At 51.6% G+C, this 113,486-nt stretch carries 117 protein-coding genes and 11 tRNA genes (1 of these 128 running past the window's edge); 99 read left to right on the forward strand and 29 right to left on the reverse strand.

Annotation, left to right across the window (positions count from 1 at the left end; genetic code table 11):
• The first annotated feature begins 328 nt into the window (after nt 1-328).
• Nucleotides 329-2,668, forward strand: a complete 2,340-nt coding sequence (locus tag EPO04_03500; protein ID TAK89138.1) for a phosphoketolase family protein — start codon at nt 329-331, stop codon at nt 2,666-2,668.
• A complete protein-coding gene (locus tag EPO04_03505; protein ID TAK89139.1) occupies nt 2,641-3,828 on the forward strand; it encodes an acetate kinase in 1,188 nt (395 codons plus the stop codon). Before EPO04_03500 ends, EPO04_03505 begins: the two co-directional genes overlap by 28 nt.
• 82 nt (nt 3,829-3,910) lie before the next feature.
• Here EPO04_03505 and EPO04_03510 read toward each other — a convergent pair whose 3' ends face one another.
• A complete protein-coding gene (locus EPO04_03510; protein ID TAK89140.1) occupies nt 3,911-4,573 on the reverse strand; it encodes a hypothetical protein in 663 nt (220 codons plus the stop codon).
• 149 nt (nt 4,574-4,722) lie between these two features.
• Between EPO04_03510 and EPO04_03515 the strand changes: the two genes are divergently transcribed.
• The 4 genes from EPO04_03515 (at nt 4,723) to EPO04_03530 (ending at nt 7,291) form a co-directional block, all read left to right on the forward strand.
• Nucleotides 4,723-5,316: a hypothetical protein gene (locus tag EPO04_03515; protein ID TAK89141.1), complete on the forward strand. Its 594-nt coding sequence runs from the start codon at nt 4,723-4,725 to the stop codon at nt 5,314-5,316.
• A 93-nt stretch (nt 5,317-5,409) separates the two neighbouring features.
• Nucleotides 5,410-5,679, forward strand: a complete 270-nt coding sequence (locus EPO04_03520; GenBank protein ID TAK89142.1) for a hypothetical protein — start codon at nt 5,410-5,412, stop codon at nt 5,677-5,679.
• 53 nt (nt 5,680-5,732) lie between these two features.
• Entirely contained in the window at nt 5,733-6,458 is a 726-nt protein-coding gene (locus EPO04_03525) for a flavodoxin family protein (protein TAK89143.1), read from the forward strand.
• Between the two features lie 191 nt (nt 6,459-6,649).
• Entirely contained in the window at nt 6,650-7,291 is a 642-nt protein-coding gene (locus EPO04_03530) for a hypothetical protein (protein TAK89144.1), read from the forward strand.
• A 117-nt stretch (nt 7,292-7,408) separates the two neighbouring features.
• On the opposite strand, the gene EPO04_03535 is transcribed toward EPO04_03530, so the two are convergent.
• Nucleotides 7,409-8,299 (reverse strand): hypothetical protein, encoded by an 891-nt coding sequence (locus EPO04_03535; protein TAK89145.1) that lies wholly within the window; start codon nt 8,297-8,299, stop codon nt 7,409-7,411.
• Between the two features lie 175 nt (nt 8,300-8,474).
• Here EPO04_03535 and EPO04_03540 point away from each other — a divergent pair, with 175 nt between their 5' ends.
• Both EPO04_03540 and EPO04_03545 read left to right on the forward strand, forming a co-directional pair.
• Nucleotides 8,475-8,900, forward strand: a complete 426-nt coding sequence (locus EPO04_03540; GenBank protein ID TAK89146.1) for a hypothetical protein — start codon at nt 8,475-8,477, stop codon at nt 8,898-8,900.
• A gap of 68 nt (nt 8,901-8,968) precedes the next feature.
• A complete protein-coding gene (locus EPO04_03545) occupies nt 8,969-10,096 on the forward strand; it encodes a DUF998 domain-containing protein (GenBank protein TAK89147.1) in 1,128 nt (375 codons plus the stop codon).
• Here EPO04_03545 and EPO04_03550 read toward each other — a convergent pair.
• Nucleotides 10,086-10,373, reverse strand: a complete 288-nt coding sequence (locus EPO04_03550; GenBank protein TAK89148.1) for a hypothetical protein — start codon at nt 10,371-10,373, stop codon at nt 10,086-10,088. The genes EPO04_03545 and EPO04_03550 overlap by 11 nt on opposite strands.
• Before the next feature lie 77 nt (nt 10,374-10,450).
• Between EPO04_03550 and tatA the strand changes: the two genes are divergently transcribed.
• From tatA to EPO04_03580, 6 genes are all read left to right on the forward strand, one after another.
• Nucleotides 10,451-10,660 (forward strand): twin-arginine translocase TatA/TatE family subunit, encoded by a 210-nt coding sequence (tatA, locus tag EPO04_03555; GenBank protein TAK89294.1) that lies wholly within the window; start codon nt 10,451-10,453, stop codon nt 10,658-10,660.
• A 6-nt stretch (nt 10,661-10,666) separates the two neighbouring features.
• The gene (locus EPO04_03560; protein ID TAK89149.1) at nt 10,667-11,632 is read left to right on the forward strand and encodes a preprotein translocase subunit TatC; all 966 of its coding nucleotides are present in this window, start codon (nt 10,667-10,669) and stop codon (nt 11,630-11,632) included.
• Nucleotides 11,633-11,663: 31 nt separating this feature from the next.
• The gene (locus EPO04_03565) at nt 11,664-11,882 is read left to right on the forward strand and encodes a hypothetical protein (GenBank protein TAK89150.1); all 219 of its coding nucleotides are present in this window, start codon (nt 11,664-11,666) and stop codon (nt 11,880-11,882) included.
• Between the two features lie 429 nt (nt 11,883-12,311).
• Nucleotides 12,312-13,010 carry a response regulator transcription factor gene (locus tag EPO04_03570; GenBank protein ID TAK89151.1) on the forward strand — a complete coding sequence of 233 codons (699 nt, stop codon included), beginning with the start codon at nt 12,312-12,314 and terminating at the stop codon, nt 13,008-13,010.
• Between the two features lie 117 nt (nt 13,011-13,127).
• Nucleotides 13,128-14,561 carry a hypothetical protein gene (locus tag EPO04_03575; GenBank protein ID TAK89152.1) on the forward strand — a complete coding sequence of 478 codons (1,434 nt, stop codon included), beginning with the start codon at nt 13,128-13,130 and terminating at the stop codon, nt 14,559-14,561.
• Complete coding sequence (locus EPO04_03580) at nt 14,548-16,533, forward strand: hypothetical protein (protein TAK89153.1); 1,986 nt, start codon at nt 14,548-14,550, stop codon at nt 16,531-16,533. Before EPO04_03575 ends, EPO04_03580 begins: the two co-directional genes overlap by 14 nt.
• Here EPO04_03580 and EPO04_03585 read toward each other — a convergent pair.
• Both EPO04_03585 and EPO04_03590 read right to left on the reverse strand, forming a co-directional pair.
• Nucleotides 16,496-17,143: a hypothetical protein gene (locus EPO04_03585; GenBank protein ID TAK89154.1), complete on the reverse strand. Its 648-nt coding sequence runs from the start codon at nt 17,141-17,143 to the stop codon at nt 16,496-16,498. The two genes, EPO04_03580 and EPO04_03585, sit on opposite strands and share 38 nt — an antisense overlap.
• Entirely contained in the window at nt 17,133-17,555 is a 423-nt protein-coding gene (locus EPO04_03590; protein TAK89155.1) for a disulfide bond formation protein B, read from the reverse strand. The genes EPO04_03585 and EPO04_03590 overlap by 11 nt, the downstream gene beginning before the upstream one ends.
• A 167-nt stretch (nt 17,556-17,722) precedes the next feature.
• Here EPO04_03590 and EPO04_03595 point away from each other — a divergent pair, with 167 nt between their 5' ends.
• The 11 genes from EPO04_03595 to EPO04_03645 all read left to right on the forward strand — a co-directional run bounded on the left by EPO04_03595 (nt 17,723) and on the right by EPO04_03645 (nt 31,363).
• Nucleotides 17,723-18,499, forward strand: coding sequence for a hypothetical protein (locus EPO04_03595; GenBank protein TAK89156.1), 777 nt, complete (start codon nt 17,723-17,725; stop codon nt 18,497-18,499).
• Between the two features lie 10 nt (nt 18,500-18,509).
• A complete protein-coding gene (locus tag EPO04_03600) occupies nt 18,510-19,124 on the forward strand; it encodes a hypothetical protein (protein TAK89157.1) in 615 nt (204 codons plus the stop codon).
• Nucleotides 19,121-19,594 carry a hypothetical protein gene (locus EPO04_03605; GenBank protein ID TAK89158.1) on the forward strand — a complete coding sequence of 158 codons (474 nt, stop codon included), beginning with the start codon at nt 19,121-19,123 and terminating at the stop codon, nt 19,592-19,594. The genes EPO04_03600 and EPO04_03605 overlap by 4 nt, the downstream gene beginning before the upstream one ends.
• On the forward strand, nt 19,587-21,008 hold the full coding sequence (locus EPO04_03610) for a sodium-transporting two-sector ATPase (GenBank protein TAK89159.1): 1,422 nt from the start codon (nt 19,587-19,589) through the stop codon (nt 21,006-21,008). The genes EPO04_03605 and EPO04_03610 overlap by 8 nt, the downstream gene beginning before the upstream one ends.
• The gene (locus EPO04_03615) at nt 21,005-21,859 is read left to right on the forward strand and encodes a hypothetical protein (GenBank protein ID TAK89160.1); all 855 of its coding nucleotides are present in this window, start codon (nt 21,005-21,007) and stop codon (nt 21,857-21,859) included. The genes EPO04_03610 and EPO04_03615 overlap by 4 nt, the downstream gene beginning before the upstream one ends.
• Nucleotides 21,852-23,201, forward strand: a complete 1,350-nt coding sequence (locus tag EPO04_03620; GenBank protein ID TAK89161.1) for a F0F1 ATP synthase subunit beta — start codon at nt 21,852-21,854, stop codon at nt 23,199-23,201. The genes EPO04_03615 and EPO04_03620 overlap by 8 nt, the downstream gene beginning before the upstream one ends.
• The gene (locus EPO04_03625) at nt 23,201-23,455 is read left to right on the forward strand and encodes a hypothetical protein (GenBank protein ID TAK89162.1); all 255 of its coding nucleotides are present in this window, start codon (nt 23,201-23,203) and stop codon (nt 23,453-23,455) included. Before EPO04_03620 ends, EPO04_03625 begins: the two co-directional genes overlap by 1 nt.
• A gap of 97 nt (nt 23,456-23,552) precedes the next feature.
• Nucleotides 23,553-27,011 (forward strand): hypothetical protein, encoded by a 3,459-nt coding sequence (locus EPO04_03630; GenBank protein ID TAK89163.1) that lies wholly within the window; start codon nt 23,553-23,555, stop codon nt 27,009-27,011.
• A gap of 65 nt (nt 27,012-27,076) precedes the next feature.
• Nucleotides 27,077-27,535, forward strand: a complete 459-nt coding sequence (locus EPO04_03635; protein TAK89164.1) for a MarR family transcriptional regulator — start codon at nt 27,077-27,079, stop codon at nt 27,533-27,535.
• 12 nt (nt 27,536-27,547) lie between these two features.
• Entirely contained in the window at nt 27,548-30,739 is a 3,192-nt protein-coding gene (locus EPO04_03640; GenBank protein TAK89165.1) for an efflux RND transporter permease subunit, read from the forward strand.
• A gap of 42 nt (nt 30,740-30,781) precedes the next feature.
• Nucleotides 30,782-31,363 carry a hypothetical protein gene (locus tag EPO04_03645; GenBank protein TAK89166.1) on the forward strand — a complete coding sequence of 194 codons (582 nt, stop codon included), beginning with the start codon at nt 30,782-30,784 and terminating at the stop codon, nt 31,361-31,363.
• Between the two features lie 8 nt (nt 31,364-31,371).
• On the opposite strand, the gene EPO04_03650 is transcribed toward EPO04_03645, so the two are convergent.
• Nucleotides 31,372-31,872, reverse strand: a complete 501-nt coding sequence (locus EPO04_03650; protein TAK89167.1) for a hypothetical protein — start codon at nt 31,870-31,872, stop codon at nt 31,372-31,374.
• Nucleotides 31,873-32,059: 187 nt separating this feature from the next.
• Between EPO04_03650 and EPO04_03655 the strand changes: the two genes are divergently transcribed.
• The 3 genes from EPO04_03655 to EPO04_03665 all read left to right on the forward strand — a co-directional run bounded on the left by EPO04_03655 (nt 32,060) and on the right by EPO04_03665 (nt 35,674).
• A complete protein-coding gene (locus tag EPO04_03655) occupies nt 32,060-32,257 on the forward strand; it encodes a hypothetical protein (GenBank protein TAK89168.1) in 198 nt (65 codons plus the stop codon).
• A 158-nt stretch (nt 32,258-32,415) separates the two neighbouring features.
• Nucleotides 32,416-33,453, forward strand: a complete 1,038-nt coding sequence (locus EPO04_03660) for a hypothetical protein (protein ID TAK89169.1) — start codon at nt 32,416-32,418, stop codon at nt 33,451-33,453.
• A gap of 100 nt (nt 33,454-33,553) precedes the next feature.
• The gene (locus EPO04_03665; GenBank protein TAK89170.1) at nt 33,554-35,674 is read left to right on the forward strand and encodes a hypothetical protein; all 2,121 of its coding nucleotides are present in this window, start codon (nt 33,554-33,556) and stop codon (nt 35,672-35,674) included.
• 233 nt (nt 35,675-35,907) lie between these two features.
• Here EPO04_03665 and EPO04_03670 read toward each other — a convergent pair whose 3' ends face one another.
• Together EPO04_03670 and EPO04_03675 are read right to left on the reverse strand one after the other, a co-directional pair.
• Nucleotides 35,908-36,171, reverse strand: a complete 264-nt coding sequence (locus EPO04_03670; GenBank protein ID TAK89171.1) for a hypothetical protein — start codon at nt 36,169-36,171, stop codon at nt 35,908-35,910.
• Nucleotides 36,172-36,283: 112 nt separating this feature from the next.
• Nucleotides 36,284-36,359, reverse strand: a tRNA-Met gene (locus EPO04_03675).
• Nucleotides 36,360-36,450: 91 nt separating this feature from the next.
• Here EPO04_03675 and EPO04_03680 point away from each other — a divergent pair.
• The 8 genes from EPO04_03680 (at nt 36,451) to EPO04_03715 (ending at nt 44,448) form a co-directional block, all read left to right on the forward strand.
• Nucleotides 36,451-36,834: a hypothetical protein gene (locus EPO04_03680; GenBank protein TAK89172.1), complete on the forward strand. Its 384-nt coding sequence runs from the start codon at nt 36,451-36,453 to the stop codon at nt 36,832-36,834.
• Between the two features lie 36 nt (nt 36,835-36,870).
• Nucleotides 36,871-36,947 (forward strand) — tRNA-Met (locus EPO04_03685).
• Between the two features lie 69 nt (nt 36,948-37,016).
• Nucleotides 37,017-37,091, forward strand: a tRNA-Met gene (locus EPO04_03690).
• Nucleotides 37,092-37,116: 25 nt separating this feature from the next.
• Nucleotides 37,117-38,040: a tRNA lysidine(34) synthetase TilS gene (gene tilS / locus EPO04_03695; GenBank protein TAK89173.1), complete on the forward strand. Its 924-nt coding sequence runs from the start codon at nt 37,117-37,119 to the stop codon at nt 38,038-38,040.
• A 65-nt stretch (nt 38,041-38,105) separates the two neighbouring features.
• Nucleotides 38,106-40,037: an ATP-dependent metallopeptidase FtsH/Yme1/Tma family protein gene (locus EPO04_03700; GenBank protein TAK89174.1), complete on the forward strand. Its 1,932-nt coding sequence runs from the start codon at nt 38,106-38,108 to the stop codon at nt 40,035-40,037.
• A 43-nt stretch (nt 40,038-40,080) separates the two neighbouring features.
• Nucleotides 40,081-41,655 (forward strand): murein biosynthesis integral membrane protein MurJ, encoded by a 1,575-nt coding sequence (gene murJ / locus EPO04_03705; GenBank protein TAK89175.1) that lies wholly within the window; start codon nt 40,081-40,083, stop codon nt 41,653-41,655.
• 112 nt (nt 41,656-41,767) lie between these two features.
• Complete coding sequence (locus tag EPO04_03710; GenBank protein ID TAK89176.1) at nt 41,768-42,571, forward strand: hypothetical protein; 804 nt, start codon at nt 41,768-41,770, stop codon at nt 42,569-42,571.
• A gap of 92 nt (nt 42,572-42,663) precedes the next feature.
• On the forward strand, nt 42,664-44,448 hold the full coding sequence (locus EPO04_03715; protein ID TAK89177.1) for an elongation factor 4: 1,785 nt from the start codon (nt 42,664-42,666) through the stop codon (nt 44,446-44,448).
• A 4-nt stretch (nt 44,449-44,452) separates the two neighbouring features.
• On the opposite strand, the gene EPO04_03720 is transcribed toward EPO04_03715, so the two are convergent.
• Complete coding sequence (locus EPO04_03720; protein ID TAK89178.1) at nt 44,453-44,953, reverse strand: hypothetical protein; 501 nt, start codon at nt 44,951-44,953, stop codon at nt 44,453-44,455.
• Nucleotides 44,946-45,404 carry a thioredoxin-dependent thiol peroxidase gene (locus EPO04_03725; protein ID TAK89179.1) on the reverse strand — a complete coding sequence of 153 codons (459 nt, stop codon included), beginning with the start codon at nt 45,402-45,404 and terminating at the stop codon, nt 44,946-44,948. The genes EPO04_03720 and EPO04_03725 overlap by 8 nt, the downstream gene beginning before the upstream one ends.
• 359 nt (nt 45,405-45,763) lie before the next feature.
• On the opposite strand from EPO04_03725, the gene EPO04_03730 reads away from it, so the two are divergent.
• From EPO04_03730 to EPO04_03765, 8 genes are all read left to right on the forward strand, one after another.
• Nucleotides 45,764-46,459 carry an HTH domain-containing protein gene (locus EPO04_03730; protein TAK89180.1) on the forward strand — a complete coding sequence of 232 codons (696 nt, stop codon included), beginning with the start codon at nt 45,764-45,766 and terminating at the stop codon, nt 46,457-46,459.
• Complete coding sequence (gene grpE, locus EPO04_03735; protein TAK89181.1) at nt 46,456-46,944, forward strand: nucleotide exchange factor GrpE; 489 nt, start codon at nt 46,456-46,458, stop codon at nt 46,942-46,944. Before EPO04_03730 ends, grpE begins: the two co-directional genes overlap by 4 nt.
• A gap of 16 nt (nt 46,945-46,960) precedes the next feature.
• On the forward strand, nt 46,961-47,353 hold the full coding sequence (locus EPO04_03740; GenBank protein TAK89182.1) for a hypothetical protein: 393 nt from the start codon (nt 46,961-46,963) through the stop codon (nt 47,351-47,353).
• Nucleotides 47,353-49,260, forward strand: a complete 1,908-nt coding sequence (dnaK, locus tag EPO04_03745) for a molecular chaperone DnaK (GenBank protein ID TAK89183.1) — start codon at nt 47,353-47,355, stop codon at nt 49,258-49,260. The genes EPO04_03740 and dnaK overlap by 1 nt, the downstream gene beginning before the upstream one ends.
• A 26-nt stretch (nt 49,261-49,286) precedes the next feature.
• On the forward strand, nt 49,287-50,390 hold the full coding sequence (dnaJ, locus tag EPO04_03750) for a molecular chaperone DnaJ (protein TAK89184.1): 1,104 nt from the start codon (nt 49,287-49,289) through the stop codon (nt 50,388-50,390).
• Nucleotides 50,391-50,426: 36 nt separating this feature from the next.
• Nucleotides 50,427-50,936 (forward strand): hypothetical protein, encoded by a 510-nt coding sequence (locus EPO04_03755; protein TAK89185.1) that lies wholly within the window; start codon nt 50,427-50,429, stop codon nt 50,934-50,936.
• 45 nt (nt 50,937-50,981) lie between these two features.
• Nucleotides 50,982-51,461, forward strand: a complete 480-nt coding sequence (locus EPO04_03760; GenBank protein ID TAK89186.1) for a hypothetical protein — start codon at nt 50,982-50,984, stop codon at nt 51,459-51,461.
• A 67-nt stretch (nt 51,462-51,528) separates the two neighbouring features.
• Nucleotides 51,529-51,605: transfer RNA gene (locus EPO04_03765), tRNA-Lys, on the forward strand.
• 82 nt (nt 51,606-51,687) lie between these two features.
• Here the strand turns inward: EPO04_03765 and EPO04_03770 are convergent.
• Nucleotides 51,688-52,071 carry a hypothetical protein gene (locus EPO04_03770; GenBank protein TAK89187.1) on the reverse strand — a complete coding sequence of 128 codons (384 nt, stop codon included), beginning with the start codon at nt 52,069-52,071 and terminating at the stop codon, nt 51,688-51,690.
• A 156-nt stretch (nt 52,072-52,227) separates the two neighbouring features.
• Here EPO04_03770 and EPO04_03775 point away from each other — a divergent pair, with 156 nt between their 5' ends.
• The 12 genes from EPO04_03775 (at nt 52,228) to ruvB (ending at nt 61,549) form a co-directional block, all read left to right on the forward strand.
• On the forward strand, nt 52,228-52,548 hold the full coding sequence (locus EPO04_03775; GenBank protein TAK89188.1) for a cupin domain-containing protein: 321 nt from the start codon (nt 52,228-52,230) through the stop codon (nt 52,546-52,548).
• A 46-nt stretch (nt 52,549-52,594) separates the two neighbouring features.
• Complete coding sequence (locus EPO04_03780) at nt 52,595-52,918, forward strand: hypothetical protein (GenBank protein ID TAK89189.1); 324 nt, start codon at nt 52,595-52,597, stop codon at nt 52,916-52,918.
• 111 nt (nt 52,919-53,029) lie between these two features.
• Nucleotides 53,030-53,296, forward strand: coding sequence for a hypothetical protein (locus EPO04_03785; GenBank protein ID TAK89190.1), 267 nt, complete (start codon nt 53,030-53,032; stop codon nt 53,294-53,296).
• Between the two features lie 6 nt (nt 53,297-53,302).
• Entirely contained in the window at nt 53,303-53,899 is a 597-nt protein-coding gene (locus EPO04_03790) for an SGNH/GDSL hydrolase family protein (protein TAK89191.1), read from the forward strand.
• On the forward strand, nt 53,900-54,151 hold the full coding sequence (locus EPO04_03795) for a hypothetical protein (protein ID TAK89192.1): 252 nt from the start codon (nt 53,900-53,902) through the stop codon (nt 54,149-54,151).
• 67 nt (nt 54,152-54,218) lie between these two features.
• Nucleotides 54,219-55,655, forward strand: a complete 1,437-nt coding sequence (locus EPO04_03800) for a ComEC family competence protein (protein ID TAK89193.1) — start codon at nt 54,219-54,221, stop codon at nt 55,653-55,655.
• A gap of 90 nt (nt 55,656-55,745) precedes the next feature.
• The gene (locus EPO04_03805) at nt 55,746-56,489 is read left to right on the forward strand and encodes a YebC/PmpR family DNA-binding transcriptional regulator (GenBank protein ID TAK89194.1); all 744 of its coding nucleotides are present in this window, start codon (nt 55,746-55,748) and stop codon (nt 56,487-56,489) included.
• On the forward strand, nt 56,486-56,968 hold the full coding sequence (gene ruvC / locus EPO04_03810) for a crossover junction endodeoxyribonuclease RuvC (protein ID TAK89195.1): 483 nt from the start codon (nt 56,486-56,488) through the stop codon (nt 56,966-56,968). The genes EPO04_03805 and ruvC overlap by 4 nt, the downstream gene beginning before the upstream one ends.
• Nucleotides 56,965-57,540, forward strand: coding sequence for a Holliday junction branch migration protein RuvA (gene ruvA / locus EPO04_03815; GenBank protein TAK89196.1), 576 nt, complete (start codon nt 56,965-56,967; stop codon nt 57,538-57,540). Before ruvC ends, ruvA begins: the two co-directional genes overlap by 4 nt.
• Nucleotides 57,541-57,911: 371 nt before the next feature.
• A complete protein-coding gene (locus tag EPO04_03820) occupies nt 57,912-58,961 on the forward strand; it encodes an FAD:protein FMN transferase (GenBank protein TAK89197.1) in 1,050 nt (349 codons plus the stop codon).
• 4 nt (nt 58,962-58,965) lie between these two features.
• Nucleotides 58,966-60,477 (forward strand): FAD-dependent oxidoreductase, encoded by a 1,512-nt coding sequence (locus EPO04_03825; protein TAK89198.1) that lies wholly within the window; start codon nt 58,966-58,968, stop codon nt 60,475-60,477.
• Nucleotides 60,478-60,520: 43 nt separating this feature from the next.
• Nucleotides 60,521-61,549 (forward strand): Holliday junction branch migration DNA helicase RuvB, encoded by a 1,029-nt coding sequence (ruvB, locus tag EPO04_03830; GenBank protein TAK89199.1) that lies wholly within the window; start codon nt 60,521-60,523, stop codon nt 61,547-61,549.
• Nucleotides 61,550-61,698: 149 nt separating this feature from the next.
• Here ruvB and EPO04_03835 read toward each other — a convergent pair whose 3' ends face one another.
• The 10 genes from EPO04_03835 to EPO04_03880 all read right to left on the reverse strand — a co-directional run bounded on the left by EPO04_03835 (nt 61,699) and on the right by EPO04_03880 (nt 71,254).
• Entirely contained in the window at nt 61,699-62,004 is a 306-nt protein-coding gene (locus EPO04_03835; protein ID TAK89200.1) for a hypothetical protein, read from the reverse strand.
• Entirely contained in the window at nt 62,001-62,546 is a 546-nt protein-coding gene (locus EPO04_03840) for a hypothetical protein (protein TAK89201.1), read from the reverse strand. Before EPO04_03840 ends, EPO04_03835 begins: the two co-directional genes overlap by 4 nt.
• Nucleotides 62,546-63,091, reverse strand: coding sequence for a hypothetical protein (locus EPO04_03845; GenBank protein TAK89202.1), 546 nt, complete (start codon nt 63,089-63,091; stop codon nt 62,546-62,548). Before EPO04_03845 ends, EPO04_03840 begins: the two co-directional genes overlap by 1 nt.
• A complete protein-coding gene (gene pilM / locus EPO04_03850) occupies nt 63,088-64,152 on the reverse strand; it encodes a type IV pilus assembly protein PilM (protein TAK89203.1) in 1,065 nt (354 codons plus the stop codon). The genes EPO04_03845 and pilM overlap by 4 nt, the downstream gene beginning before the upstream one ends.
• Before the next feature lie 49 nt (nt 64,153-64,201).
• Entirely contained in the window at nt 64,202-65,548 is a 1,347-nt protein-coding gene (locus EPO04_03855; GenBank protein ID TAK89204.1) for a hypothetical protein, read from the reverse strand.
• Complete coding sequence (locus tag EPO04_03860) at nt 65,545-66,132, reverse strand: prepilin-type N-terminal cleavage/methylation domain-containing protein (GenBank protein ID TAK89205.1); 588 nt, start codon at nt 66,130-66,132, stop codon at nt 65,545-65,547. The genes EPO04_03855 and EPO04_03860 overlap by 4 nt, the downstream gene beginning before the upstream one ends.
• The gene (locus tag EPO04_03865; protein TAK89206.1) at nt 66,116-67,486 is read right to left on the reverse strand and encodes a prepilin-type N-terminal cleavage/methylation domain-containing protein; all 1,371 of its coding nucleotides are present in this window, start codon (nt 67,484-67,486) and stop codon (nt 66,116-66,118) included. Before EPO04_03865 ends, EPO04_03860 begins: the two co-directional genes overlap by 17 nt.
• An 83-nt stretch (nt 67,487-67,569) precedes the next feature.
• Complete coding sequence (locus EPO04_03870; protein ID TAK89207.1) at nt 67,570-67,995, reverse strand: prepilin-type N-terminal cleavage/methylation domain-containing protein; 426 nt, start codon at nt 67,993-67,995, stop codon at nt 67,570-67,572.
• Nucleotides 67,996-68,104: 109 nt separating this feature from the next.
• Complete coding sequence (locus tag EPO04_03875) at nt 68,105-69,316, reverse strand: type II secretion system F family protein (protein TAK89208.1); 1,212 nt, start codon at nt 69,314-69,316, stop codon at nt 68,105-68,107.
• Nucleotides 69,317-69,319: 3 nt separating this feature from the next.
• On the reverse strand, nt 69,320-71,254 hold the full coding sequence (locus EPO04_03880) for a type II/IV secretion system protein (protein TAK89209.1): 1,935 nt from the start codon (nt 71,252-71,254) through the stop codon (nt 69,320-69,322).
• A gap of 153 nt (nt 71,255-71,407) precedes the next feature.
• On the opposite strand from EPO04_03880, the gene EPO04_03885 reads away from it, so the two are divergent.
• The 18 genes from EPO04_03885 (at nt 71,408) to EPO04_03970 (ending at nt 90,616) form a co-directional block, all read left to right on the forward strand.
• Nucleotides 71,408-72,763: a lamin tail domain-containing protein gene (locus tag EPO04_03885; protein TAK89210.1), complete on the forward strand. Its 1,356-nt coding sequence runs from the start codon at nt 71,408-71,410 to the stop codon at nt 72,761-72,763.
• Nucleotides 72,678-73,178, forward strand: a complete 501-nt coding sequence (tsaE, locus tag EPO04_03890; GenBank protein ID TAK89211.1) for a tRNA (adenosine(37)-N6)-threonylcarbamoyltransferase complex ATPase subunit type 1 TsaE — start codon at nt 72,678-72,680, stop codon at nt 73,176-73,178. The genes EPO04_03885 and tsaE overlap by 86 nt, the downstream gene beginning before the upstream one ends.
• A complete protein-coding gene (gene tsaB / locus EPO04_03895) occupies nt 73,162-73,554 on the forward strand; it encodes a tRNA (adenosine(37)-N6)-threonylcarbamoyltransferase complex dimerization subunit type 1 TsaB (protein ID TAK89212.1) in 393 nt (130 codons plus the stop codon). Before tsaE ends, tsaB begins: the two co-directional genes overlap by 17 nt.
• A 163-nt stretch (nt 73,555-73,717) precedes the next feature.
• A complete protein-coding gene (rny, locus tag EPO04_03900) occupies nt 73,718-75,235 on the forward strand; it encodes a ribonuclease Y (protein ID TAK89213.1) in 1,518 nt (505 codons plus the stop codon).
• A 33-nt stretch (nt 75,236-75,268) separates the two neighbouring features.
• The gene (locus EPO04_03905) at nt 75,269-76,063 is read left to right on the forward strand and encodes a YmdB family metallophosphoesterase (protein TAK89214.1); all 795 of its coding nucleotides are present in this window, start codon (nt 75,269-75,271) and stop codon (nt 76,061-76,063) included.
• A 360-nt stretch (nt 76,064-76,423) separates the two neighbouring features.
• Nucleotides 76,424-76,714, forward strand: a complete 291-nt coding sequence (locus EPO04_03910) for an HU family DNA-binding protein (protein ID TAK89215.1) — start codon at nt 76,424-76,426, stop codon at nt 76,712-76,714.
• Nucleotides 76,715-76,766: 52 nt separating this feature from the next.
• Nucleotides 76,767-76,843, forward strand: a tRNA-Pro gene (locus EPO04_03915).
• 6 nt (nt 76,844-76,849) lie between these two features.
• Nucleotides 76,850-76,924, forward strand: a tRNA-Gly gene (locus EPO04_03920).
• Between the two features lie 197 nt (nt 76,925-77,121).
• The gene (locus tag EPO04_03925) at nt 77,122-80,571 is read left to right on the forward strand and encodes a hypothetical protein (GenBank protein ID TAK89216.1); all 3,450 of its coding nucleotides are present in this window, start codon (nt 77,122-77,124) and stop codon (nt 80,569-80,571) included.
• Nucleotides 80,572-85,194, forward strand: a complete 4,623-nt coding sequence (locus EPO04_03930) for a hypothetical protein (GenBank protein TAK89217.1) — start codon at nt 80,572-80,574, stop codon at nt 85,192-85,194.
• A gap of 54 nt (nt 85,195-85,248) precedes the next feature.
• Nucleotides 85,249-85,325 (forward strand) — tRNA-Arg (locus EPO04_03935).
• Between the two features lie 86 nt (nt 85,326-85,411).
• A tRNA-His gene (locus EPO04_03940) sits at nt 85,412-85,488 on the forward strand.
• 374 nt (nt 85,489-85,862) lie between these two features.
• Nucleotides 85,863-87,215, forward strand: a complete 1,353-nt coding sequence (locus EPO04_03945) for an ABC transporter permease (protein ID TAK89218.1) — start codon at nt 85,863-85,865, stop codon at nt 87,213-87,215.
• Entirely contained in the window at nt 87,215-87,880 is a 666-nt protein-coding gene (locus tag EPO04_03950) for an ABC transporter ATP-binding protein (GenBank protein TAK89219.1), read from the forward strand. Before EPO04_03945 ends, EPO04_03950 begins: the two co-directional genes overlap by 1 nt.
• Nucleotides 87,881-88,046: 166 nt before the next feature.
• On the forward strand, nt 88,047-88,688 hold the full coding sequence (locus tag EPO04_03955; GenBank protein TAK89220.1) for a hypothetical protein: 642 nt from the start codon (nt 88,047-88,049) through the stop codon (nt 88,686-88,688).
• A gap of 78 nt (nt 88,689-88,766) precedes the next feature.
• Entirely contained in the window at nt 88,767-89,117 is a 351-nt protein-coding gene (locus EPO04_03960; protein TAK89221.1) for a hypothetical protein, read from the forward strand.
• Between the two features lie 64 nt (nt 89,118-89,181).
• Complete coding sequence (locus EPO04_03965; protein ID TAK89222.1) at nt 89,182-89,757, forward strand: hypothetical protein; 576 nt, start codon at nt 89,182-89,184, stop codon at nt 89,755-89,757.
• 22 nt (nt 89,758-89,779) lie between these two features.
• Complete coding sequence (locus EPO04_03970) at nt 89,780-90,616, forward strand: hypothetical protein (protein TAK89223.1); 837 nt, start codon at nt 89,780-89,782, stop codon at nt 90,614-90,616.
• Here the strand turns inward: EPO04_03970 and EPO04_03975 are convergent.
• Nucleotides 90,613-90,894, reverse strand: a complete 282-nt coding sequence (locus EPO04_03975) for a hypothetical protein (protein ID TAK89224.1) — start codon at nt 90,892-90,894, stop codon at nt 90,613-90,615. The two genes, EPO04_03970 and EPO04_03975, sit on opposite strands and share 4 nt — an antisense overlap.
• A 69-nt stretch (nt 90,895-90,963) precedes the next feature.
• On the opposite strand from EPO04_03975, the gene EPO04_03980 reads away from it, so the two are divergent.
• The 6 genes from EPO04_03980 to EPO04_04005 all read left to right on the forward strand — a co-directional run bounded on the left by EPO04_03980 (nt 90,964) and on the right by EPO04_04005 (nt 96,915).
• Nucleotides 90,964-91,641, forward strand: coding sequence for a response regulator transcription factor (locus EPO04_03980; GenBank protein TAK89225.1), 678 nt, complete (start codon nt 90,964-90,966; stop codon nt 91,639-91,641).
• A 3-nt stretch (nt 91,642-91,644) separates the two neighbouring features.
• A complete protein-coding gene (locus EPO04_03985; protein TAK89226.1) occupies nt 91,645-92,673 on the forward strand; it encodes a HAMP domain-containing histidine kinase in 1,029 nt (342 codons plus the stop codon).
• Between the two features lie 58 nt (nt 92,674-92,731).
• The gene (locus EPO04_03990) at nt 92,732-93,262 is read left to right on the forward strand and encodes a hypothetical protein (GenBank protein ID TAK89227.1); all 531 of its coding nucleotides are present in this window, start codon (nt 92,732-92,734) and stop codon (nt 93,260-93,262) included.
• Between the two features lie 158 nt (nt 93,263-93,420).
• Nucleotides 93,421-94,599 carry a hypothetical protein gene (locus EPO04_03995; protein TAK89228.1) on the forward strand — a complete coding sequence of 393 codons (1,179 nt, stop codon included), beginning with the start codon at nt 93,421-93,423 and terminating at the stop codon, nt 94,597-94,599.
• A gap of 25 nt (nt 94,600-94,624) precedes the next feature.
• Nucleotides 94,625-95,215, forward strand: a complete 591-nt coding sequence (locus tag EPO04_04000; GenBank protein ID TAK89229.1) for a hypothetical protein — start codon at nt 94,625-94,627, stop codon at nt 95,213-95,215.
• An 8-nt stretch (nt 95,216-95,223) separates the two neighbouring features.
• The gene (locus EPO04_04005; protein ID TAK89230.1) at nt 95,224-96,915 is read left to right on the forward strand and encodes a DUF3459 domain-containing protein; all 1,692 of its coding nucleotides are present in this window, start codon (nt 95,224-95,226) and stop codon (nt 96,913-96,915) included.
• Here EPO04_04005 and murA read toward each other — a convergent pair.
• Entirely contained in the window at nt 96,887-98,188 is a 1,302-nt protein-coding gene (gene murA, locus EPO04_04010) for a UDP-N-acetylglucosamine 1-carboxyvinyltransferase (protein TAK89231.1), read from the reverse strand. The two genes, EPO04_04005 and murA, sit on opposite strands and share 29 nt — an antisense overlap.
• An 85-nt stretch (nt 98,189-98,273) precedes the next feature.
• Here murA and EPO04_04015 point away from each other — a divergent pair, with 85 nt between their 5' ends.
• The 9 genes from EPO04_04015 to EPO04_04055 all read left to right on the forward strand — a co-directional run bounded on the left by EPO04_04015 (nt 98,274) and on the right by EPO04_04055 (nt 101,965).
• Complete coding sequence (locus EPO04_04015; GenBank protein TAK89232.1) at nt 98,274-99,080, forward strand: hypothetical protein; 807 nt, start codon at nt 98,274-98,276, stop codon at nt 99,078-99,080.
• A gap of 35 nt (nt 99,081-99,115) precedes the next feature.
• A tRNA-Arg gene (locus tag EPO04_04020) sits at nt 99,116-99,192 on the forward strand.
• A 109-nt stretch (nt 99,193-99,301) separates the two neighbouring features.
• Nucleotides 99,302-99,688: an ArsR family transcriptional regulator gene (locus tag EPO04_04025; protein TAK89233.1), complete on the forward strand. Its 387-nt coding sequence runs from the start codon at nt 99,302-99,304 to the stop codon at nt 99,686-99,688.
• 245 nt (nt 99,689-99,933) lie between these two features.
• Nucleotides 99,934-100,188, forward strand: a complete 255-nt coding sequence (locus tag EPO04_04030; GenBank protein ID TAK89234.1) for a hypothetical protein — start codon at nt 99,934-99,936, stop codon at nt 100,186-100,188.
• Between the two features lie 93 nt (nt 100,189-100,281).
• Nucleotides 100,282-100,773 (forward strand): hypothetical protein, encoded by a 492-nt coding sequence (locus EPO04_04035; protein ID TAK89235.1) that lies wholly within the window; start codon nt 100,282-100,284, stop codon nt 100,771-100,773.
• A gap of 103 nt (nt 100,774-100,876) precedes the next feature.
• Nucleotides 100,877-100,952: transfer RNA gene (locus tag EPO04_04040), tRNA-Arg, on the forward strand.
• Nucleotides 100,953-100,959: 7 nt separating this feature from the next.
• Nucleotides 100,960-101,036, forward strand: a tRNA-Lys gene (locus EPO04_04045).
• Between the two features lie 97 nt (nt 101,037-101,133).
• Nucleotides 101,134-101,577: a hypothetical protein gene (locus tag EPO04_04050; GenBank protein ID TAK89236.1), complete on the forward strand. Its 444-nt coding sequence runs from the start codon at nt 101,134-101,136 to the stop codon at nt 101,575-101,577.
• 106 nt (nt 101,578-101,683) lie between these two features.
• Nucleotides 101,684-101,965, forward strand: a complete 282-nt coding sequence (locus tag EPO04_04055) for a DUF4287 domain-containing protein (GenBank protein TAK89237.1) — start codon at nt 101,684-101,686, stop codon at nt 101,963-101,965.
• Nucleotides 101,966-101,987: 22 nt separating this feature from the next.
• On the opposite strand, the gene EPO04_04060 is transcribed toward EPO04_04055, so the two are convergent.
• Nucleotides 101,988-103,331 (reverse strand): hypothetical protein, encoded by a 1,344-nt coding sequence (locus EPO04_04060; GenBank protein ID TAK89238.1) that lies wholly within the window; start codon nt 103,329-103,331, stop codon nt 101,988-101,990.
• 55 nt (nt 103,332-103,386) lie between these two features.
• Here EPO04_04060 and EPO04_04065 point away from each other — a divergent pair, with 55 nt between their 5' ends.
• On the forward strand, nt 103,387-103,875 hold the full coding sequence (locus EPO04_04065; GenBank protein ID TAK89239.1) for a YqeG family HAD IIIA-type phosphatase: 489 nt from the start codon (nt 103,387-103,389) through the stop codon (nt 103,873-103,875).
• 60 nt (nt 103,876-103,935) lie between these two features.
• Here EPO04_04065 and EPO04_04070 read toward each other — a convergent pair whose 3' ends face one another.
• On the reverse strand, nt 103,936-104,361 hold the full coding sequence (locus EPO04_04070; protein ID TAK89240.1) for a hypothetical protein: 426 nt from the start codon (nt 104,359-104,361) through the stop codon (nt 103,936-103,938).
• Between the two features lie 257 nt (nt 104,362-104,618).
• Here EPO04_04070 and EPO04_04075 point away from each other — a divergent pair, with 257 nt between their 5' ends.
• Nucleotides 104,619-104,969 carry a DUF1801 domain-containing protein gene (locus EPO04_04075; GenBank protein TAK89241.1) on the forward strand — a complete coding sequence of 117 codons (351 nt, stop codon included), beginning with the start codon at nt 104,619-104,621 and terminating at the stop codon, nt 104,967-104,969.
• A gap of 2 nt (nt 104,970-104,971) precedes the next feature.
• Nucleotides 104,972-105,970, forward strand: coding sequence for a hypothetical protein (locus tag EPO04_04080; protein TAK89242.1), 999 nt, complete (start codon nt 104,972-104,974; stop codon nt 105,968-105,970).
• Here EPO04_04080 and EPO04_04085 read toward each other — a convergent pair whose 3' ends face one another.
• Nucleotides 105,971-106,165: a hypothetical protein gene (locus tag EPO04_04085; GenBank protein ID TAK89243.1), complete on the reverse strand. Its 195-nt coding sequence runs from the start codon at nt 106,163-106,165 to the stop codon at nt 105,971-105,973. It abuts the gene before it with no gap.
• 89 nt (nt 106,166-106,254) lie between these two features.
• Between EPO04_04085 and EPO04_04090 the strand changes: the two genes are divergently transcribed.
• The 4 genes from EPO04_04090 (at nt 106,255) to EPO04_04105 (ending at nt 109,517) form a co-directional block, all read left to right on the forward strand.
• On the forward strand, nt 106,255-106,866 hold the full coding sequence (locus EPO04_04090) for a hypothetical protein (GenBank protein TAK89244.1): 612 nt from the start codon (nt 106,255-106,257) through the stop codon (nt 106,864-106,866).
• Between the two features lie 3 nt (nt 106,867-106,869).
• Nucleotides 106,870-107,256: a hypothetical protein gene (locus EPO04_04095; GenBank protein ID TAK89245.1), complete on the forward strand. Its 387-nt coding sequence runs from the start codon at nt 106,870-106,872 to the stop codon at nt 107,254-107,256.
• A 362-nt stretch (nt 107,257-107,618) separates the two neighbouring features.
• On the forward strand, nt 107,619-108,941 hold the full coding sequence (locus tag EPO04_04100) for a M20/M25/M40 family metallo-hydrolase (GenBank protein ID TAK89246.1): 1,323 nt from the start codon (nt 107,619-107,621) through the stop codon (nt 108,939-108,941).
• Nucleotides 108,942-108,959: 18 nt separating this feature from the next.
• A complete protein-coding gene (locus tag EPO04_04105) occupies nt 108,960-109,517 on the forward strand; it encodes a hypothetical protein (protein ID TAK89247.1) in 558 nt (185 codons plus the stop codon).
• A 4-nt stretch (nt 109,518-109,521) separates the two neighbouring features.
• Here EPO04_04105 and EPO04_04110 read toward each other — a convergent pair whose 3' ends face one another.
• The 3 genes from EPO04_04110 to EPO04_04120 are packed head-to-tail and all read right to left on the reverse strand — an operon-like array spanning nt 109,522 to nt 111,298.
• Entirely contained in the window at nt 109,522-109,797 is a 276-nt protein-coding gene (locus EPO04_04110) for a hypothetical protein (protein TAK89248.1), read from the reverse strand.
• Nucleotides 109,787-110,611 (reverse strand): ZIP family metal transporter, encoded by an 825-nt coding sequence (locus EPO04_04115; GenBank protein ID TAK89249.1) that lies wholly within the window; start codon nt 110,609-110,611, stop codon nt 109,787-109,789. The genes EPO04_04110 and EPO04_04115 overlap by 11 nt, the downstream gene beginning before the upstream one ends.
• A gap of 24 nt (nt 110,612-110,635) precedes the next feature.
• Nucleotides 110,636-111,298, reverse strand: a complete 663-nt coding sequence (locus tag EPO04_04120; GenBank protein ID TAK89250.1) for a 1-acyl-sn-glycerol-3-phosphate acyltransferase — start codon at nt 111,296-111,298, stop codon at nt 110,636-110,638.
• A gap of 48 nt (nt 111,299-111,346) precedes the next feature.
• Here EPO04_04120 and EPO04_04125 point away from each other — a divergent pair, with 48 nt between their 5' ends.
• The 3 genes in view from EPO04_04125 to EPO04_04135 are tightly spaced (at most 27 nt apart) and all read left to right on the forward strand, a layout consistent with a single transcriptional unit that may run on beyond the window.
• Nucleotides 111,347-112,090: a hypothetical protein gene (locus tag EPO04_04125; protein TAK89251.1), complete on the forward strand. Its 744-nt coding sequence runs from the start codon at nt 111,347-111,349 to the stop codon at nt 112,088-112,090.
• Nucleotides 112,083-113,054, forward strand: a complete 972-nt coding sequence (locus EPO04_04130; protein ID TAK89252.1) for a methyltransferase domain-containing protein — start codon at nt 112,083-112,085, stop codon at nt 113,052-113,054. The genes EPO04_04125 and EPO04_04130 overlap by 8 nt, the downstream gene beginning before the upstream one ends.
• Before the next feature lie 27 nt (nt 113,055-113,081).
• A protein-coding gene (locus EPO04_04135; GenBank protein TAK89253.1) for a hypothetical protein crosses the window boundary here: on the forward strand, nt 113,082-113,486 show its beginning. It continues 1,728 nt past the right edge of the window; the window shows 405 of its 2,133 coding nt (coding positions 1-405); its start codon is at nt 113,082-113,084; its stop codon lies off the right edge, out of view.

A 113,486-nucleotide genomic window follows, 5' to 3' on the forward strand; every position in this document is an offset into this window, starting at 1 on the left:
TTCCAACTAGAGTATTAGGCGGATTGCGAGCTTGCAGACACCATTCCCGTTTTACCAAGGAGTTTCCACGTAATAGGCGTAGAGGCCTGTGCGCCTATTACGTGGAAGTTCGAACGACCACGACTTAGACTCGCAACTCAACCACGGCAGCGGCCAGGCGGCTGTGGTTGGGATTGAGTCTGTGGTGACTCCAGTTTTGGCCTCCCCCCGGCCAAGGTCGCGTCCGAGTTCGCGACCACCCGAGTTTCAGGTTCTTTTACCTGAGGCTCGGGCCTCAGCGGCATTATCAATTTGGTACCAAAGTTCGGTTCACGTACAATACATATATATGTCATCGGTGAGCACTCAGTTAGACCAGTACTTACGAGCGGCCAACTACTTAACGGCCGCCCAGATTTTTTTGCAAGATAATTTCTTGCTGGAGCGGGAGTTAACGGCTGATGATGTTAAGCCGCGGTTGTTGGGTCACTGGGGCTCGTGCCCCGGAGTCAGCTTTGCTTATGCGCACTTGAGCTTACTGGCTAAAAAGCGCCAACAAGAAATGATGTTTGTGCTAGGTCCTGGCCACGCTTTTCCGTCGCTACAGGCCAACCTGTTCTTAGAGGGCACCTTAGAAAAATTTTACCCGGAGGCCAAGTCTAGCCTGGAGGGCATTGGCTACATTTGTAAAAACTTTAGCTGGCCATACGGGTTCCCGAGTCATAGCAACCCCGGTACTCCCGGTGTAATTTTGGAGGGTGGAGAGCTGGGCTACTCGCTGTCGACCGCTTATGGCGCGGCGCTGGATAACCCAGACTTAATGGTGGCCTGCATGATCGGTGATGGCGAAGCCGAGACCGGTCCAATCGCCGGCGCTTGGCACTTAAATAAACTATTCAACCCGAAGACCGGAGGCATGGTACTGCCGATTTTACACCTTAATGGGTATAAAATTTCAGCACCGACCATCTTTGGTCGCATGAGCGACGATGAGCTAACGGCGCTGTTTACCGGTTATGGCTACGAGCCGCGAATTGTTAACGCTAGCGATGGGCACGAGGTTATGCAGGAGGCGCTGGAGTGGGCGCATGATCGATTTAAGAGTTTGAAGTCGGGCAAGTCGGTGCCACCTCATTCCCCGATGATCGTGTTGCGCAGCCTTAAGGGGTGGACCGGCGTTAAGGAGCTAAATGGGCGCAAGGTGGAGGGTAATCACCTGGCTCACCAAGTAGTACTGACTGAGGCCAAGACCGACCCGGAACAGCTGCAGTTATTACGCGACTGGCTCAGCTCATACAAAATTAATGAATTATTCGACACCAAAAAGGGCTTTGCCAGTTTGGCGGAGGCCATCATGCCCAAGCCGGAGGATCGGCTAGGCTTGAATCGTCATGCCATGGGCGGCAAAGGCGTGTATGAACCACTTAAGCTGCCGGCGGCAGAGCAGTTTGCCGAAGAGCCGGCTAGCCCGGGAGAGGTTGGCAGTAGTAGCATGCGCCGCGCCGGTCTATTTTTGAGCGAGGTGTTTAAGTTAAACGCCGATCGGCGCAACTTTAGAATGATGTCGCCGGACGAGACTTACTCTAACAAGCTGGACGAGGTATTTAAGAGTACCGCCCGGTCTTGGCAGTGGCCAATCAAAGAATGGGATCGTGATTTAGATCCGGATGGCCGGGTAATGGAGATGTTGAGTGAGCACAACTTGCAGGGGTTGGCGCAGGGCTACATTTTAACCGGGCGCCATGCCTTGTTTGCTTCGTATGAGGCGTTTGTGCCGATTGTTACCAGCATGATGGATCAGTACGCCAAGTTCTTAAACCAGTCGCGCCAGGTACCGTGGAGGGGGACAATTGGTTCGCTTAATTATATTTTAACCTCTTCTGGGTGGCGCCAGGAGCACAATGGCTTTTCTCACCAGAACCCGGGCTTTATTGATGACGTGTTGCGCCGGCAGGGCGATTTTGCCGACGTCTACTTTCCGCCCGACGGCAACAGCACTTTGGCAGTACTCGAGCATATGCTTGGCTCGACCCGTCAGATCAACGTGCTGGTGGCCGGTAAAACCCAGGAGCCGCGCTGGCTGACTTTAGCCGAAGCTCGGCGCAACCTTAAGCAAGGCGCCAGCATCTGGGATTTTGCGAGTGACGATAATCCAGACGTGGTGCTAACCGCGGCCGGTGATTACACCACCAAAGAGGCTCTGGCGGCTATCGACCTAGTTAAGCGCGACTGGCCAAAGGTTAAGTTGCGTTTTGTGAACATAATGTCGCTAACCAGTTGCGGGCTGGGCGCGGTTGGCACTTGTTTAACCCAGGCGTCCTTCCTTAGCTTGTTCACGCCTGACAAGCCAATCATCTGCAACTTTCATGGTTACCCAGAAACACTCAAGGCCATATTCTTTGATTATTTGAGCGGCACCCCTCAGCGCCTCAGCCTGCACGGCTATATTGAAAGCGGCTCAACCACAACCCCATTTGATATGCACGTACGCAATCGGACCAGTCGCTACCATCTAGCTATCGAGGTGATGGAGCGGTTGGCGGCCAGCGAGGTGGTTCCGTATGAGGAGGCCCAGCACACAATTGCGGCCTACCAGCAGCGAATTGAAGCAAACACGGCCTACATTAAGCAGCACGGCGTTGATTTACCGGAAATCGAGGGATGGCAATGGCAACCTACACGCTCGTAGCCAACCCGGGTGGCGCCAGCCGCAAGTATGGGCTGTACGACGGCTTAACCTGCGTTTTGTCGGTGCATTTTGAGCAAGTGGGCGAGGCAATTGTGTTTCGCTACACTCAAAATGGAGTGACCGAGCGAGTTCATACTCACCTAAAAACGCTGCGGGAGTGCGGCCAGCAACTGCTCGAGTTGCTTAAAAACCTACAGTTAGTTAAAAGCGACGCCGATATTGAACGCATTGCGGTGCGAGTGGTGGCGCCTTCAACCTTTTTTCAGCATGATCGCGAGATGACCGCCGCTACAGTTCAAAAATTAAGTGAGCTTGAGGCCAAGGCGCCACTCCATATCCACACCAGCCTGCATGAGATCATTACACTGCGTAAACATTTTCCGGATACCACTATTGTCGGCATATCGGACAGTGCTTTTCATGCCGCTCGACCGGAGATTGCTCGCCGTTATGCTATTGCACCCAAGGATGCCGACCGCCTCGATATCCAGCGGTTTGGCTACCATGGCCTGTCGGTTGAATCGGCCATAACGGTGCTTAAAGATCACAACCATCAGCCGCATCGCCTGTTGGTTTGTCACCTCGGCAGCGGCGATAGCGTGACCGCGGTTCGCGATGGTAAGAGCGTTGATACCACCATGGGCTATTCGCCACTCGAAGGTTTGATGATGGCGACGCGTTCGGGCAGTATCGACCCCACTGCCGTATCGGCGTTGCGCCACGGGTTAGGACTGAGTGATTCGCAGCTTCAGACCTACCTCAATAAGTCCGCCGGCTTACAAGGTGTTAGTGGTTCTTCCTCCGATCTGCGACAGCTACTCCATTTAGAAAGCTTGGGTGACGATCGGGCCAGCCTGGCCATCAACTTATACATTTATCGCATTCAGCAGGCTATTGGTCAGATGGCGGCCGCGATGGGCGGTGTTGACACGCTAGTCTTCACCGGCACCGTGGGCGAGCGTAACCCGCAAATCCGTCGGCGCATCCTTTCGAAGCTGCTGTTTTTAGGTTTAGCGGCTGATCCCAAGCTCAACCACAAGGTTACCGATCCAACTGAACTGGTCGACATTAGTCCCAGCTTTCATCCCGCGGCGGTGTTTGTGATCCCGGCCAACGAAGCCGCGGTTATGGTCCGCCACGCCCGCAACCTAAAAGGTTGAGCCAGCCAGCCTAATCGGCTGTAGGCTCTACGGATATAAATACGGTTTCGGGAGGGGTTTTGGCCCCTCCCGTTGGTTGCCTTTAGTTGGGCTGGTTGTGCTTGATTGAGGTAATCAGCGCAGGCACCCACGCCATATCTGGATCATCGGCGAGGCTGTGCTTGACCTTAGCCACACCATGAATGACCGCCGTGTGGCTGTAGTCGCCGAGCATTCTGCCAAGCTGCGGGTAAGATAGCTCGGACACCTCACGCATGACGTACCAAAAAATCCAGCGAGCCTTAACTATTTGAGGCATTCGGGTTTTGGTGCGAAGATTTTCTGGATCAATCCCCATATTCTGAGAGACCATGTCTATCACGTGAAAAACCAGCTCTCCATGTTGGCCCAGGGCTGGTCTAACCGTGATAGCGGCTACATAGTCAGGGGACGAATTGACCTTGAGCCGTGCAATACGACGATAGGCCGCCGCTAGCTCCTCCTTTATGACTGACACCTGAATACGCAGAAGATCTCGATCAGCTTCTACGGAAGCGATCTTTTGCTTGGCGCCATGAAGAGCAGTGGTTGCGCGGGCGGCTTTGAGGGTGGCCTCAGCGGTTCTTCGCTCGGAGGCACCCAGTTCTTTAAGAAGTTGGTTGTCTTCTTTTGCACTGGTTAGCTGATCAAGAGCTTCAGCCATTTTGGCCATCTCGCCCTCAAGCTGCTTCAGTCGTTCGCTATCGGACAGAGTGTTATTGGCCATCTGAACTCACTTTCAAAGATCGGAGGACTAGAGTTATATTGATGCCGAAATCCGGTTTTTACAAGCATAGGCGGTATTTTTAATAAAAGGAAGAATGGTAGTATAGGCACTGAAGATCAGCACTAAATATTTATGCAGGAGATTGGTTGATGTCGGGGGAGCGGTTCGGAAGTCCGGGTGGTGAAATAAGGAAGTTTGAAGAAATAACCGAGAAGGATAAGCGTGACTTTAAGGCGCTGATACTAGAGCTAGCGAGCAGCCCCAGTTTGCTCAAAAGCGCAACGATAGAGGTAGTAGAAGGCAATTTGTATGAAGAGATTTCTTACCAAATGAGAGACGGAAGAGTAATAATACTAGATGTTGATAAATCGAGCGAGTTGCATCCAGATCCGCCAAGCTATTTTTCGGTAGGAATCAAGGAATCGGAGGGCATGAAATTGAATGAAGACGGAGAGCGTTATTCAATTACTAAATACTATGATATTCACGATAGCGTTGACACGATTCAGACTAGTATAGAGAGTAGTACCGACGAAGACTTTCACAATAACATGAGGCAAGAGGAGGGGGACAGTACCGCGGTAATAAACCGCAAAGAGCAGCAGGAGGCTGATGTTGAAGATGGAAGGGTGCTTGAAGAAGAAATGGGTTTTTCTGATGCAAATGCAGAAGAGATACGCGAGGTAATTCAAACCCTAAGAGCACTTAAGGAAGAGGTTATGGCTCCGCCGCCTTCTGCCTGAGTAGGTATTTGTTATGCTACACTAACGGTGAAGTGAGCGGCCAAGTAGGCGGCTCGTTTTGTTCTTGTCCTTGTTTCAACCCGGGAGAATACTATGCCGAATCCACCGGAGGCTTCTGACTTGGCGGTTGCTTTGGTGACTGCCGTTATCGCCCAGGACTCAGATGTTCAAGATGCCATGCTTGCACGCGCAACGGAAGAGCAGACAATTGGTGCCTGTCTGCTCTTGGCGTCGCTGGTTGCTATAACGGTTAGACAGACAGCCGAAGTTGAGGGCATCTCTCCCGAGGAGGTCTGGCAGTTGATTGCTCCAGCACTCAAGGCAATCGCGTCTCAAGGCGATGATGAAGTGGCCCCCGAGTAATATCGGGGGCTGTAGTTTTTCGGGTATACTAAACAAGTAACGGGAGCTTTCTCATGACAGAAACTAAAGTTTATCTCGATTTTTCCGGATTAAAGGCATTATTCATTAACTGCACCTTAAAAAAATCTCCGGAGGTAAGTAATACCGAGGGGCTTCTGAGTGTCAGTCGTGAAATTATGGAGAAGCACGGAGTTAAGACCGAGCTGATTCGAGCCATAGACCATGATATTGCGCAAGGAGTGTACCCAGACATGACCGAGCACGGCTGGGATAGCGATGAGTGGCCGGAGCTTTATAAAAAGGTTCAGGCAGCGGACATTCTGGTGCTGACCGGGCCAATCTGGCTAGGAGATAATAGTTCAGAGATGAAAAAGGTGATTGAGCGACTGTATGCCTGTTCGTCCGAGCTAAATGATCGGGGACAGTATGCCTATTACGGCAAGGTTGGCGGATGTGTGATTACCGGCAATGAGGACGGAATTAAGCACTGCGCCATGAATGTTTTGTATAGCCTGCAGCATTTAGGCTACGTGATTCCGCCGCAGGCCGATGCCGGTTGGATTGGCGAGGTTGGGCCTGGTCCTTCGTATCTAGATAAAGGCTCGGGCGGTCCGGACAATGACTTTACCAACCGCAACACCACCTTTATGACCTGGAACTTGATGCATTTGGCGCGAATGCTTAAACAGGCTGGCGGCATGCCACCCTATGGCAACCAGCGGGCAGCTTGGGACGATGGCCAGCGCTTTGACTTTGAAAATCCAGAGTATCGCCGGTAATTCATTATTCACATTTTGCTTAAGGTATGAGAGCATCATGCTCTTGTCGGCGGACGTGATAGAATTATCCCAGGTGAGCTACGGCTCACATTTTTGTTCGCACAAGCGAAAGTGAGATTGACATGCTGAATGAGCGAAAGCCGCTAACACCCATGCAGATACTGGTATTGAGCTATATAGCTCAGGCAGATATGGCGGCATCAAAGGCATCCACTTATAGTCTAACTTTTGAGTGGGCGTTATTCACCTCTGCCCCTTCTGCCCTAGGGGATGGAATAATTACTGCAATCGTTGCTGACGGGGTTTTTAATAGCCCTCGGGGCGTGCTGTTTCCCAAGTGGGGTAAGGGTGAGGTTGAGCAGTATTTGACCATTAAGCAGGCAGGGGAGCTAGCCCAGCATTTCAGGACTAAGGCCTCAGAGCTAGATCTAATTACCGAAAAATCGTGGAAGTGGTGGGATGTCTCCTTTTGGAGGGACGACTCACAGGAGTGGAGTATGGGTCGAAAAGAAGGTGAGGAAATTGCTATCGCCCTTGAAGCCGCCATCGACTTTGTCGTTTATGGGCCTCAGGAATGGCCGATTCCTAAGCCAACTCCAACTGCCATCGAAGATATACACAAGCCGGTTACCGGCGAGTGTTTCGATGATGAGACCAACGACTTCGTACCGGTAGAGCTGTGCGAGCATTGTTTTGCTCAGCCCGATTTACCCGATGGTCCGGCCCATGATGAGTTAGGGACATTCGAGGGTTACTACCATCGTCGCTGGCCATGCCCAACGATTCGGGCGCTGTGTGGAAAAATGTCTGCAGGAGGCGATAATGACGTTTGAAGAAAAGGCCGACTTGATTCTGAAGGCGGTCGCAGAGGAGTTCAACGTGTCAAAGTTCACGGACCTCACTTTCGGGTGGGGTCCGCTTTGTTTTTACTTCTCTATGTTACTTATAACTTAACTTCGTTTTACCTTGTAAACATCCTGGTAGTACCAGCTGGCTCCGGCGGCAACTAGCAGAATTAGGGCGATAGCGAGCAGGATACTAGATTGGTTGTTAAAGGTTGTAATGAAGGCGTTGTAGACGTTTTCGACCACGGTACGAACATTGGTGTCGGAGACCTGCGCCAGGATAGGTGGCTTAAACAACGGTCCAATCATGAGGGCGGTGATCCAGAATATACCCACAAAACCGGCTTGAACCGCCAGGACTACGTGCAGCGCCTTTAGATTTTGGCGTTGACGGTAAATTGGGTAGACCAATAGGCCAAGTGCGGCCAGTAGCGAGATGGGCCCTAGCCATAGCAACACCGTACCCATTACGTAAATGTTGGGCAGCTTGGTGGCGTCAACCAAGGTAATGGTGTCGGGGAGGTCTTCTGGGTTAAAGCGGTCTTCATCAACCGTTTTACCGGTGGTTTGTTCAGCTAAGTCGAGCACCTTGGTGATTGTGTCCTTGATTGGAACCAGGTTGATTTCGATCGACTGGGGATCTTTTGAGGTGATGATGGTGTGTAATCGGCTGATGCTACGTTCCACCACTGTTTCGGCGACGTTTGAATCAAGTAGTCCTGCGACTAGCTTGGTGGCCGGTTCTTGAATTGCGCGCTGTGCTACGGGTCGGTTTTGGAGGGCCTTGTCGACCACCGCAGTGGCGAGGGCGGTCCGGCTGGAGTCGCTAAGTAGCGCCTCGGTTGTAACATTGGTGAAGTTGGTGGTGTTAAAGATGTAGTTGTTAAACCAGAGCGCCGAGTTGGCAATAAGTAATAGTAGGCTGGCGCCAAAAGCGGTCCCAATTAAAACTCGCATCCGTACGGTTAGGCTTGAGTTTGTCTGTGTGTTCGCCATAGTTACAACCCTTTATACAGCCATAATACACCTATGTTGTAAGTAATCAACAACAGATCTTACAAAGTGGCAGTTGTAATTGTGGCAATTGCCAAAGCTAGATGATGGCTGCGGGAGTAAGCTAAAAGTGTAAGTTAACATAGCAGCAGATCGGGGATGCCGCGGAGGAGGAGTTATGGCAACAACAACAACCAAAACAACCGGCTGGGTTGGCTGGGTAGCATTTGGGGCGGCGATGATGATGCTATCGGGGGTGTACCAACTAGTCGTTGGCTTTGCCGCCATTTTTAACAGTGACTGGCTAGTATTTGCTAACCAGGGGGTTTACTTGCTGGATTTGACCTCGTGGGGCTGGGTACATGCCTTGCTGGGTGTCCTGCTGATTGGCTCGGGCATCTCGCTGTTTAGCGGCAGCGCGCTAGGGCGAGCCGTTGGCACCGTGGTGGTGTCTTTGGCAATTTTGGCAAACCTGCTCTTCTTGTTTGCTCTACCGGTCTGGTCGGTAATGGCCTTGATCGTTGATTCTTTGGTACTTTACGCAATCTTGGCTCATGGCGACGAAATGAAGCCGTTGGCTGAAACTAGCGATCACAACTATTAAGCGGGTAATGGTTGACGCGGTTAAAACAATGGGTCTAGTATGACCTCAGGATTAGACCAAAGGTAAAAATGTCTCAGCTACAGACCGGCATTTCGGCGGCGGCGGCCGACCGCATAGCACTTAGGTGGTATGCGGTTCCGGCCGTTGTTGTTGGCTTGGTGGCTCTGGCATGGTTCGTAGCCAGTGGCGCCCCAACCATTGGAATCACCGGTGAGCTGTCTATAGCCAGGATAGCAATTTATGGTACTTTGGTGGCTGGTATTTTGGTGTTTGGTTACGCCTATCGTTACGGTCAGATTAACCGAGGTGCATGGCAAAAACTGAACGGTCCTACCCGGGCTCTAGATATTACAACCCTGACCATATCCCATGCCGTGGTTGTGGTGGCGCTGGTGGCCTTACTATGTTTTGTGCTTACCAATGCTTTTAAGGGCTTGATGTTTGACCCATATACAGCCGCCTTATTGGTGTCGGCGATGGTCGGTATGGCTAGCTACGCGTTAATTATTTTGGCGCTGAATATTAATATTGGCCAGATTGTGGCGATGCTGGCAGTGGTATTAATTGGAGGAGTGTTGTTGGCGATGGTAACAAACCAGCAGGCCAATTGGTGGCAGATCAACTTTAGCTACCTGGGGTCGGCCGACTCAGCCAACAGCTTAGCTTTCAACCTAACCTTGGTATTTTCTGGCTTGATGATGGTGGCACTATCGCGGTTTGTTTTTGACCAGCCAAAACAGCTTTACGGTAAATCAGCCCAGCACATCAAAATCCTGGAGGGACTGTTTATAGCTACAGCCTTGGCTTTAGCAGGAGTTGGCCTGTTTCCTTACACGCCAGATACTATTTTGGTATATCTACATAACTGGTCGGCGACCTTGCTAGTAGTATTTATCTTGGCAATGATAGTCGGCTTACGCTGGTATGTTCCATCCATTTCGCGCGAGTTTACCTATACCTCATACATGATCGCTCTAGTGTTAACGATAATGGTTTGGTTATTCCAGGGTATTGGGTATTTGAGTTTAACCGCCTTCGAACTAAGCGCCTTTGGCGTAAGTTTTGTCTGGCTGGTGCTGCTAATGCGCAACTTGCAGTTATTGCCGAAGCCAGATCCTGCGAGGCAGGAGCAGGTGGTGCCGGCTAAGGTCCAGGCTAAAAGCCCCGCTCGACGACCCTCGGTTGTCAGTATTTAAGTAGCTGGTCGGTGTCGCTGGGTGCGGCGGCTTGATCTGTAGATCGCTTGCGCCGTTTGGCAAAAAAGCGCCAGGCAAAAATACCGACCGCTACCGCTAGCAAGATTGCTCCGCCCCAAAACAGTAGGCCGGGACCGGTGTTTGGTAGAGGCAGATTAAAGCCACCGGTGCTATCGGTGCTGCCGTAGCGCAGACCCCCATAAGTACCTTCGCCGTAAGCTTGGGCTCGAAGTACCAAGTGAGATAAAAACTGCATAAGCTGACTAAATACTTCCACCAAATTACCCTTTTACAATGCTTATGCTCATGATATCATAAACTTAACGTGTGATTTAAGTGGGGAAGGAAAAAGTAGTGTTTTTTGGCAAGTTTGAAGAATTGTTAATCATCCTCCTGATCGTTTTGATCTTGTTCGGAGGCAAGAAGATTCCTGAATTGGCTCGCAGCATCGGTACTTCGGTACGTGAAGTCCGCAAGGGTGTTCGCGGCGAAGATGACGATAGTCAGGTTAAGACCGCTCAGACTACTCGCAGCAGCAAGACCGCAGCCGCTAAGAAGAGCTAGATATCGGTGGCGACAACCACTGCTATCCATCATGGCCACCAGCCGTTTCTCGACCATATGTACGAGCTTCGGTCCAGAGTGCTTTGGTCGGTGGCAGTGGTTTTTGCTGGGGCGGCGATTGGATATTTATTCCGCAACCAGCTGATTAGCGCCTTGGCCCAGCCACTCAATATGCCGCTTTATTACACCTCGCCCAGCGGTGGTTTTTTGTTTGTCATGCAGGTGTGCATGCTGGCTGGTGGACTGATTGCTCTGCCGGTATTTTTGTATAACGGCATCCGTTTTTTTGAGCCGGCCTTTGCAAAAAGCCGGCTGAGTCGTCAAAAAATTGGGGTCATTATTGCGGCCTCGGCGGTACTGGCAACCGCCGGAGTGCTATTTGCTTACGTCGTGGTGCTACCAGCTTCGATTCACTTTTTTAGCATGTTTAATGTTGGGCCAGTAAACGCTTGGATTTCGGCAAAAGAGTATTTAACCTTTGCCACCAGCTACCTCATGTTGATGGCCTTTTTGTTTCAGCTCCCGCTGATTTTACTGGTGGCTAACTCGATTCGGCGCTTTCCGCCCGGATCAATTGGTAAGTGGCGCAAATGGGTGGTGATTGGCAGTTTTGTGGTAGCGGTCCCGCTAACTTACGACATTATGAGCCAAGTTTTAATGGCGGTGCCAATTATTTTGCTTTATGAAATTTCCGGCTTAATGGTTTGGTCGTTTAATCGGCGACATCATCAAAGGCAGGCGATGATGAGCCATGGAATAACCGGTCTAGAAGATGTTCAATGGGTGGAGCCAGACCTGCTGGCCGCTTACTTGCAGAGTCAGTCTAATCAGCAAGAGCCGGCTCCGGTCGTGGCGGCTGCGACCGATCCAGCTCCTATTAACGATCAACCGTTTATGGAAGCACCCCATGTCGAGCCGACTACTCCAACTAAAACCACTCTTGACCAGTCCGGCCCGCTTCAGTTAGGATAAGCACAAGCATTAAAACAGACATAGGAGTTATATGGCTAAGTTACTTGACGATGTTTTATCGCAAGAGATGGATCGCAAAGAGTTTTTGGTGCGCGTCGGTGCCGGTGCCATGGCACTTGTTGGCATCTCGGGAATGATCAAGGGTCTTACCGGTACAATGGGCGGCGGCCAGGTTAACGGTTACGGATCGGGTTCCTACGGTGGGGTTGAGCCAAGCCAGCATCAAGCTGGTTCCACCAAACCTTTCTAGAAGGTTCAAACTTTAAAAAGCCGGCAGTTAGCCGGTTTTTTTGTGCTTACAAAACCCTTGCGCTTATAAAAATAAACGCTTATGCTATATATAGAGTTATAAATAATACAAAAGCTCTATATATGGTGTAAAAACACAAGCAAGGGGGATACATGGTTGAGGGGGAAAACCAAAAGATACAAAATACAAACAAACAATCACGTGCCATTGGGAGGGCGCACGCGCCACCACAAATAAGCTAATATCGAACGCTAGTCAGATGTCAGAGCTAAAAGCCTCCAAACCTGGAGGCTTTTCATTTATTTTTAGGTCAGTACCTTAATTTAATAATTATTTAATATTTGATTGTTATTATCCAAATACGATCAATTGCTCTTTGGGCGAAAGATCCGCATAATATCAAATAATTGCGAGGGAAAGGCAAAAACCGTGCGCATATTGGTAATTGAAGACGATTCAGCGATGGTAGCGGCGATCCGGCGCAGTCTACAGTCGAACTACATTATCGATGTAGCGACAAATGGACACGATGGACTGCACTTGGCTGACATCAACCAGTATGACTTGGTAATGCTAGATCTTAGCTTGCCCGACTGCTCCGGCTTAACGGTTTGCAGTAAGTTGAGGGCAAATGGTTACACCACACCGATTTTGGTGGTAACCGCTCGTGCTGAGGTCCAGGACAAGGTTTCGCTGCTAGATGTAGGGGCTGATGACTACCTGACCAAGCCCTTTAGCTTAGACGAACTTAAGGCGCGTATTCGAGCGTTGCTCCGCCGCGAGGGCGGCACCAGCTACAACAGTCAAATTGTGGTGGGTGATCTGGTGGTTGATACCGCGAGTCGTAGCGTTTCGATGCGCGGCCAATCGGTTCCGTTGCGTCGCAAAGAGTTTGATTTGCTAGAATATCTGGCTCGCAGTGCCGGCAAGACTCTGACCCGCCAAATGATCCTAGATCATGTTTGGGAGATGAATGACAACATTTGGACCAATGCAATTGATGTGCATATTAAATACTTGCGCGACAAAATCGACCGTCGGTTTGGTGTGCGGATGATACAGACGGTCCATGGAATTGGCTACAAGTTGGAATTACCGCAACCAGCAATCGGTGGCAAAAGGAGGTGATGAGTATGAGTGAGATCATTGAAGCGGTTTTAACCGATACCAGCGTTCGCGACCAAGAAAAGTTAGCGAAGGTGGTAGCCCAACAGGCCGGGGAGTTCATTCCATGGGGGTCATAGGATGATCTATCGGGGAGCGGAGCGGGGTCGCGCTGTAATAGCGGGGCCTCGCAAGCTCATAAAAATAACAAATTTAGAAAATTTTGGTCGTAAAATTTTGCGCCTAAAGTCATCTGATCCTGAGCGCCGCCGCAAAGAATTTGTTTTATCGGTGATGTTGGTTGGTTTGATCTGTACGGCTTTGATATCGCTCATTATTACCCTGATCAACTCTCTGGTACTTGCAAATTATCAGGGAGCTCATCCCTTGGTATTAATGATCTGCCTAACACTTTTCATGTTTCTTTATTGGCTTAGATATTGGTACCTGGAAGCAGCAATTTACTTATTTGTTTTAATTCTGGCAATATGCGGGATAGTACCCTTAATGTTATGGGGCGTGGCGCTGCCTCAAGGTTTATTGATCTGCGCCCTAGCGATCACCGTTTCTGGTATTTTGCTTGATGCTCGCTGGGCAATTACCTTAATGGTTATAACTACCGTAGTAATGGCATTGCTAGCTAGCCTTCAGGAGCAAGGAATTATTGCCGCTAGAACAGAGTGGCAGCACATTAATCCAGATACAACTGACGCGATTGTGTTTGCTGTCACGTTTGCGGCTATTGCGATGGTTTCCTGGTTATCTCATCGGCAGACTATGCACTCACTGCATAGCGCCAGGGTAAGTGAGCGCGCCCTGCAGATTGAGCGTAATTCGCTCGAGCTAAAGGTAAAGCGGCGAACCCGGCAGTTAGAGTTGAGTCAGCTAGAGCAGATGCTGCAGCTACAGCGATTCGCAGAGTTTGGGCGGGTCAGTTCGGGTCTGGTGCATGACATAATGAATCCTTTAGCGGCGGCTTCATTGAACTTGGATTTGGCAGGAGAGTCAGACGAGGTTAAGCAGGCCCGTAAGAGTCTCAGTTATATCGAGCGTTATGTAGATACGGTTAGCAGACAGTTGCGAGCCAGTAGTTCGCGCCGCCTGTTTGTGGTGGAGGAGGAGATAGGTTCGGTGATGCAGATACTGGAGTATCGTCGTCGTCAAAAGATGGTTGAAGTTGAGATAGATGTCTCTCCTACCGCTAAGTTGTATGGTGATCCTGTGGCGTTTAGTCAGATTATTGCCAACTTGGTCGTAAACGCAATTGATGCATATGACGAAGCGGCCGCTGAAGTGCCGGCTAAGGTGGTGTTGCGAGCGGTTGAAAATGATCGGAGTTGCATAATAACGGTCCAGGATTGGGGAGTGGGAATTAAGCCGTCCTCTATGAAGCGGATTTTTGATCCGTTTTATACCACTAAAGATAATGGACGTGGCTCAGGTATTGGCTTGGCTTTGGCTAAAACGGCGGCCGAAAAAGATTTTGGCGGCAGCCTAGAAGTGATCAGTCGGCCCAAGCTCGGCACCCGTTTTACCGCTACTCTGCCGGTGAAAAGGGCGGGTGAAAATGATTGATGGCGGTTTGGATCAGAGCTATCGGCGGGCAATAAAGTTTGTTGCCAGTCAGCAAAATAAAAGTGGCAGTTTTGATTGTTTTAGTAGTTCAAGCGTAGATGATTTTACTGGCGCTGATAGGCATCAGGCAATTTTGCCAATGGCGGTGATATTGAGGGCGCTTAATGGGATGGAGCTTCCGGATGCGATTAGGGTTAGGCGAAGTCTAGCTGGTTTTTTGGCGGGGCAGGTTGGGGAGCATGGCAGCTTTAATTACTGGGTGAGAGGTAGTGATAGAGCTAGTCAGCAGCCGTATCCAGATGACCTGGATGACACTAGCTATGGCTGGTTGGCCCTGACACTCGAGGATCCCAATACGCTTAGCGCTCAGGTGCTAGCCAAGTTGGCTCAGCTGCTGATGGCCGTTGAGGTTGAGCCCGGTGGACCATATCGAACCTGGCTGGTTGGCAGGGCGGCGGATGCCGAATGGCGGGATGTAGACGTGGCTGTAAATGCCAATATTTGGTCTTTAATGAGGCGTTTGGGAGTAAACTTGCCGGGCCTTGAAGGATGGCTAACCGTGGCGGTAAAAGAGGGTGAATTAAGGTCGCGGTATTATCCGGGCGAGGCAGTGATTCTATACTTTTTGGCGGAATGGAGCCGCGGCGAACTTAGGAGTTTGTTGCAGGATCGATGGAGGGCGGAGCTGGCGCGTAAAGATCATAGCTTGTTAGAGCTAGCTTTGTTGACGGTGGCAGGGGTCTGGCTGGGAGTCGGTCGTTCGACGATTCAGCCGCTCGTGGAAGAGCTGATAAATAGTCAGGTCATGGACGGTTCGTGGCCGGCTGCAGGATTATGCTATGACCCCGCTAAGGCTGGGCGGTGTTACTACGCGGGGTCGGCGTCGATGACAACCGCGTTAGCGGCCCAGGCGTTGTGTTTGGTGCAGGCAATGGACGGTTCGGTCGTGCCCAAGCCGGTTGCGATAGTAAAGTCTGCAAAAGCCGCACCAATGTGGCCGGCGGTCAGGCGTCATATTCAAAGGTTGCCGCAGTCCGCCCAAATTTTGGCCGAACCAATTCTCAATAAAGTACACAAACTGGATGCCAGCCACGGGGTAACGGCGTTGGTGCCGCACATCATGTTACAGATTAAGCCCAAAAATAAAAAACTACCCAAAGGCCATCGGACGGCTCGCAATCACTTAATTTTAGGGTCACTTTATGGTTGGTTGGCCTACACCGCTTCGGATGACGTTCGGGATGGTGAGGCCGATTACCGGTTGCAGCCACTAATCCAGCTGTGGACTGGTCAAATGCGCAGCCATTTTTGGCAGGCCAGTGGCAATAGTGAGTACCAGCGATGGACTGACCGACAGCTGCAAATTATGGATATGGCGCACCATTGGGAGCAGCAAAACACCCGGTTTGAGGGTTCGAGAGTTCGGGTCGATGAGCTGCCGGAATACGGCAGTAGTCGCCGGTTGGCCGAAGGATCAAGTGGTCACTTAATTGCGCCGGTTGGGGCGCTAGTGGCTTTGGGGTATGAGTATAATGGCTCGGTTAACCGAAAGTTAAAACTAGCCTTGCGTCATTTAATTGCCGCCCGTCAGCTACATGATGATGCTCATGATTGGTCGCAGGACTTGGCGGAAGGCCAAATTAATTTTGTGGCGGCTCAAGTACTTCGAGCAGAGTTTAAAAGTCAACGCGGCAAAACCCTCAACCTGGCCGATCCGCAAACTATGGCTGGTTTAAGACACCGTTTTTGGAGTAATACGGTTGATGACATTTTACCCCTGATTCAGCGGCATCTGTACGTCGCAGAGCGACAGCTGGCCGACGAGCCATTATTGGGTGGTCTAGAGGATCTAAGTAGGATGATTCAGCAGCTCAAGCAAACCACTCGAGACACCTTAGTCCAGCGAAACCAAGCCCGCCGCTTTTTAAGTGAGCTTACTTTTGACCGAGTTGCTGATCGATCAGCTGTTTGAGGTTTTGGTAGGTAAAGCTATCGGATTGTTGACCGTTAATGTAGAAGGTCGGGGTACCTTGTACGCCCAGGGCCTCACCATCGGATTTATCGGCTTCGATGAAGGCGGTATGGGTGTTGTCGCCAATCTCCTTTTTAAAGCGTTCAATATCGGCCACACCTACTTCGTTGGCGTACTTAATAAAGCTTTCACTTGGGTTTGATAGCTCACTCCACTCTTGCTGGTTGGCATACAGTTTACTGTTCATCTCCCAGTACTTGTTTTGGGCTCCAGCAGCCTCGGCAGCCTTAGCGGCAGCGATTGCGTTTTGGTGCATTGGGAGTGGGAAGTTGCGGAAAACAAAGGTGATCTTGTCGCCATACTCCTGTTTGATTCGCTCAACCACCGGCTGGGCCTGTCCGCAAGACGGACACTGGAAGTCACCAAACTCAACCACGGTTACCGAACCACTACCTTGCTTATGACTGTTGTCCCGAATCAACTTGCTGCTATCGGCTTTTTCGGTGCTGGCTGGCTTATCGCTGCCGCTGCCGGTTAAAACAAACAGTCCAACCATGGCGCCAACAACTAGCACTAAGATGGCGGTTAAAATTTTAGCTTCACGACTCATCTGAACTCCTCCATTCCACGATCATGCAACCAATAATAACAGTAAAAGCTACTAACGACATAAATGGGATGGTGATGAACCCAAGTAGGTGCACCTGGACGGTGGTGCAGGATACACCTTGGACACAGGGGGCGAGTGTATCGGGGATGATCTTCCACTGTAACAGGGTGTGGTACAGGGAGATGATCCAGCCGATTAGTGACAGCGGGAGAACGTACTGCCAAAGTTGGCGCTCGCGGCGAACGATTCCAACCGCCAAAATAATCGCTAACGGGTACATCATGCTGCGCTGGTACCAACACAGCACGCAGGGCGGTAGTTTAGCGATCTCGCTGAGGGCGAGGCTCCCCAGGGTGGCAACCAGGGCCTGGGTAAAAGCGATGTAACGACTGTAGATAACCGACTTAGGCATATTGACCATGATAACCCGCCGCATACGAGCTGTAAATTGGGGCTGCTAGATATAAGCGTAACTGCTATAATATATGAGATAATTGAGAGCACTGTACCGAGGTGGGATTACGGCACCATTACAAGTTGTTGACTGGAACCGCTCCAAGGCAAACGCTAGGAGTGGTGGTGGCTGTGGTAGTAACCCTAGCGCTGGCGGCTCCGGCAGTGGTAGCAGCAGCGATCAGCCAGAGCTACCGTGGCGATCAGCAGATTGCAATTGGGGCCTTGGTCGCGTCCAAGGGTGATAGTAGTGATCAGGTTGAGTTGGCCGATAGCTCAAATGCCGATAAGCTGGTTGGCGCGGTGGTTGGTGGCAGTGACACGGCGCTAAATCTGTCTAACCCGGGTGATCAAGTGCAGGTGGCGAGTAATGGCCTAACCAAGGTAATTGTGACCGATCTGCAGGGCGACATTACCAGCGGCACGCAAATTGCCCCATCTTCGATTAAGGGCGTGGGCGCCAAGGCGACCTCCGCCACCAAGGTGATTGGAGTGGCCCAGAAGGCGGCCGAATACGGCGGCCAAACCGCTACGGTATCGGATAGTAGTGGCAAGAGTAAACAGGTAAAAATTGGCACGGCAGAGGTTTTGCTGCAAATTGCCTATTACAGTCCACCGCAGTCGAACACTCAGGTGCCACAGTTTTTGCAGCAGGTAGCCAACTCGGTGGCTGGCCGCGAGGTAACCACCTGGAGAGTGATTACAAGCTTTATCATTTTGATGGCAGCCATTATTGTAATTACGGTACTGCTGTTTTCGTCGGTGCACAGCACGCTAACGGCGATTGGTCGTAATCCGATGGCGCAGGTTAAAATTTATCGCGGGTTACTAAGGGTGGTGCTGGCGGCTGTGGCAATTTTTGCGGTGGCGGTTGGAGCGGCCTTTATAGTATTAAGGTTGTAATGAGGTGAGTATGACAGAAATTCTTTATGCCGTTATTGGTCTTCAAATCCTATTAACCGGGCTGGTTGTAGTTGTGTTGTGGCGGGCCCGCCGGCCGGTCAAGCCTGCCGCTAAGCCAGCCGTTTCGGCCGCCAGCGAAGCCGAGCTGCGTCAGCAGATCGAGGCGCAGCAGCAAGCCATGCTCAAGCGACTACAGGAGGAAACCCAGAGCTCATTTGAGCAATCGGTGAGCGAATCATCAAAACTGTTTCGATCGGACCTGGCCGAAACATCTAAAAAGCTCAACACCTTGATTGTGCGCTTAACGACCGAGGTGGTTGAACGGGAGCTAGATGAGTACCGTCAGAGCTTGGTGGCTGCTCGCCAACAAGCCTTAACCAGTTTGCAGCAAATGCAGCAGTCGGTCGAAGAAAAGCAGCGTGCGCTGGAGGCCGACGTTAACAGTGAGCTAGCTAAACGGCAGCAGTATCTGTTGGAACGCCTGGATCAGCGCCTGGGACAGGCGGTAACCTCTTACCTAGTCGAGGCGCTGGGCCAAGGGGCCGACTTGGGGGCTCAGCGTGAGTACTTGTTGGCTCAGCTCGAGGCGCATAAGGATGAGTTGAAAAAAGAGGTCAAGCAGTGATAAAGGCGCTTCCTAATCAAGTTTATTCGCCCGACCATCTGCATTTTTGCATTGAGGAGCTGACGCTGTACGCGGCAGCGGTGGGTAAGGCGCTGCGAAGTAAAAAACCAATTCCCGAAGCACCAACCTCGGCCGAAAGCCAGGCTTTGCTCGAGCTGCTACCGGCCACCAGCAAGCTATCAATCCAGGAACAGCTTCAGCAGCTGGTGAGTGAGCTGGAGTCGTTGGCCGCTCAGCTACCGGTCGTTCATATTACGCTGGTATCGCCGGCACCCTACAGCTTAAAGCAAGAGCTGGTTGGGTGGATACGCACCAATCTTAACTCGCTAGCATTGGTAGCCTTCCATGCTAATCCCGATGTGGCGGGTGGTTTGATAGTGAGAGCCGGCAACGCCACGATCGATGAGTCGTTTCGAAGTAGGCTGCAGCGCAATCCGGCTAGTCTAACGGAGATTTTAGCCAATGTATGACAATAAGGCGTTTCAGCGCTTAATGGATGATGGTCGGACCAACGGCGAGGTAATTAGCCTTAAAGGCTTGGATTTGATGATTAAGGGCCTCGAAGGTGCTAGCGTAAACTCGTTAATACTGTTTGAATGTGGCGAGCGTGGTTTGGTGCGGGCAATTCATGATCATTGCGTTGAGGTGCTGGCTTTTTCGGTCAAAAACATACGCATCGGTACGGTTGGCGTATTAGAGCAAGAAACCTACCAGGCTGGCGTAGGCGACGCTTTGGTTGGTCGAGTGATGAATGTGGCGGGCGAGGCGCTTGACGGCAAAGGCGCGATCACGCCGACCGGTTACGCCGAGGTTTTTGCCACCGCTCCGGGTGTAGCCGAGCGCCAACTAGTCGATAAGCAGCTGGTTAGTGGTGTGGCGATTGTGGACAGTTTGTTCCCCTTGGTGCTTGGCCAGCGCATGGCGATACTGGGTGATAGCAAGACCGGCAAAAGCACCTTTTTACGCCAACTAACCACCAGTCAAGCCCAGGAAGGCAGGGTGGTTATATACGTTTTAATTGCCAAGCGACAGATTGAGATTGACGCCTTAATCCAGCACCTTAATACCACGGGAGCAATTAAGCGCAGTATTGTAATTGTCGCGAGCGCCTTTGAGTCGCTCAGCCTCGCCTATTTAGCTCCTTATGTTGGCTGTACGGTTGGCGAGTATTTTTGGAGACAGGGCAAGGATGTGGTGGTGGTTTATGATGACTTGAGCAGTCACGCCAAGATTTATCGTGAGCTATCTTTGCTGGCGGAGGTAAGCCCCGGCCGTGACTCATACCCTGGTGACATGTTTTATGCGCACTCCTCACTACTGGAGCGAGCCGGCAAGCTAGCCAAAGGCGGCGGAACCTTGACGGCGCTGCCGGTGGTGCTCACCCCAAATGACGACATCACCTCTTATCTTTCTACCAGCTTAATGTCGATTACCGACGGTCAGATCATTTTTGATCAAGATAATTTTAGGCGCGGAGTCAGGCCGGCGGTTAATGTTGGACTGTCGGTCTCGCGCGTCGGTGGGCGAGTTCAGAGCCCAGAATGGAAAACCTTAACGGTTAATCTGTTCCGCAAACTTGCCGACTACCGGCAGGCGGCTGAGTTTGCTCAGTTCGGGTCGGAGCTGGCGGCTCAAACTCAGGCCGATCTAGCTTTGGGTCGATCGGTATACGAAATTTACCGCCAAACCCCGCAAGAGCTTCACAGTGTAACGGCTCAGTATTTAATGTTGGCGACGGTTTTAGCTGGAGGGGGTAAGGTAACGATTAACATCCCGCTGCTTAAAAAGCTGGCCACCGAGCGCGCCGCCGGTAAGCCGGCCGAGGATTGGAGCCAAGAGGTGCAGCAGCTGTTGGCACAGGTTAAGGTTGGGGTGTCGGTATGAAGCGCGCGTTAGTGATTCAGGATGAGCTAAAGAAGGTCGACACGATTCAGGACATGGCTTCGGTGTTTGAGGCGGTGGCGAGTATCCACATTGCTCAAATTAAAGACCAGGTAGTCGCTTCGACCAAGTTCTTTCATGAGCTGTGGAATTTATACAGCCAGCTAAGAGTCGACGAAAAAGAGCTAGGTCGCGAACGCAAGGACTTGATTAAAGACCGAGAAGCGGTGATCGCGGCGACCTCGGATGGCTCGCTGATTGGTGACATTGATGAGCGGATTATGACGGCGATGTTAAATCATCCCAACCTGGATAAAGCCGATATCTACGTGATTGGAGCGCATGGTGTTACTTTGCTGTCGCGGCGTGGTATTCGGCCCAAACAGGCCTTCCGGTTGCCAGAAAAAGACCAAAACATTCAGGTGGGTCCAATTGCCGAGGTTCTAAGTAAGTATCAGCGGGCGACCATGTACTATCAAACCTACGTTTCATTGCTACATCAAGACATTGCCCGGATTGAGCTGTTTAGTGCTGTGGCGGCGCTGGGCCAAAAAGCCGCCGCCGGAGATGTTATTTCGAGCCGCGATTACATCTTTGAGCCGTCTCTGCCCGAAGTTATAAACTATATGGAGTCGGTGATGCTCGAAATCGCTCTTGGTCAGATCATGCTTGAATCTAAGTTGGCTCAATACGCCAGTCGCTTTAACGCCATGCACGCGGCCAAGTCTCGAGCTAACGACATGCAGTCGGACTTAAAGCTCAATCTGCATCGGGCGTTACGGTCACAGGGGGATGAGCGAACTCGCGAGATAATGAGTAGTATAAAAGTTACCAATGGAGTGAGCCGTGGCTAAAGTAGCAACCAAGACAACCAAAGACAGTGTAGCCGGAAAGCGCTACGGCATGGTGACGGCGGTTAACAGTTTAACGGCGGTGCTGACTTGGGTGGGCGAGCCGCCGGCAATTCGCGAGCTGCTAACCATAAAAAAGGGCGAAAAAACCGCCACACTCGAAGTTCGGTCATTTGAGCAAAACGCCCAAGTAACCGCCATTATTCTAGAAGGCGTACCTCAGGTTGTGCGCGGATCAAAGGCGGAGGCCACCGCTCAAACCATTACGGTGCCGGTGGGGCCATCGACCTTGGGGCGAATGTTTAACGCCCTGGGTCAGCCAATCGACGGTGGCGCCGATTTAAAAGAGGCTCCGCGCAAGTCAATTTATGAGGTTAAGCCAGCGGTTCAGCTAGCTAAAGCCGAAACTCCGCAGGTGCTTGAAACCGGCATAAAGGTAATTGATTTCTTTACCCCGTTTGTTAAGGGCCGCAAAATCGGCATTGTGGGTGGCGCCGGTGTTGGTAAAACGGTGCTAATGATGGAGCTGATTCACAACGTGGCGCGTGATGGCAAAAGTTTGTCGCTGTTTGCCGGTATCGGCGAGCGGATTCGCGAAGGTCATGAGCTGTATGAAACCTTGCGGGCGCGTAAGCTGCTGGGTTCGGCGGTGATGTTCTTTGGTCAGATGAACGAGACGGCGGCATTGCGCTCAACCGTGGGCATGACGGCAGCGGCTTTAGCGGAGCACTTTCGTGATGAAGAAAAGCGTGACTCGCTGTTCTTTATTGACAACATCTACCGCCATATTCAGGCAGGAAACGAGCTGTCGACCAGTATGGGGCAGATTCCTTCGGAGGGCGGATACCAGGCGACCCTGTTTTCGGACCTAAAACAGCTGGAAGATCGCCTTTATTCAAACCAACAGGGTTCGGTTACATCGGTGCAGACCATTTACATACCGGCCGATGATATTAGCGATCCGGCGGTACAGGAGATTCAGCAGCAGCTTGATTCGGTAATCGTGCTGTCTCGGTCGGTGGCAGAAAGCGGCATTAGACCGGCGGTAGATTTAATCCGCACCAGCTCCTCTTTGCTGACGCCAGAAATAGTTGGCGACCGTCACTATATGCTGGTAACCAGCGTTCAAGCGATCATGCAAAAGTATGATTCGCTTAAGAATATCATCACTATTATTGGCGAAAATGAGCTAAGTCCAGAGGATCGTCAGCAGTACCAAAAGGCTAAAAAACTGATTCAGTTCTTCCACCAAGACTTCTTTGTATCGGAGGAGCTAACCGGTAAGCCGGGGCAGTTTGTGAGCTTGGCCGACACCCTGTCGCAGCTTGAGGAGATCTTAATTTAATGGCTGAGCAGCCGCGTTTTAAGGTTAAGGTTTTTTCGCCCTACCAAACCTTTTACAAGGGTACCGCGTTGTCGCTTTCGGCCCAAAACGCTACCGGCCCGTTTGATGTGCTGTTTAACCACGGCAACTTCTTTACCCTAATATCTCCGGGGATTGTAAGGGTGGATACCGGTTATGATACGGTCGAAATTGAGGTGACACGTGGCATTATGCGAGTGGCCGACAACAACGTAACGCTGTTCGCTAACGTATAGCCGGAGCAAGCTTCTACAGGTTGTTCTCGGTAAGCATAACAGCTATAATGTAAGCATCCACCATTGGTGGAAGTTGTTACATTTTGGAGATAATCGGTTGGACGATAATCGTTTGCAACAATCTGGATTGCAGGCTTCATCTCCGACACCAAACACCCCGCCTGGCGCGGGTCCTTTGGCGTACCAAAATGCGCCAGCAGCGCCGGCCGTTCCTGCTGCTGCACCAACATCAGCCCCTCGCCCCGCAGCCAAGACCAAGTTTGATCAGTACACCACCCCAAGCGTTAAAACCATTCCCGAATCAAAGCGCGCCGAACTAGAAAAGCTCAGTCGCCCCCGCCTTAATCGAATTAGATTAATCTTAACTATTCTGGTCATTATACTGGTGCTGGCAATGGTCATACCGGTGACCTATATGGTGATTGATGCTATTCGGGCCGGACAGTCTAAGCAGTCGTCCCAAGATAAAAAGGGTGGGGAGTATGTGGTGACATCGATACCGCTAAGTGATTTGGTTAAAGCCGGGGATATTAGCATAAGCGATAGCCGACAGGTAAATATTAACGGTCAGCTGCGCGTTAATAACTCCTTAATCATTGCCCCGAGCCAAGAGCCGGTTAACCCGGTTCAGGGACAACTCTATCTTAACCAGCAGACCAACCAGCTGTACTACTACAACGGTACCCAGTTTGTAGATGTGGTGACCGGCGCCCAAATTGCTCAGTTAAATGCCGCAATTACGGCCAATAGCGCCCAAACCATTACCGTCGGAGCCGGTTTGCAACGAGTAGGGAATGAGCTGATTAACACCGGCGTACTGGCTTTGCCACAAGCTTTGGACGTGGTCAGCTCCCCGACCTTTGGTGGCTTAAACCTCAGCTCGGCACTGGCGGTTGGTAACGGGGGAACCGGATCGGCCACTGCGGCGGGCGCACGGGTTAATCTGGGGGCGGCAGCGAGTGGCGCCAACACCGACATCACCAGCTTAGGAGCCCTAACTGCCGTCAGCCCTACGGCGGGTGTAACCTATAATTTCAACTCAGATCCGGCCGGCACCTACCAGTTCTGTACCACCGCTGGCAACTGCTCGGTCGTTAACGGTATAACCGGTACCGGCACCGCTGGTAGGCTGGCCAAGTTCTCCGGCTCTCAGGTTGTGGCCGACTCACTGCTCAGCGAAACCGGCACTACCGCGACTGTAAACGGTGATCTGGCTGTAACCGGTAACATTTCTGGTAACGGCGCCAACATAACCAGCCTGAGCGCTAGCAATATCAGCACTGGAACGCTTAGCGATAGCCGACTCAGCAGTAATGTGGCGCTACTCAATCGCAACAATCAGACCTTTACCGGCACCAACCATGTTTTACGCAATAGCAGCAACACCGGTAACGCTTTTCAGGTTCAAGATGCTAGCGGCAGCAACGTCTTTAATGTAGATACAATTACGCATGACATCACCACCGATTATGGCAACCTTTACATCAATGCTCTTGGTACCGTTAGCCCAACACTGTCCTCAAGTGGCAGTGGGGGAACGCTGACGGCTGCAACCTATTACTATCGGGTTTCGGCGTATAGCGCTGGCAGTCAGCTATCGGGCGCAATCGATACCACGCCCTCTTCGGCAACGACTACGGGGTCAACCAGCAGAAACATGATCAGCTGGTCGGCAGTTAGTGGAGCCGCCGGCTACTATATTTATCGCTCAACCGATGGAGGTGCGACTTATCGTCGAATTGACGTTGGCAATGTGACCTCGGCAATCGATAACGGCACAACCTACACCTGGACCGGAGCGGATTACAGTGGTGACAAGTGGTTCAACTATACCGGCAACATCTACCTTGAGCATGGCGCAGGGGTTAACTTTAATTCTGGTAATGCCCAAATCGCTGAGGATTTGAGGGGAGAGCTAGAGATTGCCAACTATAATACAGGTGGCCTTTCGGGCGGGGTAGCGGTGTATTCAGATTATTTTGGCGTATACGACACAACCGATTATCACACCAATCTGTATATGGATCGTGATGGTAAAACTACATTTTCAAATCGAGTAGATTCGACGGCTGGGTTCTTGGTTCAGGATGCGGCGGGTGGCAACCTGCTGGTGGTAGATACATTAAATCAGCAGTTGGCGGTGGGCCCGTCAGCAGTGCCAGGCAATAGTGTGCTGACGGTGGGTGGCGATACCACGAGTTCTGCTGGCGGCATCACTTTGGGCACCGATACCAACCTTTACCGGAGTGCAGCCAATACTGTTAAAACGGATGGCAATTTACAGGCTACTGGATCGGCGGCTTTTGGAAGCACCGCAACAATATTAAATACTGGCGCGCAGCGGGCGACTGTAAATATCGATGAAAGTTATGCCGACACAACCGGCGTGTCGACTGTTAATGGGCTCAATTCCACTGTAACGGTAAATTCACCCTCCGCAAATAACACCGGCTTTCTTGGTCTTGATAGTGTGGTGTTGCTGGACGGAGATAGCAATTATACTGGCTCGGCTATCGGGTCGTATAGCTATGTTCAGAAAACTGGGGCAGGCACGGCAAGCTGGCTTAACGGAGCCGAGCACGATGTTTATAACTACAGCACCGGGACCGTAGCCAATGGGGTGGGTGTGTTTGGATACCTCAACCAGGCTAGTGATGCAGGCACCATTACTAACGGCAACGGTGTGTGGGGGCAGTCTGAGATAAGTGGGGCCGGTTCAATTCAGAACGCCAGTGGTTTAATTGGGGCGGTTTATAACTATGGAACCGGCACCATTACGAGTGGCTACGGGTTACTGGTTAAGCCTGCCACTAATAGTGGTGGCGGCTCATTTGCCAATAATTATGGTGTTTACATTAATGACCAGTCAGCCGTTGGATCGACGAGTAGCTACAACTTGTACTCGGCTGGGGCTAACGCTAAAAACTACCTTGCTGGTAAGTTACAGGTTGGCAGTAGCAATACAGCCTCTCGCGTTAACATTGGCACCGATACCGATACCACCTCGGCAGGAGGGATTACCTTTGGCACCGATACCAACCTGTATCGCGGGGCAGCCAATCAATTAAAGACCGACGATACGGTACAGATTAAGACGGCCTCCGACTCAACCACCGCCTTCCAGGTTCAAAATGCTAGTGGCACCGCGCTGCTAACTGCCGATACTAGCGGAATGACCATAACGGTACAAGCCCTGACGGTAACCGCTAACTTAACGGTTAATGGGCATTTAATTACTGGCGGGAGCACGCCATCGGCGGCGGTTAATGCCAATGCTGGTGTTGGGGCAAGCTGTACGGTAAGCGGCACCGATACCGCCGGTACGATTACGGTTACGACTGGGTCGAGCGGGGTGGTGGCCGGTACGCAGTGCGCTATTACTTTTGCCACCAACTTCGGCTCGGCTCCACGAGTGGTGCTAGGGGCTTCGAGCGCCGGCGCTGGTCCACTTGATCCTTATGTCGCGAGTAGCGCAACCAACACGTTTAGTATTGGAGTGGGTACCGCTGGCGCCACCGGCACGGCCTATAAGTTTGATTATGTGGCGGCCCAGTAAGAACAAGCAGCCACTCAGACTCAAAATAGTTGACATGTTAATTATATCTCCATAGATTAGAGGGTATGAACGGAAATAATCAGCAAGTAAATAAGTCGATGAGCTTTAAGCTACATCAGGTGGTTAAGCTGCTTCACCATCAGGCTGATGTTATTTTGCAGCAGGAGCTGGGCATTAGCTTTAGCCAGTATCTGGTGCTTAAGGTGACTACGCAGATGGAGGGTCCGTCACAGCGTGATGTCGCTGCTTGTCTCGACATTACTCCGGCGGCCATCAGTCGGCACATTGATGGTTTGTGTGAGCGCGGGCTGATGCACAAAGAGGCACAGCCAGATAATCGAAGGCAGCACAGCTTGCGGTTAACCAGGGTTGGCGTCAGCAAGGCCGAAAGTGCCCAGCGATTACTGAGCGAGCGATTCGACAACTTGATGGCTACCCAGCTAAATGAGACGGAGATAGCCCAGCTAGAGGTTTCTTTAGATAAGCTGATTGTTGCCCTGCAAAATGATAAATTTCTACACTAACGAGGAGAAAACATGAGTACCGAAAAACAGCCGCAATATAACTGGGTCGCCCGCTTGACCGGGTTCTTTTTAAGGAACACCCAGATTGCTATTGTGCTGTTTTTGGTAATTGTGGTGAGCGGGCTGGTTTCGCTATTAAGCTTGCAGCGAGAAGGATTTCCGCAGGTGCCGGTTAAGGTAGCGGTAATTCAGACCGTATATAAAGGGGCTGCCCCCGCCGAGATTGAGCGAAGTGTCACCAACCCAATCGAGACCGCGCTCAAGGGCAACAACAACATCAAGGAGCTTAGCTCACAGTCGCGTGATAGTGCCTCGGTAATTACGGCCACAATTGAGCCAAGTGCCGATTTGGACTCGGCGATACAAGAGATTAACGGTAAGGTAGCGGCGGTTCAACTACCGAACGATGCCGAAAAGCCAAGCGTGTTTCAGCCCGCTACCGGTGGAGCCGCTTTCACCTATGGGCTAACCGGCGGATCAACTCTCGACCTACTTAAGCAGGGCCGCATCTTTGAGCAAGAGATGAGCCAGGTAAAGGGGGTGAAAGAGGTTAAGGCCGATGTTAACGCTGAGGCTGAGGTTGAGGTAACATTCGATACCGTCAAGCTGGTGGCTAACGGTGTTGATATTAGTAAGATAAGCGACACAGTGGCGGCGTCTAATGTTAACATTCCGGCCGGACAGGTCACCGCCGGTTCGGTCAACTCAACCGTTATTATGGCTGGACGGCTGGAGTCGCTGGAGCAACTACAGGAGGTTCGCTTGCCAACTGCTGGTGGTGGGGTGGTCCGCTTGGGCGACGTGGCAACGGTGAGTCAGCGGGTGAATAAGGACGATCAGTTGACTCGCTTTGGTTACCAAAAAGAGGGTAAGCCGGTTGGCGTTGAAGGTTTGACCTACAGCATTCAGCTGCGTGACGACGCCGATATCTTACAGGTTGATGGAGAGCTGCAAAAGGCGGTCGAACGGCTAAAGCAAGACAAGATCATTGCCGAGAACGTAGAGGTGGTACGGCTGTATGATCAGGCTGAATCAACGCGTCAGCAGATTCACGAGATCGTGGCCGGTGCCTTTGGTGAGCATTGGGAGAATATTGGCTGGTTTGGGCTGGCCGGATTCTTGTTTGGTGGTATTTGGCTGCTAGCCATTGCCATGGCGGTGTTTGTAAACGTTCGAGCGGCTTTGGTGGCCGCCATATCGGTGCCATTAAGCTTTTTTGTGACGGTGACAACGCTGTATGTCGGCGGGGTGACGCTTAATACCCTAACGCTGTTTTCGATGATTCTGGTGCTTGGTTTGGTGGTTGATCCGGTGATTGTGGTGCTCGAGGCGCTACAGCGCTATAAAGACCGTGGTTATCAAGGAATTGAGGCGGCCATGCGAGCGGTCGATAGTGTGGGTCTGGGCGTACTGATGGCGGTATTAATTTCAACAATCGTGTTCATTCCATTTGGTATTGTATCGGGTGTGTTTGGCGAGATTATCCGCTTTATTCCGATCACGGTGATCCCGGCCTTAGTGGCATCCTTCTTTGTACCAATTCTGTTTTTAACCGCGATTGGCAATCGAGTACTTAAATCGCATCACAAAGACGGTGAGGATACCAGCGAAGAAGCTTCGCTGTGGCGAGTTAGTTTGTGGTTCCAGCGGACCAACCGCTCAATCTTAAAGCGTTGGCCGCTACAAGTGGCGATCATCGCCGTGGCGGCGGTTCTACCAATCGCAATTGCCGGGTTCCTGTTTGGCACCGGCCGGATTGAAAGCGTTCAGTTTTCGAAGCCGGATGATACCGAAGCCTTAACCGTGACGGTCAGCTACCCTGCCGCCCGTAGCACGGCGTCGGTTGAGCAGCTGGCTCAAAAAACCGAGCAAGCATTGAGCGATCATGGAGAGATTCGGAGTTACCTGTACCAGCAGCAATCGCCGGGGAGCTTTACAATCCTGGCCAACCTAACTCCTCCTAGCGAGCGTGAGCGTAAGTCCACCGAGATTGTTGATGATATTCGCGGCGAGCTACCCAGTGAGCCGGGACAGGTTTACGCTAGCGCCGAAACGCTGGGAAGCGGCACGCCGGTACCGGAGTTTCCGGTACAGCTTCAGGTTTACGATAACGACCAAAAGAAGTTAAAAGACTTTTCGGTTGCTGCCGGCGAGTACTTGCGCGGGGTTGAGGGGGTTAAGCGAGTTTCGGATGGCTACACCGATGGCGATCCAGCTCAAATCACGGTTACTCCTAATATTGCTTCTTTGGCGGCGGTTGGTTTGACGCCCGCCAGCTTTGGCGGACAGATTGCCGGTGTGATTGGTGAGCAGGATCTGACCAAACTCCAGCTTGATAGCGGCGAGGTAGCGGTTATGGGCCATTACAGTAACGGAGCCAAGCCGGCCACCGAAAGCGATATTGCCGCCTTGACCGTTAGTACGCCAAGTGGTCCGGTTGCGGTTGGCAGTGTGGCTACGGTTACGTCTGCACCAGGTATTGGCTCAATCAACCATTTTAACGGCAATCGTTTTGCTACGGTTAAGGCCCAGCTGAATGAAGGTGTTGATCAGTTTGCAGTACAGGAAAAGCTAAACACTTGGGCAAAAGATAATCGCGAACGCTTTGGCCTGCTCGAGGATGCATTTGAGTCAAAGGGCGAAGGTGACGAAATTGTTAAGTCGTTCCAAGAGCTGTTTGTGGCGTTGGGCGCGGCTATCTTGCTTACCTACGTGGTGCTGGCACTGTTCTTCCGCTCCTTCTTGCAGCCACTAATTATCACCTTTGCGGTGCCGCTCAGCTTTATTGGGGTGTTCCCGGCGCTATATTGGTTTGGCGGCGGTCAGTTTGGCTTTTTGGAGATCTTGGGCATGATCACCCTGGTCGGAATCGTGGAGAATGTTGGTATCTTTGTGATCGACTATGCCAACCGTCGGGTTAAGGAGGGGATGGATCATCGTGATGCAATCGCACTTGCCACCGCGGTCAGGTTCCGGCCAATCTTCCTGACCAAGGTGTGTGCGTTGGGTTCGTTGTTGCCCCTGGCGATCATTAGCCCATTTTGGCGCGGCTTGGCGGCGGTGATTGTGGCCGGTATCTTAACCTCCGGCATTACATCGCTGTTTACCACACCAATTTTGTACCATTGGGTTGAAAGCTTTACCGCTTGGCGCCACCGTTTTGGTTCACGCATATCGGCTCGTTGGCGCCGTCGTAACGCCTAGGCTTACTTTACAAAGACTTAGCCTGGCTTTAGGCTAATATCAATGAAGGCACGTTACTTTTTTATAGCATCGGCAGTAGCCCTGGTGGTGGCGGTAAATTTTTTAATCCAGTATCAGCGTTCGATTAATGCTACCGCTCGTCAGGTTAAGGCCGATGATGTGGCCGCTGCGCCAACCGATACGTCAATGCTGGCGCTACAGAAGCGCGTGGAGTCGCATATGGGCACCTCGGTGGCGATTGTGCTGGAGGGCAGCTACCAGCGGGCGGTTGATGCTGCTCAGGCGGCAGCTAGCCCCCAGGCTAACGCCAGTGTGTATGCTCAGGCCCAGGCAGCCTGTGCTAAAAGCGGGGATTCGATAAAGCAGTCGAAGTGTGTCACCAATTACGTCAACAGTCATTCGGCGCCGGCGGCCAACCCTCAGCCAATGGTGATGCCGGATAAAGCGGCTTATACCAAGAGCTTTCATGGATCGAGCTGGACGATGGACGGAACCGGGATCGCGTTGCTAGTGGCAATGTTGTGTGCCGGTTGGGGACTGTTCTTGCTTGCTCAACCTAAGCGCCATACTCATCCTCAGCGGTATGAGCACCAGGTTTACCGGGGCCCTAACCCAAGGTTGTAAGAGCGCTATTACTTGGTGTAGTCGCGGATTGCCTTGGTGACCTTACCGTCTTCTTTGAGGTTTTCCCAGAACAGTACTTGATCACGAGAGATGTACATGGCATCTTCGGGGCCGTGCAGCTCATTACCAAGCTTGGCTAGTGATACCTGAGGCTGCTTGCTTTGGTCGTTTTTGGCGGCATCGGGTTGGACCGACTGCTGTACCTGCAAGTAGTAAATATCGCTCAGGCGGAGGTAGTTGTTGTTGACTTGCTTGAGTTTACCGAAGTAAACCTGTCCGTTAGCCAAGAAAACGGCTTGGTACTGCTTGCTGTTAACCTGAACGTTGTTGCTCAGGCTCCCGGCCAGGCGGACGCCCAAATAGGTAATCAGGCTGATCGCGGCCACAATTAAAACAACGATTAAGGTGTTTTCGAGAAAGCTGCGGCGAACTCGGCCGCCGTTTGAGCTGCGGACATGAGTCGTTGCTTTGGTATTATCTAGATTATTACTGTTTCGACGTAGTTCCATACCACTCCACTCTTTAGCATTAGCACTATATCAAAGTATAGTAAAACAACCGATTTGATGCAAATTAGCCCTTAACGCTTAAGGTTAATTTTTCTCGGAGAAAACCGGCTTTTTCAGGTGAGTTTTTATTGACAAAGGAGCAACCATTAGCTTAATCTGAAAACCAGGTTAATTAAGTGAGGAAAACATGGCTTACAACCATACGAATTCAAAGGGTCAGACCTATTATCTACACCAGCGCGACGTAACCCTAAAGGGTGGCCGCCAGCAACGTATTTACTTCTTTGCCCGCGAGGTCAAGGATGGAGCGATTGACGCATTGCCAGAAGGTTACGTGGTAGTTGAAAACCCACGCACCGGTCTGCCGATCCTCAAGAAGGGCTAAACCTTTTAGTCCAACTACCAAGACCGCCCAAACGGGCGGTTTTTGGTTTGGGCTAGCTATTATTTGAACGTTACTCAAAAAGCACTAGACAACCGTGGGCAACCGGAGCATAATCGCAACCGGTTTAATAACTGTACCTACCATGCCTAGGAGGGAAGATGCGCCAGCTGTTTGTAGCTGTGGTTTTGTTGTGCGCGTTGGCCTTCCCGGCAAGCGTACAGGCAGCTCCATACTTCGATTTCGGCGTCCATGATGATGGCGCCGTTGTGTTTAATCGCGACCATCAGCGCCAGCCGGTGCTGAGGCGGGCGCGTGACATCGGCGCCACCTGGCTCCGCACCATCATCTACCGTGATCGCGTTCAAGGCGGTAACTTTCGGGTTTACCGGCGTTCGATTCGGGATGTCTACCGCCATCATTTTCACGTTCAAGCGGTAATTGAATGTAGCGGTCAGGCCTGGACACCGGATAGCTTTGCGGCCTACGTCAAACGGGTGGTGCGGCAGCTCCAACCATTAGTGCGACGCTGGAGTATCTGTAACGAGCCCAATCAACCTGGCTGGCTAACCGCTATACCGGGCTACGATCTACCGACCACCTACCGCTGGCTGTACCTTGCCGGCTACAGCGCGGTCAAACAGGTTCAGCCTCAGGCGGCGGTGCTGTTTGGCGAGCTTAGTTCCAACTACTACCCGCTAGAGTTTATGCGGAAGGTGTTTTGCGATCAGGGCGATTTGGATGGTAATTGCACTCAGCTTAAGACCAGCTGTGTGGCTTACCATCCTTACCAGCAGGAAAGCCCGCTATCACCCAGTAATGTGCCGTTTACGGTTGGCATTGGCTCGCTTAACTTACTGGTTGATGATCTCGATCAGCTCCATGCAAAAAACCTGTTAACCACCGCCAATGGCGTTGATCGTCCGCCACTGTGCCTAACCGAGTTCGGCTACCAGAGTCGGGCTCGCGGTATACTGAGGGTCCGTAACGTACCGGACGAGGTGCGCAAGCAGCGTTGGCGTGAGGCTTTTAACTTGGTTTGCAAGTCGCCGATCATCAAGCAGATCTTTCTGTATCAGATGCAGTCAGAAGCAAGGGGCCGGTGGGATACCAGCATCATGAGCCGGAGCGGTCAGCCGGATAAGACCTACTTTGGCATTCGCAGCTGGCGTTATGCTCACCCTGAGTGCATGCGTTAGCTTACGGCCACCCCATCTGGGGTGGCCGTTTAGATTAGGGGTCTTTACAATTAAAAAATAGTTGTTACGCTTAGGCCATAGCTACTTAAACCGATGCGGGATGGCATCAGACATGAAGCACTCAGCAAAGCTGATCGCAAAAAAGAGGCTAAATCGAAAACGGATCTTAATATTTACCGCTCTAGTCGCGTTGGCTGGAGTCGTGGCGATTATCACTTCCTTTGCCGCAGTTATTACCACTATTCAAGCCGAAAACATCAACTTTAGCCGTAAGGCCATTGGCTACGATCCCGCTAAAAAGGCCATTGCCTCGCTTTACTGGAACGCAAGTGGTTCTACTCAGGTAACCTTACCGACCAATACCACCAACCTGACCATTGTGGCTAAGGGCACTAGGTGTAACGGTTCCCCAATTATGACCGTTCAAATCGATGGCGAGCAGGTTGCTAGCATGCCGGTATCGGTTAACGCTTGGCGCAACTACTCGATCCCGCTCAACCTTCAACCGGGCACCTATATTGTGTCGGTTAGCTTTAATAATGATTATGTCAGAGGGGGTACCTCTCCCTGTGATCGCAACCTGTTCCTTGATACGCTTAACTTTACCGGTAACGATCCGACCCCCAAGGTAACCACACCGCTCCAGGGGGAGAGTCTGACGTATGCACCCGGCAAGGCCAGTATTGGCACCGGCCCGACGAGAGAAGAAAAAGCTTTATCAATGTGGTCAAATGGTATGGCTCAGGGGCAGCTTAATCTAGCCGGCTCATCTAACCGTCTAACCGCCTACATTAGAGGTGACCAGTGCGATGGTGCGCCATTTATGACGCTTTACGTTGACGGCAAGCAAGTCGTGGCTAAGCACGTCAGGTTTAATAACTGGGGACAGATATCGGCACCGGTTGCGGTTGGCTCCGGCCAGCACACCGTAGCGGTTGGTTTCACCAATGATTATGGCCGCCTTAACAGCACAGGGTCATTTATTTGTGACCGCAATCTACATGTCGATAAGTTGGTGTTTGAAGGCCCGATGCCGGTGCAGCCACCGGTGCAGGTACTGCCGACGGCGCCAACTGGACTCAAGGTTCTAAAATATGAGAATGGTAGCGTTACGCTACAGGCAACGGTTGATGCTAACACCGCTACAGCTGGCGTGGGATACACGGTCAACGGTCAGGCCGGGCCACCGGTTGCCGATGCGGTGCGAATGGGTAGTGTAGTAACGATGACCATACCCAACATTCCACCTGGCGCAGCCATGGTTATGAAGATGGCCGGTAAGAACGGTACCGGGACCGGACCGCAAAGTGCTCCGCTCAACTTTACCGCCCCAGTGGCCGCACCAAACTCGCCCCCAACCGCCTTTACCGGCAGCGTGATCGGCATGCATGGTGGTGCTCGTGACATTGATTACCGGGCAACCCGAAGTCTTAAGCCAAAGCTGGTTCGCGTAGGTGGCTTGTCGGCGACGATGACTCGATCTCAAATCCAGGCAATTGCGAGCGAGTACGCCAAGACTAGCACTCGTATTATTGCCCTGGTTGACTTTAATGAGGCGGCACCGAGTGAGGCCGAAAGCCGCAACATTGGAACCTGGGCTACCATACCGGGACTCGAGGCAATTGAGTTTGGCAACGAACCCTGGCTGCAAAATGAAAGTTGGGATTACGCTCAGTACGCCCGCAGCTATAAAGCGGCTTACGATGCGGTTAAAGCGGCCAATCCAAGTATGGTGCTGATTGCCCAGGGTGATTCAGCCAACCGTGGTCACCGTCCGGGCCTGCGGGTGATGCAAGAGATTAAAAACCTCGGTATTAAACCTAAGGCAATTCAAATCCACCCATATGGCCCCGACTACCTCAACCGACTGGGTGATGCGCGACGTGACCTAAAGGACGTTGGCTGGTCCACCGGAGTTGATATTTGGGTGACCGAGGTTGGAGTTTCGACCGATAACGGCCGCACCGTTTACCAGGGTGGTACGCCTAACAACTATGGCTGGAATGCAGCCATGACCTATGCTGAGGCCGGTAAAACGATTGACCAGGTTACTTCTGACCTGCTGGCACAGGGCGTAACGCGCATCATTGTTTACATGGGCACCGACTATCGTGCTCCAGGCACCTCGAACGAGCGTGAGTACTACTTTGGCTTAACCAAGACTGACGGTGGCGATAAGGGCGATTTAAGTACTGTGATGCGCCGGCTGTTTAACCGCTAATAAAAGCAAAACGCCCCACCGACCCAAGGCCGGTAAGGGCGCTTGCGCGGTAGGGCGCGGTGAGCGGGGCTAGTAGCCGGGCTCGAACTCGAAACCTTCGAGGTTTTGGGCTGCCTCGCTGACGCGGGCATCATCCTGATCGCGACAGGCCTTGGAGCAGGGCTGGCCGTCGCCGCTCGAGCGCAGGCAGGTCGGGCAGATCTCCTGGTCGACTGTGAACTCGTCTTCGTCCATCATCGCCTCCTAAAGCTGTCGGCTGTGAAAAAGAACCTGATGAGCTTGCCTTCCGTCACCCAGAACCCTCGGCGCCCGAAGCTTCGAAGAACGAAGTGGAGCGGAACCCAGATCGGCGCCAGTATGATGGCAAGGGCTAGGGCGAGGATGAACATGAAGGTGCCAACGCACAGCATGACCGCTGCGATCACGGCAGCAAGCATTCTCCGGAAGGGGCTTGTAACCTCAGTCCCCTTGCGCTCGACGCTCAACTTGGTTTTCATATTACTCCCAGGTACTCTTCGGTTGAAGAAATGTCGCTAGTCGTCATATGGACAACCCACCTTCAAGTGAAGGAATTTAGCTTTATAATAACATAAGTTCTCTTAAAATCAATGGTGGGCCCGGCTGGACTTGAACCAGCGACCAATCGGTTATGAGCCGACTGCTCTAACCACTGAGCTACGGGCCCGTGATAATACTCCATGATTGTACCAGGTTGCTAACCGCTTGCAATCACCCGCTACCTGTTAATGCGTCGTCATTTGTATTACGCTTAAGGTATGCAACGCGTTCGAGACCAGCTTCGTAAACTACACGTAGGCACCATTATTGGCGTGATAGTGGCGCTGTATATTGGTGTATATCTGGTTCAAACTATTCAAAAGAATTATGAGCTGCAAAAGCAAATTGATGGCTTACAGCAGGATGTGGCCGGCCTCGAGGTTGAGCAGGATCAGTTAAAGTATAAGATTCAGTACTACCAAACCGAGGCTTTTAAAGAAAAAGAGGCGAGGGAGAAGCTGGGCCTGCAGCAGCCCGGGGAGAGCGTACTGATTCTGCCAAAAGACAATGCTCCAGCCGAAGATGAACAGCAGCAAAAGCCGGCAGCAACCCAAAAATCAAACCTACAACAATGGATTGATTTCCTGATGGGCCGTTCTTGACTGTAGGGGTAAAAGTTGGTAATATGCTGGGTACGTCGCGGGGTGGAGCAGTCTGGTAGCTCGTCGGGCTCATAACCCGAAGGTCGTAGGTTCGAATCCTACCCCCGCTACCAAGAAATTATGGACGGACTCGATCAGCGATTGCTGGTCGTTTTGTTTGTCGGTACAATTGTTTGGTACATGGCTGCGTAGCTCAGTGGTAGAGCAGAGGACTCATAAGCCTTTGGTCGGTGGTTCGAATCCACCCGTAGCCACCAGGAATTATTTTGTTATAGTGTCAGCATGAGTTTAACCGAGAAAATTATCTGGCCAGAGCCGGGGCATTACCTTGTGGCGGTGTCCGGAGGCGTTGATTCAATCAGTCTTTTGTATGCTCTAGCAAAGAAAGGCGACTATAAACTCGATGTGGCATTTATTGATCACGGTTGGCGCGAGGTTGAGGGGGAACGCGAGCTGGTTCATGAACTGGCGGGTGCGCTCGGAGTGGAGGTTCATGAGCGGAGCTTAGACCTCAAAGGCGATGGAGAAGAGGAGGCCAGAGTAGCTCGCTATGGTGCGCTCAAGGAGATTCGAACCCAGGTTGGCGCCCGAGCGTCTGTTACGGCGCACCATCTAGACGATCGGATCGAGACGGTGCTAATGCAGGTAATGCGAGGATCTGGTCGGCAGGGGCTTAGCGTACTACGTTCGACCGATGAAATTATCCGCCCGTTATTGGGTGTTAAAAAGCCAGAGATCGTAGAGTATGCTCAGAAACACGATTTAAAGTGGGTTGAGGATCCAACAAATAAAGATCTTAAGTATCGCCGGAACTATGTTCGGCATGAGCTGATTCCGCAGTTGCAGCAGGAGGATCCGGATTTTGAAGATTGGATCATGAGCTTGATCCAGGAGGCGGAAGGCTTGAATCATGAGGTCGATCTTGGTTTGGCCAAGTTGATTCATGAGCTGACGCTGTCTTCTGGTGATGGGGCTCATGAACTCAGCCGTGAAGCCTTGCGCCGTTTGCCGGTCGAGGTGTTGCAGGAAGTTTTGGTTTCGGTGTTACGCAAACTCGATCCTTTGGTGCAGCTTGATCGGCGTACGGTTGAGTCGTTAACGATTGACATCAAAACCGGGCACATTTATCGACCGCGACAGCTGACAAAGCAGTTGTTTGTGGATGCTCAGCGTGATAAAGTAACAGTTGCATTTAAGGCTCACTAAAGCTGTAAACGGTTATGGTAAGAGCGGCTGGTGATCTAGGTGCGCAACTGCAGAAAAGAGGATGAATGAAACCACGATCACGAAGCTTTATTATACTCATAGCCATTGTTACTCTACTGTCAATCGTGGCGGTAATGTCGGCACCACAGCAAAAGGCTGAACAGGTAAGTCTTTCTAAGATTATTGACGAGGCTCAAAACGGCAAGATCGACAAGATAGTGGTGGACGGCGACAAGCTGACCGCTACCGTTAAAAATGATGCTAACGCGCCTAAGCAGGTGGCCAACAAAGAGTCGGGGGCAACTTTGGCTGATTATGGCATCGATTATCGCAAGGTGACGGTTGAAACCAAGAGCGATAGCAGCACCACGCAGTACATTGTGGCCGGTATTTTTAGCATTTTGCCATTCTTGCTGATTGGAGCATTTTTGTTCTTTATGATGCGTCAGGCACAGGGTTCAAGCAACCAGGCGCTTAGCTTTGGCAAGAGTCGAGCCCGCCTGTTTGGTGGCGATAAAAAGAAGGTGTTATTTAAGGATGTGGCTGGCGCCGAAGAGGCCAAGCAAGAGCTGACCGAGGTGGTAGAGTTCTTAAAGTATCCAACCAAGTTTGAGGCGCTCGGGGCCAAGATTCCAAAGGGCGTACTGTTGTTTGGCCCTCCTGGAACCGGTAAGACCTTGCTGGCTCGAGCGGTAGCCGGAGAGGCTGGCGTACCATTCTTTAGTATTTCGGGTTCGGATTTTGTGGAGATGTTTGTCGGTGTTGGTGCATCGCGAGTGCGCGATCTTTTTGCCAAGGCCAAAAAGAATGCCCCGTGCATCATCTTTATTGATGAGATTGATGCGGTGGGCCGCCAGCGTGGAACCGGTATGGGTGGTGGTCACGACGAGCGCGAGCAGACGCTCAACCAGATTTTGGTAGAGATGGACGGTTTTGAGCAGGGCGCTAACGTAATCGTGATTGCTGCCACCAACCGACCGGATGTACTGGATCCGGCCTTGCTCCGCCCGGGCCGTTTTGATCGCCGTGTAACCCTGGAATCGCCAGATGTTCATAACCGCAAGGCAATCCTTGAGGTGCATTCTGGCAACAAGCCGTTTGAGAGCAAGGTTGATTTGGGTAAGATCGCTAAAAAGACCCCCGGGTTTAGCGGTGCCGACCTGGCTAACTTGGTGAACGAGGCGGCAATTCTAGCGGCTCGCAACAATCGCAAAAAGATTTCGCAGCGCGATTTGGATATTTCGGTCGAAAAGGTGCTACTTGGGCCTGAGCGCAAGAGCCACATCATGAACGCTCGCGAAAAAGAGATTACCGCTTATCATGAGGCCGGTCACGCCATCGTTGGTCACTACATGACTCACGCTCACCCGGTTCATAAAATCACGGTGGTACCGCGCGGTTCGGCTGGAGGATTTACTTGGAGCTTGCCGGTAGAGGATCGCCATCTTTCGAGCGTGCAGGACTTTAAGGACGACTTAGCCATGATGCTGGGTGGTCGCTTAGCTGAGCAGCTGGTGTACGGCGAGATCACCACTGGTGCTCAAAATGACCTACAGAACGCTAACAATCTGGCTCGCCGGATGGTGATGGACTTTGGTATGAGCGATAAGCTGCCTAACCAGGTGTTTGGCAGCCAGCGCGACGCCATCTTTTTGGGCCGTGAGCTAGGCGAGGGCAAGAACTACTCTAACGATATTGCCAAGGTGATTGATGATGAGGTGGCGGTACTGATTAGCGAGGCGGCTCAGCGGGCCGAGGATACAATCAAGAAATACCGCAAACAGTTAAACGCGGTGGCTGAGTTCTTGGTTAAAGAAGAGACCATGGAGGAGGACGACTTCTTGAAGGTTGTTGGCGGTCCCAACAAAAAGAAGAAGTATACCACCCCAATTGATATTGGTGGCGACACCGGCACCACCCCTCCACCGGCCGCAACTGCCGATAGTGGTGACACCAAAACACCAGAAAAGGCTCCCGACACCGCACCAGCCACCTAGGCCGGTGCTGTTTCGGTTATAGCATAAGCGGTATAATACAAACGTGAGACGTTTCCTGTCATTTCTTAATCGCGGCTCATCGGTGTCGGGCGCGGCCGTAATCATATCTGGCTCCTACCTTTTGAGCCGGCTACTAGGTTTATTGCGCGATCGCTTACTGGTCTCGCATTTTGGTATTGGGCCAGAAACCGATGCCTACACCGCGGCCTTTCGCCTGCCTGAACTGCTGTTCACTCTGTTGGTTTCCGGGGCGTTTGCGGTAGCCTTTATCCCGGTATTTACCGAGTTCTATCAAAACAACAAAGCCAAAGCCTGGGAGCTAGCTTCGACCCTGCTCAACCTGCTAACGGCGGTGACTTTGGTGGTGGCGGTAATCACCTTTGTTTTTGCCGACCCGATTACCAGCCTGATTGCGCCGGGGTTTGATCCGGCTCGCCATGCGCTAACGGTTGATCTGACGCGCATCATGTTGATCACACCGTTCTTGTTTGCGATCTCAAGTTTATGGGGCAGCATTGCTCAGTCGTTCCATCGCTTTACCATTTTTGCGCTAGCCAGCGTGTTTTATAACCTGGGTATTATTTTTGGTATTGTCTTTTTGTCGCCGGAAAACTCAATCTACGGAGTGGCCTACGGCGTGGTTATTGGTGCGGCTCTACAAGCCGCTTTACAGGTACTGGGGCTATGGGGCTTGGGCTATCGTCACAAGCTGTCGTTTAAGTTTTGGAGCCGCGACGTACGTAAGGTGGTTGTATTGATGATACCGCGATCAATCGACCAGGGCATTGATCAGCTCAGCTACATGATTGAAACAATTATTGGTTCACGTCTGGCTACCGGTAGTCTGACCTCGCTGTATTATGCCAACAACCTTAAAAACGTCCCGTTAGTGCTGATTGGTAATTCAATTGCGACGGCGGCATTCCCAACGATGGCGGCGCGGGCGGCTAAGGGGGCGATTCAGCGATTGATCCGTGAGTTCGCGCTATACACGAGGTTAATCTTATTTTTGGTGATTCCGGCCGCCATCATCACCGTACTAATGCGCGGCTACATTGTGCGCTTGCTGTACGGTTTTGGCGACGTGGTAACCGCCAACACCCTGGGCTGGTTTGCCGGTGTGATTGTGTTTCAGGCCCTGTTCTTCTTGGTGGTACGAATGTTTTATGCCATGCAAGACACCAAAACGCCGCTGTATGCTAGTCTGGTGGCCCTCAACTTTACAGTGTTATTAAGCTTTTTGCTATCCGAAATGTACGGAGTGGTTGGTCTGGCTATGGCGCAGTCAATCGTGGCCGCTGGTGAGACGCTGGTGTTAATTTACTTGCTCCGGCGTCGTTTAGGTCATCTCGGCCTTAGTACTATTTGGTCGGGGCTGTCGCGGATGCTGATTGCCGGGGCGATCATGTCGGGGGTGGTTTACATTATGGTGGCTCGAGTGTTCCCGCTGTACAAAGCCGATGTTGGCTTTGCGGTGGTTGGGCCTAAGTTTTTGATTATTTTAGCGGTTGGTAGCCTGGCCTACCTCATCCCTTGCTATTTACTTGATTTGAATGAAGCACACAAGTTTGCCTCCAAGCTCAAAGAGCAGTTGTTGCGCCCGCTGAACTTGACCTAAATAACAGGAGTTTGCATAATACAAGCCACCGTTTAATACAGGTCAGCTTGCTGCGTTGATCTACGCGTAGACACCAAGTCAGCCTGGCGGTGCACCAAGAAAGGTCAGTCGCATGTCGACAAGCCTGTATGATATCACCATTGGTCAGCAGACCGAGCTTACCCGCATTTTAGCGGGTGCCGGGCTCGATGCTGACATGGTTAAGCGGATTATCCGCAACCCTGATCTCGCTAAGAAGATGATCGGCGAGATCCGACAGACGATTCCGACAAACACCGACCTTTTCGCTTCGGCCGAGGACATCCTCACTAGGTTTCGCGAGCGGGCAGAGTTGCGGGGGTGGCCAATCACCGCCAAGCCAGGCGGACACCTAGCGCGCAACATGCCGAGGTTCCCGACCGACAGCCTCGCCGCGCTCTGTCTCAAGATCTGGCTCGGTTCGGCCGAGAAGACCGCCGAGGAGCTGTGGGCGTGGGTCGTCGATTCGCACCCCAACTCGTGGCAGTATGGGGGTCTGAAGTTTGACCCCGAGTACTTCGAGCTCCTCGATCCCTCCCGCTACGGCGACGAGCCCAGTGTGGAGTGGGAGGTCATCGACCTCGGCGCTTACTGGGAGCCGGAGAGTGGCCGGACGGTCCTTGAGGTCCGTGAGCAGGCCGCTGCAAGGAGCGACGTTCTGGCCGATTTTGAAGTCCTGACGGTCGCGGCCCTACACCCGAACTATATCCAGGCCCAAGACGGGGAGAGCGTCCCTTACCTGGATGTGGCAGGTGTCAAAACCACGCTTCCCGGGGGTGAGCCCTGCGCACCGTACATCAGCTGGAACCAGTATCGCCGCGGGGTTGGGTTGCTCATGTCCACGGTGGACTACCGCAACGATGAGTGGGCCGCTCCAGTCATCCTGCAGGGGTCGTAACTCACATAACTTTTCGCGGCGGGGGCGAATTTGGGATAGATGTCCTGAGTTCGCCCCCCATTTTCGTTCTTATGAGGTATAATGCAACAGATATGAACCAGTCCACCATTCGAAATTTTTGTATTATTGCGCATATTGATCACGGCAAGTCGACGCTGGCTGACCGCATGCTCGAGCTCACCGGTACCGTAACCAAGCGTGACATGCAGGCGCAGCTGCTCGACACTATGGAGTTGGAGCGGGAGAAGGGTATTACGATTAAGCTGCAGCCGGTACAGATGAGCTGGAAGGAGCATCAGCTCAACCTGATCGATACGCCAGGGCACGTTGACTTTAGTTATGAGGTATCACGGAGTTTGGCGGCCTGCGAGGGTGCGATTTTAGTGGTGGATGCTTCGCAGGGAATCCAGGCGCAAACGCTTGCTAATGTGTACTTAGCGATTGAGGCTGGGCTAGAGATTATACCAGTATTAAATAAGATTGATCTGCCGGCGGCCGACCCGGAGCGGGTATCGGGCGAGGTGGCCAAACTGCTGGGTTGCAAGCCGGAGGACGTTTTGCGGGTGTCGGCCAAAGAGGGTCACGGTGTACCCGAGCTGCTGGACGAGGTGGTAGCCAAGGTCCCCGCGCCTAAAGGCGACCCAGACGCGCCATTGCGCGGTTTGGTGTTTGATTCGATCTACGACGAGTATCGTGGAGTGTTGCTGTATTTGCGCATCGTTGATGGCAAACTGGGCAAGGGTGATGTGGTTCAGCTAATGGCGAGCAAGCAAACCGGTAACATTATTGAAAGCGGGGTGTTTAAGCCCAAGCAGGTAGCCGCCCCGCACTTAGCTACCGGTCAAATTGGTTACGTGGTGACCAACCTCAAGTCGATTGAGGAGGCGCGGGTGGGTGACACTGTAACGCTCGCCAAGGAGTCCGCCAGCGAACCATTGCCAGGCTACCGGGCGGTGCAGCCGTTTGTGTTCGCCGGCTTCTTTACTAGCAGTGCCGAGCAGTATCCCGACCTCAAAGACGCCCTCGATAAGCTCAAGATGAATGATGCGGCGTTGGTGTTTGAGCCCGAAAGTTCTCAGGTTCTAGGCTTTGGCTATCGCGTTGGATTCCTGGGATTGCTCCATATGGAAATCATTAAAGAGCGCCTTGAGCGTGAGTATGGCCTGGACATGGTTGTTACCAGTCCTTCAACCGACTACGTCGTGAGGACCACCGATGGCCAGAAGTTCAGCGTGCGTTCGGCCAGTGAACTACCCGAAACCAGCCGGATCGAAAGCATCAGCGAGCCCTGGATTAAGGGCGAGGTGGTGGTGCCAGGCGATTACGTTGGCGCGGTGATCCAGCTCATCAACAAGATCCGCGGTCTGCAGAATAATATGAGCTATCTGGACGACTCGTTGGCGCTCATTACCTTTGAGGCGCCGCTGGCCAACGTTCTAACCAATTTTTACGATTCGCTTAAGTCGATCACCAGTGGCTACGGTTCCTTTAACTATGAGCTGGGTGACTATAAGGAAGAAAAGCTGGTTCGCCTTGATATTCTGGTCGGTGGCGAGGTGGTTGATAGCCTCAGCTCAATTGTCCACCAGGATGAGGCCTACGCTCGTGGTAAGTCGGTGGTCGAAAAGCTTAAAGATGTTATTCCGCGCCAGCTGTTTGAGGTGAGTTTGCAGGCGGCCATTGGCGGCAAGATCATTGCTCGCGAAAATGTTCGTTCAATGGGCAAGAATGTGACGGCTAAGCTGTACGGCGGCGACGTTACCCGTAAGCGCAAACTGATTGAAAAGCAAAAAGCTGGCAAAAAACGGATGAAGAAGATCGGTAAAGTCGATATTCCACCCGAAGCCTTTATGGTATTGGTTAAGCAGGATAGCTAGGCTATCACACCTGTAGCACAACGCCAACGAGCAGTCCGAGCATGGTGGCAAGACCACCCATAATTAACACTTCAAGAGCGCTACGGTTGGGTGGGCGGTGGACGATTTTACCCTTAATGTAGCCAACAATATAGAGGGCAATTAGAGCGGAGCTAACTCCGACTACGAGAGAGGTTGGGTAGGATAAAACGGCCATTGGCAGAACCGGAATTACGCCGGCAGCGGCGTAGGCCAGGAACATAACCAGTCCGGTCCCGGCCGGGCTGGTTCGGTCTCCGTCCATTTCGTCAACCGCCTTTTGGCTGAGGTACTGGCCGACTCCCATACTAAGCGCCTCAACTGAAACGCCAACCAACCCTGCTAGTAAAACGACTTGTGGATCTTGACTACCGGCGGCAATACCGGCAACTAGACCGGTGGTTGAAACCAAGCTGTCTTCAATGCCGAAGAAAGCGCTACGAAGGTAGTCGCTGGCACCTTGATTATGGCGGGCAATTTTAAACATGTTGTATCTCCTGTATGTCTTTCAATATTTTTATGGCTTGGTCTTGGGGTTTTACGTCATGGTATTCTTTTACGATAATACCCTCTGGGTCAACTATGTAAGTATTTCGGTGAATACCTAAGAATTCCCGCCCCATAAATTTTTTTGGGCCCCAAGCTCCAAAAGCTTGAATCACCTTTTTGTCCGGATCACTCAGAAGAGTAAATTTTAGGTTGTGGTTTTCGGCAAATTTTTTGTGCTTGGCAACCGTATCCGCCGAAATGCCCAGAACAGTGACATTGTGGCGTTCAAGCTCTTCTCGCCCATCACGAAAACTACACGCTTGCTTTGTGCATCCAGGGGTGTCGTCCTTGGGGTAAAAATAAACAACCACCCATTTGCCGCGGTAGTCGTGAAGACTATGATCTGCACCGTTTTGGTCTGGAAGGGTAAAGTCGGGAGCCGGTCTCATGTAGTAATTATACCTTAGAATGGTGGAGCAGTGGGGATTTGAACCCCAGGTAGGTAAGGTCTGAATTTACCACCAGACCAACTCTGCCCCGCTTGCGGCTGCGCCACCGTTTAAAACGATATCGAACTTACATTAAATAAATCTTAAGGATTGGACCTTATTGAGGGTTTTAGTTATAGTGGGGTCTAGGTAAGGTCTGAATCACTACCAGCCAAATAGCGCTCCGGCGCTATTTCTGCTTTTATACTAACCAGCCATAATTCAATTAGCACTCTTGACATGAGACTGCTAAATTACCTACTATATAAGGTATCAGCACTGTATTAAACTGAGTGCTAAATTAATGGTAAAAGGTGGTTATGACTCCACGACAACAGTATGTGCTCAGCGCCATTATTGAGGCCTACGCTAAAACGGCCGAACCGATCAGTTCGATGCAGCTGACCGATACCATTGAGGTGTCGTCGGCTACCATTCGCGCCGAGATGGCTGAGCTGGAGCGTCTGGGTTATATTCACCAGCCACACACCTCGGCTGGGCGCGTGCCAACCGACAAGGGCTACCGTTTGTACGTCAACAATATTGAGCAGCTGCAGGCCGATAGTCGAACCAGCCAGGCCATTGCTAAACGGGTGGCTAGCGCCGGTGAGGCCGAGCGAGCGGTCAAGACAGCGGTCAACTCTCTGGTTGAGCTGACGCACAACATGGGCTGGGCCAAGTTGAGTGACGGACTTTACTTGCGGGGCATGGCCAGCTTGTTTGCTCAACCCGAGTTAGCCCAGAGCGGTCAGGCCTTTGAGGTTGCCCGATTAGTGGACAGCTTGGATGAGTGGATGAGCGAGGTGCGACATGATGACAATCGCGTAACCGTGTTTATTGGCCACGAAAACCCAATTGGCAAGAACAGCGGTTGTAGTTTGATCATCGCTCGCTTTGCTTCGCCCTACAGCGATGAAAGTTACTTGGGGATGATTGGTCCGACTCGACAAAATTATCCTCGCGTAATTGGCTTGATGGATTACACCAGTAGAATGCTCGAGGAGGTGCTAGCATGAGCAAGAAAGAAACCGCTAAAAAGCCGACCAAGCAGGATGCTCGAATTGCTGAGCTCGAGGCGCAAATCGCCGAGCTAACCAGCGATGCGCAGCGAGTGCAGGCTGAGTTTCTCAACTATAAGCGGCGAGAGACGGAGGCCAAGGCTGAACTAACCGATATGGTTAAACAAAGCGTCATCATCGAGTTGCTGCCTTTGCTCGACAACATCGATCGAGCACTCGCTCATCAGCCGGAAGATCTCAAGGATCACCCCTGGGCCAATGGCGTGGTGGCGGTTGGTAAGCAGGTTCAGGATTCGCTCAAGTCGCTGGGCGTGGAGCGGATTGAGTCGGTTGGGCAGCCTTTTGATCACAATCTGCACGAGGCCATCAGTATGGACGATGGCGACGGTGATGAAGAGGTGGTGACTGAGGAATTGCAGCCAGGTTATAAAATCGGCGATCGGGTAATCCGACACGCCATGGTTAAGGTGGGGAGAAAGTAATATGGAGCATCAACCAATGCCAGATCCAACACCAGATGGCCTCCTAGATCAAAAGGCCGTAGAGGCTTCGCTTATGGCGCTGGACGAAAGGGCCAAGGCTGAGCAGCAATACATGCACGAACAGTTAGAGGCTGGCATAAGGCCGAGTCAACTACTGGAGCAACTTGGAGGCAAGGAAGAGGCGGCGCGGATTATTGGCGAGTATTACGCCGATGAGCTTGCGTCGAATCCGGAGGATAGAGAGTTTAATGAATGGGTGAACATACTTGAATTGCATAATAATGGCGCTACCGCCCAGCAGATCATTGATCGGTATGGCGGACGCGAAGAGCTGGAGCGAGTACTTGGAACAAAAGCGGCTCAAGGATTTGTAGAAGATGCCAGACAAGAACTGAAAGGAGATAACTAATGGGTAAAATTATTGGAATCGATTTAGGAACTACCAACTCCGCGATGGCGGTTATGGAGGGTGGTCAGGCAACGATTATTGCCAACGCTGAGGGCGGACGCACCACTCCGTCAATTGTGGCGGTTAACAAGAATGGTGAGCGTTTGGTTGGCCAGACCGCTAAGCGCCAGGCGGTTATTAACTCCGAAAACACAGTGTTTGAGGTTAAGCGTCTGATTGGCCGCAAGTTTGAGGACGAAGAGGTCCAGCGCGACATTAAGCTAGTGCCGTACAAGATTGAAAAGGCCGGTACCGCGGTTAAGGTGAAGATGGGTGACAAGTCGCACACTCCCGAAGAGGTTTCGGCGATGATTCTAGCCAAGCTGAAGGCCGACGCCGAGGCTTACGTGGGCGGCCCGGTGACCGAGGCAGTGATTACCGTACCGGCTTACTTTAACGACGCGCAGCGCCAGGCGACCAAGGACGCCGGTAAGATTGCCGGCCTAGAGGTAAAGCGCATCATCAACGAGCCTACCGCGGCGGCGTTGGCCTACGGTCTCGACAAGAAGAAAGAAGAGAAGATCGTGGTCTATGACCTCGGTGGTGGTACCTTTGACGTTTCCGTACTCGAGCTTGGCGACGGCGTGTTCGAGGTAAAAAGCACCAACGGTGACACCCACCTGGGTGGTGCCGACTTTGATAACGTGATTATGCATCACTTAATTGACCAGTTCCAAAGCCAAGAGGGAATTGATCTAAAGGACGACAAGGCGGCGGTACAGCGTTTGAAGGAAGCTGCAGAGAAGGCCAAGATTGAGTTGTCGAGCGCCCAGGAAACCGAGATTAACCTGCCGTTTATTACCGCCGATGCTAATGGTCCAAAGCACTTTGTGTACAACTTAACGCGCAGCAAGCTCGAGCAGCTGGTAAAGGAACTGGTCGACAAGACCGCGATTCCGTGTGAAGCGGCACTTAAGGACGCCGGCTTGAAGGCCAGCGATATCGACGAGATCATCCTGGTTGGCGGTATGACTCGTATGCCAGCGGTGGCTGCCAAGGTCCAAGAAATCTTTGGCAAGGAGCCGCTCAAGGGTGTGAATCCCGATGAGGTGGTGGCGATTGGTGCCGCGGTTCAGGGCGGTGTGTTGGCCGGTGACGTTAAGGATGTTCTTTTGCTCGACGTTACTCCCCTGTCGCTGGGTATCGAGACCATGGGTGGTGTTTCGACAAAGCTAATTGAGCGCAACACGACCATCCCAACCAGCAAGAGCCAGGTGTTTAGTACGGCCGAGGACAATCAGCCCCAGGTTGAGATTAACGTGCTCCAAGGCGAACGCGAGATGGCGGCCGATAACAAGAGCCTGGGCCGATTCCAGCTGACCGATATCCCGGCCGCTCCGCGTGGTGTGCCTCAGATTGAGGTAACCTTTAACATTGACGCCAACGGCATTGTGCATGTTAGCGCTAAGGATAAGGGCACCGGTAAGGAAAACAGTATTCAGATTACCGGCAGCGGCAACATGAGTGATGAGGACATCAAGAAGGCTCAGGCCGAAGCTGAAGCTCACGCCGATGAGGACAAGAAGAAGAAAGAGCTGGTTGAGGCCCGCAACACCTTGGATAACATGATCTACCAGGGCGAAAAGACGCTCAAGGATGCTGGCGATAAGGCCAAGCCAGAGGACAAGACCGCGCTCGAGGAAGCTCTCAAGGAGGCCAAGAGCAAGGTGGAGTCTGATACTAAGGATGAACTCGAAGCGGCCGGTAAGGCACTGAGCGAAAAGATGCAGACCGTTGGTGCTGCTGCCTACGAGGCTGCCAGCGATGAAGCCAAGAAGGACGAGGGCGCCGCAGGCTCAACCGATGAAGCTAAAAAGGATGACGAGCCAGTAGAGGGCGAAGTTGTCGACAAGAAAGACGACAAGTAATATAACTAAAAGCTGAAAGCAGGCACGTGGCTAAACGTGATTACTACGACATTTTAGGAGTTTCGAAGTCGGCCAGTGCCGATGAGATTAAGCGTGCCTACCGTAAGCTCGCCATGAAGCATCACCCCGATAAGCATGGTGGCGACGACAAGGAGTTCAAAGAGGTTGCCGAGGCTTATGAGGTCTTAAAAGATGACCAAAAGCGAGCTCAGTATGATCAGTTTGGCCACAATGGCCCATTTGGCGGTGGAAGAGCTGGTGGCCCGGGCGCCGGTGGCTTTAATGGTCAGCAGTTTGACTTTAGTCAGTTTGGCGGCGGCTTTGGCGACATTTTCGACATGTTTATGGGCGGCCAACAGGGCGGTCGCAGTCAGGGCCCGCGTCGTGGGGCAGATTTAGAGACCGCGGTGACAGTTGAGTTTAAGGACGCTATTTTTGGCACCGAAGAAACGCTCAACTTTAACGCCGAGGACCAGTGTGACCGTTGTCGCGGTAAGGGCGCCGAGCCGGGCAGCAAGATCAAGACCTGCGATACCTGTAAGGGCCAGGGCCAGGTAACCCGGATGCAGCAGACGATTTTGGGTTCAATTCGTCAAAACATGGTTTGCCCAACCTGCCACGGTGAAGGCGAGATTCCGGAGCAAAAATGTTCGCACTGTCACGGTAAGGGAACGGTTAAAAAGGCGCGCAAGGTTAAGGTGAAGATCCCGGCTGGAGTTGATAACGGTACCACTATTCGCCTGGCTGAACAGGGTGGCGCCGACCGCAAGGGGCCCAATGGCGATCTTTACGTGCATATTCGCGTAAAGCCGCATAAGGAGCTGGTGCGCGAAGGCCAAAATATTACCTCAACCACGACCATTCCCATGACCCTAGCGACTCTAGGTGGCGAGATTGAGGTGTTAACCGTTGATGGCGATATTACGCTCAAGATTCCGGCGGGTACTCAGGGCGGCAAAAAGTTTAAGCTCAGCGAGCACGGCGTGCCTAGCCTTAGCCGCAGCGGGCGCCGCGGTGATCATATTGTTACCGTTACGGTTGAGACTCCAACCAAGTTGAGCGCCAAGCAAAAGCAGCTGCTGGAAGAGTTTGAGGAAGCCAGCGGCAAAAAGCCTTTCTGGAAAAAATAGCCAACCGGCGCTACAATTAAGCCAGGTAAAACGCTTATGCAAATCCCGGCTTTCAGCATCGATCTTTTTATTATCCTCGGCACCGCCCTGGTCTGCCTGTATGGCGCCATGGCGGGTCAAGGCGCCTTGATTCGAGAGACCATCAGCGTCTACGTTGGCATTGTGCTGGCCAGCACCTTTGCGGAGCCGCTTTACAACTACAGCCAGCAGCAGGCAGGTGGTAACTACGGCGTGAGCAAAACCATCATCGGCCTACTGTTGCTGATCCTGCCAATCTTGATTCTACTCTTGGCCAACCGCCATCATCATATTCGTCGCCACAGCAGCTTGATTGTAACTTTGATTTTGGCGGTGCTGGCCGCGATGTTGCTAATTTCGAGCATAATTGCTCAGTTTGATTCGGCGGCAGTTCAAACCATTACCAATGAATCAAACCTGGCCTCCCAGATAAACAGCTTCCATTTGGCCTGGCTGGGGTTGGTGCCTTTGGCAATTGGCGCTTCAATGTTGTTTCATCGATCCGAAGAGAAGCGACGTCGTCATTAAATATTATGATCACAAAGGCAGTTTGTAGCTGGTAGAATAACAACCATGGAACAACAAAGTGTAGCGCCACCCGGCAATGAAATAAGTAGCTCAAATATCGAGCCGACCCCAGTAAAAGATAAGGAGATGTATGCCAATGAGCTGAGGGAGCTTTCTGACAAAGCATTAGCCGACCAGCTTAGCATTTTGGTTGATGGGTTTAATCGAATCCAAGACTTTGATCCGGGCAAAAGTGAGCACATGGACTTGCGCAACCGGATGCTGGCAGCCCAGCAAGTGACTGGTGAGCGTGGCCTACTGGATGGCCTACCGCCAGCTTCACCGGATAAAGACACCGATGATGACCCGGGTATGTCGGGCAGTTACGCCCTCCGGGTTGGTGGCGGGGTGGATGTAGTTTCGGCAAAAGGTGACATACTTTCTAGTCGGCCCGCATCTACGGTTCATTCAAAAGAGGCTAGTACTCCCAAGCCCCTTGATTTACCGGATATCGATAACCGCGCTAGACCTCAGCAGAATGGATAGAGCCGATCGGCTGCAGATTGACCAAAGCCCCTATTTTAGGTATAGTAAGTCAGTTATTTACAGGTGTGGGCCCATAGCTCAGTTGGTTAGAGCGAGAGCCTTTTAAGCTCTGCGTCCTGGGTTCGAATCCCAGTGGGCCCTCCAGGAATTATAGGTCTAATACATAAAAGAGAAATGTCGCCTCCGCAGAACCACGGTGGCGACATTTCAGTATCTATATTGTAATCTACCGCTTACGAAAATCAAGTACTCCATGTGATTTAGTAATGACTTTGAGGTTTTTCGCACTTTTAATATCTGTGAACTCTTTTTCTAGTCTCACGATATTTACCTTGTCCGGCATTTTAGAATTACGTAGATCAAATATTATATTCTTTGATTGCCCCAGAGCTACTTTAAACGCGCGCTTTATTGTATGAGTGCTCTTGCCGGTCGGGCACTTTATTTCCCAGTCGATACCAGCCATTCTAATATCTGGAGTTCTCGCACCTTTGCGCTGAACGGGTGGGAGTAGTTCAATATCGAAACCTTGATCTGTCAGGAATACGACCGTAGCATTTTCGTGCGTATGAAGAACGACGCCGTTTGGTGTTATTTTACCCTTTTTCATAGCGGTCAGTATAACAGTTTGCCAAAATATTTCTTGAGTTGGAGTTAATAAAATGGCTATTTTGGTATGATTGTATAAATAGCGTTGTATTGCGGCGAAAGGAATTAAGATGATGAGCGTAACAATTCAGCGGAAACTCATAGAGGTGTTTAGGGCATGAGTTATAAAGTTGTCCGGTCAGAAGAAGCGGTGGCGCGAGAAATAGTACCGACCTATCATGCTCATAATTTCATCACCAAAGAAATTAGCCCAAATTTTTCATTAGCGGTTAATGAAGCGAAGGATCACCAAGAGACCGAGACCACCGAGTACGATCGGATTTATTATGTGATTGAGGGCATAATTGTGTTTGATTTTGATGGGGATCACGCTGAGGTAAAAGCCGGCGATAGCTGCTTTATTTCTAAAGGGACTACATACGATTTCGGTGGCACATTTAAGGCGGTGGTTGTGAACCAGCCGGCGTTTGGGGTTTAATTGCCAACTTGCCCTCCCTTCGCGTAGGGCGTAAGATGTTCTTCAGTTGCAGTGCAACCGTACACCTACCAAGGAGATGTACATGGAAGCGACTCTTGACGATCTGGCCTCCGCGCTTTTGAGCGAGCGGCCGGATAGGCTCACCCCTGAGCTTGTCGATCTGGTTTGCCGCAGTCATCCCGAATCCGAGGACTTGTGCCTCAAGGGCGTTCGCCGCCAGCATGTCTTCCACTTGCTCGAGCGCATTCCGCGTTGGAACAAGAACTGGGAGGACGGGTACAAGAGGATGCACACCGACCTCCTCAAGTGGCTGCAGCAGCTGCGTGATGACCTGGCCATTCTCGAGGAGCCGGCTCCCGCCAAGGCCTGATCGGGCCGTAGACTTGGGTCGAGGGGCGCACGATGCTACCCCTCGATACCGAACCGCCTATTGGGCGGTTTTTGCTTATGTTAGACTTTATTTAAGTATAAGGGTTGAGGTATGTCTCCAGAAAAAGGTCCAGGGCCAGAGGATCGAGATTTAATTCCTGGTAGTGAAGAGGTAGAGCTTGAGGACAAAGCGAGAGAGGAGGGGCGCCTCCAGCGCATAGCTGGGTTAGAGGAGCGCTTAGAAGAGGCTTATGCTGGTATAGAGGAGGTCAGGGGGAGTGAATTACCGGATGCGGAGAAGAGCAAAAGAATACTCCAGTTTGAGGATGAGATAAGGAACCTCGAGCGCCAACTAGATGAATTGGAGAGGACCGATTAGCCGTCAATGAAAACTATATGTATTTTTGGCGATAGTATAACCTGGGGGCGCGGATTGGAGTCCCGAGTCGGATGGGCCAATTTATTAAGAAACGAGCTCGAGGCCCAGGATGACTCAATTCACGTGTACGATCTTGGTATCGATGGCAACACTACCCACGATTTGCTTGAACGGGTTCCTGGTGAGGCCAAGGTTCGCAAGCCAGACATTATTATTTGGGCGATTGGCGTGAACGATTCAGCCTATCGCAAGACACCTAATTATCCGTTAATAAAGGCTGAGCAGTTTGAGGATAATTTGGACACTTTATTTGAACTTGGGGCAGAAATGGCTCAAAAACAACTTTGTGTTGGCATAGCCAAAGGTAGTGACGCCAATACAACGCCGCTTCCGGGCAGTACAACCGGTAAGTGTTACGTTAAGCAAAGAGTACGCGAGTATGACGAAATTATTAAGAGCGTCGCAATGGACACCGGCATTGAATATGTGAGCATTAGCTCGGTGCTAAGCGATAACGATTTTTATGATGGCTTGCATCCGAACGAAAAGGGCCACAAAAAGATCTTTGAGCGGGTTTTACCGGCCGTCGAAGAGCTTTTATAGATGTCAGACTTTAACTGGCTGATTGCAGCCGGCCTGCTTGTAGGGTATGCGGTAGTAGATGGTTTGTATGCCTACTACACGCTGGCGGTTGTGAAGCGGCAGGCGATGGCGGCGGCTTCAACTAGCTTTATTATGCATTTTATTTTGGCAGCCGGAGTATTTAGTTATACTCAAAACTTTTTATACACTATCCCTTTGGCGATAGGCTCATTTGTTGGAACTTACTTGGTTACAAAGTATATCCGACAGTAAGCGTAATCTAGATTGTAAACCGGATCAGAAATCGTTAATCTCGGTTCGCTAATGTGTTGGTGTGGGTTTGAGTCGTCCGGTTCAGTTCGTGGTTTTGTTTGTGGCGCTAGTGGTCGGCATTATGGTCGGTCGAAGCGGCTACGCTGTTGAATTGATTTGGGTGGTGGGGTTGACGGGCGCGTGGTTATGTTTGGTGTTGGTGGGTTCACGCTTGGCCTTTGGTTTTTTGACGATGGCGTTTTTGCTATTTGGAGTTTGGCGGGGGTATCAAACGGACTTACCACGAACTTGGCTGGGCCAGCACTTGAATCAGAAGGCGGTTGTTGTGGGTACGATTGCCGATGATCCGGCCATGAATCAATATGGCAACGTCGAGTTTACCCTGAGCGGGGTTCAGCTTGACGGTGTCCGGGTGGCGCAGTCGATTAAGGTGAGACTGGCGAGCTATAAATCATTGCGGCGAGGCTATCGGGTGGTTGTGACCGGCAAGCTGGCCGAGACTTTGGGTGCTGCGCCAGTACGGATCAGCTTTGCGCAAATTCAAGTTGTTTCAACCGAGATTGGCTGGCTGGAGCGATTGCGGGGCCGGTTCTTTATTGCCCTAAAGGAGGCGGTTCCCGAACCAATGTCGGGTTTTGCAGTCGGCATATTGGTGGGCGCACGGGCGGTGATGACCGACGAGCTGCAGCGGGCCCTATCGGTGGCGGGCCTAACTCATTTGGTGGCGGTTTCTGGATATAATTTAACCATTTTGGCGCAGGCCGCTCAGCGAATATGCGGTCGGTTTTCTTTGTTTGTAGCCACCGCCGTAACACTGTGGTTGGTGGCCGGCTTTGTTGGTATTGCCGGCTTTAGCGCCAGCATAATTCGAGCTTCGATGGTGGCGGGCTTGGGTCTGCTCATAACCTATTACGGCTATGAGGCGCGGCCAGCTACAATTTTGGCTGTGCCTGGGATATTAACTCTTGCCTGGAATCCCGACTATTTAATTAGAGACATGGGCTGGCAGTTATCGTTTTTGGCCTTTTTTGGCGTCTTGGTTTTTGCCCCTTTACTTGAGCAGCGCTTAATTAAAAATCCAACCATGCTCAAATCATTATTTATTGAATCTACGTCCGCTCACATAATTACCCTACCTTTAATTATGTGGCGTTTCGAAACGGTGTCGGTAGTGGCACCGTTGGTCAATGTGATCATCCTGCCACTGGTACCGCTGGCCATGCTGTTGAGTTTTATTACTGGACTACTTGGTATGGCTCATACCGGGTTAACGGCGGTGGCGGCCTGGCCCACCACCGGTTTGCTGTCGCTAATTATTGCGGCAGCGATGACCGCCAAGCAGCTACCGTTTGCGAGCGTTAGTCTTGGTGCGTCACCGTGGCAGGTTGCGGCGGCTTATGGGTTGATAGCGGCAGTTACGTGGTTTCTTTACCGTGGCAGCCAGGGGGTGCCGCAGGTGGATAGTAATCGCTTGGCGGGGACGGTGGTGGCGAAAGGTAGGTAGTTCGCCTTTTGTACGTTTTAACAGGTGAGTGGTATAATTATAGTATTCAGTTATCCACAACTCAAACGACGGCAGAAGGAGTAAACAAACATGTCCGGACACTCAAAATGGCACTCAATTAAACATCAAAAAGCGGCCGCTGACGCCAAGCGCGGAGCAGCGTTTACTAAGTTGGCTAACGCCATTGCGCTGGCTACTAAAAAGGGCGGTAGCGATCCGGAGACTAATTTTTCGTTGCGCCTGGCAATTCAAAAAGCCAAAGCCTCTAACATGCCGGCCGCTAACATTGAGCGCTCAATTAAGCGTGGCTCGGGTCAGTTGGGCGGAGATCAGATTGAAGAGATTACTTATGAGGGCTACGGCCCGGGCGGGGTGGCGCTCATTATTGAGGTGGCGACCGATAATCGCAATCGCACCGGCCCTGAGGTCCGCACCGCCTTAAGTAAGTCGGGTGGTCGCATGGCCGATGCCGGCTCGGTGGCGTACCAGTTTGACTACCGTGGAACTCTTCGCCTAAAGCCAAGTGACATCGAGGCTGCCACGTTGGACGCGATTGAGGCCGGGGCGGTTGATGTGGATGAGGATGAGGACGAGCTGATCGTATATACCAACCCCAAGGAACTCAATGCGGTTCAGACCAAGTTGACCGAAATGGGTTACACGCCAGAGTCGGCCGAGCTGGCTTACATTCCTAAAAACACCATCGTAATCAGCGATCAAAAAACCGCCCAACAGATTATTAAGCTGATGGACACGCTTGACGATATGGATGACGTTACTGCAACTCATGCAAACTTTGATTTCGATGAAGAGACGGCCAAGGCTTTGGCATGAAAATTCTTGGCATCGACCCCGGAACCGCTACGACCGGGTTTGGTGTGATTGAAAAGCAGGGTGATAAACTTAGATTTGTTGATGCCGGGGTGATTTCAACCACACCGGACGAGGAGATGCACCGCCGGCTGGTTAGAATTGATGAGTGCCTGGAGCAGCTGATCACCGAGCACAACCCGGATATGGTAGCGGTGGAGCAGCTTTACTTTGCGACCAATGTTACCACCGCCATCACGGTTGGCCAGGCTCGTGGCGTGGTTTTGCTGGCGGCTGGCCGGCATGCTCTGCCGCTTCACGAATATACCCCGCTGCAGGTTAAACAGGCGGTAACTGGGTACGGCAAGGCCGATAAAAAACAGGTTCAAGAGATGGTTAAGATGATTTTACAGCTAGATGGCATACCAAAACCGGATGATGCGGCCGATGGACTGGCAATTGCAATCACGCACGCCAACCAGGGCGTGGGAGTTAGAGCATGATCGCAACGATTGAGGGAGCGGTGGCCGAAAAGCTGGCCGGCAGCGTTGTGGTTGAGCTAGGTGGCATTGGGTACGAGGTAGTGGTATCGGTGGCCGACTGGGGTGCCGCGGCAATTGGCTCTACAACCAAGTTTTATGTTTACGAGCACATTCGCGAGGACTCACATCAGTTATTCGGCTTTAATAGTCGCTCCGATAAAGAGTTATTTATTTTGCTGTTAAGTGTTAACGGTGTGGGCCCCAAGGTCGCGATGCAGGTTATGAGCGCGGCCACTGGCGAGCGACTACGCGCCGCAATCGCTTCGGGTGACTCCAGCTTGTTTAAAAATGTGTCGGGGGTTGGTAAAAAAACGGCTGAGCGCATAATGGTTGAATTAAAGAACAAGGTTGAGGCTGGCGGAGAGATTGGGGTTGAGCTTACGGGCGGCGGGGTCGGTAGCGAAGATCCTGCCTACCAGGCACTAATTGGCTTAGGCTATAAGCCGGCCCAGGCGGCGGCGGCGGTTTCATCTCTACCCAGCGAGGTGACCGACGAGCAAGAGCGAGTAAGATTGGCTCTCAGGAATCTTTAAGCTTAATATGGCTAAATATAAAAATAACTAAGAAAGAATTAACATGAGCCAACTCGCCTCAGCTCCAAAAACTAAATATGCGGTGCCGGTAGCGGTGATAGCGCTGCTACTGTTTGGCATTTTAAGCGCCTATATTATCAAGTCCAGTTCACCTGTCAATAATCAGGCCGGCATTTCCTCAACCGCGACCGAAGCATCCACTTCTTCGACCGGTGCCTCAGCCACTAGTTCAAGCACGCAGTTTAAAGACGGCACCTATTCGGCGGAGGGAGATTATGCGACACCGGGTGGAACCGAAGCGATTGACGTTACTTTAACGGTAAAGGGCGGAGTGGTAACCGATAGTTCGGTTTCGCAGCAGCCGGCCGATCATGACTCCCGGGCTTACCAGATGGAGTTTGCTAAAAGCTACAAGAGCAGCGTGGTTGGCCGTAGCTTATCCGAACTTAAACTTGATGTGGTGGCCGGCTCATCGCTCACCTCCGGCGGCTTTAACGAGGCGGTGGACAGTATTCGGACTCAAGCGAGCTCCTAGGATGGGCTCGACCGGCTTTGAGTTTAAGGCGATTGGCACCAGCTGGAAGATTGAGATTTACGATGATTTATCGCCGAGCGGCCATAAAGAAATTAAGCTTGCAATCGATCGGCGCATAGATCAATTCGACCAAATCTATTCGCGCTTTCGGCCCGATTCGCTGGTTTCGCAAATCGCTAAATCTCCTGGTAAGTATCAATTCCCTGATGACTCGGTCGAGCTGTTTAAACTATATCGAACGGCTTATGAGCTGACCGTAGGCTTGGTTACACCGCTGATTGGCGGCATGATGGCTGACGCCGGTTACGACCGGGATTATAGCTTTAAGCAGCGCCCAATTCGCACGGTTCCAGATTGGGATGAGGTGATGAGTTTTAGTGGCACCACCTTAACCACCAGGCAGCCGGTACAGCTTGATTTTGGCGCCGCCGGCAAGGGTTACCTGGTTGACTTGGTTGGCGAGGTGCTTGAGCGGCATGGCTACAGGCAGTACCTGGTTAATGCTGGAGGGGACATGCGTCACCGGGGCCGCTCGCCGTTAAGGGTTGGCTTGGAGGACCCGACCGACAGCACCAAGGCGATTGGGGTGTTTGAGCTGCGTAATAAAAGTCTTTGCGCTTCGGCAACCAACCGGCGGCGGTGGGGCGATTATCATCACGTTATGGATCCAGCCGCCCAAAAATCTACCGATCGTGTGGTGGCAACTTGGGCGGTGGCCGATACTACCGCTCTGGCCGACATGGCCGCAACAGCGCTCTTTTTTAGCACTCCCGATCAGCTGCACCAGCTTGGCAGTTTTGAGTACGCGCTAATAGATAAGGGCGGCCATATGGTTGCTTCGTCCGCCTTGGAGCCGGCAATTTTTAAGCCAAAGGGTATACAATAGAGTTATGAAGCCAATCATCGATTACGTTGACGCCGTCTTAAACTCAATCACGATGTACAGATTGGTTTTGTATGTGCTACTAACAATTAGTAGCTTAGCTCTAATTTTATCTTTGCTAGGGCTGATGAGTTACGACCCGGTAGCGTTGGTGCTATCGGCGGCGGTCCTGGTTGGCGTAAGCTGGAGTGTTAACCAAATCCTGGCACTGCTGTTTAAGGCCCAGACCAGCGTTGAGGCATCGCTGATAACCGGGCTAATTTTATTCCTTATCCTTAAGCCAACCTCCGATCCACTAGGGTTGCTAGTGTTGGTGGCGGCTGGCGTGGTGGCGGTGGCTCCCAAGTACTTTTTTGGGCCACTGCGGAGCGTGTTCAACCCGGCCGCAATTGCAGCATTAACGGTAAGCTTCTTGGGCTTAACCAGTGCAACTTGGTGGGTGGGCAGTAAGGTCTTGCTACCAGTCGTTTTTGTGGCGGGTGTGTTGCTTATTCGCAAGCTGCATAAATTCCAGCTTGTTGGCCTGTTTTGGCTAACGGTACTGGCGGTGGTGGTAGTGACGGCATTTATTGATGGTAGCGATAAAGGTGCTGCCATAAAAATTGCGGTTCTGTCCGGGCCATTGGTGTTTATGGGTACGGTGATGCTAACCGAACCGACTACGCTGCCACCAACCAGAAAATGGCAATGGGTTTATGCGGTGGTGGTGGGATTATTGTTTAGCGTGCAGTTTCAACTGGGGCCGCTTGACTCCAGCCCGGAGCTAGCTTTGGTGGCGGGTAACCTGTTGGGTTACGCGGTTAGTGGAAAACGCCGAATTACGCTGCGCTGGGTCAAAACCACTCAACTCGCGCCTTCTCTGTATGAGTTTATTTTTACATCGAACTATTGGTTAAAGTATCAGCCGGGCCAGTACTCTGAGTGGACACTGTCGCATCATCGCCCAGATGATCGTGGCACTCGCCGCTTCTTTACGGTTGCCTCTGCTCCTAACGGCCAGACGGTTCGCCTGATGGCCCGCATTAATCCCGAATCAATGAGTTCGTACAAGCGGGCGATGTTGCAGCTTAAGGCTGGTTCGGTGGTGGGCGGAGGCAAAATGGAGGGTGATTTTACACTGCCTCGGTCGCCTGATCAAAAGCTAGGCTGGATTGCTGGTGGTATTGGTGTAACGCCGTTTGTAGCAATGGCGGAATGGCTCGGACAGTCTCAGCAACAGCGCGATGTGGCCATGTTGTATACGGCGGCTAAGCCAACCGAGTTCTTGGTTGATGAGCTGTGGACTAACACTCCTGGTCTGCGGTTAACCAAGGTTGTAACCGACCAAAAATCCGAGGGCTGGCAGGGCGAAACCGGCTTTATTGATGCGGCAATGTTACGGCGAAACGTCCCTGATTTTAAGGAGCGGCGGTGGTATATCTCTGGCCCTAATGCGATGGTGGTAAATTATCGCTGGATGCTGATTAAGGCGGGAGTGCCATTCAACCAAATTGTGACCGACTACTTTTCGGGTTATTAAGCTACTTTCGTCTTTTGTACGGTCAATTTGCTATACTTAAGCCATGATTGAGCGCGTTACGGTAGCGGCCGAACAGACCGACGATCCAGTTGAGCAGCAGCTGGAAGAGACTTTGCGCCCCAAAACTTTTGATAGCTACATTGGGCAGCAACTACTTAAAGATACTTTGCAGCTTGCGATCGAAGCCGCTAAAGGACGATCCGAATCGGTAGACCACATCTTGCTTTATGGCCCTCCCGGTCTAGGTAAGACCACCATGGCTGGTGTGATCGCGGCCGAGATGGGTTCAAGCTTGCGGGTTACTTCTGGGCCAGCCATTGAGCGGGCCGGTGATTTAGCCTCAATCTTAACCAACTTGCAGGATGGCGATATTTTGTTTGTTGATGAGATTCACCGTTTACCCAAAACGGTCGAAGAGGTGTTGTACCCGGCGATGGAGGATTTTGGCATCGACATTATGCTGGGTAAAGGCCCGTCGGCCAAGTCGATGCGGCTGGACCTGCCCAAGTTCACCATTATTGGAGCGACCACTAGGGTAGGTACGCTGGGAGCGCCGTTCCGTGATCGCTTTGGCATGGTGCAGCGCCTGGAATATTACACCGAGGCTGAAATGGTAAAAATTCTTAAGCGGTCGGCCCGGATATTAGATATTAAGCTAGAGGATGCGGCGGCGATAGAGATTGCCCGTCGTTCTCGCTTGACGCCCCGAATTGCCAACCGCTTACTTAAGCGGGTGCGCGACTTTGCTCAGGTGCGCCATGGCGGGGTAATTACCGCCGAGGTGGCGCATGAAGCGTTGGGCATGCTCGAAATTGATGACTTGGGTTTGGATGCCAGCGATCGCCGCTTGCTCAAGGCAATCATCGATAATTATGATGGTGGACCGGTTGGTCTGCAGACAATCGCGGCGTTGACTTCGGAAGATCAGTCGACGATTGAGGATGTTCATGAGCCATACTTGATGCAGCTAGGGTTGCTAGAGCGAACCAACCGAGGAAGAAAGGTTACTAAAAAAGCTTACTTACATTTAGGGGTTGAGCCGCCGGCCGACGCTCAAGCCAGCTTGCTATGAAGCGGTCATCCGAGCCAATTAAGGCCCCAGATTCAAGCGACGTTGTAACGGTAACCCCCGCTTCAGCGCTGCAGGCAAAGCTTAGGCGCCTGCAACAACTCCATCGACAGCTGCGCCGCCGACTAGATCAAGCTAAGTAGCCGCTTAAGCTAAAACGAGAACGGGTTGGATTTACCAACGTTCACCGGTGTGGTGCTGCCGGCGGAGGAGTCGAGCTTGGTAACTTGATCAAGCGTTTGCTTATTGATCTTAAGTCCAGCGGTCTTAGCCTCCTTTTCTTTAGCCTGGAGGTAGACTGGGTCCGGCTCAACCGAGGTGATCTGGCTGATTTGATAGGCGGTAAAGCCAAACAGCGCCACCACTACTAGGGTGGTAAGCAGTGTTTTATAGCGCAATGCTAGTGGCAATAGCTTTTTAGGGTTGAGGTCGGCGATGGTGATTTGTTGATTTATCATGGCTTTAAAAAGGCGTTTAAGGTTACATCAAAGGTCAGCGATTTACTGGTACCGGAGCTAATGTTAAGCGAGGTGACATTGGTGTAGCGACCGAGGTTTTCTTGAAGCTGTAAAAAGCGCTGCAGTTGATCGTAGGTGCCAATTAGCTGGAAGGTAACCGGTACGGCCAGAATATCGCCAACCTTAACGGTCTGGCTGGTTGGGCCAGGAACGGTTGAGGGGGAGAAGGTAAGTGAATCAAGGGTCATACCACTAACCCCGGCAATCTCGCGAAGCTGCAAGGCTAAACGTGACTGCTGCTTTTCGACCGGCAGAGCGTCATAGACCTTGGTGATGGTGGGCTCAAGCTGGCGGTACTGCTGCTGCAGCTGAGTAAGTGTATCTAGCTTTTTGTCGACAATTTGCTCGTCTGCTAGGCGCTGACTAAGGGTGGCGGTGTCGCGGTACAGCTCTTGGCTGACATAGTAGTAGCCATAAGCCCCGGCGGCAATAATAACAACCAGTAGCCCGCAGAGTGCATAAAATAGTTTTTTAGCCGACATCAGCGTGCCTTCCCCGGGTTAAAACTAAAGGTCACCGTTACGACGTAGAAGTTACTTTCGGTATCTTTTTTAATACTTTCGATATCGGCGGCGCTAACTCGGCTAGACTTGGTGATGCTGTCACGGAAGGCTAAAGCGGTTTTATAGTCGGCGGCTTTTACCGTTAGGCGAACCGGCTTTTTGTCATCGCCAGTCAAGGTGATGGTTGAGATAGAACTGCCTTGAGGCATGTACTGGGCTAGGTCGGTTAAAAGAACCGAAAACTTAGCCTGGCTTTTTTGAATGGTTTGGATTGAGTTAAGTCGCTGGTTGAGGGCGGCCCCTTTGGTCTCAACCTCCTTGTACTTCTTGATAGAGTCTTGCTTTTGGGCGACTCTTTGTTCAACCGCCGCGGTTTGTTGGCCGAGATACCAGCGCCCACCATACAGCATAGCCGCCAAGCCCAGGCAGACTAGGATGGTTAATTTAAGGTAGCGCAGTAGGCTGGCATTGTAACGAGAGTAGCGCAGCTCACTTTTAAACGCGGGTGGTAGTAGATTGATCATAGTAGCCCTCGCAGAGCCAGGCCAACAGCGGTGGTGTATAAGGGGGCTTCGTGGTTGGTATCAAGGTGAGCCTTTTTGGTGTTGATGTTGCGCCAGGGGTCAGATACGCGCAGAGGCAGACCGAGCTTGGCCTGCAGATAATCTCCCAGCCCCGGCATGCTGGCGCTACCACCCGATATGGCAATCGAGGTGACCTTTTGTTTGCCATCGCCACGCTCTTCGTAGTACTTAATGACGCGTTTTACTTCTTTAATAATGGTTTGAAGGTTGGGCTCGATAGCGGGTAGAATTTTATCGTGCAAGCCACTGCCGCCAATACCAAACTTAACCTTAATCTCGTTGGCTTGATCGCGCTTTAAGCTTAATTTGGAGGTAATAGTATCGGTAAAGCTATCGCCTCCTACCGGTATGCTGGCGGTGAGAGGGGTGTACTTTTCGTAAATGGTTAAATCGGTCTCTAGTGAGCCAATATCCATCACCAAGGTGCTTCCGCCGGCATCGCCGCTGTGCAACAGCGCTCTAACCACCGCCGTCATACCTGATTCTAAGGCCCCGATCTCCAAGCCAAGTAGGTCGAATAATTGAATGTACGAATCAACAATCGCTCTAGGGGCGGCGATGGTTAAGATCTGACTTTGACCATCCTTGCCGCTAGCGGGGTGGATGACCTCGTAGTCGATATATAGATCATTTAACGGAACCGGCACATACTGCTCAATCTCGTAGCTGATCGCTTGATCAAGCTCGGCAGGGCTCATGGCTGGCAGGTTGAGGGTGCGCGTAAACAGCTTAGCGGTTGGCAGCCCGGTGACAACCCGCTTGGCGGTGAGCTTGCCGTAACTAAGTTTACGCAGCATTGGCCTGACTACCTCAGCAATTTGCTCTGGTTCGGCAATAATGCCCTCAACAATTGCCTCGCGCGGAAAGTAAGCATAGCCAAAACCTTGGACGGCCGTACTGTTACCCGACCGGCGCAACTGAACCACCTTGATGGTATGGGTACCGATATCAAAGCCAAAACGCGGCGCTTCTCGATAAATTAGGGGAACTCGCACACTCACCTCGTTACAATCTCTCTAATCCTATTATACCAAAAAGCTTATGTTTCGGTTAGGGTTGATAAAGAACCTCGCGCCAGCTGAGAATACTAAAAGCGTTGGTGTTGGGATAGCAAGGCGGAGGGGAGTAGGTTAGATTGGTGTCAAAGGAGGTGGTATTACTACCGTAACCCGAGGTTATATGGTTGCCGCTAACCCAGCTCCAAGTCCAGTAGTCGTAGCTGCTAATTGACCCGTAGAAACTGAGATTGCTCTTAACGGGACCATTGTTGGGGTACCAAACATGTCCTTTTTGGGCTAGAAGGGCGCCATTTATCTCAATATTGTTTGGGGCATAGCCGGCTACCTCAACATTCTTTTGAGCAATTAGGCCAAGTGCGGTACTGCCGTTTTTGGCGGCGTAGCGCAAATTATTGGTAATTTTAATGGTGGTATTTGTAGCCGGTACATCGGGCAGGCGGCCGCTACCGATGGTTAGACGACCGGTAAAACCGTCTCCATCAACCCAAACGTTGTCGGCGGCGTACAGGCAGCCGTTGGCAGGCGCGGCTTGATTGCGGACAAAGGTGGTTTGGATGCCGCTACCGGTTTCGTTACGAACGGTGTATATGTCGATGGTGCCGTTGGCTTTGAGCTTAAGGTAATACCCTTGTCGGTTGGTGGTGGGTAGGTATACGCCACCACTTTGCGACTGGGTGATCATGTCCTGGATGTCGGCGGTAACCCCGTTGAAGTCAACGCTGGGTACCGGGTACTGCCACTGCGACTTGGGCCCACCATTACCCCATACGCCCGCCTTAGTGCTGCCGTCACCGCCAAACTGCGGGTTGGGCTTATAGGTTTCGCGGGCGGCTGTCACCGCTCCATCATTCTGACCATCCATATGGACGCCAACATTGGAGTGAATAGGCCCAGAGGTGTTTTCGTTTTGGCCAAACCAAACCTCGGTGCCGGTTAGCAGGCCGTAACTAGCAAAGGACGGAATACCCAGCTTAGCTTCGATTGAGCGAGTACTCTTAAGCCCGTTAACCTGGCCGGTCGACTTAACGGTCACCACGGTCGATCCGGTTGGGGGTGGAGTGATGTACAGAGTGTAGGTGCCAATAACCTTGCCGGAGCTGTCGGTGTAGTTGTGAACATAGGGGCCGTATGGTGCGGTCGCCGGTGCGCCGGTGCCGTCCTGGTAGTCGGCGGCATCGTGAGCCAGGTGCCAAAGGTAGTAGTTGATGCCAGCCTCGGCAATTTGTAGCGCCGACTCAGCCCGCTGCTCATGGGTTGAAAAGCGAAGATTGGCGACCGCCACTCCAGCTAAAGCAATGCCGATGGCGCTTAGCATCATAGCAAGACCCAGGATCATTGGAATGGAAAAGCCGGCTTGGTTGCGAAGGTAGTGTTTCATAGGTTGGTCTTCTTGTTACGCAGGGTCACAATGGTCTGGGCCGACATTGGTTTGCGCAGCACCTTGGGATTAGGGTTGATTATCACCGTAATGCCAACTTGCTTAATCTGAGTAGTAGTAAAGCTGCCGCTCAACTGGGCGCCGGTGTCGTTAAAATAACTAAACACCATGCCACCACCGTTAAGGTTGCGAGCCAGAGTGTAGGTTTTACCGTCGGCGGCGTTATAGGTGTAGTTAGGGCCACTGCCACTTGGGGGGATAACGGTTGCTTTAAGGTCGCTACCATCAACAAAATAGGTAATTTGTTTAACCACCGTATCTTGTGGCGAAAAGTAGGCAAAGACGGTAAGTCGATTCGACTGAGCTTCGGTTACGCTAGTTGAACCGCGAACCACTTTGGCAACACGATTTAAGGTGTTTGATAGATCAACCGACGCATCGCTTTGGGTTTGGAGGTAGCGATAGCCTCGAGCACTACCGATTGTAACGTTAACCAAGGAGGTGACCAGAATAGCAATAATAGCCATAGTTATAACTAGCTCCAGCAAGGAGTAGCCCGACTGTCGGTTACGGAGTAGCGACATTAAATCCCCCGGTCTGTGTTACCTGTTTGCCGTCTGGCTTGGTTATCACCACGTCCCAGTCTCCGGTGGCCGCACCCGACAGGTTAAGGTCGGCGGTTAGGCTGGCCCCGCTACCAACCACATTGGTGGCATTGATATCGGTTGAGCCGGATCGCTTGAGCACCACCGAACTACCGCTGGCTAGATTAGCCCCGGAAATGGTAACGGCGACGGTTGACCCAGTTGTGTCGGACACCGGCGAGATGGCGGTGATTCTAGGCCAAGCCGCGTCGGTGGTGACTACCAGCTTAATAGAGGTTGTATCTTGTGGCGGTACCACCACCGACTGGTACGGAATGGTGGCGACAATGTAGTAACCGTTAGGTACGGCAAAGCTGTAGCTATCCCATTCAAGGCCGCCAACCGAAGCCAACCCGCTGGCATCGGTAAGATGCGCTTGAGAGTATTTGTAAACGGTTGGGTTGGCATAAATGGTTTTGTTGCCGGTAACCGTAATGCTGAGGTTTGGCACCGGTGCACCGGCAGTATCGACGGCTTGGATCGATAAGGTGGCCAGACGATCGATAGAAAAGCTGACATCGGCAATCTGCTGCACTAAAATATTGGGATTAACTAAGGTAGCGGTTTGGCTACCAGCGGGATCGGCGTAGGTTTGCTCGGTGCTATAACCGCTTTTGGTTACCACAATATTGTAGCGGTTGCTGCTATCGGGCGGCAGCTTGGGGATTACGACTAAACCGCCGGAATCGGTGGTGGTGGTAATGTCAACCGCCGGGCTAACCGATGGGTTGGTGATGTGAACGGTAGCGTCGGCCACCGGCTGACCGTTGGCGTCCTGCACCTTGGTGCGTAAGATACCGGTGCTAGAGGAGGTTTCGGCAGCTTTGGCGGCAACGTTAGTAGTGAGCGTGGCCACCTTAACGTTGGTTTTAGCAGTATAAACCTTGATTTCGGCTTGCTTGTAATCGTAAGGGTAAAGGTCTTGCGGCTTGCCGTTAATGGTGCCGTCAAGATTGCCATCAAAGGGATCATCAACATAGCGGATGCTGGTTTCAACCCGGTAGGAGGCATTATTACGGGTTACCGTTTCGGTATCCAAAATGTTGCCGGCGGGGTAAATGGCGCCGTGTTGGGTGGCCAGCGAGTCATAAGGCAGATCGCGCAGGTACTCCATCTTTTCGTTCGCCAGAGCTAAACCGGTGCTCCGGCTTTGGCTGAGGTTCATGGTGACGATGTTGGTCGCGAACACGCTAACCACGGCCGTTGCCATAATCGCGACAATAGCTACGCCAACCAGTGACTCCAATAAGGTAAAACCGTCTGAGCGCTGTATGAATGCCCACCTACTTCTCATATCAATATTATAGCGTAACCGTTATGGATAGCCGACACCAAAAACCCGCCAAGGGGGCGGGCTAGTGGTAAGCTCAAGCTATCTTAGTTAGCTGAGTTGACGGTGTAGGTGCCGCCGGGAGCTTCTTTGTCGTTCTTGTTCTCGAGAGTGGTAGTCAGGGTGTAGGAGGTACAAGCACCGGCTGCACAGCCACTTGGGCTTGGTGTGTAGGTGTAGTCAGCTCCACCCTTTGGATCTGCCGGAACGGTCTTCATGTAGGGAGTGGTCCCCGAGCTCAGATCGGTCTTCCAGGTGCCAGAAGTTGGATAGCTGTTGCTGTCGTTGTAGTAGGTTTCGAGCGCGGTCTTAATGTTACGCAAGTCACTCTTACGCTGTGAATCACGGGCTCGCTGTGGTCCGCTGACCAAGTTAGGTACGATTAGAACCACCAAAATGGCAATAATCACGATGACGATCAAAAGCTCGAGTAGCGTGAAACCGCCCTGTTTTTTAAGTAATGATGCTCGCATGTGAGTGCTCACCTCCTATGTAATTGCGATTAGTCTTAGTTTGTTTAACAAAGCATAAGCTCTATTAACTAGATTATAAAACCTCGCTTCCAGCGGTGTCAAGTAAATGTCAGATGGCGTTGCCCAGCTCGGAGAGCGGACCGAACACCGATATAACAATAAATCCAACCATACCGCCCAAGGCCATGATCAGAAAAGGCTCAATAATAGAGGCGATTCCAGAGACCATGGTATCAACCTCTTTTTCGTAAAAGGTTGCCAGTTTAACCAAAACCTCATCAAGCTTGCCGGTTTCTTCGCCAACCGCCATCATCTGGCTTACCACCGGTGGGAAAACCGACATCGACTTTAACGGCTCGGACACCGTTTTACCGGCTTTAACCTTGCGGGCCACCTCCTCTAAGCTGTCCTGGAACACGGTGTTACCCAGGGAATTAGCGGTAATATTAAGCGCTTCTATTACCGAGATACCAGCTGACATTAGCGAACCAAAGGTGCGTGCAAAACGGGCGATATTCATTTTAGTAATAATGGTCCCAAATACGGGGGTCTTAAGTAGTAGGTGGTCAAGTTGGCGTTTGCCGTGCGGGGTACGCACGTAGCGAGTGCCAAAAACTGCCACAACGATCAGAGTGCCCAATATATAAAGACCATACTTAGTTAACACCGAGCTAATATTCAGCATTAATTGCGTGTACCAAGGCAGCTGACTACCAAGACCTTCAAAGATGCTAGCCAGGTTCGGTACGATCGCAACCATCAGGAACACAAATACGCCAACCGTAACCGTCGAGATTACACCCGGGTAAATCATGGCGCCGCGAACCTTGCTAATTAGCTCGGAGTCCTTTTCTTGCTGAATAGCCAAGCGCTCAAGCACTTGATCGAGCAGTCCACCCGCTTCGCCGGCCTTAACTAGGTTCACATAAATACTAGAAAAAATCTTAGGATGAGCTGACATAGCTTGGCTGAGCGATGATCCGCCTTCAACCTGCTTAGTAATATCGGCGAGCGCCTTTTTTAAACTCTTATTGGTTGACTGTTCTTGCAGGATAGCTAGCGACTGAGTTAACGGAATGCCGGCATTGATCATGGTGGCAAACTGACGCGAAAACACCACCTTATCTTTAACGCTGACTCGATTTGACCAAGGCAACTGAAGTTTTAGCGATCCGCCTTTAGCCTGCTGTTCCCGAACCAAAATAGGAGTAAGGCCACGCTCAATTAAGTTGCTGGCAGCGGCGGAGCGATCGGTGGCTATCAGCGCCCCTTTGCGAATTGTGCCGTGTTTATCTTTGGCGGTATAGGTAAAGCTGGCCATAACCTACTCGCGAGTTACTCTCAAAATTTCTTCAACTGTGGTTAGGCCCCGAACCGCCTTTAGGAAGCCATCCTGCTGCATGGTGAGCATGCCGCTTTTAACCGCCGCCTGCTGAATTTCCTCACTAGTGGTGTGGGCGATAATCAGCTTTTGGATATCAGGTGTAACCTCAAGAACCTCATAAATACCGATTCGACCCTGATATCCGTGGCCGCCACAGTGTTCGCAGCCATCACCGGCCTTATATAGCACAAACTGATCCTGTTTGAGTTTTTTAGGCTCCACAGCCACATCCTTAATTGATGGGTTGTCGCTATCATCTTGGTCGGTAGTCTTGTTGCCGCCTTCGGCCGAACGGTTGAGGATGTTGGGGTCGGCGGCAATTTTATCTAAAATCGACTTACTAGCAGTAATCTTGTGCAGCGGCTGAATCACCTTCTTGCGTGACTTTTTGGGCGCTGCCTCCTCCTCGGCCTGCTTAGCCTCTTCGCGCACTTGGGTGAGGGCGGTGCTGACGTCAAAGTCTCGCTTCATGCTCTTGAGGGCGGCTTCGTCGGGTATATATTCCATCCGACAGCTGGGGCAGAGACGGCGAACCAGGCGCTGCCCGATGACCACGTTAACGGTAGAAGCGATTAGGAACGGCTCGATGCTCATGTCGAGCAAGCGGGGGAGCGAGGTGGCGGCGTTGTTGGTGTGCAGGGTTGAAAGCACCATATGCCCGGTTAGCGCCGCCTGAATACCAAGATCGGCGGTTTCACGGTCACGAATTTCTCCCACCATGATGACGTTGGGGTCTTGGCGGAGCAACGCCCGCAGCCCGCTGGCAAAGGTCATACCGGCCTTAGGGTTAACCTGAGTTTGGTTGACACCGGAAATGCGGTATTCAACCGGATCTTCAATGGTTGAGATGTTAACTCCGGGTGTGTTTAGCATGCTAAGTACGCTGTATAGTGTGGTCGACTTACCGGAGCCGGTCGGGCCGGTTACCAGAACCATGCCGTGAGGTTTTTGAATGCCGTGCTCGATGGCCTCGTGGGCAACGCCTTCAAAGCCAAGCTCATCTAGTGTCAGCGCCCGCGCCGACTCATCCAGAATACGCATTACCACCTTTTCGCCATCCATTACCGGCAGGGTAGAAACGCGCAGCGCCACGGTCTTAGATCCAACCGCAAACTTGAACCGGCCATCTTGAGGCAAGCGATGCTCGTCGATTTTAAGATTGGCCAGGATCTTAATACGCGATATTACCGCCGCCAAAATTGGCTTTGGTAAGGTCATGGTCTCTTGGAGTACGCCATCGATTCTAAAGCGAACTTGCACCAAGTTCTCGCGCGGTTCAATGTGGACATCCGAGGCTCGAGACTTAATGGCGTATTCAAGAATGATGTTAACGGTTTTGGCGATTGGGGCATCTTCGGCCAAGTCCTTGGCGCTAACCTCTTGAGCGGCATCCTCTTCGCCGGCGCTACTGTCCTTGATGGCCTTGGTGATCTCGGAAGAGATATTGCCCTTGTACTGATCAATCGCCGCCAGTACATCATTAACTGCCGCTACATAAATCTTAAGGTTTTGACCAATCTGCTTAGCAATAAAATCGGCGGCTTGAAAGTCCTCTGGATCGGCCATGGCCAGTTGTAGGGTTGACCCCTGTTGACCAAACAGAACCACCTGGTATTTGCGGGCAATTCGCTCCGGAATTTTAGTTAAAATATCGCGAGGAACTTTAAGATTATGTAGTTCGACGTAGGGGACATCGATGTGCTTGGCGTATAGCTTAAGTAGGGCGGTTTCGGATATAAGTTTGCGCTTAATAACGGTTTGCAACAGAGACTCACCGGTTTGTGCATGGGCGGTTTCCGCCTCTTTAATCACCTCCGGTTTGATTTTGCCACCTGTAATGAGCAGCTCTTTTAGCTCCGCATCCGATATCCGCATGATAGTCCAATTGTAGCATAAGAACTATTAAAAAATTAAATATTCCCAGGTTGAAGACCTATATTTAATAAATATTTAATCTAGGTCTGTCACGATGTTTTTGCTATCCCGTAGTGATGGCATGGAGGGCTCGATGTAAAAGGGGGAATAGGCATGCAGAGCATCTGTGTCTTCGTAGCGTTGGCTATTGTCATATCAACAGTATCTCCAGTGGCGGCCAACGCCGCGGGTAGCAGTCCGGTAGTTATCAGCGAGCTCTTGACCGGTACGCCGGCCAACGCCAGCCAAGAGTTCGTTGAGCTATATAACGCCAGTAGTCAGCCGGTATCGGTTGATGGGTGGACTATTGAATATAAATCAGCGACCTCAACCGATGTAGCGAGTAGTTGGTCGCGCAAAGCCACATTGTCGGGCTCAGTGGCGGGGTTTGGCTATTATTTAGTGGCATCAAGCCAACTATATCCTGAGTCTGACAGTGAATGGAGCTCTACTCTATCTAGCACCGGCGGCCATGTAAGGGTTAAAGATGGTGCTGGCAAGGTAAGTGATTTGGTCGGTTATGGCACCACGGCTAACGCTGCTGAGGGGACGCCAATGCCGGCACCCGCCAGCGGTAAAAGCATCGAGCGAATGCCGGGTGCACTTAACCCGCTAGCCGGTAATGGCGTCGATACCGGCAATAATGTGCTTGATTTTATGGTTCGGGATGAGCCGCAGCCCCAATCCACTCAATCTGCCATAGAGACTTTTGATCCGATCATACCGGTTCCGGAGGCGGACCCAATTGAGACGCCTGCAGTGCCTACATTACCAACGGCTTATCCTGCTTTAGAAATCACTGAACTGCTGGTTAATCCAGCCTCACCGCTAAGTGACGACCAGGATGAGTTCATTGAGTTATATAACCCAAATTCTTTTCCAGTGAATGTTCAGGGCTACCAGCTACGCACGGGGAGCAATTTTACAAGCAGTTACGTTATACCGCCCTTGCAAATCGGGCCGTATGAATATGCTGCTTTTAAGTCGGAGCAGACGGGTTTAAGTCTGACTAATAGCGGTGGCGCCGTTCGGCTACTTGATCCGTCTGGAGCAATGACTGATCAAACCGAAACATACGGTCAGGCCCCTGACGGCCAATCTTGGGCTAAGTTTGTTGATGGATGGAGGTGGACGCTGGAAACAACTTTCGGTAAGCCAAATATTGCGGTAGGGTTGGTAGCTACAGTGAAGCCCAAAAAAATCGCCGCCAAAAAGACGACCGCCAAGAAGCCGGCGGAGGTAAAAGTAGCTAAGGCTAAGAGCTCCAAAGCTCCAAAAAATACTAAAAAGAAGACCGGATCATCATCTCCGGTGCAAGTCGCAGGGGCTCGCTTGCAACCCGCAACTTGGTTGATTATCCTCCTAGCTATCCTTACCATAGGATATGCAACCTATGAATTCCGTAACGACATTCGAAACCTCTTCTATCGACTTAAAAGCCGTTTCGCGGCTGGCCGGCCTGATCGCTAAGCACCTCGCTGGCGGCGATGTGCTGGAGCTGGTTGGTGATCTTGGAGCCGGCAAGACCACCTTTGTGCAGCTGCTCCTTAAGAATCTTGGCTACGAGGGCGAGGTTTCTAGCCCAACCTTTACGGTTCATCGCAGTTACCCGATTCCGGCAGGTAAGCAGGTTCATCATCTCGACTTCTACCGGATCGGCGGCCAGGATGTGGTGACGCAAGAGGTTCAGGAGCTGATGGGTAGGTCGGACGAAATTGTTTGTATTGAATGGGCCGATCAAGGGGCGGGAGAACTACCGGATAAGCGGCTGAGGATCGAACTTGAATATGGTGAAACCGCTGACCTCCGGGTGGTAAAAGTGAGCGATATGGGCGGTCACTATACTCAATTAATGCAGGAGCTAAAAGATGTATTTGGCACTTAGAACCGATTCCGAAATCACCAAAATGTACTTACTCAACGATTCAGGCGAGGAGATAAAACAGGAGGAATGGCTGTCTGAGAGACGATTGGCCGATGAGTTGCTTGGACGGCTGGAGGGCTTCTTGAAGTCGGCCAATCAGACGTGGGATGACGTGACTGGCCTGGTTGTTTTTTTGGGACCTGGTTCGTTTACTGGTCTCCGCATTGGAATTACGGTAATGAATACAATCGCTTTTACAAAGCACATTCCTATTGCTGGCACAAAGCATGACGACTGGCTGGTTGACGGTGCTTCGCAGCTGGCAAACGGCGAAGATGACAAGCAATGCGTGCCCTTTTATGGGGCGGAGCCGAATATTACCAAACCAAAGCGCTAAGTTGCCTTGACGAAGCCGTTGCGGGCGAGCTTAAATAGAGGTATTGAATTTTAACGTGCTGACTTTGCAGACTATCGACGCACGCTGATATACAATCTGGTTTTTGATGAATCTGTATCCGCATTCGACGGGTCTGCGCTCAGCGCCTACATGGGAGGGCGTTATGGAGATTTTGGTATTGTTGGCTGGCATTGGGCTGGGGAGCGCCGGAGGTTATGGGGTTCAAACCTATGTTTCGCGCCGCAAGACAGACACGGCGGCATCTAAGGCTAAAGCGTTGGTTGATGAGGCTAAGCGTAAGGCGCAGGATGTGACGCTTGAAGCCAAGGAACAGGCCTTAAAGATTGCCGAAGAGGCGAAGGCTGAAGAAAAGGATCGCCGTCAGAGACTAAACGATTTAGAAACCAGACTGGCTCAGCGCGAAAGCACGCTTGATCGTAAGTTGGATGACTTAGATAAGCGATCGGAGAACCTTCGGGCCAGTGAGGCTGGACTGGCGGACTTAAAGGAGGATTTAAAAAAGTTGCGCGCCAAGCAAGAGCAAAATCTGGAAAAGATTGCCAAGCTCAGCCAAAAAGAGGCCAAAGAAAAGTTGATGAAGATGGTCGAAAAAGATACCAAAGATGATCTGACCGCCCTCATTGCCAAGCTACAGTCGGAGGCCAAAGAACAGGCCGAGGAGGATGGCAGGATGGTGCTGGTAACCGCCATGGAGCGAATCGCGTCGGAGCAGTCGGCCGAACGCACCGTTACCACGGTTCCGCTGCCTAGCGATGAGCTCAAGGGTCGAGTAATTGGCAAAGAGGGCCGCAACATTCAGGCGATTGAGAGGCTGACCGGCGTTGACGTCCTGGTTGACGACACCCCAGGCGTGATTGTGCTATCGAGCTTTGACCCAATTCGTCGTCAGATTGCCAGGGTTACCCTAGAGAAGCTGCTGTCCGATGGTCGAATTCACCCAGCTCGAATTGAAGAGGTGGTCGAAAAGGCTAAAAAAGAGATCGATAAAACCACCAAAGAGGCAGGTGAGCAGGCGGTTAAGGATGCTGGCGTGGTTGGGCTGCCGGTGGAGCTGGTTAAGCTGCTGGGCCAACTGCGTTACCGCACCTCGTATGGTCAGAATGTGCTTAAGCACTCGGTTGAGATGGCCAATCTTGCTGGTATGATTGCAGCCGAGGTTGGCGCCGACCAGCGGGTGGCAAAAACCGCATCGCTGCTGCATGACTTGGGTAAGGCTCTGACTCATGAGATTGAAGGTCAGCATCATCACATCTCGCGCGACTTAGCGGCTAAGTATGGTTTGGATGAGGCTGTCTGTCATGCGATTGAGGCCCACCATGACGACATTGAGCCAACCACACCCGAGGCGGTAATTGTACGAGTGGTTGACGGGCTGAGCGGTGCTCGGCCAGGTGCTCGGGGTGACAGTTTTGAAAATTACGCCAAGCGCATGACCGAGCTAGAAAACTTGGCCAACACCTTTAAGGGTGTCCAAAAAAGCTACGCTGTTTCGGCCGGGCGCGAGCTGCGCGTACTGGTAGTACCAGAGGCAATTGATGACCTAACTGCCATTAAGTTGGCTCGCGATATCGCCACCAAGGTAGAGGCAACGCTTAAATATCCAGGCGTCATTAAGGTTAATGTGATTCGCGAAACTCGTGCCATTGAGTACGCCAAGTAGCATTTGAGTCAAAAAAGCGCTACAGTAAAGCCCATGAAGATTTTGTACGTTGGTGATATTACCGGCAAGCCAGGGCGGGAGACAGCTCAGGCGGTATTGCCAGATTTAATTAAAAAGCACAGCGTTGACTTGGTTATCGCCCAGGGCGAAAACGTTTCTCATGGCAAAGGTTTGCAGGTTAATCATGCCGATGAGCTAGAGCAGGCCGGCATTCAAGTTTTTACTGGCGGCAATCATTCGTTGATGCGACTGGATGCGCTTAGTCAAAAAGCTAACGTAATTCGCCCTGCTAATCTGACCGAGGGTACACCTGGCAAGGGCTACACTACCGTTGAGACCAGTTTTGGAACGGTGCTGGTTGTGAGTCTGCAGGGGCAGATCGTGGGTCGTGATGCCGACAAAGAGGTGCTCAACCCGTTGACGACCATTGATCAGATACTGGAGCAGCACCGTGGTCAGAAACTGGCTGCAACCATAATTAACTTTCACGGCGACTACTCCAGCGAAAAGGTGGTGATTGGGCAGTATCTTGATGGCAAGGCCACTGCGGTGATTGGCGACCATTGGCATGTACCAACGGCCGATGCCCAGGTTCTGCCGGGCGGCACAGCTCACATTAGCGATGTTGGAATGGTGGGTGCCCTGGACTCTTCGCTGGGGGTGGAGACTGATATTATCGTTCAGCGCTGGAAGAATGCCGAAACAAAGGTGCGCAACGAAATGGAAGAAGGCGGTCGCCGTCAGTTTAACGCAGTGTTAATCGATGTTGACACCTCAACCGCTTTGGCGCGATCAATTGAATTGATTCGCCAGGTTATCCCCGCATAATTTGTTAATCTATAAATAAGCGCCATCTTGAGTCTGGCGGCAGCTTAGACGAAAATCTTTTTATTAAAAAATATATTACTATCCATCCTGCAATAAAAACTCCCAGGGCTAATAAGCTTGGTGGCTCACCATTAACTCGACCGTCGATTAAGTAATGTACAAGGAATGAGAGAATAAGAGCTGCGATAGCTGAAAGATAATAGGTCTTCCTGTAGGACTCCCTATGTATCGCTATTCGTGTCTGTCGAACATCTTCTTTTTTAGTAGATGACATACTCACATATTAACTCAACATAATCGCTTGGTATAGGCTCTAAATATCTGTTAAACTAGATCTTAGTAAGGGGAGGGCGGAGAGCAATGACCAAGCAGAAATTGATCGACACTCTAGCGCGCGAAACCTCGCTTAGCAAGCGAGAGGTGGAACAGGTCTTAGTTAAGCTCACCAACATCGTTGGTAAAACGATAAAGGAGGGTGAGAAGGTTTCGATTACCGGTTTTGGTACCTTTGATCTTGGTAAGCGCGCGGCACGTCGTGGCGTGAACCCACAAACCGGCGAGGAGATTCACATACCGGAGATGCCAATGCCGCGATTTCGGGCCGGCAAAAGACTCAAAGAGGTGGTACGACCCGGCTCCTCACAGGTGTAAAAGATTGCCTTTTAGCCTGCTGGCGGCTATAATACCTCAGTTCTCACACCGTCGGGGTGTGGCGCAGTTGGCTAGCGCGCCTGCTTTGGGAGCAGGAGGTCGAAGGTTCAAGTCCTTTCACCCCGACCAGAATATGCGGGTGTCGTATAGTGGCTATTATGTCAGCCTTCCAAGCTGAAGACAGGGGTTCAATTCCCCTCACCCGCTCCAGGAATTATTTTATTACCGATAATCTGGCAAACCGGTTGTTATAACCAAGCATAAGCGTTACAATATACATATCTACCGAAGGGTGGAGAGTTCGATATTTTTGGAGATGCTGGTTGGAAGACAAAAGCTTGCAACAACCTGGACTGACAGGTAGTCAACCCCAGCGAACATCTGGCCCGCCTCAAACGGGTGGTTTAGTGTACCAAAGCGACATTACTCGACCGCAGCAATTATTGGGCCAACAGGTTGGGGGATTGGCGCAGTCGTTGGGCGCACCAGAACCGTCTAGCGTACCGGCGGAGTCAAGTGTTGCGCCTGAAACGACGCCAGCAGTATCAGAGCCTGAGGTTGAAAGTAACCCAGAACCAACTCCCATTCCGGTTACCAACGATGTAACTCCACCTCCAGTGGCAGCTGATCCCGAACCTACTCCAGCGGTTGCCGCGCCAGAACCGGTAGCTGGATCCTTAACCGGCGCCCTGGGTTCAGCCGAGGCAATTTCGCCACCGCTACCACCAGCCAAATCCGAGGTTGCCAGCCCCTCGCCGACCGGTCCGTCGCGCCCCCGCCTGGGCCGTTTACGAATTGTACTTATCTTGCTGGTAGGACTGTTAATTATTGCCATGCTAGCCCCGATTGCTTATCTGGGTTTTGCTAATTTACGCTCTAAGTCGGGTAGCGCTAATAACAAGGTTAATGGGGACTATACCGTTACCACCATACCGCTAAACGACTTGGTTAAAAGCGGGGACATTTCGTTTGATGCTTCGCGGCGAGTAAACATCAACGGCCAGCTTAAGATTAATAACTCGTTTGTGCTGACGCCTTCAGATACCCCTGACAATCCGCTGATTGGGCAGTTTTACCTTAACAACCAGAACACCACGCTGTACTACTACAACGGCAACTCATTTGTCGACTTAGTGACCGGCACACAGCTGGCGCAACTGACCACTACCGTAAATCAGACTCAGGCAATTGCCAATCAGGCTGCCTCCCAGACCATAACTTTGCCTCAAGACTTGGCAGTGACCGCCACACCAACCTTTGCCGGGTTGAATTTAAGTCAGCCGCTACCAATTGCAAGTGGCGGTACCGGAGCAACTACCGCAGCAGGTGCGCTTACAAATCTTGGGGCGGCAGCTAGTGGCGCTAACAGCGACATCACCAGCTTGAACGCGCTGACTGCAATCAGCCCAACTACTGGAGTAACCTACCAGTTTGCGCCAGCAGTTGCCGGCACCTACGACCTGTGTTCGACCGCGGGTAACTGCGCTGGTGTGGGTGGTGGTGTGACAACCATCGGAGGCACTCCTGGCAGAATTGCCAAGTTTAGCGCCGCCCAGGGCATTGTTGACTCGCTGTTGAGCGAAAGCGGGAGCACTGTCACCGCTAATGGAGATCTGGCTGTGACCGGCGGCGATCTGGATTTGGGTAACGGAGTTAATCTTGATAGCGCGGTGGCCGATAGTCTGCATGTTGACGCCTCGCTGAACGTGGAAGGTACAATAACCAGCTTCTTGCAGATCTATTCATCTGAAAGTATTGTTGCGCGAAATGGGTCGAGTAATAAGGTGAGGATCGGTAATGTGGGTCCAAGTAATGAGGCGGGAATTACCTTTAGTAGCCTGGAGGACGTTAGTATTTACCGCAGTACGGCCGGTACGCTCAAGACCAACGGCAACTTCATTGTTCAGCCAGGTACGAACTCAACCACGGCTTTCCAGGTTCAAAATGCGGCTGGTACCAGTAACCTACTGGTGGCGGACACTACAAATACGCGCATTGGTATTGGGACGGCGGGGCCAAACTACACCCTAGATGTTGACGGAGACATTAATACCGGCAGTACCTACCGGATTAATGGAACCTCAATCTGTATATTGAGTGGCTGTGTGCCGTCTTCTGGGTCAAGTGCTTACATTCAGAACGGCACGGTGCCGCAAGATGCCAACTACTACTTGCGCAGTGCCGCCGCCAACCAGATCACCGGTATACTGCAGGGCGCGGTTGGCCAGACGGCTGATCTGATTCAACTACGTAATCAAGCGGGCGGAATTGTTACTAGTGTGGGGGCTGACGGTAACGCTACCTTTACCACCACCAGCAACTCGGCGACCGCCTTCCAGATTCAGAATTCCAGCGGCCAAAATCTACTGGTGGCCGACACCAGCAACCAGCGATTGGCAATTGGCCCAGCCGCCTCACCGGCAAACAGCGTGTTGACTGTGGGCTCAAACACGACCGCGGCTAGCGGGGGAATTACTTTTGGGACCGATACTAATTTGTATCGTAGTGCCGCTAATCGGCTAAAGACCGACGATAGCTTACAGGTTACAGGTGCTGGTGCATTTGGGAGTTCAGCAACCATACACGATATTGGTGCTATCCGGTCAACGATCAGCGCATCCGAAACCTATAGTGATGCTTCCGCAGCAAGCTACATAACTGGCATTGATAATGAGTTGCATTTGAATTCTGACGCTAACGCCACGACCACAATCACGGGTATAGGTAACAGCGTTTTTCTGAATGGCTCCGGGTCTTACTCTAACTCTGCTGTATCGAGTCAAAATATTCTTTATAACTATAGTACTTCTGCCAGCGCATTAACTGGAGTTGATAATAGAGTGGTAAACGAAGGGGACGTGGGCACGGCAATCGGGGGCTACAACGTGTACTCCACAAGTTATGGCACCACCAATCTTGCTCAAGGCTTGGTGTCGCAAATTTTAGCCACCAGTGAGGCTAATATAACTTCGGCTACGGGGGTATCGGCCGGTATTTCGAATCTTGGAACGGGTACCATAAACAACGGCTATGGCCTGCTTGTTACAACTGCGGTTAATTCGGGTGGTGGTGTCTTCCAAAACAACTACGGTATGTATATACAAGACCAGTCAGGGGTCGGTTCAACCAATAGCTACAACTTGTATTCGGCTGGGGTGAACGCAAAGAACTACATTGCTGGACTGCTCCAAGTTGGCACAACCAGCACGCCAACTCAGGCTGGAACAAACTTACTAGCAAGCAATGTTGAGATAGGTGGAGCGTTAAGAGTGGGAGACGCAACCAACAACGTTCAGTTTGACGGAACTACTAAAAAGCTCATCTACAACGGTACGGCTCGTCAGAATGTACGAGTGAGTATGAATCCGGAATACCAAGGAGCTGTGTTGACCGGTGATGGCTCGAATAACACCGGCACCATGACCACCGATTTCTGTTCTGGTTCGTCCCGCCTAAGCATCAACACCAGCGTCTGTGGTGCCACCGATGAGTACAACTACTACTCCTGGATAGGCTCTGGCGGAACCACCGATTACGACGTGTATGTGCGCTGGCAGGTGCCAAGTAACTTCTCGGCCTTTAAAGACGCTAACGCAATCAATTTGCGTGGTTGGCGTTCAACTTCGAGCGAAAAGGTTGAGCTGGCCATGTTCCAGCAAAACGGCACCCAGTGTGGTAGCACCACCGAGGTTAACAGTAGTAACACTACCTGGCAGAGCACCAATATGACCGGCGACGAAACCGCTTGTAGTGTGAGCGCTGATGATGTGATAACCTTCCGCATTCGACTTACAGCCAGTTCGAGTGGCTACGCTCGGGCCGGATTGTTGGAAATTAATTATCTGAGCAAGTTCTAAATGGTCAACGATCGAGTTCGCGCGGCAATTGTAGCGGGTTTGGTGATTTTTGGGGCACTGTTCCAGTTCTTGCCGCACGGCGTTGGGGTGCCAAAGGCTCATGCCGCGTCATTTCAGTTCACCCCGACCGCCGGTCAACTGGTAACCGGTACCGCTCAAAATGCCACCTCGCAGGCAACGGCTAACGCAGAGGGCGTAAACGTTGGCTCATATAAGGGCACATTGGCTGACGACAACTTTCACTGGACCTTTGCCAGTACCACGAGTGGCTATGATGCCAACCTAACCTTTGGTGGGGCGGCTGCTAATGGCGCCAACACCTTGATTGTTGAAACCGAGTTTGACTTGGATGCTACCGCCCCAAGTACGGCGGTTCAAATCTGTGATTGGTCGTCATCGTCGAGCGTTGATAATGCGGCCGACAGCGCCTGTACCGGCGGCGGCTGGCGGACGCTCAACAACCGTAAAACCGGCATCACCACAACCAGCTCCACCGCTTATAACTGGCAGATTGGCGATGGCTACTGGTCGAATGGCTCGAATACCAGTATTAGCACGCCAATAACCAATTTTATTAATAGCTCAAACCAAATTAAGGTTCGATTTTACTCAACCACCAACACCACCAGTACGGTAGCAATTGACTACGTTAAGGTTCAGGCGGTGATTAACCCGGTGTACGCGCCGGGTGGTTTTGTGAACGACGGTCCTGGTGCCACTACCGGTGACTACACCAACACAAACGCCATCAATCAGGGCGCCTCGGATAATCAGTACGTTCAGTTTGACGGTACTGCTGGCGGTGCTCCAGCCGGCTACTTTGTGTTTAAAAATGTTAAAACTTACACCGGCATGAATACGGTGATGGCTCGGTATGAGACCGCTTGTAGCAGCGCAACTAGCTTGCGATATAGGGCTAAGATTAGAAATTTTCAGAGCAGCACCTGGGAGGATATGGCTGGCCTGGTTGACTGTTCGACCACCGACGCGACCAACACCAGTGCTAAAAACAATGTCACTTTGTCGAACTATATTTCGGGTAGTAGTGAGATATGGGTACGTTTTGAAGGAGATGCTAATAGTACAAACGGTATTAAGGTCGATCAAATGTATATCCAGCTCGGAAGCACCAACACCAGCACTTCGGACTGTCAGGTATCGTTTGGCACCCAAACTGCCGGGCGAATGCTAAGCAACCCATCCACCAATGCCGATGTAGTAAATGACACCGATGTCGATAGCAACTCAATGTATTCGGTTGGCTACGACAGTGTGGGCGGGGATAGGGAGTGGCGGATTGAAAAACGCGATAAGACCACCGGAGCCCTAGACGGCAGCTTTGGCACCAGTGGTGTGGTTCAGACTAATCCGAGCAGCGGCAACGATGAGGCGACAACGGTTAAGGTGGACGGTAGCTATGTCTATGTTGGCGGATACGACAATTCGCCCGGAAATGACGAGTACCGCGTCGAAAAGCGTGACAAGACCACCGGCGCACTGGTTACCGCCTTTGACAGCGACGGTATTTTTACTAGCAACCCCGGTAGTGGTAGCGATCAAATTATGGATATTGATATTGATGGTAGCTATATCTATATTATTGGAAGTCGTTCAACCTTTGTGGCGCGTTACGAAAAGATTGATATTACGACCGGGGCCTACGACACCGGTTTTGATAGCGATGGCATTCTGGAGAGCAGTGGGGTTAGTACCAACCGCTATGATCCCAAGGCAATAAAGGTTGATGCGTCGTACATCTATACCATTGGCACAGAGTCAAATAGCCTGGGGGCGACTTCATCCCAGCAAATTCGGATTGAAAAGCGCAGTTTAACTTCGGGAGCATTTGATGGCGGTTTTGGTAGTGGTGGCTACGCCAACTCGAATCCCACGGCTAGTGACGCCGACCGTGGCTACGATATCGCGATTGATGCCAGTAATATGTACTTGGCCGAGATGCAGGGTACCTCGGGCGACTACCGCTGGCGGATTGAGAAGCGAGCCTTGAGTAATGGTGCCCTAGACGGCACCTTTGGTAGTGCTACCGGCGCGGTGTCGTACAACTTTAGTGGTGCCGACGATGAGGCAACCACGATTAAGGTCGATGCTAATGGTATTTATGTAGGGGGGCGAGATGGTGACCCAACCAGTACTTGGAGAATTGCTAAATTGAACCTGAGCACGGGGGCTCTTGATACCTCCTTTGGGGCGGACGGCTATTCCAGTAGCCAATATCTTGGCGACTCGTTGGTTAAGACCGTAGCCATTGATGCGAGCTATATTTACATAACTGGACCGACCGACTCCGATGCCGATGCGCAGTGGATGTTTGAAAAACACAGTATCAGTAGTGGCGACGTAGTAAGCTCCGGGTTTGGGGCGACCGACTGTAGTGCTACCAGAACTATTGATACCACGTCCAGTAATACCGACACCTGGAGGCAGCAGGCCGAAAATGAGTCGGCCACCCAGGGTCACGACTATTACGCCTATGATAACGATAATGATGGTAATGCCGAAGAGGCCGCCGCCGCCAACCTTAGCTTTCCGGCAACTCTGCCCACCTCGGCACAGACCACCGGTGTTTTCTACGCCGGACGCTTTAATGGAGGCATGGGCGATACGGTGCAGCTAGGGGCCAAAGATTATACCGGCCGGAACAATGTGACCGGCGGATGGACAGCGACCGGCGCAACCGCAACCAGTGGCGTGGCTTTTACCGATAACATTAGCGGGGGGACCACAACCGCAACTGGCCTACAGGCTAATGCCTCGGCTTACGTTGATAGTGTTAACAGTAAGGTTAATCTTAGACTGCGAACCACTGCCGGTGGCGCGCAGACGAATGACTCGGTGCATGATCTAGATTTTGCCATGGTTAGTGTCCAATGGGTGGAAAATGCTCAAACTCCCACTCGTTCGTTCATGTTTGCGCCAACCGGTGGCACCCTGGTTACCGGAACCGAACAGAATGTGTTGGGGGCCAGTGGCTCATCGACCGAAGGCACAAATACCGGTTCGTGGAAGGGTACACTTTCGTCTGACTCTTACCACTGGGTGGTGGCCAGTACCGCTTCGGGCATGAATGTGCAGTTAGATACTGGTGGGGTAGCTCTAAACGGTGCCAATGCCATGATGATTGAAACCAAGTTTGACCAAGATGCCACTGTCCCACAGACCGTGGTGCAGGTTTGCGACTGGGTATCGACTGCTAGCGTGGATAATGCCGCCGATGCGCAATGTACCGGTGGCGGTTGGCGGACGCTTAACAACCGCAAAAACCCAACCGATACGGCAGTTGGCACAGTGTTTACCTGGCAGATATATGATGGGTATTGGAATGATGGTACCAATACCGCTGTTAGTACGCCATTGGGTAACTTCTTAAACGGTTCAAATAGCGTTAAGGTCCGCTACTACTCAACCACCAATACCACCAGTACCTTTGCTATTGACTATCTAGCCATCTCGCCGGTGGTCAACTCGGTTTACAATGCCGGCGGATTTACCAATCTTGGTAGTGGTTCGGTGAGTGGAACCTATAGTAATACCAATAACTTTATTGGCGCTAATGCTGGTTTTGGCGGCAATATTCAGCAGCCCAGCGATGACACCCGGTTAACCTGGGCTGGCACCGCTGGTAGTATTGCCGACGGCTACTTAACCTTTAAGAATATTAAAATTGTACCCGGCATGAATACAATTGCGTTCCGCGCCGAACATCGCTGTTCGACTACCGGCATTAACTACCGACCAAAGATCTACAACTATACTACCGCTAGCTGGGAGGATTTGAGCACTAGCTCAATTGCCTGTAGCGCTACCGATGCCACCAGTGTGTTTGCTAAGAACAGCGTTAACTTACGCGACTATGTTAACAATGGAGAGGCGCGCCTTGGGTGGTACGGACTATCTAATGGCACCCAGTCGATTGAGATCGATACGGCCTACATTATGGTAGGGGCGGTTAATAGCGACAACACAACCTGTAGCATTAGCTTTGGTACCCAAAATGCCGGCAGTTGCGACAACACTCGCAACATTGATACGACCGCCTCGGCTTCAACTTGGGACATACTGGCCGAAGACACCTCGACCAATCAGGGACACGATTTTTACCCATTTGATCCTCAGGTTACGGCCTCGGCCAGCCTCGAAGCTAAGGCGGCCCACGTTAAGTTCCCGGTGTACGATTTAATCAATGGGTCGTTGGTTGGTTTCAACTGGTCGTCGCGTTACCAGTCGGGAACCGGTGGTACGGTGACCCTAGATGTTCGAGATTACTCCGGTAAGTCTAACGTTGAGGGTGGGTTCAAAAATGTCGGCTCACCGGTAACCAGTGCTTTAGTGTATGTTGACTCAATCTCAATCACCGCCCCAACCTCTTATAGTCCCTACATGACCAACCCCGAGGATCATCGCGAGCAGCTCACCGGTCAGTCTTGGTTCCGTCTGCGCACCACCGCCAACAGCAGCTCAGCCACCAACGCGGTCGGCCAGTGGGATTTTGCCATGATCGCACCGATGTGGATCGAAACATCAACCTATCAGCCAGATAGCGATGAGCAAATGCGCCATGGTAAATACTTCCGTAATGGCGTTGAACAGCCGATGGTGCAGTAGGACTTTAAAAACTTACTCAAATCTGGTACTATGCCATAGTTCTAGCCCCGATTGGCCCCTGTAGCTCAGCTGGATAGAGCAGAGGACTTCTAAGCCTAAGGTCGTTGGTTCGAATCCAACCGGGGGCGCCATTTTTCCTTATTCCAACCGTGATTCCCGACCTGTTTTCAAGTCATTGAAGATAGCTCGGGGGTTGCCTTGTGCAGCCTCCACCATGGCGAGATTAGCTCAGCTGGTTAGAGCGCTGGTTTGTGGTACCAGAGGTCGTGGGTTCAAGCCCCATATCTCGCCCCAGGAATTATTGTCCAATTTATAAATCCTAAAAAGTAAAGTGGGCGGGGACGACCGAAATCGTCCCCGCCCTGCGGTCGGTCCTCCAAGGCATGGGGACCGTTTGGTGCGGCAACACAGACTTTCTTGGGCGGGCCGTTTTAAGCGCGCGCGTAGGTCTGATTTTTTGCTGCCGCTCGAGTTCGACCCTTATGCCATGAGGTCAGTTTGGTCGGGGCTCGAAGGTGACGAGCCGATCGGATCATTCGCGACGAACAAACAACATCGACCGTGTCACTGCGGCTATTGTATAGCTTTGACATAAAACAAAGCAATAGACTCAGTGTTTTCTCGGTTTTAGTCTCTACACTAAGATGGACAACTAAGCTAAGGGAAATATGAACGTAATAACTCGTGGTGTACGCAACGCCTTCCGCAACTCAATCCGAACCTTCTCAATTGTACTTATATTGGCGCTTAGTATTGGCTTAGCGTTAACTATGTTGATTGCTAGGCAGGCGGTTGACTCTAAAATTAATAGCGTAAAAAGATCAATTGGTAACGTTATTACAATTTCGCCAGCCGGCGTCCGTGGTTTTGAAGGAGGAGGTGAGCCGCTCACTACGGCTGAGATTGATAAGGTTAATAAAATTGACCATGTCAATTCGGTAGTTCAAACTTTGCGAGCGCGACTAGATAGCGATTCAACCAGCTTGGAATCTGCTGTGGAGGCGGGTAGTCTGGGCCGGCGCAATGGCTCAGGATCGACTAGCAATAATTCCAGTAGCCAGATGGCGCCACCTTCCGGTCGGCAGCCGAACAGTAACTTTAAACCTCCGGTAATGTTGACTGGTACCGATAGCTTGAGTGGCTCAATACTTGATGGTGGGGGTGCCATAACAGTTACGAGTGGAGAAAAATTTGACCCAGCGCAAGATCAACTAGTGGCATTAATTGGTACGGCAGTGGCAGAAAAAAACTTGCTTAAAACTGGCTCAACCTTTACGGTGTATGGCCAAACTGTGACTGTAAAGGGGATTTACGATGCTGGCAACCGTTTTTCTAATAACGCGGTGTTGATGCCGCTGTCTACGGTGCAGCGTTTAAGTGGCCAGACAGGAGAGGTGAGCAGCGCAATAGTAACGGTTGATTCTATATCCAACGTCAAAAGTACAACCTTAGACATCCAAAACAGCCTAGGTAGTGATGTGGCAGACGTAACCAGTCTACAAGATAGCTCCAGCCAAGCACTCGAGCCACTAGAGGGGATTAAGAGTATATCGACTTATAGTCTGGTTGGGTCGGTGTTTGCCGGAGCAATCATCATCTTGCTAGCTATGATGATGATTGTGCGCGAACGCCGGCGTGAGATTGGTGTATTAAAGGCAATTGGGGCATCTAATATTAAAGTCGTTACACAGTTTGTTGCCGAGGCTATAACCTTTACCTTGCTCGCGGCGATTGTAGGTATTGGCATCGGTGTTGCGGCCGGCGGGGCGGTTACTAAGATACTGGTGAGTTCAAGTGCGAATTCGGCTGCAGGGTCGGGTGGTATGATGGGCGGCCCTCGGACGTTCGGCAGTCTTGCGGGTATTGGAGGTGAAAGCTTGCGTAGCATTCAGGCCACAGTTGGCTGGGAAGTGTTGGGTTACGGCTTCCTCGCGGCGCTAATAATTGCCGTAGCTGGTAGCTCAATACCGGCGTACATAATTGCCAGAGTACGCCCAGCAGAAGTAATGAGGGCAGAATAATGTTGAAGGTTTCTAATGTAACAAAACAGTTTTCATCCGGTGATACTAAGGTGGTTGCGTTGAGCGATGTTAGTTTTGAGTTAAAAGACGGTAGCTTCGCTTCGATTATAGGTAAAAGCGGTAGCGGTAAAAGTACCTTGCTGTCAATTTTAGGCGGCTTAGATAAGCCAAGTGGGGGTAAGGTTGAGGTTGGTGGTCAAGTTGTTACTAAGCTAAGCGATGGTAAAATAACTAACTACCGTTGCAGGCAGATTGGGTTTGTGTTTCAGGGTTATAATTTGGTGCCTAATCTTACCGCAATCGAGAACGTAATGTTACCAATGGAGTTTGCCGGTATTGAATCTGGTTTTCGAAAAAAGCGAGCAATTGAGTTGTTGGAGCGGGTTGGTTTAGGTGCTGACAAGCAGCAACGTAAGCCAGGCCGCCTTTCTGGGGGAGAACAGCAGCGAGTGGCTATTGCTAGGGCGCTAGCAAATAAACCGAGCTTAATTTTAGCGGATGAGCCAACCGGCAATCTTGACACGCAAACCGGCAAAATGATTTTTGACCTACTTCATAAACTTGCAAAAACCGAAAACACCACTATCGTGGTAGTTACTCATGATCTTGCCATAGCCGGTAAAACCGACACCACTTTTAAACTTAAGGATGGAAGATTAATATAGTTTTTAGCGCTTACTCAAGCCAAATGCAAATTATGACGGTATTTGGCTAGCAGCTGTTCGCACGGCATATAGTATTATTGTCTGCTCTATGTCCGCATGTGATAATAGGCATTCACGCGGTATCTGCGTGAAGACCGAGACACTTTCACAACTAGGAAGATAAACTATGCCCCACGACGAAGAGCTTGATCGTCTTCGCACCGAGATGAATGGTGCCTGGGAGGCAAAGGAGTATGCCAGGCGGCAGCATGATGATGCTTGGGATGAGGTTCAGTCTGTGCAGTCGCGCAATGGTTATCGAATAGAGAGTTTGAGGGCTGAGCATGATCGCAAGTTCGATCAAATGAAAGCTGCTTACGATGCCGCTTCAAACGCCTTTTTGAACGGTGATCACGATGAAGCTGCCCGTAAGTCCGCCGAGGGCCGGTCGCTAAGGGCTGAGCTGCCTAGCCTGGTGAGTGAGCGTCGTTCTCTGGTAGAGGAATGCAAGGCCGCACAACGTGGCCTCGAAGCGACCCGCGATGTGCTTAAGGATAAAAAGCACCAGTTTAGACTGGCAAAAGAGCGGTTTGACGACCGCAAGGCTGTACTGGAGGCATCAAGGCGGGATGTAGCATTTAAGGCTGGGGTGCAGCACTACGGTCATGACGTAAAAGTTGTTCATAAAGACAATAAAACGCACGTCTATTTTGGCGGCGTGGGTCGTCCCGATGGAGCGGGACATGCCCATTACGTCCTGGATGAGTTTGGCAATATCGAGTATCGCCGTGACCCATTCCAGGAACGCGGGCCACATAACTTCCGGTAGAGAGTCGAGAAGTGGCACGAGCTAAGCTTGTACTAGCTCGTGCCACTGTTACAATTTAGTTATCAAAAGAGTGTAAATATGACTTATTATGATGAATATAATTTTCCTTCTTCGCACCTAGTAGATGCAGACCTGGGAGCGCTACAAAAGGCTACCAGGGAAGATAAGCCAGAGCTGTTTATTAAGTATTGCAACAAGGTGATAGCTGCTAAAAATGAAGGCAGAATGCCATTACGTGATGCCGCATATTCAATATCCCGAACAATGTTCATAGAGGAATTAAATGATTCACTTTTTGAAGAAATAACGCTCCTGGCGGGCGAATTAGAGCTACCGCCCCAATTTGTTAACGGGGAGGTGGAAGTAAAGTGGCAAAATTTAGTTGCTCTGGTTGGCGAATACAACAAGGTGCATACTAAGGCTCAATAATAGCTTGTGTTTCAGGTTTATTGCTCCCTGAGCTATAATAGAGGTAGAAAACTTGGGAGTAGTGATGAGCACGCGCATCGTCATAGCAGTGATTATTCTGGTGTGGGCGGCGATCGTAGTGGTATTTGGCTTGCGGCTGTTTATGCCGCAGTCGCAGGTACTCCCGCGGGCTAACGATGTTAATGTGAGTGACTACGCCAACAACTCGAACGCCGAGGTGCGAATTACGATTCAGGGTCCGGTGGTGGCTAACGAAAACTTTCGTTCGGGCATGATCACCGTGAGCCCAAGCTCGCGCTCAATCACGGCTTACAAAACCTATAACAACGAGGTTATTCAGTCGGAGGTCTTGCCTAATAATTCGGCCGCCTTTACCCAGCTTATGGACGCTTTACAGGTGAGTGGATTTGGCAAGCGCACCAAATCTGATCAACAGCAGGTAGCTAGTAGCTGCCCTACTGGTTTCCGCTACACCTACGAGCTGCGCGAAAACGGTAATGTGGTGTTGCAAACCTGGGAGACATCCTGTAATACGCCGCGAGCAACTTTTGGTGGTAATGTTGGTTTAACCAACCAGCTGTTTCGGGCTCAGATTCCAGCCTTAAACCAAACGCCAAATTATAGCGTGCTGTTGCAGTAGGTATTTGCCCTATAATAAAACCATGAGTGAACCCTGGTACCCTGCTCCTTTTCTTGGACCGGTTTTTGAACCTGGTGTTGAACCGGTGATAGCCACCGGCTACAAATACCATCCGGCCGAGATCGCGCTTCATGGAGTTGAGTCGCATAAGGCGATTGATTTTGATGCGCCACGGGGGACTAAAATTTTAGCTCCCGCCGACGGCTACTATGTGGCAACCTATGGTGAGTTTGCGTTGACCAATGAGGATGGCTCGCCCAAAACGTTGAGTCTTGAGGGGGCCTTAAAGGGTAACCCGCGCAATACCGACTTGAAAGCACCGGCTGGCAAGGGCGAGTTCCCGATCTTTTTTGGCAGCTATGTGATTCAAGGTTGGCACGGCAAGGGGCGGTACACGCAGTTTGCGCACGTTGATTGGGTGAATCCAAAGATTCCTTTTTACAAGTCGGTTGAGCTCAAGGATGAGCAAGACAAGCCGACCGGAGATCTGGCGTTTTCGCCGGTGCTGCGGGCGGTGGTCAGTGAGTATAGGAAGCCATCGGTAGCGGTAAAGCTCAAAGCCGGCGAGGTGATTGGCGAGCTTGGTATGACCGGTTGCGGCTGGGGTCAGCGTTGTATGAAGTTTGCTAAGATCGGCAAGGATGGCCGGCCGGACTTTCGTGGCATGGATTACACCTACTACACCGAGCCGCATCTGCACTTTATGACGTTTGGTAAGCGAGTGCCGCGTAGCCGTAAGCCTTCGGCGATTTGGGATCCGTTTGGCCTGTATGGGCAGTATGATGGCGGATATCCCCAGGCGGTTAAAGATTGGGGTAATAAGCTAGAAGGGGCCAAGCATAACCCGTTGTGGCTTTAAAAAGTAAATCCATCAAAGATATGCTCTGACCCATAGCCGAGCCAGGCGTATACTGCAACTATCCATAGCAAAGCTATAATTGACAAAACTCGAACGGTGCCTCGGGTAAGTATGATGGCTAGTACTGCAAGAACCGCTAGGGCAATGAGGCCGTAAGCTGCGAACGCAAAACCACCAAGACCAAAGTAAGGAATAAAGGGCAATGAGAGGCAGATTAGCGGCCCAACAGCCAATAGTGCAATAAGGGCTATCTGGCTATTTCGGTTGAGCTTGATCATAACTATAGTGTAGCAGGAGTCGAAGCAAACTTTCAGCAAACCCTCAGCTACCAGGTGTACAATTGGATTATGCGAATTCTGGTAGTTGAAGACGAAAAAAAGATTGCGGACGCTATTAAAAAGGGACTCGAGCAGGAGTCTTTTGCGGTTGATGTTGCCTACGATAGCGACGAGGGATTGTCGATGGCGACGGTTGAGCAGTACGACGTAATGATTTTTGATCGAATGCTCCCCGGTCTACTTGAGGGGGTGGATATCGTTAAGGAACTCCGTCGGCAACAAATTCACACCCCAGTACTGTTACTGACGGCCAAAGACGGAGTCGGTGATCGAGTTGGCGGGTTGAATGCCGGCGCCGACGACTATTTAGTAAAGCCGTTCGCGTTTGAGGAACTGGTGGCCCGGGTGCGGGCACTGATGCGCCGACCGCAAGAAAGCACCGGCACGGTTTTAAAGATTGATGATCTAACGCTGGATACCTCAACCTATGAGGTTAAACGGGCGGGCAAAAAGGTGGAGCTGACGACTAAGGAGTTTGCGCTGCTAGAGTATATGATGCGCAACCAAAACCAGACTTTAACCAAAAACAACATCATTCAGCATGTATGGGATTTTGATTCCGATGTGCTGCCAAATACGGTTGAGGTGTACGTTGGCTACTTGCGTAATAAGATAGATAAACCGTTTAAAGGTCCAAATTTAATCCATACCTCCAGGGGGTTTGGCTATAAGTTGGCGGTGGAGTAAGCAATGTTTCGTTCGGCCATTGTTAAGCTAACCGCCGCCTACCTGGGCATCTTAATGATTATTAGTCTTGGTTTTAGCGCGGCGGTATACCAGGTTTCGTATAACGCCCTGGATGAAAGTTTACGCTTGCAAATTGAGGCAATTCAGCACCAGCCGCGGTTTCGCTACCTGCCACCGACGGCTGATTTTTTGCAGATTCACGACGAACAGTTGGAGCAGGGGCGAGACCGCATTGCCTTTAAACTTTTACTGGTAAACCTGATTGTTTTAGTTGTTGGAGGGGTTGGTAGTTACTGGTTGGCTGGTCGCACTTTGCGTCCGATTGAGGACGCGCTGGAGTCTCAGACGCGTTTTGCGGCCGATGCCTCACATGAACTACGGACGCCGCTAACGGCCATGCGAACCGAAATCGAGGTGGCATTACGCGACAAAAGCCTCAGGGTCGCGGACGCCAAAAACTTATTAGAAAGTAATCTTGAGGAGATCGATAAGCTGCGCAGTTTGGCGAACAGTCTACTAACTTTGTCGCGTTACCAGGCCGGCGGTCGAGTGGTATTTACCCAAACCGATACCAAGACGGTACTGGATATTGCGGTTAAGCGAGTGGAGGCCATAACCAAGGAGACCGGTGCCGTAATCAAGGTGGTCGGCGACAAGGTGAGCTTGCGGGGTGAACAGGAAAGTCTGGTGGCACTGGTGGTGATCTTACTCGAAAATGCGATGAAATATCGTCAGGCCAAACCCAAGATAGAGGTAGCGGTGCGGCGGGTGGGTCGTCGCGCTGAGATCGAGGTTAAGGATAATGGCATTGGTATAAAAGAGCAGGACTTGCCTAAAATTTTTGATCGCTTTTACCGAGCCGATGCCTCTAGGTCTAAATCGGTTGAAGGCTATGGGCTTGGCCTATCGATTGCTAAACAGATAGCCGCTATGCATCACGGGACGATCACGGCTAGCAGCAAGACCGGCAAGGGTACGACCATGGTGGTAGCTTTACCGCTCAACCAGCCCAAACAAAGTTTGCCGGTTTAAGCATTTTCTCAGACTCAATTTGTAGTATGGCTATGTCATTAAGGCATAAGGAGGAACCATGCGCGTACGAAAAACCATGGTGGCGGCAGGGGCGGCTACCGTTATTGGGCTAGGCTCGATGGTGGGCGTGGCATCGGCGCAGACCAGCACTACCGGTACTAGCTTGGTAGATAAGATTTCTCAGCGTTTTAACGTTGATAAGAACGAGGTCCAAAAGGTGTTCGATGAGGACCATACTGCGCGGGAGGCGGAGCGTGAGCAGCGTTATGAACAGCGGCTAACGCAGGCGGTTAAGGATGGTAAATTAACCGAGGATCAAAAGGCGAAGATTCTAGCCAAGCACAAAGAGCTTGAGGCTCAAATGGAGCAAAAGCGAGGATCAATGAAGGCGGAAAGAGATGCGATGGACGGCAAAACCGAAGCCGAGCGTCAGCAGCTGATGGAGCAACGTAAGGCCGAGATGGATAAGCTCAAGTCGGATATTGAGGCCTGGGAGAAAGCCAACGGCATACCAACCGGTTACTTGATGATGGGAGGTCCTGGCGGCGGTATGCGCGGTCACGGCGGCCCGGGAGGTGCCAACCTTTAACTACCCTACTACTAACGAAAGATGACCTTCACCCAAATAAAAACGGCCCCCTGGAGGGGTCGTTTTTATTGAGGCTTGTGGTCAATATGCCAATGCTTTAAGCTACCACTAGTGTGGTTTTTAAGGATATCCTCAGTTTTGGGTTGTAGGTTGTTTGTATGAGTAAGACTCAAGGCAGCAGCCGAATTTTAGCATTGGATTTATTGCGCGGTTACTTATTGGTGGTTATTTTAATTGACCATTTGGCGCTGTTTCCGGGTGGGTTTGAACTTATAACCGGTAAGGGCTGGCTGTGGGCCTCGGCCGCCGAAGGGTTCTTTATTATTTCGGGAATGATGATTGGATTGATTCGCGGCAAAGAGTTACGTAAGCGGCCTTTTAACGAGGTGCGGAACAAAATTTGGCAGCGAGCGGCTCAGCTGTATTTGTGGGCGGTTGGTTTAACGCTGGCCTTTACCGCGATCGGCTTACTCTTTATCGGTCACGCCGACTTAAAACCCGGACTGGCGGTTGGCCAATCCTGGCCGACCTTAATTTGGCAGTCGCTCAGCTTTCAGTACCTTTACGGGTGGGCCGACTTTTTGTCGCACTACGCGATCTGTATGGCACTGGCTCCACTGGCGCTGTACGCCTTGCATAAAGGTTGGTGGCGTCAGCTAATTGCCGGTTCGTTACTAATTTGGTGGTTCCGCGGTAGCAACTTTGTGGCGGCCTGGCAGCTGTTGTTTGCAGGCGGAATGATAGCCGGCTACTATCTTAAACCACTAGAAGCATGGGTGAGCAACTGGTCATCAATTACCCGTCGACAGGTGCGGCAATCGATGGTGGCGTTGAGCGTCATAACTGTAAGTCTGAGCGTGCTGGTGGTTCATGTCCGGCCATGGCTACATCAATCCCCACCGGCGAGCGGCTTAAGCGCTCAGTTGGTTGGCGGTCTGCAAGGTCTAGCCACGCTAACCGGCGACTGGTTCGATAAGCTGTCTTTGGCGCCTGGAAGAATCTTGATGGCTGCGCTCTGGTTCGCCACCATTTACGTCTTGTTCCGTAAGTACGAAACCGCAATCGATCGTTGGCTTGGCTGGTTGCTGCTGCCGATGGGGCGCAACAGCCTGTTTGTGTATATCGCTCAAAGTATATTGGTGTTCCTGGTGCCACTGTTTTTGCCAACCACCACCAACCTACTGGTTAATCTTGGCTTAAACGCGCTGGCCATACTGTTTATTTGGCGAATCACACTGCTGTATAGCCATGAGCAAAAGGCAAAGCAAAGAGCCGACCAGGCCGCCAACCTCAACCCAGCACCAATTGGTACTACCGGTCTTAATCTGGAATCATAAGCGCTATTACTGATATAGTAGTAGCATGAAACCGCTTGGCAATCTGAACCAAACCCTCAAGCGCATCTTTATACCAACCCCGCTTCAGGTTTTTGTGAGCCTGGGCGTGGCCGTGGCAATAATGGTGATCGCTTACCGTAATTTATTGGTAGCCCTAGCCGCTCAAGGCTCTTATGTGCCGGAGTCCGACATTAGCCAGACGCTAAATGACCAATTGGTACAACTCAGCTCGCTGCCTTTTATTGAAAAACTGTCGGTTGGCCTGTTTTGGGCGGCGGTGGCTTGTGTGGCCTACATTGGCTACATCGCGGTGAGCAACGTTTTAATATCGATGCGAAACAACTATGTTATTGATACGCAGTTTCTTAACGAAGAAGGCAGCTGGCGCCACCGTGCCCACTCGTTGGTGGTTAAGGCTGGTTGGCTGGTCTTACTGCTGGGGACGGTGGTGCTAACCTTAACGGTGCTTTTGCCGTTGTGGCTGAGCATGTTTGGCGACCCGTTGCTGGTCGGGGCCGAGCTCCCGATTATATACGTCCCCTTGGGCTTACTGGGGCTAACAGTAAACGTTTATGTGGTTTGGATGTTGATTCTTGCAATTAAGTACTCTGAGTAGCGGCTGATATGAATGGCGAGGTGAGATCAGCTGGTTTAGAAACAACCGAATGGTGGAAGGGCGGACTAATCTACCAGATTTACGTGCGCTCTTTTTTTGACAGCAACGATGACGGAATTGGCGATTTGCAGGGCGTAATTGCTAAACTGGACTACCTGCAAGAACTGGGCGTGGACGGAATTTGGCTGTCCCCCATAACGGTGAGCGCCAACGCCGATTGGGGCTACGACGTGATTGATTATTACAATGTTGATCCCGATTTGGGAACGCTGGAGGACTTTGATCAGCTCATTGCCGAAGCTCACAGCCGTTCGATCAAGGTCATTACCGACTTTGTACCTAATCACACCAGTACTAAGCACCCATGGTTTCAAAACGCTCTTACCGGCCGAGGAGCAACCTATCGGGATTGGTATATCTGGGCCGATCCAAAGTATGGGCGGCGGCCGCCGTCAAACTGGCGCTCCGCATTTGGCGGTGGAGCCTGGAAGTACCATCCATCAACCAAGCAGTACTACTTACACAACTTCCTTACCGATCAAGCTGACCTAAACTGGCGCAATCCAAAAGTGCGCCAGGAGTTTGAGAAAATTATGAAGTTTTGGTTTGGTCGTGGCGTTGATGGGTTCAGGATAGATGTGTTTAACATGCTGATTAAGGACGATCGCTTTAGGGACAATCCAGGTGTTCGCGATAACGACGGGCTAGAGGTTAAACTACTGGGGCAGCGGCCGGTTTATAACATTTCGCGGCCGGAATTACATGACATCCTAAAGTCCTGGCGCGACATTGCGGAATCGTACAAAGAGCACAAGCTGCTGCTGGGCGAGAGCACTCTGTTGTACAACGTGCGTCAGCTCGCCTCCTACTACGGCTCGCACGATGAGCTGCAACTAGCCTTTAACTTGATGTTTATTCACACCCCGTTTAGGGCTAAAGACTTGCGCCGAGTGGTTGAGCGAACCGAAGCGGCGATTGTGGCCCCGGATTGGCCGGTATGGACCGGTTCAAACCATGATCAGCCAAGATTCCCGAGTCGTTGGGCCGCCGGCGATCCGCGGCGAGCGCGTCTGGCACTCATGATGCTGTTGACCTTACGGGGAACCCCGGTGCTTTATTACGGTGATGAGATTGGCTTGGTTAACACCAACGTACCGCCATGGAAGTTAAAGGATCCGGTAGGGAGGCGACTGTGGCCAATCTACCCTGGGCGAGATCGAGCTCGTACCCCGATGCCGTGGGCCGATGTTGCTGGCGGCGGCTTTACCGATCCTGATGTCACGCCGTGGTTGCCGTTTGGTGATCTAAACAAATACAGCGTGGGTACACAGTGGCAGCTCAAGGACTCAACCTGGAACTTTACCAGAGATTTAGTGGCTTTGCGCCGTCGTTTGCCCGACTTGCAGACCGGCCGTTATGGTTCGTTGTCGGTCGCGCCAAACGTGTGGGCCTGGGAGCGTGGCAAGGCGACCAAGGTGGTATTAAATATGTCATCACAGCCACAGGATATAAACGGTTTGGTTGGTCAGGTTGAGATTGGAACCAACCGTCAACGCGATGGCGAAATCATCACCCAGCACCTCTACCTAGAGCCGTGGGAGGGCGTAGTATTAACGGCGGTTCCTGGTGCAAAAACCGGTAAACAGCCGGCCAGCAAGGCAAAGTTAAAAGTTAGTCGGTCGAAAAGTCGGCACCGATAGCGGATAGCTTATCGGTAACGGTTGGGCCGTACCCGCGGATTAAATGTTCAACCCCACTTAGGCGAGAGGTTCCTGGCGCGACCAGGGCGGCGATGACGTAGGCCATGCCGGCCCTAATGTCGGGCATCTCAATATCGGTTGCAGTTAGAGGGGTGGCGCCACCAATAATAGCGCTGTGCTTGTAGCCTTTGCCCTTAAAGCGACAGTGCAACTCCCCCAGGCACTTAGAAAACACCCCAATATTGGCGCCCATTTGCCGCAGCGCTTCGGTATAGCCAAAGCGATCCTCAAACACCGTCTCGTGAATCACCGACATACCTTGAGCCTGAGTTAGCAGTACCACCATGGGCTGCTGCCAGTCGGTCATAAAGCCAGGATGAGTGTCGGTTTCGAGTTCAATACCGCGTAACGGCTGGTTGCCGCGCGCAAACCGAATGCCATCACTTTCGATTTGGTAGCTTGCACCCACTCGCCGCAAAGTGTTAAGAAAGGTGATCATATCATCCTGCTTGGCGCCCTTAACCAGGATATCTCCTCCGGTAGCAATAGCGGCGACCGCGTAGGAGGCGGCCTCCATGCGGTCGGGCATAACCGTAAAATCAACGCCGCCAAGGCGCTCAACCCCATCAATAATAATCACGCGATTGGCACGGAACTCAATAATGGCTCCCATCTGCTGCAGCATCTTAATTAAATCTACAATCTCCGGTTCGATCGCGGCATTGTGAATATAGGTCCGACCCTTAGCTAGAGTGGCGGCCAGAATAATGTTTTCGGTACCCATAACGGTAGGGAAGGGCAGATGAATCGTAGCCCCGTGTAGGCCGGTGGTTTGGGCGTCGTACTCACCCTGCTTTTCTTCAAACGTCGCTCCCATTTGTTTGAGGGCGTTAATATGAAAGTTGACCGGGCGTGGCCCAATGTTGTCGCCGCTAGCCAGCGGCAGCTCGGCGTGACCGGCGCGGTGCAGCAGGGGCGAAATCGCTAACACGCTGAGTCGATTTTGGCGGCTCTGTTTAGCCACCTTGGTGTTGGTGATTTTGGGGGTGTGTATGTTAAGCTCATTACCGTCACGAATCACCCTAGCGCCAACCGCTTCAAGAATGTCGGCCGTAATATCGACCTCGCTAATGTCCGGTACATTGCGGAGGGTGACCGGCTGATCGGTTAGTAGGCTAGCGATCATCATCTTGCTAATCGCGTTTTTGGCGCCACCAATTGTGACTGTGCCATGTAGGGGCTTGCCGCCGGTGATCGATATGGTATTCTTCATCGCTACCATTGTAGCGCGCCAAACGGTTTCGTACTAGCGCAACATAAGCAATATGGTATGATAGGGGCAATAAGAAAGAAAACCTATGGCAACGGCAAAAACCACCAAAAATCCGATCCCAGTAAAGTACGAGTCAAACCCATTTAATTTAATAACCGCGTCGCTGGAGGCCTACAAGCTCAACATTCGTGGCTTGGTGTTCGCAATAGTTTCGCTTTTTGTGATAGCGCTCTTCTTTGTGATCGCGGTGATTGTGGCGGCCGGCATGGTTTATAGCGGTTTGAGCGGGGGTGCGGCGTTGTTCGGAGGGCTTTTATTGCTGCTTTTACTGTTCTCGCTGTATGCTCTTTATATTCAGAATTTCCTGCTGGTGATTATGCTGGCGGCGGCGCAGGGTCAGCGATTAAGTATCGGTGAAGGCAGTAAGCGAGCGATTCGGCTAATTCCTAAACTGTTTGTAGTCGGTTTGCTCTACGCCTTAGCGGTGATAGGCGGATTCATCTTGTTTATCATCCCAGGCTTCATCTTTATGGCTTGGTTTGCGCTGGCATCCCTCGCCGCAATTCACGAAGATCTTGGTCCGGTCGCGGCGTTAAAGCGGAGTCGCCAGCTAGTGCGCGATCATCTTATTGAAACCTGGGGGCTCTTGGGCCTGCAAAGCACCATTCTTGGTATAGTCATGCTTGCCTCGATGCCAGTTCGTTATCTCCAGCTGGTTCAGCTTAAAGACGGTAAGCTGGATAAGGCTGAGCTGCACTGGGCTAACTATGTTGCAATCGTAATTGGTATGGTTTCGGGTATAACCCTCAATATTCCGCAGGAAAAACCCCAAAAGCCGTACCAGCCCCCGGCTCCTCATTACGAAGTCGGTAACGGCGGCCCGTCACTTTAGATTATTACTTAACCTAGATATAATGAGGCGGTTGTGCGCCCGTAGCTCAGTTGGATAGAGCGTTGGTTTCCGGTACCAAAGGCCGGGGGTTCGAGTCCCTCCGGGCGCACCAGCAATAATTACTGAATAATACTTGTGTTTTTAAAGTAAATATGTTATTATATGCAATCTCGTAATTAAATAGCGGGACAACGCACCTCGACTTTAGAAAGTGGGTCATCATGGCCAAGCAGTCCAAGGTGAAGCTTCGCGAGAAGCCGAAGCAGACTCGAAAGAGCGAGCAGGCCAAGACTGAGGCGGTGGCGATCACCAAGGCGCTCGGTCATCCGCAGCGGCGACAGGTGATCATCTGCCTTTCGGTCGGCGACAAGGCGATGAGCAGCCCCAGCAAGGTGGCTGACTTCATCGACGAACCGCTCGGAACCGTCAGCTACCACGCGCGAAAGCTCCTCGAACTGGGGATGATCGCCGAGTTCGACACGACGCCGGCTCGGGGCGCCATCGAGCACCACTACCGGCTCACCGCACTCGGCAAGCGGGCGTTCGAGCGCATCACGCTCGACAACCCCGAGGAGGTCGATGCTTTGCTCGAGCCCGACGAGTCGTAAGGCTCACAACCGGTTCCGATAGACGAAAGTCCGTCGGAACCGGCCAACGCAATTATTTTTAATGCTACAATACAGCAACGTAGTTCATGTAAAACTCAACTTAAGGCTGGTCTATCCTGAAAACATCGATTGAACCCACCGATGCAGATCGGCAGCTCAAGGATGACTTTGACGCTGTCCACGCCAAGTTTGCCGGACGCGATCCGTTGTGGTTGCGAGCGGTTGGTGATGACCGTTGGCTGCTGATGATCAACAGTTATGGCGTCAGCATGCGAACTCGGCCGGGAGTGTTGCCTCCGGAGATTCATTCCTTTCACCTGAGCGAGGTCGGCGATCAAGGTCCGGTGTGGCTTGCGATCACACAAAGTGCTCGAACCAGTCGGGATCACCAACTGCCCCTACTCGCGGACCTGTGTCATGAGGCCACGACGGCAGATGGCTGGTTTGATGTTTGTGATACCGCCAACCTGCCGGACGAGCTCCGCAGCGAGAACTACTAAAAGATGGCGACGGTTTGACTGTCGCCATCGCCCACTTGCACTTATGCTTGCATTATCGTAGAATTATCGCCGTCCCCTACTAGGAGGAAGCACGTGATGGGTTTGCTCCAAAGATTGGAAGCCCTCCGGCGCAGGAAGAACTGCGATTTTGGTGACGAGCGCACGGTGTTGCTCGTTACAGCCATTGGTCCAGATGGCGACATCGACGGGCTGTACAACGACATTGTGTGGAACATGGACGCACCGCGCATTCTGGTGGTCTACACCAAGGAGTTGTACGCCAGCGAGACCGTCACCGGTCTATGTGAAAGGTTCGGTTTGGAGGCCCCTGTCTGCAAACTCCAGGTTCCGTACATCGCCGGTCACCGCCACAACTTCATTGTCGAAGCTGAGCGTCAGCTGGTCGGCTATGCCGGCTTCGATCTGGTGATCGTCTGCGAGGATTTTCAGGCAGCTCCGAGTCTGGCCAACTTCCTCGACTGTCGCATCCAGCAGACGCCCAGTCCTCGCCCTGGTGATGTTTACCGACTACAGGTTGAGTCGGAGCTGTGCGAGCTGGTTGGTAGCCGCCTGATAGCCGCGTGAAATCAAAAGCCCTAACGATCATTGCACACGTTGCGATGGTCGTTGGGGCTGGTCAAACTCATCAATAAGTGGTATTATTTCTCGGTCTAAGGACGCGCTACGAGCGCTCGTAGCTCAGTGGATAGAGCACTTGGCTTCGGACCAAGGTGTCGGGAGTTCGAATCTCTCCGAGCGCGCCATTTACATGGGCCATTAGCTCAGTTGGTTAGAGCAGAAGACTCTTAATCTTCGTGTCCTGGGTTCGAATCCCAGATGGCCCTCCAGGAATTATACTTGCTATTTTATACAACTTATGCTATAATATATGACGCTAAACCAGGTATGAGTTTAGTGAAACTCGCATTCCGATAAGGAGACTCGTTGCTTAACGCCCGATGTATTTCGGTAGTCGCGGCTGCTTTGCTGTCGCTGATCGTGAGCCAGGCTAATGCTGGCGGTGCGCCAGCGGTCCCGGACGGGATCAACCTGTACTACGATGTTCCTACTCACGTGGTGTATGTCCAGGTCGGCTTTCCGCTCGCCGACCAAGAAGAGCATCACTGCAAGCTGGAGTTGCAGCGTCGGTTCAGGGGTAAGGGCTGGGTCGCTGTGGCGGAAGGCTATGCGGACTCCGGTCCGTCCGTCGGTCGCTGTGAGGCTTACGGCAAGTTTGCAATTAGCTCGCTTCGGAGGATGGCGAAGAGTCGTCCGCTTCGAATTCAGGGCTACGTGGATGGGGACATGTTCTACAGCCGTCGGCTGACGCGCAAGATGCTCCGCCACCCGACGGAGTACATGACTCCCTCCTATGGCCCTTCGGGCTAAACACTTCACGACCCCGATGCGGCTCCGGCCCATCGGGGTCGCATCACTTTAAGTAATTATTTTTGATATCATGTAGGTAAATTATTAACCCAAGAATGGTTGGCCTATGTCATTTCAAGCCTATTTAGACAACATTGAACAAAAAACCGGCAAAACGCCAAATGAGTTGATTGAGCTAGCTCAGGCCAAAGGCTTTGACAAAGATACTAAAGCGGGGGAGATAGTAGACTGGTTAAAGCAAGATTTTGATCTTGGACGTGGGCACGCGATGGCCTTGGTTCACGTTATTAAAAAGGGTCCGATGATTGGCGATAAGCACGTTGGGAGCGGTGGCTCTCACAATGACGATAGCAATGAGCTACGCCTTGATGGTATTAAAAACCGATAAGTAAAAAGTTAGTAACGATAATTCAACGCAACCGGCCGGTGATAGCGCCCCACATTTGTTGGAGCATTGTTAATTTAAATATGCTGCCAGGACGAGGACGGTCGCCTTCGGCTGGGACATAAAGCCTGAGTGCCTTTGGCAAGCAGGTAACGGTAATTGGAGCGTTGTAGGTTTCGCGTTCGCCATCAACACCAACTACGATCGAGTAATTGGAGCTGTTAATTTTAAAGCTGGATAGCTCGACTTGTTGTAGGCTGGAGTTTGCGCCATTGTTGGAAAGTTGTTTAAGTCCAATATTCCGGAGCAGCTGGCGGACCATAGCGTCATCGATTGTTGGTACAACATTAATTTGAAGCACGCCACCATCGAGCTGCTGGCGATGGCCAAGCTCAAATAAGCTCATAGTGTTGTAGCGGTTGACTCCGATTAAAACCACTACGGCTTGTGAGTACCGCTTTTTACCCATGGTAAATTTTAAATCGTAAGCCGGTTTTTTGCCGGTTAATAAATCTTGAAGCACATTCCTGGCGGCCTGTATCTTATGGGCGCGGTATTGAGGTTGATCAACCATATCCGCGTAAATACCAAACGAGGCGTTGTTTAAAAATATTCGGTTGTTAATTTTAGCGACATCAATTCTTCGCTCAACCCCATAAAAACCCGCTAGGGCGTCAACCAACCGGTTCGGGTCCAGACCAATATCGCGAGCAAAATGACAACGAGTTCCGCCTGGTAGAACCACCAGGGGCAGGTTGTTGCTGATCGCGATTTGAGCGATTGCGCCAATACTGCCATCTCCTCCAGAAATACCGAGCACATCGGCGCCGTCATCAACCGCTGCTTGTGCGAGCTGCTCGATTTTACTTCCTGGCGTGGTGGTAACCACCTTTATGCCCTGCTTTTCGGCCGCGGCGGCAAGTCCGGCTTTAACGGCCCGGCCATCGCCGGACTTGGGGTTGATTATTAGAACCGGCTTTTTAAAAGGAGATTGGCGCTGCGATTCTCCTTGAAGTCTACGTTCTTGCCAATATTGCCTGCGTAAAGCCGCAAATAGACCAGAATAAAATAGGCCCATAATTACGGTTATGGCCAAAACGCGGGTGTTGCCTGGCTCCCGTGCAAAGGCAACCAGTTCGACTATCAATAAAATAGCGCTAATGCCGGCTAAACCAAGCCCGCCGCGGAACCGGCCACCATGACCGGTAAACATTAGCCATCCGGCGTACGATAGAACCAGCGTGGTAGCAATAAATAACGACATGAACACTATATTAAAAAGCACCAAATAAAACAGTGCAAAAAAGGTGAGGAGATAAAAGATTACACCCAGTAAGGCGAGTAGACGCCAGCGTATAGAAAATTGCATAATAACTCCCCTTTGAACCTAGTATATAATGATTTACCAATGATTAAGTTATTGCATGTTCAAATCCAAAGTTAAATCAGCTATACGTCCGCACCACGTTGTCGACTCCGTCCTGCACATTGATGTCGCTATGCTACGCCAATCCGGCGTGCGCTACGTGGTTTTTGATGTTGATGAAACATTGGTGCAGAGTCGTAAAAATCAGATTGCAGCGCTTAAAGTTCAGCATATTAATAGTTTGCGTCAGGCCGGCCTGAATATTTTAATTGGTAGCAATTCTCGACGCGATCTTAGTGCTATTGCCGAGTCGATTGGAGCCGTAGTAGTGCCCGCCAGTCGGGTGGTCCAAAAACCTCGAAAAAAATATTACCATCGTATTACTGAGGCAGCAGCAGTACCTCCCCACCAAATCATGATGGTGGGCGATAGGCTGCTAAACGATGTGGTTGCCGCCAAACGCGCCGGGCTAAAGACGACCCTAGTAAGGCCGGTCAAGCGGCGACCAGGGATGGTGTTTTTATTTTTGCGCCGGCGATACGGTTAAAGTAGAGCAATAATTGCGGGTTGCCCCGGCGCAACCGTTAGGTCGTACCGGGACAGTAGTTCAGGCCGCGAGAGGAGGAGTGGTTTTCAGCTCCGCACCAATCTCTTCAATGTCTGTGCTGGCTTCGTCGTGTTCAAGTAGGAGGTCTTGAAGGCTGACCACGCTCTTATGGAGCAGTTCCCCCAGCTTATTGACGAGGGCCTGCGCCAGGTTCGGGTTGACCTCAAGCAGATAAATGAGCTCCTTACCACTGAGGGTCCGGAAGCTGTGCCGGTAGGCATCATCTATGCCCTCCAGTGGGGTGCGCGCCCAAACGGCTAGCTTCCCATTGGTATCGAGGACCATCTCGTAGAGCTCACCCCTGTTCGCTGATTCCGGCTCGTAGTGGAAGCCGTTAACAGCTGTAACCGTGAATAGCTGAGTTCCAGTGCTGAGGGGCGGATCGATTTTGCCCTTGATGCTGTGAGGGTTCTTGCCCAGCTCCATTAGATCGATGATCTTTTGGCTGTCGGGTAGGTGTTGCAGTAGGGGTCGGCACTTCTCGATCGCCCGCTTGACAACAGCGAGCTGCTGTTCGGGCGTTGAAGTATTGGTGGACACCGTACTGTCCTCTCGGGTTGAGGTGTTAAAAAGGCAAGGTACAGCCGGGCCGGCTGAGATCGTTATACTACATTTTAGGAGCGCGGCATAGAGTTTATATTTTTGATGCCCACCGAGCTTGGTGATTATGCCATAATACAGACATGGGAGTTGTTGCCGACTACTTAAAAGACCTACCGGAGCCACAGCAAACCGAGCTGCGGCGGGTTCAGGCAATTATTGTTAAAACTGCACCCGAGGCCGAGGAGGTAATAACCTATGGCATGCCAGGGTATAAATACAAAAAGAAATATTTAGTGAGCTTTGCAGCTTTTAAGGACCACATGAGTTTGTTCCCGGGCGCTATGCCGGTTGAGGAGTTGGCAGATGAACTGCAGGAGCACAAAACATCAAAGGGAACGGTTCAGTTTACGGTCGAAAAACCGCTCTCAGAAGATTTAATCACTAAACTTGTCGGTCTCAGTCGTGATAGAATCGACGGAAAGCTGAGGTAACTGTGAATTCGCCCGAAAATCCAACCAAACCAGGAGTAGAGCAGCAGCTGCCGAGTCGCCCGGAGGGCGCCAAGACGGTAGAGGATATAGTTGAAGCGCTTGATCATGATAGGGATAAAGCTGATAGGGCGGCATTAGAGCATGGCCCAAGCCGAGAGTTGGCGGCTGCGCTGGCAGCGGAGATTGGCACACAGGTCCAGCTTGATCAAAGGGTCTCGCAGGAGCAGGGAATAACATATGCGGAGTGGCAAAAACGGTCAGCGGAAGAGGCGCGGGATGATATTGACCCGCTGACACTTTCGATGGAGCTGGCTGACTACGCGGCTGGAAAAGGTGAATTAAGCAGTAGAGCCCAGCAGGAATTAGAGAATCGAGTTGATCAAATTAACGCTGAGCTTGATGAGCTAGAGGATACTGGTTTTAGTACCCAAACCATTCAGAGGTTACGTGGCGCTGACGAGCCTTACGATGTCACCATGATAGCGGAGCGCTACCGTGCACTTTCGGAGCTGCGCAAGGGTGAGAGTCAGCTGCCAGATTCGTCCGAAGCAGCTAAAGGTCAACAGGACCAGGAGCGGCAGGCATCCAAGGCTGAAGGGGATGCCTTTAAGGCAGCCTATGAGGCGGCAGGTATTGAGGGAGAGCTCCGTGGCGAGTCGGGATACACCGACAGTAAGGGAATCGAACTGGTGGTTGAAGCGATGCGCGAACAAGGCATGAGCGAGGGCGAGATGGCTGGTTTCGCGCGGAGGCTAGCTGCAAAATATGAACAGTTTTTAGATTCTGCCAAGACGATTCATGCCGATAAATCGCCACAGACTCAGGGTATGTGGGCTGAAAATCAGACCTGGAGCACGCTTAACCGGGATCCGGTGTGGCAAAAAATCGATTCAAAGATAGACCAGTATGGCGATACTCTGGCCGGCATGGGCTCGCGAATTAGCCGCGATAAGGTAATGAGTAGCTTCTTGATTTTTGCACTTCAGGCAAATCGTCGCTAACTACTTACCAGCCAAAAAACCAATTAGGTCGTAAATCACAAAAGCTGGCCAGACCAGAGCCTGAAAGACCCCAACGATAAAGCCCCAAATGCCCTCGGAATGCTGGACGTAGTAAACTAGCGCCCCAATTAAACCTAAGCCGTAGACCGCGTTACCACCACCATTAGCCGCGGCGTTATATTTGTTGCTAGCCATATCACCTCTCCCTTTATGCCTTTATTATGCGCCAAATTGGTTGCCTAGACAAACCGGAGTAAAATAGAGATATAAGCGGAGGGCTCACCATGAAGGTCGATTTTAAGAAGAGTTTGGATTCATACAAGGCAAAACACGGTGAGTTCCGAGTGCTCGAGGTGCCATCAATGCAGTACTTAATGGTTGATGGTCATGGCGCGCCTGAAGCACCCGATTTTGCGCATGCAATTGAGGCGGTTTACCCGGTGGCTTACACGCTCAAGTTTATGAGCAAGCAGCAGCTGGATAAGGATTACGTGGTCCCGCCAATGGAGGGGCTGTGGTGGGCAGATGATATGTCGGTGTATGCGTCTGGCGACAAAAGCCAGTGGGACTGGACGGTGCTACTGATGGTGCCGGACTGGATTACCGACGAAATGTTTGAAGCGGCTAAGCAAAAAGTTGCGAGCAAGAAAGAAGTACCGGTGCATTTGGATAAGATTCGACTAGAAACTTTGGCTGAGGGTACATGCGTACAGACGCTACACATTGGATCATTTGATAACGAAGGCCCGGTGCTAAGTGAGATGCACAACACCTACATCCCGGAGCACGGTTACAAGATGACCGGTAGGCATCACGAAATTTATATGAGTGATATGCGCCGCGTACCGGAAGACAAGTTGAAGACGATTTTGCGTCAGCCGGTAGAGAAGATTTAGCGCATGAAGAGTGTCGTGTTTTCGGGCTCATTACGGTATGCGGATCAGATGTCACAGTGGGTTCAGGAGTTACAGGGTCGTGGCGTTAAGGCGTATGCGCCACAACAAAAGCAGCCTCAAGACTGGAACCAGCTGCCCGATGCGGATCGCCGCAAGTTGCAGCTTAGGTTTATTAACGAGCATAATCAAGCAATAGACGATTATGATGTTTTATTTGTGTTTAATCCTGAGGGGAGAGTCGGCAATAGTGTAACGCTGGAGGTTGGTTACGCCCTGGCTAAAGCCAAGCCGGTATATGCGATGACACGTGATAGCGAGCTTGGTCGCGATGTGTTGTACGCTGGGTATTGCAAATCTGTTGAGGGGCTCATTCAGCAATTATCTGTTTGACATTCAAAACGGCAGCGTGCTAGGCTGCCTGCAATGAATACAGTAACCAACCACAAGTTTTGGCATTTTGGACTCGCTCTGGACGGCGAGCCGGTGGTTGGTGTTACTCAAAATTAAGCAATCGTAAAGCTTTAAACACAAACCACCCGCCCGCTCTCCAGAGCGGGTTCTTTGTACCTACGACCAAAGGAGGTGAGCTCATGCCGCACGGCTTCGAGTTCGATCCGCACAAGTGGTAGCAGCTACCACCTTGTAGTAACGTAGGACATCTCGGTTAACTTGAGTTGGTTTGGGTTGGCCGACTGGGTGGGGCGCGTTTATAGCGCGCTCCACCCACAACATAAGGTAATATAGGAAATATCATGTTTAAGACTTACGCAAAGCTATTAAAAGAGTTTGTCGCGCTTAAAAGCATCTCTACCGACGAGCGGTTTTTACCGGAAATGGATAAGACGGTGAAGTGGCTTAAGGATTTGTTTGAGCAAAATGGCTTTACGGTAACGTTGCTTACAGACAAGGAGTGTAGCCCGGTGGTGGTGGCGCGATACGACGCCGGAAAGCCGCGAACAACTCTGGTTTACGGCCACTACGACGTGCAGCCCGCCGAGGTCAGCCAGGGATGGAACGGCGATCCGTTTGATCTGCGCGAGGACAAGGGGCGACTGATTGGTCGCGGATCGGTGGATAATAAAGGGCAGATACTGGCTCACATGGTGGCGGTATTTGAGCGCATCAAGGATGGTTCGTTAGACGCAAACACAATCTTTTTGATTGAAGGTAATGAAGAGACCACCAACCCTTGCCTAGACAGAATGATTGAGCAGAACAAAGAGCTGTTGGCTTGCGATGAGCTGTTGGTATCGGATGGCGACATGACCAACAATCGACCGACGCTCGAAGCGACCTTGCGCGGTGGTTACAACCTGCGGGTTAAAGTGCGGACCGCTCGCACCGATATGCACTCCGGCTTGGTTGGAGGCGCGGTACCGAATGCAGCCAAGGTGCTTGCAGACGCCTTGGCGAGCTTGACCGATCAGCGAGGGCGCGTTTTGGTAGATGGTTTTTACGATGGCATGGTTGAGCCGACCGAAGCGATCCGCTTGGCCAACGCCAAAATCGCTAAGACCATGAATGCCGATCAGCACTTTGGTGTAAAGCAGCTGGTAACGGCCAACGAAGTTGATTTCTACACTCAAACCGGCCTGTATCCGACCCTGCAGATAAGTGGCATTAACTCCGGTTATACCGGCGTTGGTTATGCCAACATTGTGCCTGCCACCGCTGAAGGTAGAGTTAATGTTCGCACGGTGGTAGGCCAGGATGTGTTGAAAAATGCACAGGCGGTTAAGTCGCACCTACTCGCGGCGCTGCCAGATTATACCGTGGCAACCATTGATTGGACCGGCGAGCATGGCGCGGTTGAGCTCAACCTAAAAACAGAGGCGGCTCAGCGATCCCGCGGCTTGCTAGCCGAGACGTATGGCGGGGAGGTGGTCACCTCTTACGTTGGTGGCGCGATCCCAATTGTGGCCGATTTTCAACGACTGCTGGGAGTTGACCCCCTACTTGTGCCGTTTGCAAACGATGATTGCAACATGCACGGGGCCAACGAGAACTTTCGGATTGATCTGGCGCGCAAGTCGCTCGAGTTTAGCTACAGTTGGTTTGGCGCCCCGGCAGAGTAGCTTGCTATACTGGTAGGCATGAAGAACGCTTTGATTTTACATGGTACCGATGCCGACCACACCAGCCACTGGTTTAGCTGGCTGGGGGAGCAGCTGGAGCAAGCGGGCTACAAGGCCTGGGTGCCAGATCTGCCGGGTGCAGATTATCCTTCGATTGAGCGCTATAATGATTTTTTGCTGAGCTCAGAGTTTGAGTTCAGTCAGGAGACCATTATCGTTGGCCACTCTTCGGGTGCGGTTGAGGTGTTGGGGCTTTTAAATGATGAGCGGTTTAAGGCCGTAGTAAAGGCCTGTTTTATGGTCGGAGTCTTTGAAGGTGATCTGGGATGGGACAAGCTGGTTGGCATGAAAGCGGATTTTGATTATGAGGCCATTAAGTCTAAGTCAAAACGGTTTGTGGTGATCCATTCCGATAACGACCCGCACTGTCCGCTTGAAGGGGCCAAACGAATTGCCGGCAAGCTGGAGGCTGAGTTTATTATGATTCCGGGCCAGGGCCACTTTTCAGCTAAAGATAACGCGGAGTATGTTAAGTTCCCTAAACTACTTAAGATCGTTGAAGAAACAGTCCTATAGAGGTTTAGTGACGAACTATTCGAATAAGTCTGAAGACGAGATATATTGCGCCTGTAATAACCACGAGGTCAAATAGGCTAATTATTAGGTTAATAGCCGAGATGATAACAGCGCTTTTAACCACTGGCTCAGCTAAATTGGTGTAGGCAATAAGTGGTAACGGAAGACCGCCGATATAGTTGGCGGTAGCAAGCCAAGAACTGGTGGCTTCGGGATGATAAAGAATAACCGATAATAAAAATACCCCAACCCCAAAAGTAAACGCGCGCTTAAAATTCATTACTTTGTGATGTCTCAATATTTAAAGTATGTTGCCCTTCGCCGCCGTGAGTATGTGGCATGAATACACTGATTAAAACAATAGTGCCGATTCCAACTAAAAAGGGCAGAGTCAACTTGCCGCCACTGTGGCGTCGGTGCTGCAAGTCGGGAATAATATCGGCGGCGGCAATGTACAAAAACATACCGGCGGCCAGACCAAGTAAGAGGCCTTGAGTTGGCTCGGTAATCTCCCCCACTAGGATAACCATCACAGCTCCTAATACAGCGGTAAGCCCAGATAGCCCATTTAAGACTAGAGCCCGCATCTTGCTCATGCCAGCCTTAGTGAGGATGGCGTAATCGGCCACTTCTTGGGGAATTTCGTGAGCGGCAATTGCCAGAGTGGCGGCAAAACCCAGGGCTGGATCGGCCAAAAAGGCAATCGCAATGGCAATACCATCAACCAAGTTGTGTAGTCCGTCGCCAACCACAACCAGCCACCCGGCCGGCCGCACGTGGTCTTTGTGAGGGTGACCTGACCCGTCATCGGTTTGAGGGTGGTGGTGCAGACGGCTAAACAGACGGTCTAGGTAAAAGAAGGTTACAAATCCAAATAAAGCGGCGTAGAGGGGTGCCGGACTACCTGGATTAGCCTCGATCGCTTCTGGTACAAATTGCAGAATGGAACTGGTTAATAAAACTCCGCCGGCAAAGCTCAAAAAGTACAGCTCATGCTGCCTGACCCAGCGTTGCGGAATGGCTACAATTACCAAAACCGCAATTAGGCTAACGGCGGTAGTGGCAAGTAGGGCGTAAAGGGCGTTAATGTCCATGATGAAACTATAATATCATGGCTATCAGATACGGTGGTGTTTCCCTAGCTTGAAGGACAGGTCTAGAATCTTCTGCGCAGTTAAATTTTGGGCCGATACCGGTTGGCCAATTACCACGCTGCACTGGCGAATCCAGCCACGTTTATGCCATAAAACGCTAGCTGGCAGGATATCGCAGTCAACATTTTGGGCTAGTACTGCAACTCCAGATCTGGCCGGCCTGCCCCGCCACGGCGATCGCTTGCCTTCTGGAAAAATAAAAATGGTTTGGCTTTTTAATAGCAATTGTTCGGCAACTCGTAAGCCGTAAGGCAGGCGTTTGTGCTGAAAGGCTGGAAAGCTACCGCACAGTAACAAAATAATATTGAGTGGAAAAAAGAAAAGGTCGTTAGCGGTAAAAAAACGATACGGCATTAGCTTAAAGTAGGCTCGCCAGGGCAAGCTGCTTAAGACCAAGAAGTGGTCCATACGACACTGGTGGTTGGACGATATGATTAAGGGGCGGTCACGATTAATATGGGTTGGTTGCCAGAGCGATTGGGACTTGCGGACAAACAGAGGCGCGACCATGCGAGTTGGTAGCCAAAGAATGGACTGGGTGATAACCACCATAGCAACAAACCACCGGCTCTCAAGCAGTGATTCAGGGGCGGGGTCGGTAATGGTGTTTGATTTGCTACGGTTCATCAAGCTGTTATTATGATCATAGATTTAGAAGCAAAACGCAAACCTCTTATGAAGCGACTTTTCTACAGCCGACTGCATCGCCATATCCTGGGTAAGCCCGAGCAGCGTTTGCGATCCTACATTACCGATCACCCTGGCCATCTAGATGCCGCCCAGCGACTTCATGCCGAGGTTTATTTGGCGAAGGGCTACATTTATGAACAAGATGTTAATGGCGACGGAAAAATAAATGATATAGCTGATCCACATAAAGACGGTTCAACCTATTTTGTGACCACACGCATAAACGAAGGTGGCAAAGAGGAGGTGGTAGCTTCTGCTCGTCATATTCGTAGTCATAAAAAAGGTGGTAGTGACCTTCCCCTGCTTCAACAAGCTAGTATTGAGCAAAAATATCGCCAAGAAATTCAGGGTTATCTGCCGTCACAATGTGTAGAGGTGTCGGCCTTGGTTAAGAGGCGGGGCTTTGGCATGGTGGCTAGCTTACTGCTTTATCGCGAAATGTGGCGACATAGCCGCGATCGAGGGGATAAGCTATGGCTGATGGCTTGTAGTCCGGCCTTACTAAAGCGACTGCAGCAGCTGTTTGGCTCAACTCTAATCCAGATTGGACCACCCACGCCGTATACCGGTGAAGAAATCATTCCGGTTATGCTTAAAGTAGAGGAGGGGGAGGCGCGGTTGCGGCGCGAGGCCCGCCGCAGTTGGCATCCGGGGCGACGATTTTTGTATCGCGAGCTACTAGCCTTCTTTACCGCTGACGATCATTTTTTGCTGAGGCAGTATGACTGATTGGATGATTGCTTTAGGATTTGCGGTGGCATGGGTTGTTACCTTTAAGCCGGCTTGGAGGTTGCTAATTCGCTTGGTGGTAGCGGCAAGCCAGCCAGACTTCCGCTTAACCAATGGTCGATTTTGGCTTGATTTTGCACTCTACCGGCTGATTATTTTTGTTCCTTACGTCATACCGCTAGTATTTGCTAGTAGGCTACCAAATTTATTGGTTCAACTAATATGGGCCTGGATCGGTTTGAGCATTATCGTATCGTTTGGTCGAATCGTTGGGGTCAAACAACTGGTTTCAGGATTGTGGCAGGTATACGGTTTGGTTTACGACGGTTTACTCAACCTCTATCCTTATCGGCATTTGCTTGAGCTGACGCGAGACCGGTTAGAACTGAGTAGTGCCAACAGGCTTTTAGATGTTGGTTGCGGTACCGGTAATTTATTGCAGTTGGTCGAGCCGACCGAGGGTGCAGAATTGGTTGGGGTGGATAGTTCGAGCGTGATGCTGTCGCGAGCTCGGCGCAAGCTGGGCGGAAGAGCCGAGCTGGTTAATAGTGAGCTGATTGAGTTTTTAGGTTTACAGCCCGACGCATCATATGATCGAGTGGCTCTAGTAAATGTGGCCTACGCGGTACCGAATCGTGAAGAGTTGTGGCGGCAGTGCTTGCGGGTGGTTAAGCCAACCGGTCGGATTGTCATGACCACCTCGATCGCGCCGGGTAGTAAGGTGATTGTGCAGGAGCATCTACGCCATGACCGTTGGTGGCGCCTGCTCCACCCCAAGTTATTAATGGTCGGGCTGGTCGACTTACTAATAAGTGAGCTGTCTCGTTCGGCGGTGTTTGAGTTCCCACCCCAAAAGCAGTTGATAGGCGAGATTCAACGCGCGGGTGGCCGCTGCAGCCAGATTGAACGCTGCTACGGCGGCCGAGAACAAGGCGTCAACATCATCTGCACCATTACCCGCTAGACACCTGAAATATGCTAATATGAGCATGTGCTAAGCATAAGCTCAATATTGACGGTATTGGTGGTGCTGTCGCTGGTGGTACTGGGCGTTTTTACGGTTCAAACCAACCCTCGTCAGCGGGCCAATCAGTATTTTGGCCTAGTCTGTTGTTTTATCACCATTTGGGTGTCTGTAAATTACTTGGCCGACTCAGACCCTTCTCGTGCTCTGCTATGGACCCGCCTGGCTTTTTGGTCGGCAGCTCTGGCAATGGGCAGTTTTGTGCTGTTCGCCAACGTGTTTCCTCGGCGCGTATTCCGCGGCCGGTGGTTCATGGTGGCGGTGAGCGTGGTAACAATGGGCGCAGCGGTTATTACTTTGTTGCCGGACTTTGTACCCGAAGCGGTGTATGACGGCACCACGTCTAACGTTATTACCGGGCCACTGTACCCA

The organism is Patescibacteria group bacterium, assembly GCA_004297735.1.
In the GTDB taxonomy this organism is placed as follows: domain Bacteria; phylum Patescibacteriota; class Saccharimonadia; order UBA4664; family SCTI01; genus SCTI01.

What these genes read in the sequence shown, in the direction of transcription:
- EPO04_03795 (TAK89192.1), top strand. Translation starts at nt 53,900, where the DNA reads ATGTCAGACTTTAACTGGCTGATTGCAGCCGGCCTGCTTGTAGGGTAT.
- EPO04_04095 (TAK89245.1), top strand. Translation starts at nt 106,870, where the DNA reads ATGAAGAGTGTCGTGTTTTCGGGCTCATTACGGTATGCGGATCAGATG.
- EPO04_03640 (TAK89165.1), top strand. Translation starts at nt 27,548, where the DNA reads ATGAGTACCGAAAAACAGCCGCAATATAACTGGGTCGCCCGCTTGACC.
- tsaE (TAK89211.1), top strand. Translation starts at nt 72,678, where the DNA reads ATGCAACCTATGAATTCCGTAACGACATTCGAAACCTCTTCTATCGAC.
- EPO04_04070 (TAK89240.1), bottom strand. Translation starts at nt 104,361, where the DNA reads ATGGAGCTGGGCAAGAACCCTCACAGCATCAAGGGCAAAATCGATCCG.
- EPO04_03855 (TAK89204.1), bottom strand. Translation starts at nt 65,548, where the DNA reads ATGAAACACTACCTTCGCAACCAAGCCGGCTTTTCCATTCCAATGATC.
- EPO04_03975 (TAK89224.1), bottom strand. Translation starts at nt 90,894, where the DNA reads ATGATCAAGCTCAACCGAAATAGCCAGATAGCCCTTATTGCACTATTG.
- EPO04_03875 (TAK89208.1), bottom strand. Translation starts at nt 69,316, where the DNA reads ATGGCCAGCTTTACCTATACCGCCAAAGATAAACACGGCACAATTCGC.
- EPO04_04025 (TAK89233.1), top strand. Translation starts at nt 99,302, where the DNA reads ATGGCCAAGCAGTCCAAGGTGAAGCTTCGCGAGAAGCCGAAGCAGACT.
- EPO04_03865 (TAK89206.1), bottom strand. Translation starts at nt 67,486, where the DNA reads ATGAGAAGTAGGTGGGCATTCATACAGCGCTCAGACGGTTTTACCTTA.
- EPO04_03755 (TAK89185.1), top strand. Translation starts at nt 50,427, where the DNA reads ATGCAAATCCCGGCTTTCAGCATCGATCTTTTTATTATCCTCGGCACC.
- EPO04_04055 (TAK89237.1), top strand. Translation starts at nt 101,684, where the DNA reads ATGTCATTTCAAGCCTATTTAGACAACATTGAACAAAAAACCGGCAAA.
- EPO04_03715 (TAK89177.1), top strand. Translation starts at nt 42,664, where the DNA reads ATGAACCAGTCCACCATTCGAAATTTTTGTATTATTGCGCATATTGAT.
- EPO04_03825 (TAK89198.1), top strand. Translation starts at nt 58,966, where the DNA reads ATGAAGCCAATCATCGATTACGTTGACGCCGTCTTAAACTCAATCACG.
- EPO04_03500 (TAK89138.1), top strand. Translation starts at nt 329, where the DNA reads ATGTCATCGGTGAGCACTCAGTTAGACCAGTACTTACGAGCGGCCAAC.
- EPO04_03955 (TAK89220.1), top strand. Translation starts at nt 88,047, where the DNA reads ATGCCCCACGACGAAGAGCTTGATCGTCTTCGCACCGAGATGAATGGT.
- EPO04_03725 (TAK89179.1), bottom strand. Translation starts at nt 45,404, where the DNA reads ATGAGACCGGCTCCCGACTTTACCCTTCCAGACCAAAACGGTGCAGAT.
- EPO04_04000 (TAK89229.1), top strand. Translation starts at nt 94,625, where the DNA reads ATGAAACCGCTTGGCAATCTGAACCAAACCCTCAAGCGCATCTTTATA.
- EPO04_03965 (TAK89222.1), top strand. Translation starts at nt 89,182, where the DNA reads ATGAGCACGCGCATCGTCATAGCAGTGATTATTCTGGTGTGGGCGGCG.
- EPO04_03960 (TAK89221.1), top strand. Translation starts at nt 88,767, where the DNA reads ATGACTTATTATGATGAATATAATTTTCCTTCTTCGCACCTAGTAGAT.
- EPO04_03970 (TAK89223.1), top strand. Translation starts at nt 89,780, where the DNA reads ATGAGTGAACCCTGGTACCCTGCTCCTTTTCTTGGACCGGTTTTTGAA.
- EPO04_03980 (TAK89225.1), top strand. Translation starts at nt 90,964, where the DNA reads ATGCGAATTCTGGTAGTTGAAGACGAAAAAAAGATTGCGGACGCTATT.
- EPO04_03655 (TAK89168.1), top strand. Translation starts at nt 32,060, where the DNA reads ATGGCTTACAACCATACGAATTCAAAGGGTCAGACCTATTATCTACAC.
- EPO04_03700 (TAK89174.1), top strand. Translation starts at nt 38,106, where the DNA reads ATGAAACCACGATCACGAAGCTTTATTATACTCATAGCCATTGTTACT.
- EPO04_03805 (TAK89194.1), top strand. Translation starts at nt 55,746, where the DNA reads ATGTCCGGACACTCAAAATGGCACTCAATTAAACATCAAAAAGCGGCC.
- EPO04_03995 (TAK89228.1), top strand. Translation starts at nt 93,421, where the DNA reads ATGAGTAAGACTCAAGGCAGCAGCCGAATTTTAGCATTGGATTTATTG.
- tilS (TAK89173.1), top strand. Translation starts at nt 37,117, where the DNA reads ATGAGTTTAACCGAGAAAATTATCTGGCCAGAGCCGGGGCATTACCTT.
- EPO04_04005 (TAK89230.1), top strand. Translation starts at nt 95,224, where the DNA reads ATGAATGGCGAGGTGAGATCAGCTGGTTTAGAAACAACCGAATGGTGG.
- EPO04_03835 (TAK89200.1), bottom strand. Translation starts at nt 62,004, where the DNA reads ATGATAAATCAACAAATCACCATCGCCGACCTCAACCCTAAAAAGCTA.
- EPO04_03625 (TAK89162.1), top strand. Translation starts at nt 23,201, where the DNA reads ATGGCTGAGCAGCCGCGTTTTAAGGTTAAGGTTTTTTCGCCCTACCAA.
- EPO04_03880 (TAK89209.1), bottom strand. Translation starts at nt 71,254, where the DNA reads ATGCGGATATCGGATGCGGAGCTAAAAGAGCTGCTCATTACAGGTGGC.
- EPO04_03860 (TAK89205.1), bottom strand. Translation starts at nt 66,132, where the DNA reads ATGTCGCTACTCCGTAACCGACAGTCGGGCTACTCCTTGCTGGAGCTA.
- EPO04_03845 (TAK89202.1), bottom strand. Translation starts at nt 63,091, where the DNA reads ATGATCAATCTACTACCACCCGCGTTTAAAAGTGAGCTGCGCTACTCT.
- EPO04_04130 (TAK89252.1), top strand. Translation starts at nt 112,083, where the DNA reads ATGACTGATTGGATGATTGCTTTAGGATTTGCGGTGGCATGGGTTGTT.
- grpE (TAK89181.1), top strand. Translation starts at nt 46,456, where the DNA reads ATGAGCAAGAAAGAAACCGCTAAAAAGCCGACCAAGCAGGATGCTCGA.
- EPO04_04110 (TAK89248.1), bottom strand. Translation starts at nt 109,797, where the DNA reads ATGAATTTTAAGCGCGCGTTTACTTTTGGGGTTGGGGTATTTTTATTA.
- EPO04_04085 (TAK89243.1), bottom strand. Translation starts at nt 106,165, where the DNA reads ATGGCTAGCAACAAATATAACGCCGCGGCTAATGGTGGTGGTAACGCG.
- EPO04_03985 (TAK89226.1), top strand. Translation starts at nt 91,645, where the DNA reads ATGTTTCGTTCGGCCATTGTTAAGCTAACCGCCGCCTACCTGGGCATC.
- rny (TAK89213.1), top strand. Translation starts at nt 73,718, where the DNA reads ATGGAGATTTTGGTATTGTTGGCTGGCATTGGGCTGGGGAGCGCCGGA.
- EPO04_03535 (TAK89145.1), bottom strand. Translation starts at nt 8,299, where the DNA reads ATGGCGAACACACAGACAAACTCAAGCCTAACCGTACGGATGCGAGTT.
- EPO04_03670 (TAK89171.1), bottom strand. Translation starts at nt 36,171, where the DNA reads ATGAAAACCAAGTTGAGCGTCGAGCGCAAGGGGACTGAGGTTACAAGC.
- EPO04_03720 (TAK89178.1), bottom strand. Translation starts at nt 44,953, where the DNA reads ATGTTTAAAATTGCCCGCCATAATCAAGGTGCCAGCGACTACCTTCGT.
- EPO04_03710 (TAK89176.1), top strand. Translation starts at nt 41,768, where the DNA reads ATGTCGACAAGCCTGTATGATATCACCATTGGTCAGCAGACCGAGCTT.
- EPO04_03530 (TAK89144.1), top strand. Translation starts at nt 6,650, where the DNA reads ATGGCGGCATCAAAGGCATCCACTTATAGTCTAACTTTTGAGTGGGCG.
- ruvA (TAK89196.1), top strand. Translation starts at nt 56,965, where the DNA reads ATGATCGCAACGATTGAGGGAGCGGTGGCCGAAAAGCTGGCCGGCAGC.
- EPO04_03870 (TAK89207.1), bottom strand. Translation starts at nt 67,995, where the DNA reads ATGCGAGCATCATTACTTAAAAAACAGGGCGGTTTCACGCTACTCGAG.
- EPO04_03540 (TAK89146.1), top strand. Translation starts at nt 8,475, where the DNA reads ATGGCAACAACAACAACCAAAACAACCGGCTGGGTTGGCTGGGTAGCA.
- EPO04_03650 (TAK89167.1), bottom strand. Translation starts at nt 31,872, where the DNA reads ATGGAACTACGTCGAAACAGTAATAATCTAGATAATACCAAAGCAACG.
- EPO04_03770 (TAK89187.1), bottom strand. Translation starts at nt 52,071, where the DNA reads ATGAAAAAGGGTAAAATAACACCAAACGGCGTCGTTCTTCATACGCAC.
- EPO04_04015 (TAK89232.1), top strand. Translation starts at nt 98,274, where the DNA reads ATGGCAACGGCAAAAACCACCAAAAATCCGATCCCAGTAAAGTACGAG.
- EPO04_03645 (TAK89166.1), top strand. Translation starts at nt 30,782, where the DNA reads ATGAAGGCACGTTACTTTTTTATAGCATCGGCAGTAGCCCTGGTGGTG.
- EPO04_03545 (TAK89147.1), top strand. Translation starts at nt 8,969, where the DNA reads ATGTCTCAGCTACAGACCGGCATTTCGGCGGCGGCGGCCGACCGCATA.
- EPO04_03990 (TAK89227.1), top strand. Translation starts at nt 92,732, where the DNA reads ATGCGCGTACGAAAAACCATGGTGGCGGCAGGGGCGGCTACCGTTATT.
- EPO04_03945 (TAK89218.1), top strand. Translation starts at nt 85,863, where the DNA reads ATGAACGTAATAACTCGTGGTGTACGCAACGCCTTCCGCAACTCAATC.
- EPO04_03905 (TAK89214.1), top strand. Translation starts at nt 75,269, where the DNA reads ATGAAGATTTTGTACGTTGGTGATATTACCGGCAAGCCAGGGCGGGAG.
- EPO04_03615 (TAK89160.1), top strand. Translation starts at nt 21,005, where the DNA reads ATGAAGCGCGCGTTAGTGATTCAGGATGAGCTAAAGAAGGTCGACACG.
- ruvC (TAK89195.1), top strand. Translation starts at nt 56,486, where the DNA reads ATGAAAATTCTTGGCATCGACCCCGGAACCGCTACGACCGGGTTTGGT.
- EPO04_03515 (TAK89141.1), top strand. Translation starts at nt 4,723, where the DNA reads ATGTCGGGGGAGCGGTTCGGAAGTCCGGGTGGTGAAATAAGGAAGTTT.
- EPO04_03820 (TAK89197.1), top strand. Translation starts at nt 57,912, where the DNA reads ATGACTCCCGGGCTTACCAGATGGAGTTTGCTAAAAGCTACAAGAGCA.
- murA (TAK89231.1), bottom strand. Translation starts at nt 98,188, where the DNA reads ATGAAGAATACCATATCGATCACCGGCGGCAAGCCCCTACATGGCACA.
- EPO04_03565 (TAK89150.1), top strand. Translation starts at nt 11,664, where the DNA reads ATGGCTAAGTTACTTGACGATGTTTTATCGCAAGAGATGGATCGCAAA.
- EPO04_03660 (TAK89169.1), top strand. Translation starts at nt 32,416, where the DNA reads ATGCGCCAGCTGTTTGTAGCTGTGGTTTTGTTGTGCGCGTTGGCCTTC.
- EPO04_03760 (TAK89186.1), top strand. Translation starts at nt 50,982, where the DNA reads ATGGAACAACAAAGTGTAGCGCCACCCGGCAATGAAATAAGTAGCTCA.
- EPO04_04060 (TAK89238.1), bottom strand. Translation starts at nt 103,331, where the DNA reads ATGCAATTTTCTATACGCTGGCGTCTACTCGCCTTACTGGGTGTAATC.
- EPO04_03610 (TAK89159.1), top strand. Translation starts at nt 19,587, where the DNA reads ATGTATGACAATAAGGCGTTTCAGCGCTTAATGGATGATGGTCGGACC.
- EPO04_03635 (TAK89164.1), top strand. Translation starts at nt 27,077, where the DNA reads ATGAACGGAAATAATCAGCAAGTAAATAAGTCGATGAGCTTTAAGCTA.
- EPO04_03730 (TAK89180.1), top strand. Translation starts at nt 45,764, where the DNA reads ATGACTCCACGACAACAGTATGTGCTCAGCGCCATTATTGAGGCCTAC.
- EPO04_03840 (TAK89201.1), bottom strand. Translation starts at nt 62,546, where the DNA reads ATGTCGGCTAAAAAACTATTTTATGCACTCTGCGGGCTACTGGTTGTT.
- EPO04_03775 (TAK89188.1), top strand. Translation starts at nt 52,228, where the DNA reads ATGAGTTATAAAGTTGTCCGGTCAGAAGAAGCGGTGGCGCGAGAAATA.
- EPO04_03520 (TAK89142.1), top strand. Translation starts at nt 5,410, where the DNA reads ATGCCGAATCCACCGGAGGCTTCTGACTTGGCGGTTGCTTTGGTGACT.
- EPO04_03785 (TAK89190.1), top strand. Translation starts at nt 53,030, where the DNA reads ATGTCTCCAGAAAAAGGTCCAGGGCCAGAGGATCGAGATTTAATTCCT.
- EPO04_03930 (TAK89217.1), top strand. Translation starts at nt 80,572, where the DNA reads ATGGTCAACGATCGAGTTCGCGCGGCAATTGTAGCGGGTTTGGTGATT.
- EPO04_03740 (TAK89182.1), top strand. Translation starts at nt 46,961, where the DNA reads ATGCCAGATCCAACACCAGATGGCCTCCTAGATCAAAAGGCCGTAGAG.
- EPO04_03600 (TAK89157.1), top strand. Translation starts at nt 18,510, where the DNA reads ATGACAGAAATTCTTTATGCCGTTATTGGTCTTCAAATCCTATTAACC.
- EPO04_03910 (TAK89215.1), top strand. Translation starts at nt 76,424, where the DNA reads ATGACCAAGCAGAAATTGATCGACACTCTAGCGCGCGAAACCTCGCTT.
- EPO04_04105 (TAK89247.1), top strand. Translation starts at nt 108,960, where the DNA reads ATGAAGAACGCTTTGATTTTACATGGTACCGATGCCGACCACACCAGC.
- EPO04_04065 (TAK89239.1), top strand. Translation starts at nt 103,387, where the DNA reads ATGTTCAAATCCAAAGTTAAATCAGCTATACGTCCGCACCACGTTGTC.
- ruvB (TAK89199.1), top strand. Translation starts at nt 60,521, where the DNA reads ATGATTGAGCGCGTTACGGTAGCGGCCGAACAGACCGACGATCCAGTT.
- EPO04_03575 (TAK89152.1), top strand. Translation starts at nt 13,128, where the DNA reads ATGATCTATCGGGGAGCGGAGCGGGGTCGCGCTGTAATAGCGGGGCCT.
- EPO04_04030 (TAK89234.1), top strand. Translation starts at nt 99,934, where the DNA reads ATGATCAACAGTTATGGCGTCAGCATGCGAACTCGGCCGGGAGTGTTG.
- EPO04_04125 (TAK89251.1), top strand. Translation starts at nt 111,347, where the DNA reads ATGAAGCGACTTTTCTACAGCCGACTGCATCGCCATATCCTGGGTAAG.
- tsaB (TAK89212.1), top strand. Translation starts at nt 73,162, where the DNA reads ATGTATTTGGCACTTAGAACCGATTCCGAAATCACCAAAATGTACTTA.
- EPO04_03950 (TAK89219.1), top strand. Translation starts at nt 87,215, where the DNA reads ATGTTGAAGGTTTCTAATGTAACAAAACAGTTTTCATCCGGTGATACT.
- EPO04_04090 (TAK89244.1), top strand. Translation starts at nt 106,255, where the DNA reads ATGAAGGTCGATTTTAAGAAGAGTTTGGATTCATACAAGGCAAAACAC.
- EPO04_03585 (TAK89154.1), bottom strand. Translation starts at nt 17,143, where the DNA reads ATGAGTCGTGAAGCTAAAATTTTAACCGCCATCTTAGTGCTAGTTGTT.
- EPO04_04115 (TAK89249.1), bottom strand. Translation starts at nt 110,611, where the DNA reads ATGGACATTAACGCCCTTTACGCCCTACTTGCCACTACCGCCGTTAGC.
- EPO04_04120 (TAK89250.1), bottom strand. Translation starts at nt 111,298, where the DNA reads ATGAACCGTAGCAAATCAAACACCATTACCGACCCCGCCCCTGAATCA.
- EPO04_03665 (TAK89170.1), top strand. Translation starts at nt 33,554, where the DNA reads ATGGCATCAGACATGAAGCACTCAGCAAAGCTGATCGCAAAAAAGAGG.
- EPO04_04075 (TAK89241.1), top strand. Translation starts at nt 104,619, where the DNA reads ATGGGAGTTGTTGCCGACTACTTAAAAGACCTACCGGAGCCACAGCAA.
- EPO04_03525 (TAK89143.1), top strand. Translation starts at nt 5,733, where the DNA reads ATGACAGAAACTAAAGTTTATCTCGATTTTTCCGGATTAAAGGCATTA.
- dnaK (TAK89183.1), top strand. Translation starts at nt 47,353, where the DNA reads ATGGGTAAAATTATTGGAATCGATTTAGGAACTACCAACTCCGCGATG.
- EPO04_03790 (TAK89191.1), top strand. Translation starts at nt 53,303, where the DNA reads ATGAAAACTATATGTATTTTTGGCGATAGTATAACCTGGGGGCGCGGA.
- EPO04_03510 (TAK89140.1), bottom strand. Translation starts at nt 4,573, where the DNA reads ATGGCCAATAACACTCTGTCCGATAGCGAACGACTGAAGCAGCTTGAG.
- EPO04_03680 (TAK89172.1), top strand. Translation starts at nt 36,451, where the DNA reads ATGCAACGCGTTCGAGACCAGCTTCGTAAACTACACGTAGGCACCATT.
- EPO04_04100 (TAK89246.1), top strand. Translation starts at nt 107,619, where the DNA reads ATGTTTAAGACTTACGCAAAGCTATTAAAAGAGTTTGTCGCGCTTAAA.
- EPO04_03590 (TAK89155.1), bottom strand. Translation starts at nt 17,555, where the DNA reads ATGCCTAAGTCGGTTATCTACAGTCGTTACATCGCTTTTACCCAGGCC.
- EPO04_03505 (TAK89139.1), top strand. Translation starts at nt 2,641, where the DNA reads ATGGCAATGGCAACCTACACGCTCGTAGCCAACCCGGGTGGCGCCAGC.
- EPO04_03885 (TAK89210.1), top strand. Translation starts at nt 71,408, where the DNA reads ATGCAGAGCATCTGTGTCTTCGTAGCGTTGGCTATTGTCATATCAACA.